101 protein-coding genes and 3 tRNA genes (1 of these 104 running past the window's edge) are annotated in these 115,343 nt (G+C 71.9%); 27 read left to right on the forward strand and 77 right to left on the reverse strand.

Features of this window, described 5'->3' with window-relative positions:
- Positions 1–1,782, reverse strand: a 1,782-nt coding sequence (locus tag DEI82_RS16230; protein ID WP_220037266.1) for a S53 family peptidase, incomplete at its 3' end; no start/stop codon positions are given.
- A gap of 774 nt (positions 1,783–2,556) precedes the next feature.
- Between DEI82_RS16230 and DEI82_RS10445 the strand changes: the two genes are divergently transcribed.
- On the forward strand, positions 2,557–3,801 hold the full coding sequence (locus DEI82_RS10445; RefSeq protein ID WP_146242893.1) for a hypothetical protein: 1,245 nt from the start codon (positions 2,557–2,559) through the stop codon (positions 3,799–3,801).
- An 86-nt stretch (positions 3,802–3,887) separates the two neighbouring features.
- On the opposite strand, the gene DEI82_RS10450 is transcribed toward DEI82_RS10445, so the two are convergent.
- Positions 3,888–4,865 carry an SDR family NAD(P)-dependent oxidoreductase gene (locus tag DEI82_RS10450; protein ID WP_111036777.1) on the reverse strand — a complete coding sequence of 326 codons (978 nt, stop codon included), beginning with the start codon at positions 4,863–4,865 and terminating at the stop codon, positions 3,888–3,890.
- A 74-nt stretch (positions 4,866–4,939) separates the two neighbouring features.
- On the opposite strand from DEI82_RS10450, the gene DEI82_RS10455 reads away from it, so the two are divergent.
- A complete protein-coding gene (locus DEI82_RS10455) occupies positions 4,940–5,917 on the forward strand; it encodes an AraC family transcriptional regulator (RefSeq protein ID WP_111036725.1) in 978 nt (325 codons plus the stop codon).
- Between the two features lie 15 nt (positions 5,918–5,932).
- Here DEI82_RS10455 and DEI82_RS10460 read toward each other — a convergent pair whose 3' ends face one another.
- From DEI82_RS10460 to DEI82_RS10490, 7 genes are all read right to left on the reverse strand, one after another.
- Positions 5,933–6,931, reverse strand: coding sequence for a GNAT family N-acetyltransferase (locus tag DEI82_RS10460; RefSeq protein ID WP_181435182.1), 999 nt, complete (start codon positions 6,929–6,931; stop codon positions 5,933–5,935).
- A 92-nt stretch (positions 6,932–7,023) separates the two neighbouring features.
- Positions 7,024–7,096 (reverse strand) — tRNA-Val (locus tag DEI82_RS10465).
- A gap of 83 nt (positions 7,097–7,179) precedes the next feature.
- The gene (locus DEI82_RS10470) at positions 7,180–8,433 is read right to left on the reverse strand and encodes a hypothetical protein (protein ID WP_111036727.1); all 1,254 of its coding nucleotides are present in this window, start codon (positions 8,431–8,433) and stop codon (positions 7,180–7,182) included.
- The gene (locus tag DEI82_RS10475; protein ID WP_111036728.1) at positions 8,433–9,821 is read right to left on the reverse strand and encodes a hypothetical protein; all 1,389 of its coding nucleotides are present in this window, start codon (positions 9,819–9,821) and stop codon (positions 8,433–8,435) included. Before DEI82_RS10475 ends, DEI82_RS10470 begins: the two co-directional genes overlap by 1 nt.
- The gene (locus DEI82_RS10480; RefSeq protein WP_111036729.1) at positions 9,818–11,173 is read right to left on the reverse strand and encodes a hypothetical protein; all 1,356 of its coding nucleotides are present in this window, start codon (positions 11,171–11,173) and stop codon (positions 9,818–9,820) included. The genes DEI82_RS10475 and DEI82_RS10480 overlap by 4 nt, the downstream gene beginning before the upstream one ends.
- Complete coding sequence (locus DEI82_RS10485) at positions 11,170–12,570, reverse strand: Wzz/FepE/Etk N-terminal domain-containing protein (RefSeq protein WP_181435183.1); 1,401 nt, start codon at positions 12,568–12,570, stop codon at positions 11,170–11,172. Before DEI82_RS10485 ends, DEI82_RS10480 begins: the two co-directional genes overlap by 4 nt.
- The gene (locus DEI82_RS10490; RefSeq protein WP_111008711.1) at positions 12,570–13,820 is read right to left on the reverse strand and encodes a hypothetical protein; all 1,251 of its coding nucleotides are present in this window, start codon (positions 13,818–13,820) and stop codon (positions 12,570–12,572) included. The genes DEI82_RS10485 and DEI82_RS10490 overlap by 1 nt, the downstream gene beginning before the upstream one ends.
- Before the next feature lie 271 nt (positions 13,821–14,091).
- On the opposite strand from DEI82_RS10490, the gene DEI82_RS10495 reads away from it, so the two are divergent.
- The 8 genes from DEI82_RS10495 (at position 14,092) to DEI82_RS10530 (ending at position 24,809) form a co-directional block, all read left to right on the forward strand.
- Positions 14,092–15,066: a glycosyltransferase gene (locus tag DEI82_RS10495; protein ID WP_111012565.1), complete on the forward strand. Its 975-nt coding sequence runs from the start codon at positions 14,092–14,094 to the stop codon at positions 15,064–15,066.
- A 279-nt stretch (positions 15,067–15,345) separates the two neighbouring features.
- Complete coding sequence (locus DEI82_RS10500; RefSeq protein WP_111008709.1) at positions 15,346–16,815, forward strand: sugar transferase; 1,470 nt, start codon at positions 15,346–15,348, stop codon at positions 16,813–16,815.
- 16 nt (positions 16,816–16,831) lie between these two features.
- On the forward strand, positions 16,832–19,237 hold the full coding sequence (locus tag DEI82_RS10505) for a glycosyltransferase (protein WP_111036730.1): 2,406 nt from the start codon (positions 16,832–16,834) through the stop codon (positions 19,235–19,237).
- An 11-nt stretch (positions 19,238–19,248) separates the two neighbouring features.
- Positions 19,249–20,388, forward strand: a complete 1,140-nt coding sequence (locus tag DEI82_RS10510; protein WP_181435184.1) for a glycosyltransferase — start codon at positions 19,249–19,251, stop codon at positions 20,386–20,388.
- Entirely contained in the window at positions 20,385–21,020 is a 636-nt protein-coding gene (locus tag DEI82_RS10515; protein WP_111036732.1) for an acyl carrier protein, read from the forward strand. Before DEI82_RS10510 ends, DEI82_RS10515 begins: the two co-directional genes overlap by 4 nt.
- Positions 21,017–22,201: an acyl-CoA dehydrogenase family protein gene (locus tag DEI82_RS10520; protein ID WP_220037267.1), complete on the forward strand. Its 1,185-nt coding sequence runs from the start codon at positions 21,017–21,019 to the stop codon at positions 22,199–22,201. Before DEI82_RS10515 ends, DEI82_RS10520 begins: the two co-directional genes overlap by 4 nt.
- Positions 22,198–23,142, forward strand: a complete 945-nt coding sequence (locus tag DEI82_RS10525) for an amino acid--[acyl-carrier-protein] ligase (RefSeq protein WP_111036733.1) — start codon at positions 22,198–22,200, stop codon at positions 23,140–23,142. Before DEI82_RS10520 ends, DEI82_RS10525 begins: the two co-directional genes overlap by 4 nt.
- Positions 23,142–24,809 carry an alpha/beta hydrolase gene (locus DEI82_RS10530; RefSeq protein WP_111036734.1) on the forward strand — a complete coding sequence of 556 codons (1,668 nt, stop codon included), beginning with the start codon at positions 23,142–23,144 and terminating at the stop codon, positions 24,807–24,809. The genes DEI82_RS10525 and DEI82_RS10530 overlap by 1 nt, the downstream gene beginning before the upstream one ends.
- A 76-nt stretch (positions 24,810–24,885) precedes the next feature.
- Here DEI82_RS10530 and DEI82_RS10535 read toward each other — a convergent pair whose 3' ends face one another.
- Positions 24,886–25,365, reverse strand: a complete 480-nt coding sequence (locus tag DEI82_RS10535) for a peroxiredoxin (RefSeq protein ID WP_111008703.1) — start codon at positions 25,363–25,365, stop codon at positions 24,886–24,888.
- A 266-nt stretch (positions 25,366–25,631) separates the two neighbouring features.
- On the opposite strand from DEI82_RS10535, the gene aceE reads away from it, so the two are divergent.
- From aceE to DEI82_RS10565, 6 genes are all read left to right on the forward strand, one after another.
- Positions 25,632–28,394 carry a pyruvate dehydrogenase (acetyl-transferring), homodimeric type gene (gene aceE, locus DEI82_RS10540; RefSeq protein ID WP_375334625.1) on the forward strand — a complete coding sequence of 921 codons (2,763 nt, stop codon included), beginning with the start codon at positions 25,632–25,634 and terminating at the stop codon, positions 28,392–28,394.
- Positions 28,395–28,410: 16 nt separating this feature from the next.
- Positions 28,411–29,628, forward strand: a complete 1,218-nt coding sequence (locus DEI82_RS10545) for a CdaR family transcriptional regulator (RefSeq protein WP_181435188.1) — start codon at positions 28,411–28,413, stop codon at positions 29,626–29,628.
- A 117-nt stretch (positions 29,629–29,745) separates the two neighbouring features.
- On the forward strand, positions 29,746–30,675 hold the full coding sequence (locus DEI82_RS10550) for an ACP S-malonyltransferase (protein WP_111036736.1): 930 nt from the start codon (positions 29,746–29,748) through the stop codon (positions 30,673–30,675).
- 41 nt (positions 30,676–30,716) lie between these two features.
- A complete protein-coding gene (locus tag DEI82_RS10555; RefSeq protein ID WP_111008943.1) occupies positions 30,717–31,706 on the forward strand; it encodes a beta-ketoacyl-ACP synthase III in 990 nt (329 codons plus the stop codon).
- Positions 31,707–31,807: 101 nt separating this feature from the next.
- Positions 31,808–32,056, forward strand: a complete 249-nt coding sequence (locus tag DEI82_RS10560; protein WP_111008700.1) for an acyl carrier protein — start codon at positions 31,808–31,810, stop codon at positions 32,054–32,056.
- Positions 32,057–32,167: 111 nt separating this feature from the next.
- On the forward strand, positions 32,168–33,415 hold the full coding sequence (locus DEI82_RS10565; protein WP_111036737.1) for a beta-ketoacyl synthase: 1,248 nt from the start codon (positions 32,168–32,170) through the stop codon (positions 33,413–33,415).
- A gap of 80 nt (positions 33,416–33,495) precedes the next feature.
- Here DEI82_RS10565 and DEI82_RS10570 read toward each other — a convergent pair whose 3' ends face one another.
- The 6 genes from DEI82_RS10570 to DEI82_RS10595 form a co-directional block, all read right to left on the reverse strand.
- Positions 33,496–34,035, reverse strand: coding sequence for a DUF3145 domain-containing protein (locus DEI82_RS10570; protein ID WP_258370070.1), 540 nt, complete (start codon positions 34,033–34,035; stop codon positions 33,496–33,498).
- A gap of 162 nt (positions 34,036–34,197) precedes the next feature.
- Positions 34,198–35,013, reverse strand: coding sequence for a DUF1684 domain-containing protein (locus DEI82_RS10575; protein ID WP_111036738.1), 816 nt, complete (start codon positions 35,011–35,013; stop codon positions 34,198–34,200).
- The gene (locus DEI82_RS10580; RefSeq protein ID WP_111036739.1) at positions 35,010–36,134 is read right to left on the reverse strand and encodes an AI-2E family transporter; all 1,125 of its coding nucleotides are present in this window, start codon (positions 36,132–36,134) and stop codon (positions 35,010–35,012) included. The genes DEI82_RS10575 and DEI82_RS10580 overlap by 4 nt, the downstream gene beginning before the upstream one ends.
- Positions 36,135–36,237: 103 nt before the next feature.
- Positions 36,238–36,312, reverse strand: a tRNA-Ile gene (locus DEI82_RS10585).
- On the reverse strand, positions 36,303–37,523 hold the full coding sequence (locus DEI82_RS10590) for a glycosyltransferase (protein WP_111008696.1): 1,221 nt from the start codon (positions 37,521–37,523) through the stop codon (positions 36,303–36,305). The genes DEI82_RS10585 and DEI82_RS10590 overlap by 10 nt, the downstream gene beginning before the upstream one ends.
- Before the next feature lie 148 nt (positions 37,524–37,671).
- Complete coding sequence (locus DEI82_RS10595) at positions 37,672–38,586, reverse strand: multidrug DMT transporter permease (RefSeq protein WP_258372037.1); 915 nt, start codon at positions 38,584–38,586, stop codon at positions 37,672–37,674.
- Positions 38,587–38,627: 41 nt separating this feature from the next.
- Here DEI82_RS10595 and def point away from each other — a divergent pair, with 41 nt between their 5' ends.
- Complete coding sequence (gene def, locus DEI82_RS10600; RefSeq protein ID WP_111036740.1) at positions 38,628–39,203, forward strand: peptide deformylase; 576 nt, start codon at positions 38,628–38,630, stop codon at positions 39,201–39,203.
- 4 nt (positions 39,204–39,207) lie between these two features.
- Here def and DEI82_RS10605 read toward each other — a convergent pair whose 3' ends face one another.
- Positions 39,208–39,426: a hypothetical protein gene (locus tag DEI82_RS10605; protein ID WP_146242895.1), complete on the reverse strand. Its 219-nt coding sequence runs from the start codon at positions 39,424–39,426 to the stop codon at positions 39,208–39,210.
- A 22-nt stretch (positions 39,427–39,448) separates the two neighbouring features.
- Here DEI82_RS10605 and DEI82_RS10610 point away from each other — a divergent pair, with 22 nt between their 5' ends.
- Positions 39,449–39,868, forward strand: a complete 420-nt coding sequence (locus DEI82_RS10610) for a hypothetical protein (RefSeq protein WP_111036742.1) — start codon at positions 39,449–39,451, stop codon at positions 39,866–39,868.
- Between the two features lie 146 nt (positions 39,869–40,014).
- Positions 40,015–40,087, forward strand: a tRNA-Asn gene (locus DEI82_RS10615).
- Positions 40,088–40,193: 106 nt separating this feature from the next.
- Here DEI82_RS10615 and DEI82_RS10620 read toward each other — a convergent pair.
- The 9 genes from DEI82_RS10620 to dusB all read right to left on the reverse strand — a co-directional run bounded on the left by DEI82_RS10620 (position 40,194) and on the right by dusB (position 52,492).
- Positions 40,194–41,210 carry a D-isomer specific 2-hydroxyacid dehydrogenase family protein gene (locus tag DEI82_RS10620; protein ID WP_111036743.1) on the reverse strand — a complete coding sequence of 339 codons (1,017 nt, stop codon included), beginning with the start codon at positions 41,208–41,210 and terminating at the stop codon, positions 40,194–40,196.
- The gene (locus DEI82_RS10625; RefSeq protein ID WP_111036744.1) at positions 41,207–42,118 is read right to left on the reverse strand and encodes an ATP-binding cassette domain-containing protein; all 912 of its coding nucleotides are present in this window, start codon (positions 42,116–42,118) and stop codon (positions 41,207–41,209) included. The genes DEI82_RS10620 and DEI82_RS10625 overlap by 4 nt, the downstream gene beginning before the upstream one ends.
- 31 nt (positions 42,119–42,149) lie before the next feature.
- On the reverse strand, positions 42,150–43,862 hold the full coding sequence (locus DEI82_RS10630) for an ABC transporter ATP-binding protein (RefSeq protein WP_111036745.1): 1,713 nt from the start codon (positions 43,860–43,862) through the stop codon (positions 42,150–42,152).
- Positions 43,859–44,860 carry an ABC transporter permease gene (locus DEI82_RS10635; RefSeq protein ID WP_111008689.1) on the reverse strand — a complete coding sequence of 334 codons (1,002 nt, stop codon included), beginning with the start codon at positions 44,858–44,860 and terminating at the stop codon, positions 43,859–43,861. The genes DEI82_RS10630 and DEI82_RS10635 overlap by 4 nt, the downstream gene beginning before the upstream one ends.
- Before the next feature lies 1 nt (position 44,861).
- Positions 44,862–45,956 carry an ABC transporter permease gene (locus DEI82_RS10640; RefSeq protein ID WP_375334626.1) on the reverse strand — a complete coding sequence of 365 codons (1,095 nt, stop codon included), beginning with the start codon at positions 45,954–45,956 and terminating at the stop codon, positions 44,862–44,864.
- A 156-nt stretch (positions 45,957–46,112) separates the two neighbouring features.
- Complete coding sequence (locus DEI82_RS10645) at positions 46,113–47,726, reverse strand: ABC transporter substrate-binding protein (RefSeq protein WP_111036746.1); 1,614 nt, start codon at positions 47,724–47,726, stop codon at positions 46,113–46,115.
- 217 nt (positions 47,727–47,943) lie between these two features.
- The gene (gene dnaG / locus DEI82_RS10650) at positions 47,944–49,956 is read right to left on the reverse strand and encodes a DNA primase (protein ID WP_111036747.1); all 2,013 of its coding nucleotides are present in this window, start codon (positions 49,954–49,956) and stop codon (positions 47,944–47,946) included.
- Between the two features lie 83 nt (positions 49,957–50,039).
- Positions 50,040–51,338: a deoxyguanosinetriphosphate triphosphohydrolase gene (locus tag DEI82_RS10655; RefSeq protein WP_111026099.1), complete on the reverse strand. Its 1,299-nt coding sequence runs from the start codon at positions 51,336–51,338 to the stop codon at positions 50,040–50,042.
- Positions 51,338–52,492, reverse strand: a complete 1,155-nt coding sequence (gene dusB / locus DEI82_RS10660) for a tRNA dihydrouridine synthase DusB (RefSeq protein ID WP_111036748.1) — start codon at positions 52,490–52,492, stop codon at positions 51,338–51,340. Before dusB ends, DEI82_RS10655 begins: the two co-directional genes overlap by 1 nt.
- Positions 52,493–52,560: 68 nt before the next feature.
- On the opposite strand from dusB, the gene DEI82_RS10665 reads away from it, so the two are divergent.
- The gene (locus DEI82_RS10665) at positions 52,561–53,052 is read left to right on the forward strand and encodes an aminoacyl-tRNA deacylase (protein ID WP_111036749.1); all 492 of its coding nucleotides are present in this window, start codon (positions 52,561–52,563) and stop codon (positions 53,050–53,052) included.
- 143 nt (positions 53,053–53,195) lie between these two features.
- Here the strand turns inward: DEI82_RS10665 and DEI82_RS16235 are convergent, their stop codons facing one another.
- From DEI82_RS16235 to DEI82_RS10675, 3 genes are all read right to left on the reverse strand, one after another.
- Complete coding sequence (locus tag DEI82_RS16235) at positions 53,196–53,369, reverse strand: hypothetical protein (RefSeq protein WP_181434648.1); 174 nt, start codon at positions 53,367–53,369, stop codon at positions 53,196–53,198.
- Complete coding sequence (locus tag DEI82_RS10670; RefSeq protein ID WP_111036750.1) at positions 53,366–54,109, reverse strand: DsbA family protein; 744 nt, start codon at positions 54,107–54,109, stop codon at positions 53,366–53,368. Before DEI82_RS10670 ends, DEI82_RS16235 begins: the two co-directional genes overlap by 4 nt.
- 66 nt (positions 54,110–54,175) lie before the next feature.
- A complete protein-coding gene (locus DEI82_RS10675; RefSeq protein WP_111036751.1) occupies positions 54,176–55,561 on the reverse strand; it encodes a glycine--tRNA ligase in 1,386 nt (461 codons plus the stop codon).
- A gap of 213 nt (positions 55,562–55,774) precedes the next feature.
- On the opposite strand from DEI82_RS10675, the gene DEI82_RS10680 reads away from it, so the two are divergent.
- Positions 55,775–56,596: a hypothetical protein gene (locus tag DEI82_RS10680; RefSeq protein ID WP_146242896.1), complete on the forward strand. Its 822-nt coding sequence runs from the start codon at positions 55,775–55,777 to the stop codon at positions 56,594–56,596.
- 72 nt (positions 56,597–56,668) lie between these two features.
- Here DEI82_RS10680 and DEI82_RS10685 read toward each other — a convergent pair whose 3' ends face one another.
- From DEI82_RS10685 to hrcA, 15 genes are all read right to left on the reverse strand, one after another.
- Positions 56,669–57,472 carry an isoprenyl transferase gene (locus DEI82_RS10685; protein WP_111012598.1) on the reverse strand — a complete coding sequence of 268 codons (804 nt, stop codon included), beginning with the start codon at positions 57,470–57,472 and terminating at the stop codon, positions 56,669–56,671.
- Complete coding sequence (gene recO / locus DEI82_RS10690; RefSeq protein ID WP_111036753.1) at positions 57,469–58,257, reverse strand: DNA repair protein RecO; 789 nt, start codon at positions 58,255–58,257, stop codon at positions 57,469–57,471. The genes DEI82_RS10685 and recO overlap by 4 nt, the downstream gene beginning before the upstream one ends.
- A 92-nt stretch (positions 58,258–58,349) precedes the next feature.
- Positions 58,350–60,119: a 2-isopropylmalate synthase gene (leuA, locus tag DEI82_RS10695; protein WP_111036782.1), complete on the reverse strand. Its 1,770-nt coding sequence runs from the start codon at positions 60,117–60,119 to the stop codon at positions 58,350–58,352.
- Between the two features lie 190 nt (positions 60,120–60,309).
- Entirely contained in the window at positions 60,310–61,803 is a 1,494-nt protein-coding gene (locus tag DEI82_RS10700) for an ABC transporter permease (RefSeq protein ID WP_111036754.1), read from the reverse strand.
- The gene (locus DEI82_RS10705; protein ID WP_111008677.1) at positions 61,800–62,543 is read right to left on the reverse strand and encodes an ABC transporter ATP-binding protein; all 744 of its coding nucleotides are present in this window, start codon (positions 62,541–62,543) and stop codon (positions 61,800–61,802) included. The genes DEI82_RS10700 and DEI82_RS10705 overlap by 4 nt, the downstream gene beginning before the upstream one ends.
- 58 nt (positions 62,544–62,601) lie before the next feature.
- Complete coding sequence (locus tag DEI82_RS10710) at positions 62,602–63,291, reverse strand: response regulator transcription factor (RefSeq protein WP_111012602.1); 690 nt, start codon at positions 63,289–63,291, stop codon at positions 62,602–62,604.
- Entirely contained in the window at positions 63,288–64,523 is a 1,236-nt protein-coding gene (locus tag DEI82_RS10715) for a sensor histidine kinase (protein ID WP_181435185.1), read from the reverse strand. Before DEI82_RS10715 ends, DEI82_RS10710 begins: the two co-directional genes overlap by 4 nt.
- Positions 64,524–64,627: 104 nt before the next feature.
- Positions 64,628–65,557, reverse strand: a complete 930-nt coding sequence (gene era, locus DEI82_RS10720; protein WP_111008675.1) for a GTPase Era — start codon at positions 65,555–65,557, stop codon at positions 64,628–64,630.
- Positions 65,554–66,882, reverse strand: coding sequence for a hemolysin family protein (locus tag DEI82_RS10725; RefSeq protein ID WP_258370073.1), 1,329 nt, complete (start codon positions 66,880–66,882; stop codon positions 65,554–65,556). The genes era and DEI82_RS10725 overlap by 4 nt, the downstream gene beginning before the upstream one ends.
- A complete protein-coding gene (ybeY, locus tag DEI82_RS10730) occupies positions 66,879–67,340 on the reverse strand; it encodes an rRNA maturation RNase YbeY (protein WP_111008674.1) in 462 nt (153 codons plus the stop codon). Before ybeY ends, DEI82_RS10725 begins: the two co-directional genes overlap by 4 nt.
- On the reverse strand, positions 67,337–68,479 hold the full coding sequence (locus DEI82_RS10735) for a PhoH family protein (protein ID WP_258368408.1): 1,143 nt from the start codon (positions 68,477–68,479) through the stop codon (positions 67,337–67,339). Before DEI82_RS10735 ends, ybeY begins: the two co-directional genes overlap by 4 nt.
- Positions 68,469–68,819, reverse strand: a complete 351-nt coding sequence (locus DEI82_RS10740) for a histidine triad nucleotide-binding protein (RefSeq protein WP_111008673.1) — start codon at positions 68,817–68,819, stop codon at positions 68,469–68,471. The genes DEI82_RS10735 and DEI82_RS10740 overlap by 11 nt, the downstream gene beginning before the upstream one ends.
- An 88-nt stretch (positions 68,820–68,907) precedes the next feature.
- Entirely contained in the window at positions 68,908–69,651 is a 744-nt protein-coding gene (locus tag DEI82_RS10745; RefSeq protein ID WP_111012606.1) for a 16S rRNA (uracil(1498)-N(3))-methyltransferase, read from the reverse strand.
- 3 nt (positions 69,652–69,654) lie between these two features.
- Positions 69,655–70,770 (reverse strand): molecular chaperone DnaJ, encoded by a 1,116-nt coding sequence (gene dnaJ, locus DEI82_RS10750; RefSeq protein ID WP_111008671.1) that lies wholly within the window; start codon positions 70,768–70,770, stop codon positions 69,655–69,657.
- Positions 70,771–70,850: 80 nt separating this feature from the next.
- Positions 70,851–71,888: a heat-inducible transcriptional repressor HrcA gene (hrcA, locus tag DEI82_RS10755; protein ID WP_111008670.1), complete on the reverse strand. Its 1,038-nt coding sequence runs from the start codon at positions 71,886–71,888 to the stop codon at positions 70,851–70,853.
- Between the two features lie 175 nt (positions 71,889–72,063).
- Between hrcA and DEI82_RS10760 the strand changes: the two genes are divergently transcribed.
- Positions 72,064–72,471, forward strand: coding sequence for a DUF4870 domain-containing protein (locus DEI82_RS10760; RefSeq protein WP_111008669.1), 408 nt, complete (start codon positions 72,064–72,066; stop codon positions 72,469–72,471).
- Between the two features lie 75 nt (positions 72,472–72,546).
- On the opposite strand, the gene hemW is transcribed toward DEI82_RS10760, so the two are convergent.
- A complete protein-coding gene (gene hemW, locus DEI82_RS10765) occupies positions 72,547–73,764 on the reverse strand; it encodes a radical SAM family heme chaperone HemW (protein WP_181435186.1) in 1,218 nt (405 codons plus the stop codon).
- Between the two features lie 82 nt (positions 73,765–73,846).
- Here hemW and DEI82_RS10770 point away from each other — a divergent pair, with 82 nt between their 5' ends.
- On the forward strand, positions 73,847–74,581 hold the full coding sequence (locus DEI82_RS10770; protein ID WP_111036757.1) for an HAD family hydrolase: 735 nt from the start codon (positions 73,847–73,849) through the stop codon (positions 74,579–74,581).
- A gap of 19 nt (positions 74,582–74,600) precedes the next feature.
- On the opposite strand, the gene DEI82_RS10775 is transcribed toward DEI82_RS10770, so the two are convergent.
- From DEI82_RS10775 to DEI82_RS10790, 4 genes are all read right to left on the reverse strand, one after another.
- Positions 74,601–75,254 carry a DUF1990 family protein gene (locus DEI82_RS10775; protein ID WP_111036758.1) on the reverse strand — a complete coding sequence of 218 codons (654 nt, stop codon included), beginning with the start codon at positions 75,252–75,254 and terminating at the stop codon, positions 74,601–74,603.
- Positions 75,251–75,937, reverse strand: a complete 687-nt coding sequence (locus DEI82_RS10780; RefSeq protein WP_220037268.1) for a DUF1990 family protein — start codon at positions 75,935–75,937, stop codon at positions 75,251–75,253. Before DEI82_RS10780 ends, DEI82_RS10775 begins: the two co-directional genes overlap by 4 nt.
- Positions 75,934–77,790, reverse strand: a complete 1,857-nt coding sequence (gene lepA, locus DEI82_RS10785) for a translation elongation factor 4 (protein ID WP_111008664.1) — start codon at positions 77,788–77,790, stop codon at positions 75,934–75,936. Before lepA ends, DEI82_RS10780 begins: the two co-directional genes overlap by 4 nt.
- A gap of 118 nt (positions 77,791–77,908) precedes the next feature.
- On the reverse strand, positions 77,909–79,051 hold the full coding sequence (locus DEI82_RS10790; RefSeq protein WP_111036759.1) for a pyridoxal phosphate-dependent aminotransferase: 1,143 nt from the start codon (positions 79,049–79,051) through the stop codon (positions 77,909–77,911).
- A 169-nt stretch (positions 79,052–79,220) separates the two neighbouring features.
- On the opposite strand from DEI82_RS10790, the gene rpsT reads away from it, so the two are divergent.
- On the forward strand, positions 79,221–79,481 hold the full coding sequence (rpsT, locus tag DEI82_RS10795) for a 30S ribosomal protein S20 (RefSeq protein ID WP_111008662.1): 261 nt from the start codon (positions 79,221–79,223) through the stop codon (positions 79,479–79,481).
- Positions 79,482–79,705: 224 nt separating this feature from the next.
- On the opposite strand, the gene holA is transcribed toward rpsT, so the two are convergent.
- From holA to DEI82_RS10840, 9 genes are all read right to left on the reverse strand, one after another.
- Positions 79,706–80,725 (reverse strand): DNA polymerase III subunit delta, encoded by a 1,020-nt coding sequence (gene holA, locus DEI82_RS10800; protein WP_111012609.1) that lies wholly within the window; start codon positions 80,723–80,725, stop codon positions 79,706–79,708.
- Positions 80,638–83,253, reverse strand: coding sequence for a ComEC/Rec2 family competence protein (locus DEI82_RS10805; protein ID WP_111036760.1), 2,616 nt, complete (start codon positions 83,251–83,253; stop codon positions 80,638–80,640). The genes holA and DEI82_RS10805 overlap by 88 nt, the downstream gene beginning before the upstream one ends.
- Entirely contained in the window at positions 83,250–83,924 is a 675-nt protein-coding gene (locus DEI82_RS10810; protein ID WP_111008659.1) for a ComEA family DNA-binding protein, read from the reverse strand. The genes DEI82_RS10805 and DEI82_RS10810 overlap by 4 nt, the downstream gene beginning before the upstream one ends.
- Positions 83,925–84,026: 102 nt before the next feature.
- Positions 84,027–86,582 carry a leucine--tRNA ligase gene (gene leuS, locus DEI82_RS10815; RefSeq protein ID WP_111036761.1) on the reverse strand — a complete coding sequence of 852 codons (2,556 nt, stop codon included), beginning with the start codon at positions 86,580–86,582 and terminating at the stop codon, positions 84,027–84,029.
- 159 nt (positions 86,583–86,741) lie between these two features.
- On the reverse strand, positions 86,742–87,668 hold the full coding sequence (locus tag DEI82_RS10820; protein ID WP_111012613.1) for an ABC transporter substrate-binding protein: 927 nt from the start codon (positions 87,666–87,668) through the stop codon (positions 86,742–86,744).
- Positions 87,665–88,393 carry an ABC transporter permease gene (locus tag DEI82_RS10825; RefSeq protein ID WP_111012858.1) on the reverse strand — a complete coding sequence of 243 codons (729 nt, stop codon included), beginning with the start codon at positions 88,391–88,393 and terminating at the stop codon, positions 87,665–87,667. The genes DEI82_RS10820 and DEI82_RS10825 overlap by 4 nt, the downstream gene beginning before the upstream one ends.
- Positions 88,390–89,127: an ABC transporter permease gene (locus DEI82_RS10830; protein ID WP_111036762.1), complete on the reverse strand. Its 738-nt coding sequence runs from the start codon at positions 89,125–89,127 to the stop codon at positions 88,390–88,392. Before DEI82_RS10830 ends, DEI82_RS10825 begins: the two co-directional genes overlap by 4 nt.
- A complete protein-coding gene (locus DEI82_RS10835) occupies positions 89,124–90,008 on the reverse strand; it encodes an ABC transporter ATP-binding protein (protein ID WP_111008655.1) in 885 nt (294 codons plus the stop codon). Before DEI82_RS10835 ends, DEI82_RS10830 begins: the two co-directional genes overlap by 4 nt.
- Positions 90,009–90,338: 330 nt before the next feature.
- On the reverse strand, positions 90,339–90,983 hold the full coding sequence (locus tag DEI82_RS10840; RefSeq protein ID WP_181435187.1) for a TetR/AcrR family transcriptional regulator: 645 nt from the start codon (positions 90,981–90,983) through the stop codon (positions 90,339–90,341).
- 379 nt (positions 90,984–91,362) lie between these two features.
- On the opposite strand from DEI82_RS10840, the gene DEI82_RS10845 reads away from it, so the two are divergent.
- Both DEI82_RS10845 and DEI82_RS10850 read left to right on the forward strand, forming a co-directional pair.
- Complete coding sequence (locus DEI82_RS10845; protein ID WP_111008653.1) at positions 91,363–92,409, forward strand: App1 family protein; 1,047 nt, start codon at positions 91,363–91,365, stop codon at positions 92,407–92,409.
- A 109-nt stretch (positions 92,410–92,518) separates the two neighbouring features.
- Positions 92,519–94,393: a glycoside hydrolase family 15 protein gene (locus DEI82_RS10850; RefSeq protein ID WP_111036764.1), complete on the forward strand. Its 1,875-nt coding sequence runs from the start codon at positions 92,519–92,521 to the stop codon at positions 94,391–94,393.
- Between the two features lie 87 nt (positions 94,394–94,480).
- On the opposite strand, the gene DEI82_RS10855 is transcribed toward DEI82_RS10850, so the two are convergent.
- The 6 genes from DEI82_RS10855 to DEI82_RS10880 all read right to left on the reverse strand — a co-directional run bounded on the left by DEI82_RS10855 (position 94,481) and on the right by DEI82_RS10880 (position 101,312).
- Positions 94,481–95,857, reverse strand: coding sequence for a glucose-6-phosphate dehydrogenase (locus tag DEI82_RS10855; protein WP_111012859.1), 1,377 nt, complete (start codon positions 95,855–95,857; stop codon positions 94,481–94,483).
- A gap of 123 nt (positions 95,858–95,980) precedes the next feature.
- Positions 95,981–96,397, reverse strand: a complete 417-nt coding sequence (locus tag DEI82_RS10860) for a cytochrome c oxidase subunit 4 (RefSeq protein WP_111008651.1) — start codon at positions 96,395–96,397, stop codon at positions 95,981–95,983.
- A gap of 6 nt (positions 96,398–96,403) precedes the next feature.
- Complete coding sequence (gene ctaD / locus DEI82_RS10865; protein WP_111012618.1) at positions 96,404–98,170, reverse strand: cytochrome c oxidase subunit I; 1,767 nt, start codon at positions 98,168–98,170, stop codon at positions 96,404–96,406.
- Between the two features lie 10 nt (positions 98,171–98,180).
- Entirely contained in the window at positions 98,181–99,083 is a 903-nt protein-coding gene (coxB, locus tag DEI82_RS10870) for a cytochrome c oxidase subunit II (protein WP_111008649.1), read from the reverse strand.
- A 264-nt stretch (positions 99,084–99,347) separates the two neighbouring features.
- Positions 99,348–99,719, reverse strand: coding sequence for an iron-sulfur cluster assembly accessory protein (locus tag DEI82_RS10875; RefSeq protein WP_111008933.1), 372 nt, complete (start codon positions 99,717–99,719; stop codon positions 99,348–99,350).
- Between the two features lie 129 nt (positions 99,720–99,848).
- Positions 99,849–101,312 carry a dipeptidase gene (locus tag DEI82_RS10880; protein WP_111036765.1) on the reverse strand — a complete coding sequence of 488 codons (1,464 nt, stop codon included), beginning with the start codon at positions 101,310–101,312 and terminating at the stop codon, positions 99,849–99,851.
- A 10-nt stretch (positions 101,313–101,322) separates the two neighbouring features.
- On the opposite strand from DEI82_RS10880, the gene DEI82_RS10885 reads away from it, so the two are divergent.
- On the forward strand, positions 101,323–101,940 hold the full coding sequence (locus DEI82_RS10885) for a DUF3043 domain-containing protein (protein ID WP_258368406.1): 618 nt from the start codon (positions 101,323–101,325) through the stop codon (positions 101,938–101,940).
- A 64-nt stretch (positions 101,941–102,004) separates the two neighbouring features.
- On the opposite strand, the gene DEI82_RS10890 is transcribed toward DEI82_RS10885, so the two are convergent.
- The 13 genes from DEI82_RS10890 to murC form a co-directional block, all read right to left on the reverse strand.
- Complete coding sequence (locus tag DEI82_RS10890) at positions 102,005–103,105, reverse strand: quinone-dependent dihydroorotate dehydrogenase (protein WP_111036766.1); 1,101 nt, start codon at positions 103,103–103,105, stop codon at positions 102,005–102,007.
- On the reverse strand, positions 103,102–103,608 hold the full coding sequence (gene nrdR, locus DEI82_RS10895; protein WP_111036767.1) for a transcriptional regulator NrdR: 507 nt from the start codon (positions 103,606–103,608) through the stop codon (positions 103,102–103,104). The genes DEI82_RS10890 and nrdR overlap by 4 nt, the downstream gene beginning before the upstream one ends.
- Positions 103,609–103,632: 24 nt before the next feature.
- Positions 103,633–104,943, reverse strand: coding sequence for a histidinol dehydrogenase (hisD, locus tag DEI82_RS10900; protein WP_111036768.1), 1,311 nt, complete (start codon positions 104,941–104,943; stop codon positions 103,633–103,635).
- A 46-nt stretch (positions 104,944–104,989) separates the two neighbouring features.
- On the reverse strand, positions 104,990–108,463 hold the full coding sequence (gene dnaE, locus DEI82_RS10905) for a DNA polymerase III subunit alpha (RefSeq protein WP_375334627.1): 3,474 nt from the start codon (positions 108,461–108,463) through the stop codon (positions 104,990–104,992).
- Between the two features lie 134 nt (positions 108,464–108,597).
- Positions 108,598–109,521: an RluA family pseudouridine synthase gene (locus DEI82_RS10910; RefSeq protein WP_111008642.1), complete on the reverse strand. Its 924-nt coding sequence runs from the start codon at positions 109,519–109,521 to the stop codon at positions 108,598–108,600.
- A complete protein-coding gene (lspA, locus tag DEI82_RS10915) occupies positions 109,518–110,279 on the reverse strand; it encodes a signal peptidase II (RefSeq protein WP_258372038.1) in 762 nt (253 codons plus the stop codon). The genes DEI82_RS10910 and lspA overlap by 4 nt, the downstream gene beginning before the upstream one ends.
- A 2-nt stretch (positions 110,280–110,281) precedes the next feature.
- The gene (locus DEI82_RS10920) at positions 110,282–110,968 is read right to left on the reverse strand and encodes a DivIVA domain-containing protein (RefSeq protein ID WP_111036770.1); all 687 of its coding nucleotides are present in this window, start codon (positions 110,966–110,968) and stop codon (positions 110,282–110,284) included.
- A 176-nt stretch (positions 110,969–111,144) separates the two neighbouring features.
- The gene (locus DEI82_RS10925; RefSeq protein WP_111012624.1) at positions 111,145–111,441 is read right to left on the reverse strand and encodes a YggT family protein; all 297 of its coding nucleotides are present in this window, start codon (positions 111,439–111,441) and stop codon (positions 111,145–111,147) included.
- A 79-nt stretch (positions 111,442–111,520) separates the two neighbouring features.
- The gene (locus DEI82_RS10930; protein WP_111008639.1) at positions 111,521–112,054 is read right to left on the reverse strand and encodes a cell division protein SepF; all 534 of its coding nucleotides are present in this window, start codon (positions 112,052–112,054) and stop codon (positions 111,521–111,523) included.
- Between the two features lie 43 nt (positions 112,055–112,097).
- Positions 112,098–112,826 (reverse strand): YggS family pyridoxal phosphate-dependent enzyme, encoded by a 729-nt coding sequence (locus DEI82_RS10935; RefSeq protein WP_258372039.1) that lies wholly within the window; start codon positions 112,824–112,826, stop codon positions 112,098–112,100.
- Entirely contained in the window at positions 112,823–113,977 is a 1,155-nt protein-coding gene (gene ftsZ / locus DEI82_RS10940; RefSeq protein WP_111008637.1) for a cell division protein FtsZ, read from the reverse strand. Before ftsZ ends, DEI82_RS10935 begins: the two co-directional genes overlap by 4 nt.
- A 172-nt stretch (positions 113,978–114,149) precedes the next feature.
- The gene (locus DEI82_RS10945) at positions 114,150–115,328 is read right to left on the reverse strand and encodes an FtsQ-type POTRA domain-containing protein (protein WP_111036772.1); all 1,179 of its coding nucleotides are present in this window, start codon (positions 115,326–115,328) and stop codon (positions 114,150–114,152) included.
- Positions 115,325–115,343 carry the end of a UDP-N-acetylmuramate--L-alanine ligase gene (gene murC / locus DEI82_RS10950; RefSeq protein WP_111036773.1) on the reverse strand. The gene runs 1,415 nt beyond the window's last position, so only the last 19 of its 1,434 coding nucleotides appear in the window; its start codon lies beyond the right edge, outside the window; it ends in the stop codon at positions 115,325–115,327. Before murC ends, DEI82_RS10945 begins: the two co-directional genes overlap by 4 nt.

Below are 115,343 nucleotides of genomic sequence, written 5' to 3' on the forward strand. Positions count from 1 at the left end.
GGGCGACGGGCTCGGCTTCGGGGTCTGGGTGGGCGACGGGGTCTGCGTCGGCGCGGCGGTCGGAGCCGCCGTGGGCGAGCCGGTCGGCGTCGGGCTCGGGGTCCCCGTGGGCGAGGTGCTCGACACCGGCGGGGTGGACGAGCACGCCGGTGACACGGGCAGGTCGCCGCGGAGCTTCGACCAGTTGGGGCTTCCGAGACCGGTCGCGAGGTCGTAGCCCGCCGTCGCCGGGTACGTGCCGTTCGACCCGCTCGTGACGTCCTGGAAGTCACCAGGGTGGGCGTAGATCGCGGCGTGGATGTCGCCGATGCCGCTCGTGCAGCCGCGGTCCGCGAGGGTGGTGGCGAGCTGCGCCGCCATCATCGGCGTGGACAGGCTCGTCCCACCACCGAGCACCCAGCCGTTCGTGCTGCTGGTGTAGATGCCGGGGCCCTGGTAGGGGTCGGCCTCGGCCGCGATGTCGGGGACGGCTCGTCCCCGGGACGGATCGGCGTTCGTCCCCGCCTGGTACGACGCGGAGTCGAGGCTGGCGTACCCGCCACCGCCGGAACCACTGCTGTTGTTCCACACGCTCTCGGAGAACGAGCCGTCGGCGTTCTCGGTGAGGCTGGTGCCGCCCACGGCGACCACCGCGGAGCTCGCTGCGGGGTAGAGGACGCTGGTCGCCGGGCCGGACAGGCCCTGGCACGACGCCCCCGTGTCGCCGACCGCGGCGAACATGGTCGCGCCCGCTCCGACGATGCGGTCGATGGCGTCCTCGAGTGCTGCGTGCGTGGCCTGGTCCATGTCGGCCTCGCAGGACCCCCAGGACTCGCTGACCGCGGTGATGCCGTGGGCCACGACGTCGTCCGCGATGCGGCTGTAGGCGTCGTACACGCCCTGGGCGTCCTGGTTGACGAAGTAGATGCGCTGCGCTGCCGCGGGCGCGTTCCCGAGGATGGTCTCCTGGTCGAGCGCGACCTCGACCCCGCCGTTCGTGTCGCTCGGGGCGGTCGGGTCCGCTCCGTCGATCGGGATCTGTGTCACCGACGGGACAGCGGTCCCCGCCGCGTTCGCGTAGGTGGCGAGGTCCCCGGCGTTCCAGCCGGAGAACTGCACGGTGGCGATCGTGGTGCCGGCGCCGGCGTTCGCCGAGGCCGAGTAGGCCGTGCGGAAGTCGCTGACGGGCGTCCCCGGCACGCTTGCCGGCACCGCGACGAGCCGCCGATCGAGCCCGAGGACGGTGGTTGCCGCGCCTCCGAAGGACGCCGGCATGGTCAGGTGCCCGACGGGGTGCATCTGCGTGCCGGTGCCGACGACGCGGACGCCGAACACGGCCTCCGCGTCACCCACGGTCCCGCTCGCACTGACGTTCCAGGGCCCCGCGTCGGACACGGTGAACCCGGCGTCGACGAGTGCCGCCTCGACCCGCGCGCGACCCGAGGTCGTGGGGCTCGTCCCGGCGATCCGGCTCCCCCGCTGGTGCGCGGAGAGGCCGTGCGCCCTCGCGGGCAGCTCGCGCAGCGCGGCGCGGTCCCGCGGCGTCAACACGACGGTGAGGTCGACGCGGGTGTCCGCCGGTGTCGCACCGGTGGACGCGGAGCCGGTGGAGGCGTGGGAGGCCGGCACCGTCGGTTCCGGGACGACGGGCTGGAGCCGCGACGCGGACGCGGGCGCGGCGATGCCGATGACGGTCGCCCCGGCGAGCGCGGCGACGACGATGCCGGCGAGGGCTCCCTTCGTCGCTCGGGATCCGGCCCCGGTCGTGTGGGCGGAACGGTGGTCGCCGCGGTTGCCGGTCATGCTGCCTCCCTGTCCGGTCACGCCGTCGGTGGGACTCGCTGGCGTGGGTGCGATGTCGCTCGTCGGCTCGTCGATCGGCGCGACCCCGACGTGCGCCCTCCCCGATGGACGGCAGAACGTGGACGAGGTCTGCGGACACGACTCACCCGTGTCCGCCGACGGTGCCCCGAGCCCCTGTTCGCTCGGTCGACGGCCGGCGCCCACGATACGTTCGGGCGGCGACTCGGCAGTAGTGGTGCCGACTGTTTCACCCTCGAACTGGGACGTCGAGCACCGCACCCGGCGCTGCGCGGAGCTCGCCGGGACGGTCCGCGGTGCGGTCCACCGTCGCGCACCGTTTGTCCCACGTTCTGGGAGGGTCCCCAGAACGCGGGAATTGTCCGCAGCGCACGCTGCCGCATTCCTTGTCTCATGGCCAACCACCACGACCTGACCGGCAGGCCGCGGACGCGATCAGGAAGCGTCAGCACTTCCCTCGCTGTACCCACCGGGTCCTCCCGGCGTCCTCGGACACGGAGGACCTGGGCAGCGATCGCCGTTGCCGTGATCGCGGGCGTCACGCTGACCGGGTGCGTGAGCGGGCCCGGCGCGTCCGGCACCCGCGCCGCGGGCGACGCCGACGTGGCCTTCGGTGCACCCGCCTCCCCGACGGGCGCCGCAGTGGCGGCGCCCGGTGCGGTCAGCGGGACGGTCCGGGGCGGGTCGGCTCCGAGCGAGCGCCCGCAGGTGTCGTCGGTTCCTCGGACTGGAGGGCCGTCCGCCGCAGCAGCGTCGGTGGAAGCCCGGACGACCCGTGGGCCCGCGACCGGGACAGCACCGCACACCGGCGCGCTGTCCGACGCACTCCCTGCCGCACAGCTCGCCGTCGGAGTCCGCGAGCCGGCACCGGCCGCACCGAGCAGCTCCTCGCCCGCCGCGGCACCGAGCAGCCCCTCGCCCGCCGCGGCACCCAGCGCTGCGCCGTCGCCGGCCGCCAGCGCCGCCTCGTCGACCGCCGTGGTGCCCCCGCAGACCCCGATCACCATGATCGGGACCCCCGCGTGGGTCCCGGTGGGCGCCAGTCCGTCCCCTGCCTCCTCGGGGCGCGGGAAGGGCATGTCGCCCGGTGGTCTGTACGAGAACACGATCAACACGATGAGCGCGTCGGCGGCGACCGCCGTCTTCGCCGACATGCGTTCGACGGGTGCGACGTGGGTCCGCCTCGACTACAACTACGCCGGGAACACCACCCGCCACGGTGGCGCGACGACCCAGACGATCACGGCCGCGCGGTCGGCCGGGCTGGACGTGCTCGTCATCCTCGGTGACGGCACCGCGCCGATGCCCGAGTCCGCCGGGTACAAGGCGGCCGGTGGGTGGATGACGTCCTCCGTGACGCAGCTCGCCGCGCTCGGCGTGCACACGTTCGAGATCGGCAACGAGGTCAACCTCGGGGCGAACTGGGGCGGGACCCCGGACCCGGCCGCGTACACGGCGTTGCTCGAGACCGTGTACCCGATGATCCACGCTGCGGACCCGAAGGCGACCGTCCTGATGGCCGGTATGGCGCCCTACGGCAAGGAGTCCCCGACACGGAGCGCGCAGGGCAGCAACTACCACCCGTTCGACTTCATCGACCAGATGTACGAGGACGGGGCGCGCAGCAGCTTCGACGCGCTGAACCTGCACCCGTACGTGTACCCGGCGATGCCGGCGACGTCGGACGGGGGCTACAACGTCCTCTCCGTGCTCCCTGACCTGCTCGCGATCATGTCGAGCAACGGGGACAGCGCGAAGAAGATCTGGATCACCGAGGCCGGGATGCCCACCGGCACCGACGGCGGCTACCCCGCGTACACCGTCGCGCAGCAGCAGCAGACGATCACCCAGCTGTTCCAGGTCGCCGCCAAGTACCCGCAGCTCGGTCCGGTGTTCCTCTACGACTGGCAGGACGGCGGCATCGACGGTGACTTCGGCCTGTACACGTCCGCGCACGTCAAGAAGCCGTCGTACGCGACGTTCGCCGGCATCAGCTACTGACCAGCAGCCCCCGACGGACCCGGCGGCGGTGACGGAGGACCGACCGACGACGCGGTACGGTCGGCGGCGGGATCGACCGCGCGTCCTCAGGCGAGCAGCTGTTCGCTCAGCTTCCACAGGCGCCGTGCGTCGGCGGGGTCACGCATCGCCGAGTTCGCGTCGGCCGGGATGCTGTCGGCGGTCACCGGTCGCTCGACGTCGTCGAGCACGGCGACGTCGTTGTCCTTGAGGTAGACGCCACCGACCCCGTCGAGCCACGGGCTGGCCGCGCCGAACACGATGGTGGCGGCGCCCTGCTCGACCGTCTTCTTGCCCACCTCCGGGTCGATGACGGTGGCACCGTGCTCGTCGACGAGACCCTGCGCGCGGTAGGAGTCGACGCGCCCGGGTGCGTGCGGACCGGGTCCGATGACGACGCCGGGGTGTACCGCGAAGGCCCGGATGTCCTGCCCCGCGGAGCGCCGGTCGAGCTCGACCGTGAACAACACGTTCGCCCGCTTCGACTGGGCGTAGGCCGCGAGGGGGTCGTAGCCGGACCGGAAGTCGAGGTCGTCCCACCGCACGCCCCCGATGCGGGCCGCGCCGGAGGTCACGGTGACGACGCGTGCCCCGTGCGCCGCCCGGAGGGCCGGGAGGAGGGCACGCGTGAGCTGGAAGTGACCGAGGTGGGACGTCGAGAAGGCGAGTTCGTGCCCGCGCGCGTCGAGCTGGAGCTCGGGGGTGAACAGCACCGCGGCGTTGTTCACGAGCATGTGCACCGGCCGTCCGGTCTCGTTCCACCGCGTGGCGAAGGCGTCGATCGAGTCCGGGTCGGTGAGGTCGAGCTGCTCGACGCGCACGCCGTCGATCCCGGCGACCGCCTCGGCGGCGCGGGCGGTGTCGCGGGCGGCGACCGTGACCGACGCACCGGCGGCGGCGAGGGCGCGCGAGACCTCGCGGCCCAGCCTGCTGTGGCCGCCGGTGACGATCGCCTCCTCCCCGGTGAGGTCGACGCCCTGGAGGACATCGGTTGCGGTGGAGGCTGCGGTGAACGGCGTCCCGAGGGGGATCTGCTGCGAGGTCATGCCCTCAGTCTCATCGTCGAGGATCGGACGCGGAATCATCGCGCGTCCTGTTCTCATGCGGCAGAGTACGGACCATGGTCCACTCCGCGCAGAGCGACGCCCTGTCCGACGTCTTCGACCAGGTCGAGGTCCGCGGCCTGATGACCGGTGGCTTCGCGGTCCGCGGTTCGTGGACGTCCCACGGGACGATCAGGCGGCCGCTCAAGCTCGTCGCGCTCGTCGCCGGTTCCGCTCGCATCGTCGTCGACGGACCCGGAGGACCGATCGGGCCCGTCGAACTGGGCCCCGGTGACGTCGTCCTGCTGAACCACCGGACGCACCTGGAGGTCCGGGGTGGCGTCGGCGACGGACCGCCCGCGGAGTTCGTCCCCGACGCGCGCTTCGACTCCATGGCGTTGGCCGCGGCCGACCTCTCCACGGACGACGTCCTCGTCGGCGGGTGGATCCAGGTCAACCCGGCCGGGCAGGCGCTGTTCCGGACCGCGCTGCCCGGTCTCGTGCACGTCCGCGCCTCGGCGCCCGCGGCCGCCCGACTCGCCACCCTGGTGGCGCAACTGTTCCGCGAGGCATCGAGTGGACGCCTGGGGTCCGCGTTCGCCATCCGTCAGAACGCGCAACTCATCCTCCTGGAGGTCCTCCGCGCGTACCTGGAGCAGGAGCGGCCGCCCGTCGGGTGGTTCCGCCTGCTCGCCGACGAACCGCTCGCGCCCGCGCTCCGACTCATGCACGATCACCCCGGCCGGTCCTGGGGCCTCGCCGAGCTCGCACGTGCCGCCGGGATGTCCCGCACGACCTTCGCCGAGCGGTTCCGGTCGGTCGCCGGCATCCCACCCCTCGCGTACCTGTCACGGTGGCGGATGCTGCTCGCGCAACGGGCGCTCCGCGACCCCGACGTCCGCGTCGGTGCCCTGGCCGCGGAGCTCGGCTACGGCTCGGAGAGCGCCTTCAGCACCGCGTTCAAGCGTGCGGTGGGCGTCTCCCCCGCCCACTGGCGTCGCCGCTCGTCGGAGCAGACCGGTGACGCACCGGCACCGGCGATCGCGGCCGGCTGACCGGGTGAGGCGGTGTCAGCGCGGGCCGGCCGCCGTGCCACGGTCCCGGACCCGGGCGACGGCGGATCGCACGAAGCGCGGCACCGGCGACGAGACGGCGTTGACGTACGGCCGCTCGACGGCCCCGAGCGACATCTTGAACCTGCTCACGCCCAGGTCGACGTAGCCGACGAGGTCGACCGCGCTGTGGCCCCGGGCGAGGGACCACTGGAGCATGTCGTGGTACAGCACGGTGCTCGGGTTGACGGCGCGGTGCGCTCGGAGCGTTCCACCCGCCCATCCCGTCACCACGTCGTGGCTCCCCAGCGCGACGAGCACACCGACCGGTTCCCCCGCGACGAGTGCGGTGGAGAGGTAGACGTCGGACCGATCCGCTGCCCAGCGTGCGACGCGCTCGCCGATCTCCGAGGGATAGGGCGAGGGCACGCCCCGGCTCTCGTAGGACTCGCTCAGGACCCGCGGCAGCAACGTCGTGACCTCGTCGGGCAGCGCGGGTCTGACCTCCACCGCGTGACGTCCGGCCGCACGGAGGGCCTGGCGCGCGCCGCGTTTCATGCCGGCCACCAGGGACTCGGGCGAGGAACCGACCAGGTCGATGACGAACGTGCGGTCGGCGCTCCACTCGGATCCGTTGCCGACCAGTGCTGCTTCGCCGGCCGCCGCGACGCCGGGCCCGAAGTCGAACCGGACGACCGGCACCCGGTGCACGAGCTGCCAGCGTCGGAACCGGCGCAACGTGCTCGCCAGGAGCGCCTCGGGCACGAGCGGTCCGACGAAGGGGAACGGCGGATCCGCGGGTCGCGCTCTGCGGGGCGACCGCAGCAGGACGGGGAACACGCCGACCGCACGGCCGCGGTGCTCGACGACCAGGGGCTCGAACCGCCAACCGTGGAGGTCGGTCTGCATCCGGAGCCACGACCAGTCGTGGAACGCGGTGGCGCCCGGACTCGCCGCGACGAGGGCGTCCCACTCGCGCTCGTCGTGGCCGACTCGGAACCGGATGTCCGTTCCCACGGATGACTCCTGACTCCCGCATCGCATCGGCGCGGGCTCGTCCGCAGCGTGCGGACCGATCGGACGGGTCCCACGGACGCGGGTTGTCGAGGTGGGCCCTGCCGGGCTCGAACCGACGACGTCCACGGTGTAAACGTGGCGCTCTACCAACTGAGCTAAAGGCCCCCGCCGCCGGAGCGGCAGGCCCAGTGTACCGAGCGCTCGGGTCCCTTGAGGCTGCGCGGACCGGTCCTCCGTCGACACCCGCCCTACCCCTCGCCCTGGGCAGCTGCAGCCGCGGCGAGGTCCCGCACCACGTCGTACGCGGGCTTCGCGGTCCCGTCGGTGTCGCGGACCCCGAAGTTGTCCTCGGGGTCGCGGGCGCCGGTGTCGAGGTCCTGGTACGAGTAGATGACGATCGGGCCGGCCCACGCACGGGCGCCCCAGATCCGCGCCCCGACCGCCAGGTACCTCGCCTGCTGCGCGTCCGAGACGCCGCGATCGCTGTTCGTCGGGAACCCGAACTCGGTGGCCCACATGGCCTTGTCGGCGTCGCCGTTCGCGACCATGACGGCACGGACGTCCGTCGCACCCCGGAGCCAGTTCCACGCGACGTCCGCGGTCGGTGCGTCCGGCCAGGAGTACGGGTGCATGCCGACCGCGTCGAGGTACGCACCCCCGCCGGCCGCGTAGACGCCACGCAGGAAGTCAGGTGGGGACCACGTGCCGCCCCCGGTCCGGGCGGGAGCGAGACCGGTGGAGATCACGCCGACCGTGACGCCCGCGGCGATCCCCGCGGCACGGAAGGCGCGGGCTCCCGGGACGAGCAGGTCGTGCGTGTACGCCTGCGGTGACATCCCGGTGGTGTTCACCTCGTTGCCGATCTCGACGGCACGCACCCCGGCTGCGAGCATCGGGGGCGAGGCACGGTCCATGAAGGCCGCGAAAGCCGGCCCGCATCCGCCGGGCGCCGAACTCGCCCACCCCGGCACGCCGGTGAGGACCGGGAGCACCGTGAGGCCGTGCGCCGTCGCCGCCCGGTAGACGGCGAGCGTGTGGGTGAGGTCGTACGAGTCCGGACCGGACGGCTCGATCGCCGCCCAGTTCAGGTCGAGCCGGACGATCGTCGCGCCCGTGGCGGCGATCCCGCGGAACAGCGTCGTCAGCCGCGCCGAGCCGAGGGTCATCGGCTGGTCGCCCTGGGTGAACCCGAGTCCCCCCATCCGCCGCAGGGCGTCCCGGGAGGCGCGGGTCGAGCTGTCGACGGCCGTGCCGGACCGCACCTGCGCGCTCGGCGCCGAGGCCGACGCCGACGGGGCGGCCGCGTCGTCCGCCGGGACGGAGCCGTGGTCACCGCAGGCCGACAGGGTCGACGCCGCGCCGGACGTCCGGTGCACCCACACGGCGCCGACGCCGACGAGCACGACGAGGGCCACCCCGCCCGCGACGAGGTACGCCCATCGGTGGCGGCGGCGTGCCCTCGTCGGGCGGTGCGCCCCGTCGCCGGGAGCGTGTGCCGCCATCAGACCTCCGGCACGACGATCGGGGCGACGGCCCCGGATCCGGCAGGCGGGAGGCCCGGTGCGGCGGGCTCGGTGGGCTCGGGGGCGTCGAGCAGCACGATGTCGGACTGGACGTCCGCGTGCCGCGGCATCGCCCGCACGAACACGGTGGTCTGGTACAGGACGGTGACGATCCCCGTCACGACGAACCCCGCGGCGAGGGCGTCCGCCGCGCCGATGAGCGCGGTGAGCAGGACGGCGAGGAGCCCGGCGCCGAACCCGATGAGGGAACCGCGGCTGATGACGCCGACGCGGTCGACGGCCACGAGCGCGACGCTCGTCATGTAGCTCCCGAGGACGCTGAAGCCCATGAACGCGCCGAGCATGAGTCCCGCGAACGCGGGCACCTGGACCTGGCCCGCGGTGAGCAGACCGCTCGCGACGGGCAGCAGCACGGTGTAGACCACCCAGGCCAGCACCGAGATGACGAGGATCGCGGCGAGCGAGCGCCGGAGGGCGCGGACGAGGGCACGTCCCTGCTGGGACGGGACCGCGGCCTGCATGTACTGATGCACCGGCTGCATCGCCATCGTCGCGAACCGCAGGAGCTTCTCGTTGAGCGCGTACAGCGGGAGCTGCGCCGGGATGAACCGCGCGACGATCACGAGCACGAGCGGGTAGTACGCGGCGACGGCGACGGCGACGGCGACGCCGTGGCGCTGTTCGCGGATGACCCGCCACGCGCCGGCCGCGTCGTGGACCCCGCCCTCCGGCCGCCGGACGCCGCCGAGGAGTCGCACGGACACGATGACGAACGCGGCGAGTGCGCCGGCGAGCTGCAGCGCCGAGAAGGCGATGAGCCCACCGCCCAGGGCGAGCGCGCCGACCCCGAGGACCGTCCCGACCACGCGCGGCACGGTGTCGGCCCAGAACAGCGCCACGGGCTCGCGTCGGCCGATGAGGGCCCACGTGCCGGAGAGTCCGCCCGCCGCCATCGCCACGCCGGCGACGACGGCGGCCAGGTGCGCGGTCGGCGCGATGACCCACGTCACGCCGACCGTGATGGCGAGGACGGGGACGAGCACGATCAAGCGGGCGACGATGGAGTCCCAGTAGGCGACGGCGTGCTCGCTCCGCGGCATCATCGCGATGCGGGCGGGCCCGGTGATGCCCCACCCGAACATCGTCAGGACGCTGAGGGACGACCCGACGGCCTGCCCCAGCGCGACCGCGGCCCAGGAGTGGGCGCTCGTGAGGGTGACGATCACGGGGATGGTGACGATGCTCGACGCCCCGGACACCACGACGGTCGCGAAGAACCAGCCGAAGGTGCGGATGCGGCGACCGACGCCCTCGCTGTCGACCCGGGCCTCCCGGCGGGTGCGTCCGTCGGTCTCGGTGGTGTTCACAACGGCCTCCTGGATGGACGGGGTGCGGGAACGGTGACGGGCCCGGTGTCGACGGCGCGGGCGTGTGAGCCCGATGCGCCGAGGACGAGCATGACGATCGACATGGCGGACGTGTACTCCCAGAGCTCGACGAAGAAGAACCCGACGAGGACGCCGATCCAGATCGTCACGGCGAGCGCGGCGCGGCGGTTGCCGCGGCGGCCGGCACGGTACAGCGCGACCGCGACCGCCAGGAACAGGACGATGGCGAGCACGCCGCCCACGCCGAACTGGAGCCACATCGAGATGTAGTAGTCGTCGGTGAAGACCTGGAGCGCGGAGCCCTTCGCCTGCGACGCGGCACCGGCGAATCCCAGTCCGCGTCCGAAGAACCGCGGTGACGCGGCGAGGAGCTGTCCCCAGACCGCGAAGCGCTCCAGGAGACTCCCCGCGTTCCCGAGGCCGACGGCCAGGAACCCGATCACCGCGAGGAGACCCCCGACGGCCGCTGCGACGCGGACCCATCCGGCGACGACGCCGCGGGTCAGGAACACGGCGGCCGCGATCGCGACCACGAACACGACGATGCCCGTGCGGTAGGTGCTGAACACGAGGCACGCGACCCCGGACGCGATCGCGACGATCCGCCACACGCGGTCGCGTCGGGCGTCCTCGAGGGTCCCCCACCAGAGCAGCGCGACCGCGCCGAGCACCCCGGCGAACGCGCCGAGCTGGTAGTTCGTGCCGAACGTCCCCATGGCGCGGAGCGTGGTGCCGATGTTGCGGATGTTCGTGCCGTAGGACAGGCCGGTCAGGGCCAGGAGCCGGTCGGACCCGAGCGCGGACTCGATGCCCGAGACGACGGCGTTCACGGCGAGCAGCGTGGTGAGCACCCGGAGCACCGTCCGGACCGTGCGCGCCGTCATCGTCGATGCCAACAGGGCGACGAGCAGGGGGATGAACACGTACCGCAGGCCGCTCAGCCACTGCGCGGACGGCAACTCGAACACCGCGAGGACGGTCGCGGGCAGGACGAGGGCCACCATGCCGAGCACCGGCCACCCGACGCGTCGGTCGATCCGCCCACGGAGGACGGCGACCAGTGCCGCGAGGATCGTCGCACCGAGGACGGCCATGTTCACCGCGGTGGCGCTGTGCACCGTGAGCAGCAGCGGCAGGGTCACCCCGTCGGCCGCAGCGGCGAAGCAGACCGCCACCGCGGGTACGAGCGCGACGAGCGGCAGCGCCACGAGGAGCACGATCGCGGCGGGTTGCGCCACGGCGGCGGCGCCGAGGCCGACGGCGGCCACGCTGCCGACGCCCACGACGGTTGCTCCGCGGCGACGGGAGCGCAGGGCCTCGCTCGTGCTCATGCCCCGGACGGTGCGGTCGCCGCGATGGACCGGCGGGCCGCCGCGTGCGCGGACGGGACCCGGACGTGAGCGGGGACCCGGACCGCCACGACGCCGAGGACCTCCTGCCCGCTCGTCCAGAGCCGCTCCACCACGGCGCTCAACGTCGGCGTGGTGACCTCGCCGATGCCGACGACGAGCACCACGGCGGTGGCGATGCGGGCGGCCGCGAGGGCCTCACTGAAGCCGTTCGCCGGCGGCGTGTCGACGAGGACGACCTCGGCGCTGCCGTGCAGATGGTCCACGACCGGCTGCAGGTTCCGGGCGGTGAACACGTCGCCCGCATCGGACCCGCGGCCGCCGGGGACGACACTCAACGCGGGGAGCGACGCCGGGCGGAGCAGGACGTCCGACAACTCGGCACGGCCGTTCACGACGTCCACGAGGCCACGCTCTCCGCGCACCGCGAGTCCGGCCTGGAGGTCGGACGACCGGAGGTCCATGTCGAGCACCGTCGTCGGGACACCGGCACGGGCGAACGCCGTCGCCACGTCGGCGACGACGGTCGTCACGCCCTCGCCCGTCGTGCTCCCGAGGAACGTGATGGTGGGCCGGTCGCCTGCCCGGGCGAGGAGCGACTCGCGGAGGTCACGGACGGCCTCCGTCCACGCGGGGACCGACGACCGGTCGTGCCAGGCGCGGGCCGGGAGGCGCGGGAGCCGTCCGATGACCGGTGCGTCGGCGATCGCGGCGGCCTGCTCGGCGCTCCGGACCCGACGGTCGGCCGCGCCGAGCGCGAGCGCGATGCCGATCCCGACGATCAACCCGGCCACGAGCCCGAGGAGGACCACGACGAGTCGCCCGGGGCTGGTCGGACCGGTCGGGGTGGTCGGCACGCTGACGGTCGAGAGCCGGAGGTCCGCGGGCGTCGTGTCCCCGGACGCCCCGGCCGTGGCGGTGCTGGTACCCGCCGCGCTCGTGGGTGAGAGCAGGTCGGGTGCGACCTGGATGAACCGGTTCGTGACCGCCGCGGCGAGCGCACGGGCGGCGCGCGGGCTGCCCGCGTCCGCCGTGACGGTGATGATCGCCGTGTCGGTCCCCGCGGTCGCCGAGACGTCCTTCGCCAGGGCGGCGACCCCGGTCGACAGGTGGAGCTGTTGGATGACGGGCTCCAGCACCGACGAGCTCGTGATCGCCGACGTGTAGGTCGGCAGGACCTGGCTGATGTACGACGCGCCCTGCAGGCGGTCCGTCGTGCTGCCGCTCGAGCGGATCGTCACGAGCACCTGCGACGACGAACTGTACGTCGGGCTCGCGGTGGCGCTGTAGACGGAACCGCCCACGACGCCGAGGACGACGGCGACGAGCACGAGTGCCCAGTGCCGGAGGACGGTGCGGACCGCGTCGGGTGCGCTCATCATGCGTGGTGCTCCTCTCGCACCCGAGCGGCCGGAGTGACGGCGGCTCGGAGCGACTGTTCGAATCGGTCCTGGTCGATGATCCCGGTCTCGTCCCAGAGGGCGATCGAGGCCTCGGACCCGACCAGCGACATCTGGACGTACGGGTTCGCGACGTGCCCCGGGTGCACGAGGATCGTGCCCAGGAGCGGGGTCGCACCCGGTCGCCAGACGGCGTCCGGGATGAGTGAGGGGAAGACGGAGAGGGCGACGTCGAACTGCGTGCGGATGACGTCGCCGGACGGGATCGGGAAGGGGTGTCGCACGCGGTCGCGGACCAGGCCGACGACGTCGCCGACGAGGGCCGCGAGCGGTGCCCGCGTCTCGATCGCCCGGCGGACCTGCTCGTGCACCGATGCCGCGTCGCGTCGCATCGTCCGGAGCCGACCGATCGGGTACGACGTCGAGAACGGGCCCTGGACCCGCTCGCCGCGGGGCGCCCAGCGGCGGAGGTCGACGTTCATCCGGATGGTGAAGTCGGTCGTCGGCGGGACGGCGTCGGCGATGGCGTCGAGCACGGCGGCCGACAGCTTCATGCCGCGCGTGGTGCGGCGCCCGGCTCCGTCGACCGCACGGGCGTCGAGCGTGCGCAGTTCCTGTTCGTCGAGCTGGACGGTGCGGAACCCCCGGAGGCGCCGTGCACGGTCGACGGCGAGCCCGCCGGGTACCTGGGGGTCGGGTGGCACCTGTCGCTCCGCGTCCCGCCGGGCCGCCCGCGCGAGACGGAGCGGGCCGGGACGGTCGAGCCCGGCGACCCGCATGGTGGCGGCCAACGGCCGCCGGGTCGGCGGGCGCACGGTGCGCCCCTCCGGCTCACCCGCGGCGATCGCGAGCACGCGCCGGATGTGGTGGCCGCTGGAGGCGCCGTCGAAGAGGTCGTGCGGCACGAGGACCGCGATCAGTCCGCCGGACACGAGCATCCGGATCGGGAGGACCGCGTAGCCGGCGTCGAGGAGGTGCGTCGCCATCTCGGCCGGTTCCAGGCCGTCGACGGCGACGTCGAGGACGTCGTCCGCGAGCGAGTCGGCGGCGCGGCGGGAGACGTGCCCCCAGGCCCGGTCCGGACGGTAGGCGCGACGGAGCTCGCTGCCGTCGTCGCTGATCAGGTGTCGGTGGAGGGCGTCGGGCAGGGCGTCGATGACGTCCTCACGGACGGGACCGAGGACCACGACCAGGTCGAGTTGGTCGTGGAGCCGCTCACGAATGGGCATGGGTGGGCGCCGTTCGGGTATGGAGCCGGGCGTTCGGGTACGCCACCGTCGGTTCGCTCGACGTCAGGCTGCGGGGTTTCGGGTCCTCGCCGCGAGTCGTGCCCTGGGTTCGGGGTCCGGGGCACCGTGGTCGTGACGCCGGTTCGGGGCGGCGTCAGCGGGTTGACTGGCTCGTCGTGGCTGCGACAATAGCGACGCTCAGCGCCGATGTCCAGTACCCGTCCGGCTCGTGCGCCGACCCTGACCCGAACCCGAGAAACGCGAGACCCGAATGTCGCACCTCCCGACCATCTCCGTCGTCGTCCCGTCCTACCGACGCCTCGACCGCCTGTCCGACATGCTCGACCACTGGCTCCGACAGGACCTCGACGAGCTCGTCGTCGTGCTCGACGGCCCGCACGACGGGGCGGAGGCCGCGCTCGCCCGGGCGACGGCGGACCCCCGCATGCGCCTCATCACGCTCCCCGAGAACCGCGGGAGGTCGATCGCGCGCTCGGTCGGGCTCGAGGCCGCCACCTGCGACGTCGTGCTCGTCGCCGACGACGACGTCCTGCCGCTCGAGGGGCTGGTCGAACGCCACCGGGCCTTCCACGCGGAGCACCCCCGCAGCGCCCTGCTCGGCTACATGCCCGTGCGTCTGACACCCCGTCGGGGCCGCGACGAGGCGGCGACCCGCATCTACGCCCGCGACTACGAGAACCAGGTCGCGGTCTGGCGCACCGGGGACGCCATGACGCTGCTCACGTCCTTCTGGGGTGGCAATGCGAGCATCCCCCGCGACCTCTACCGCGAGGCCGAGGCGTACCGGCCGCCGGTGGAGCTCGGCTACAACGAGGACCTCGACCTCGGGCTCCGGCTCGCGGCCATCGGCGCGGGCGCCGGCTTCGACGAGCGTGCCGCGGCTCGGCACCTGCACACCCGGGGCATCGACGCGTTCGTCGCCGAGTGCGTCGTGCGCGGCGAGGCCGTCGCGGATCTCGAGGACCTGTGGCCGGAACTCCCCGGCCAGCTCGGTGACCTCGTCGTCGTGCCGGCCACCCACGGGCGCCTCGGGCGGATCCAGCAGCACATCGGCGACCGCGACACGCCCGGGACATCCGAGTCGATCATCCGGATCGCGTACCGAGTCGCCGGCGTGTTCCGCGCGTGGCGCCTCCAGGACGCCCTGGCCCGGTTCCTCCGCCGTGCCATGGCGATCCGGGGGTACCGACTGCGCCGCGCCCTCCACCCGACGCCGGTCGGCTGACCGACGGCGACACGCCGCTGGACGCCCGTCCGGGTCAGGAATCCCGTCACGGTTGCTTGACGCTCGCGAGCCGGGGCAATACCGTGACCAGCACGCGGAACCCGAATCCGCTCGACCCTCGGTTACCCGGCCAGGATCGACCCTCCGACTGCTCAACCGCGTCGTGCCCCGAACACGACCGCGGACCCGTCGTTCCCGAAGACGACGAGTGCGTCGGCGATCGTCGTCCCCGAACGGATCGCCGTCGGTCACCTGTTGACCCGAAGAGCAGGCTCACCCATGTCGAATGCAGTGTTCGACGCGCCCGGCAACCCCGACCCGGACGCGCCCACCGCTGAATCCCCCATCTGGACGGATGCCCCGCACGCCGTTGCGGTGCCCGACCGGTCCGCCGAACGGCTCCGTGCCGTGGTGGGTCTGACGGACGCCGTGCTCGTCGTGGCGGCACTCGGAGCCTCGATGCTCGTACCCGACCTCTCCCGCTCCACGATCTCCCGCATCGCCCTGCTCGCAGGTGTCGCCGTGGTCTGGATCGTGTGGCTCGCGGTGTTCGAGCGACGTGGCCTCCTCGGGCTCGGCAACGGGAACCACGGTGCGGGGGCGATCCTCACCGCGACGGCTGCGTCCGTCGCGACCCTCGCCCTCGCATCGTGGTCCACCGGGATCGACCTCCGTGGCGTCGGCCTCCCCTGGGCCGTCGCCGCGGGGGTCGTCCTCCTCCTCGTGGCCCGGCTGTCCTGGGTGCGGTGGATCCGACGGGAACGACTCGCCGGCCGCCTGCGCCGCCGGATCGTCCTCGTCGGCTCCCCCGCAGGCATCGCCGAGGCCACCGCACACCTCACCAGCCGTGTCGCCGCCGGGTGGGACGTCGTCGCATCGGTCGTGCCCGCGCCCGACGCCCTCGACGTCGACCTCCCCGTGCGCGTCGCCGAGGCGCTCGACGCGACCGGGGCGGACCTCGTCCTCGTGACCGGGGCCGACGCCCTGACCGCGGACCGGGTCCGGAAGCTCAGCTGGGACCTCGAACACCGCGCGTGCGAACTCGTCGTCGCCCCGACCATCGTCGACGTCGCGACCGGGCGGCTCCGGAGCGAACGCATCGCGGGTCTGTCCGTGCTGCACGTCGCCGCGCCCACCTACACCGGGCCGCAGCGCGTGGTGAAGCGGGCGACGGACGTCGTGGGCTCCCTCCTGTTGCTCGCGGCGCTCTCGCCGCTCCTCCTCGTCGTCGCGATCGCGGTCCGGACCACGAGCGCCGGCCCGGTGTTCTACCGGCAGGAGCGGATCGGCGCCGGGCACCAGGCATTCGACATCCTCAAGTTCCGCTCGATGGTGACCGACGCCGACGCCCACCTGCACAAGCTCCTGGCGGCGCAGGGCACCAGCGACCGGCCCCTGTTCAAGATCGCGGACGACCCCCGGCTGACCCGGATCGGGGCGTTCATCCGCCGGTACTCCATCGACGAGCTGCCCCAGCTCGTCAACGTCCTCCGCGGCGACATGAGCCTCGTCGGTCCCCGCCCCCAGCGGCCCGCCGAGATCGCCCTCTACGACGCCAGCGCACACCGACGTCTCAAGGTGCGCCCCGGCATGACCGGCCTCTGGCAGGTGAGCGGCCGCTCCCGCCTGTCGTGGCAGGAAGCCATCCGCCTCGACCTCGACTACGTCGAGAACTGGTCCCTCGCCCTCGACCTCGGGATCCTCTGGCGCACCGCTCGTGCCGTCGTCGGTTCCGACGGCGCCTACTAGGAAGGAACGACGAGTCATGCCCGGACTCATCGTCCACGAGTGGATCGGCCGTTCCGGCGGGTCCGAGAAGGTCCTCGACGCCTTCGCCCGCATGTACCCGGACGCGGACGTGTTCTGCCTCTGGAACGAGGCGCCCGACCGCTTCGCAGCCGGACGGGTCACCGAGAGCCTCCTCGCTCGCACCCCGCTCCGCGGTCGCAAGGCCCTGGCGCTCCCCGCGATGCCCGCCGTGTGGCGTCGGCTCCGCGCCGAGGGGTACGACTGGGTGCTGTCGAGCTCGCACGCGTTCTCGCACCAGGTCGTCGCCCACTCGGCCGTGCCCGCCGACCGGCACTTCGCGTACGTGCACACGCCCGCCCGGTACGTCTGGACCCCGGAGTTCGACGGCCGCGGGAACGGGCTCGCGAGCCGGATCGCCGCCGTGCCGCTCCGCGTGACCGATCGGCGCCGCGCTGCGGCCCATCGGAACATCGCGGCGAACAGCGCCTTCGTGCAGGGCCGCATCCGCGACACCTGGGGCAAGGACTCCCGCGTGATCCACCCGCCGGTCGAGGTCGCCGACCTCCAGGCCGTGTCCGACTGGCGGGCCGTGCTCGACGACGACGAACGCCGCGTCCTCGACGCCTTACCGGCCGGTTACGTGCTCGGTGCCTCCCGGTTCATCCCCTACAAGCGACTCGACCTCGTGATCGCGGCCGGCGAGGCCGCCGGGCGTCCCGTCGTGCTCGCCGGGGGCGGCCCGGAGCAGGCGGCGCTCGAGGCCCACGCCGCGGCGGCGCGTGTGCCCGTCCGGTTCGTGCTCGACCCGTCCGACCGGCTGCTCCGGGCCGTGATGGCGCAGGCGGCCGTGTACGTGTTCCCGGCCGTCGAGGACTTCGGCATCATGCCGGTCGAGGCGATGGCGCTCGGCGTCCCGGTCGTCGTCGGACCGACCGGCGGCGCGACCGAGTCGGTCGTCGACGGCGTCACGGGCGCGGTGGCGTCCGGCCTCGGCGCGCACGAACTCGCGGCCGCCGTCGACCGTGCCGTCACGGTCGACCCCGACGCCTGTCGCCGACGGGCGCGGGACTTCGGCGCCGAGCGGTTCGCCGACGAGGTGCGGGACTGGATGCTCCCGGTCCTCGCCGGTGGCACGGCGGCGGCGCTCGTCACGGCGGGCTCCGGCGTGCCGATCGCCGCGGCCGCGACGTCCGCCCCGGCCTGGTCGGTGACCCGGCACGGCGTGACCGCCGTCGCGAGGGACGAGCCGGCCGACACGGCGTCGGCCCCGCTCCGCCCCGGTGCGCGGCGGTCCGAGCACGACCTCGACGACGAGCCCCTCCTCGCGGTGCCGGTCCCCGGCCGCGGGCCGCGCACCGGCCGCCGCGGTCGGCGCTCCCCCGTCGGCGCCCGCATCGTCGTGAACGGCGCCTTCCGCACACAGCGGGTGACGGGGCAGCAGCGGTACGCGACCGAGATCGCGGATCGGCTGTCGGGCCTCCCGGACGTCCGCGAGACCGCGGCCGGCACCGGTGGGGACCGTCCGATCGCCGCCTGGGCCCGAGCCCAGTCCGCCGGCGTCGGCCGGTCCGCCGACGAGTACCTGCTCACGCTGACGAGCCGCGGTCCCGCGCTCGCGGCCCGGCACGTCGTCGTCGTGCACGACCTGTTCGTCCTCGACCACCCGGAGTGGTTCAGCCGGCGGTACGTCGCGACGCACGCGCCGGTGCTGCGGACCCAGCTCCGCTCGGCCGCCCTCGTGGTCGCGGTGAGCGAGCCCATCGCGGGGCGCGTCCGGGCCCTGCTCGGCCCGGGCACCCCGGTCGTCACGGTGCCGAACGCGCCCGCGGACCCGTTCCGCCCCGGCCTCGCGGTGCCCGAGTCCGCCGGTGCGCGTGAGGCCGCCGGACGGTACGTGCTCGCCGTGGGCAGTGACGACCCGCGCAAGAACACCGCCCGGCTCGTCGCCGCGCACGCCGCGCTCCCGGAGGCCCTGCGGACGACGCACCCCCTCGTGATGGTCGGCGGCGGGAGCGCGATCTACGCGCGCACCGACGCGGACGACCGTGGGGCGCTCCGCCTCGGGTACGTCGACGACGCCGAGCTCGCCCGCCTCTACGCCCACGCCGCGCTGGTGGCGTTCCCGAGCCTCGACGAGGGCTTCGGCCTCCCCGCCGTCGAGGCGTTCGCCGCCGGATCGGACGTCCTCGTCTCGGACGTGCCGGCCCTGCGCTGGGTGTGCGGTGACGACGCCACCTACGTGGACCCGACCTCGACCGACGCGATCCGCGACGGGCTCGCCGCCGCGCTCACCGGGCCGACCCCCGCCGACGAGCGCGGCCGCCGGGCCGCGACGATCCGCGACCGGTTCTCGTGGGACCGCAGCGCCACGCTCCTCCACGACGCGGTGACGCGCCTGGTCCGGGCGGGAGGCGCGGCATGAGGATCGCACATGTGTCCAGCTCCCTGCTCAGTCCACTGGGCGGCGCCGAACAGTACTGCCTCGCGCTCGCCGGAGCACAGGTCCGTCGCGGGCATGACGTCACCGTCGTCACCGGATGGGTCGACGACGGGGCCCGCGCCCTCGTGGCCGCGACGGGCGCACGGCTCGTCGTCGTGCCCGGACGCCGTCCCTACTCCCCGGACCGCCAGGGCACGGGCCGCCTCGCCCGGGTCCGGTTCCACGCGGCCGAGCTGCGTGACTCCCTCCGTCCGACGGCCATCACCCGTTTCCTCGAGGACGGCGGGTTCGATGCCGTGCACGTCCACCGGTTCTCCGGGTTCGGGGCCGCACCGTTCCGGCTCGCCGGTCCGCGGGTGGTGCACACCGCGCACGACTTCACGCTCGTCCACACGTCGGCGTCCCTGACGCGCGGCGACGCCCCGATCGACCACGTCGGTCGGGTCCAGGGGCTCCGATCGCGCGTCGTCGCCGCTGCCATCCCGCGCGACGCGACGCTCATCTTCCCCAGCGAGCGCACGCGCGACCGGCACGCGGAACGCGGTTTCCGACTCGACGCCCACCGGAGCACGGTGCTGCCGCACGGTTGGTCGGCGCCCCGGGACGCCCCGCCGCGGAGCGAGTCCGACGTGCTCCGCGTCCTGTTCCTCGGCAAGCTCGCCGAGCACAAGGGGATCCCGCTGCTGCTCGAGGCGTGGGGCGCCGGCGTCCCGGGCGCCACGCTCACCGTCGGCGGTGACGGCCCCCTGCGCGACGCCGTGTCGGCGGCCGACGCGGTGGTCGCTGCCGGCTGGCTCGACGAGGCCGGGCGGGCCCGCGCCCTCGCCGAGACCGACCTGCTCGTGATGCCGAGCCGGTGGGCCGAGAACTTCCCGATCGTCGTGGCCGAGGCCCTGCTCGCCGGGGTGCCCGTCCTCACCACGACCACGGCCTCACCCCCGCTCGTCGTGGACGGCGACAGCGGCCTCGTCGTGCCGCCCACCGCCGCCGCGCTCCGGGGCGCGATCGAACGACTCGTCGACGACCGCGCGCTCCGCGCCGCACTCCGCGCGGGAGCGACCCGTCGCGCCGAGGAACTCGACATGGACCGGCACGTCGACCGGGTCCTCGAGCACTACGGAGCGTCCGCATGAGCCCCCGCATCCGGGTCGGCACGGACATGATCGCCGTGCAGACGGTCGCCGCGAGCATCGACCGGTTCGGCGACCGCTACCTCGACCGCATCCTGTCGCCCAGGGAGCGGCTCCAGTGCCACGACGAGCCGCACCGCGTCGCCGCGCGCTTCGCCGGCAAGGAGGCCGTGGTCAAGCTGCTCCGCCCGGCTCCCGACGAGCCGGTGCTGCCGCACGACGTCGAGATCCTCAGCCTGCCGAGCGGCGCACCCGTCGTCCGGCTCCACCGCGCCGCCCGTGACCGATCGGTCCGCGAACGGCTCCAGTCCGTGAGCGTCTCGCTCACCCACGAGGGCGGATTCGCCGCCGCGACCGCCGTCTCCGTCATCCGGGGGAAGGAACACCAGCCAATGTCCACGATCATCCGCGAGGTCCTCGAGCGCCACGGCCACCTCTCCGTCCCCGTCGCCCAGGTCCTCGACACCGACGACCTGTACCAGGTCGGCTTGACGTCACACGCGACCATCACGGTCATGCTGGCCGTCGAGGAGGAGTGCGACATCGAGTTCCCCGACGAGGCGCTCACCCGCAGCACCTTCGCCACGATCGCGTCGATCGAGGCGGTCGTCCGCGCTCAGGCGGTGGCAGCGTGACGGTCCTCCCCGACGTCCGCGCCACGGACGTCGTCTCCCTGCACGACCGCGCGGTCGAGGCCGCGGGTGTCGCCGCCGAGTGGGCGGACCGGATCGACGCCGAAGGACGGTTCCCGAGCGAGTCCGTGGCGGCGCTGCGCCGACTCGGACTGCTCGCAGCGGTCCTCCCGGTCGATCTGGGCGGCGAGGGCGCCACGCTCACGGAACTCGCCGACGTCGCCACCGTCCTCGGCGGTGCCTGCGCCTCCACGGCCATGGTGTTCGCGATGCACGTCGGGCAGGTCGCCACGCTCGTCCGCCACGGCGGCACGAGCGTCGCCGCCGCCCGGCTCCTCGCCCGGGTCCGGGACGAGGGCGCCCTCATCGCGTCGGCCACGACCGAGATCACGACCGGCGGCGACACCGGATCGAGCGGCTGCTCGGTCGAGGCCACCACCTGCGGCGTGCGTCTCGCCAAGGAGGCCCCGGTCATCTCCTACGGTCTCCATGCCAGCGCGGTGCTCGCCACCGCGCGCCGGATCCCGGACAGCCCGCCGTCCGACCAGGTGCTCGTGGTCTGCCCGGCCGAGCGCACCGAACTCGTGCGTCGGAGCGGCTGGGACACCCTCGGCCTCCGCGGCACAGCGAGCGAGGGGTTCTCGCTGACCGCCGAGGTCGACGCGGACCACGTGCTCGCCCAGCCCTTCGCCGAGATGTCGGCGCAGACCATGACGCCGGTGTCGCACGTGCTCTGGGCCGCGGCCTGGCTCGGCATGGCCCGGAGCGCCACCGAGACCGCCCGCGCGTCGGTCCGTCGCGCCGCCCGCAAGGCCCTCGGCACCACCCCGCCCGCAGCACTCCGCCTCGCCGAGGTCGAGCTGCGCGTGCAGTCCCTGGCCGACACGATCGAGGCGTCCGCGCGACGGTGGGAGGCGGCGGCGAACGAGCCCGCCGTGCTCGAGTCCGTGGCGACGGCCCGCTGGGTCAACGGCCTCAAGGTCACGGCGAGCGAAGCCGTGCTCGACATCGTCTCCCGCGCGCTCGTGATCACGGGCATCGCGGGGTACCGGCTCGGAGACCCGTCGAGCCTGGGTCGGATCGTGCGCGACGCGCACGGCACCGCCCTCATGGTCGGCAACGACCGCATCCTGCACCACAACGCCAAGATCGCAACCATCAGCAACGGAAGGTCGAACCCGTGACCGACACGACAACAGCACCGGAGACCACCGACCTCGACGCCGCCCGCCTCGCGTTCCGCGACGAGCTCGTCGACGCCGGCCTCCTCGTCCCCGCCGGGGAGCCCGGCCTCTTCGGCCGCAACGGCACGTTCGACGACGTCGTCGACGCCGTCGACCGGTACATCACGCTCGGGTTCGCCGAGCTCGCCCCGGAGCGGATCCGCTTCGCCCCGGTCATCGCCCGGTCCGCCTTCGAGCGCACCGACTACGTGGCCTCGTTCCCGCAGCTCACGGGTGCCATCCACACGTTCACGGGCTCCGACCGCGACCACGCCGCGCTCCTCGCCGCGCGTGCCGCGGGCGAGGACTGGGACCGGTTCCTGCACCCCGGCGAGACCATGCTCGTGTCCGCCGTGTGCCACCCGCTCTACGACCACCTGGCGGGCCAGCAGGTCGACGGTCGCGTGTTCGACGTCGTCGGGTACACGTTCCGCCACGAGCCCTCCGACGACCCGATGCGGCTCCAGTCGTTCCGCATGCACGAGTTCGTCTACGTGGGCGGCGAGGACGACGCCAGGACCTTCCGCAACACGTGGAGCGAGCGCCAGGCCGCGATGCTCGCCGCCCTCGGGCTCGACGTCACCCGCGTCCCCGCGAACGACCCCTTCTTCGGCCGCGCCGGCAAGTTCCTCGCCGCGAACCAGCTCACCGACGAGCTGAAGATCGAGGTCACCGTCCCGATCTACCCCGGGCTCTCCGACGGCACCGCGATCGCCAGTGCGAACAGTGCGGCCGACCACTTCGGCGCGCCCTTCGGGATCACGACCGCGGACGGCACCGTCGCCCACACGTCGTGCATCGCGTTCGGCATGGAGCGGATCACGCTCGCCCTCTTCCGCACGTTCGGGACCTCGCTCGCCGACTGGCCGGTCTCGACGCTCGACCAGCTGTCGCTGCGCTGATGCCGGCGCTCGACACGTGGCTCGGCGGTGGGGCCGTGCTCGCGACCGTCGAACGCCCCACCCGGCCCGGTTCCACCGGGGTCGTCGTCTGCCCACCCTTCGGGCACGAGCACGTCCTCGCCTACCGGACCGAACGCCTCCTCGCCGCGCGACTCGCGGACCACGGCATCGCCTCCGTGCGCTACGACCACCCCGGCAGCGGGGACTCCGTCGTCGCCGCGACCGCGACGTCCCATCGTGACGGCGCACGGCTCGCGGCGGAGGCGCTGCGCACCGCCGGCTGCACCCGAATCGTGTACGTCGGCCTCGCGTCCGGGGCCCTCGTCGCGGCCGCGGCCGCCGACGACGACCCGGACGCCGCGGGGCTCGTGCTCTGGGACCCGCCGCGGTCCGGACGCTCCTGGCTCCGCGCGGCACGGGCACTCGCCGCGGTCTCGGTGGCGGGGATCGACACCAGACCCGGATCGGCGGTCACCACCGCCCACGACGGCACGGTCACCGTGGTGGGTGCCGACATCCCCGCCGACCAGGCAGCGGCGATCGGGGCCCTCGGGTACCCGACCGGACCGGCCGACCGCATGCCCGTGCTCGTGGCGGTGCGGAACGACGGGGACCGCCGTGTCCCGGCCGGGTACGACCGGGACGGCATCGACATCGTGCGGGTCGACGGGCACGAGGCGCTCCTCGGCGTGTCGAGCCTCTCCGCGCGCATCCCCGCCGCGAGCGTCGACGCCGTCGGCGAGTGGGTGACCCGCCGTGTGCCGCCCGAGCCCGTCGCGGCGCCGATGGAGCTCGTCCCGACCGAGCGGGCGGTCGTCGACCAGGACGTCGAGGAACACCTCGTCCGCATCGGACCGGACCACCTCTTCGCCGTCGACACCAGGCCACGGCACGGCGACGACGCCCCGACCGTGGTGCTGCTCAACGGTTCGTCCGAACACCGCATCGGCGTCACGCGCCTGCAGGTCGCCCTCGCTCGACGACTCGCCGCGGCCGGCATCCGGTCCGTCCGTGTCGACCGTCGGGGCACGGGCGAGACCGGACCCGTCGCCGCCGACGAGCCGAGCCTGCTCTTCACCCAGGAGTGGATCGACGACGTCAGCCACGTCCTCGACCACCTCGCGCTCCCGGCCGACCGGGTCGGGATCGTCGGACTCTCGGTCGGCGGGTGGTTGGGCCTCCGGGCCGCCGCAGGCCGTGCCGGGTTCGTGGTCGGCCTCAGCCAGGCGGACTACCGGTCCCGCCCCGCAGCACCGGGTGCCGTCGCGGCCGAGGACGCGGAGGCACGGCCCCACGTCCGCACACGCCGCGACGCGCTCGTCGCCGCCGTCAAGCGGCACCTGCCGTACCGCGTGGCGTTGGCGCTGGCCCGGCGTGGACACCTGCAGTTCGTCGAACCCGTCGTCCGCGGGCCGCTCGCGGCCGGCACCGACGTGACCCTCGTGCTCGGTCCGGGCGACGGCGCAGTCTTCCGGGCACGGGGCGGCGCCACGGCAGCCCACCGGCTCGCGCACCTGCCCGGGACGCTCCGGGTCGTGGAGCTCCCCGAGGCCGACCACGCGATGTTCGGTGCCGCGACGCGCGAGGCGGCCACGGAGGCCGTGCTCGCCACCGCCGTCGCGGCCTTCGTCCAGGACCCGTCCGTCCGGCAGGCCGTGGGCGTCTGACGACCGAGGGGCCGTGCCGGGTCGGCACGGCCCCTCGGCGCACGGCCCCTCGCCGCACGGCCCCTCGCCGCAGGGCTCAGGCGGCGGCGGGTGCGGGCGTCAGGCGATCGAGCGCGGCTCGGTACTCGCTGACGTCGCGTGCGAGCCCCGGCTCGGTGATGATCGAGGCGCGGATCCGACCGTCGGTGTCGATGACGAACGTCGCGCGGTTCGCGAAGCCCTTCTTCTCGAGGAAGACCCCGTACTCCTTGCTGACCGCACCGTGCGGCCAGAAGTCCGCGAGCAGCGTGAAGTCGTACCCGTTCGAGTCGGCGAACGAGCGGAGCGTGGCCTTCGAGTCGACGCTGATGCCGATGAGCTCGACGCGGTGGTCGGCGAACATCGCGATGTTGTCGCGGAGCGCGCAGAGCTCGCTCGTGCAGGTCGAGGAGAACGCGAGCGGGAAGAACACGAGCGCCACCGGACGCACGCCGCGGAAGTCGCTGAGGCGGACGTGCTCGCCGCGCTGGTCCGGCAGTTCGAAGTCGGGAGCGAGGGAACCGATCTCGAGTGCCATCTGGCGTGCTTCTCTCTGGGTCTGCCCCGGTCGCGGGACGGCATGGGTCCCGGCTGCATCACGCGCACACCCGGGCGGGCGCGCGCACGACGTGAGATCCTACGCCGACGGCACGCGAACGCAAGCGCGGTGCCCGATGCGCGTGCGCTGGCACCGAGCCGCGCGAGCGCGTCGGACGCGGGAACTAGAGTGGTCTCGCCCATCCACGCGTCGTGACCCGGCGACGGATGCATCGACATGTCCACCACGAACGAACGAGGTCAACGGTGACGGTGAACGACCAGGACCCCCAGCGTCAGCCATGGATCGCGGGTGCCGACACCCAGGACCAGGACCCGGAGGAGACCGCCGAGTGGCGTGAGTCCCTCGACGGCCTGGTCGCCGCGAACGGCCACGGCCGGGGGCGCGAGGTCATGCTCAGCCTGCTGCAGCGCTCGCGCGAGCTCCACCTGGGCGTGCCGATGGTCCCGACCACCGACTACGTCAACACCATCGCGCCCGAGAACGAGCCGGAGTTCCCGGGCGACGAGGACCTCGAGCGCCGCTACCGCCGCTGGATCCGCTGGAACGCCGCCATCACGGTGCACCGCGCCCAGCGCCCCGGTGTCGCGGTCGGCGGCCACATCTCGACCTACGCGTCGAGCGCCGCCCTGTACGAGGTCGGCTACAACCACTTCTTCCGCGCGCAGGACCACCCGTCCGGCGGCGACCAGGTCTTCTTCCAGGGCCACGCCTCCCCCGGCATGTACGCCCGCGCGTACCTGGAGGGCCGTCTCAGCGAGGACCAGCTCGACGGCTTCCGGCAGGAGCACTCGCACCAGGGCGGCGGACTGTCGTCGTACCCGCACCCGCGTCTCATGCCCTCGTTCTGGCAGTTCCCGACGGTCTCGATGGGCATCGGGCCGATCAACGCGATCTACCAGGCGCAGCAGGCCAAGTACCTGACGAACCGCGGCATCAAGGACGCCTCGGAGCAGCAGGTGTGGGCGTTCCTCGGCGACGGCGAGATGGACGAGGTCGAGTCCCGGGGCCAGCTGCAGGTGGCGGCGAACGACGGCCTCGACAACCTGAACTTCGTCATCAACTGCAACCTCCAGCGCCTCGACGGCCCGGTGCGCGGCAACGGCAAGATCATCCAGGAGCTCGAGGCGTTCTTCCGCGGTGCGGGCTGGAACGTCATCAAGGTCGTCTGGGGTCGCGAGTGGGACGACCTCCTCGCCCGCGACACCGAGGGCGCGCTCCTCAACCTGATGAACCGCACCCCCGACGGTGACTACCAGACGTACAAGGCCGAGAACGGCGCGTACGTCCGCGAGAACTTCTTCGGACGCGACCCGAAGGCGCTCGCACTCGTCGAGGACTACACGGACGACCAGATCTGGAACCTCAAGCGCGGCGGCCACGACTACCGCAAGGTGTACGCGGCGTTCAAGGCGGCCTCCGAGCACAAGGGCCAGCCGACCGTCATCCTGGCCAAGACGGTCAAGGGCTACGGACTCGGTCCGAGCTTCGAGGGCCGCAACGCGACCCACCAGATGAAGAAGCTGACGCTCGACAACCTCAAGCAGTTCCGCGACGAGATGCGGATCCCCGTGTCGGACGCGCAGCTCGACGAGAACCCCTACCTGCCGCCGTACTACCACCCCGGACACGACGACGAGGCCGTGCAGTACATGCACGAGCGTCGGCGTGCCCTCGGCGGGTACGTCCCGGAGCGCCGGACCAGGTACACGCAGGTGACGCTGCCGGACGACGGCCGGTACGCCATCGCCAAGAAGGGCTCGGGCAAGCAAGAGGTCGCGACGACCATGGCGTTCGCCCGCCTGCTCAAGGACCTGCTCCGCTCGCCCGACTTCGGCGACCGCGTCGTGCCGATCATCCCGGACGAGGCCCGCACGTTCGGCATGGACGCGTACTTCCCGACCGCGAAGATCTACAACCCGAACGGCCAGCACTACACCTCGGTCGACCGCGAGCTCCTCCTCGCCTACAAGGAGAGCCCGCAGGGACAGATCATCCACGTCGGGATCAACGAAGCGGGAGCCCTCGCGGCCTTCACCGCGGTCGGCACGTCCTACTCGACGCAGGGTGAGCCGCTCATCCCGGTCTACGTCTTCTACTCGATGTTCGGGTTCCAGCGCACCGGCGACGCCCTGTGGGCCGCTGGCGACCAGATGGCGCGCGGGTTCCTCATCGGCGCCACCGCGGGCCGCACGACGCTGACGGGTGAGGGTCTGCAGCACGCCGACGGCCACTCGCTGCTCCTGGCGTCGACGAACCCGGCCGTGGTCGCGTACGACCCCGCGTACGGGTACGAGATCGCACACATCGTGCAGTCCGGACTCGACCGCATGTACGGCACGAACGAGGACGGCTCGCCGAAGCACGCCGACCCGAACGTCATGTACTACCTCACGGTGTACAACGAGCCGCTCGTCCAGCCGGCGGAGCCGGAGCACGTCGACGTCGACGGCATCGTGCGCGGCATGTACCTGCTCAAGGGCGCCGAGCACGACGGCCCGAAGGCGCAGCTGCTCGCGTCCGGTGTCGCCGTGCCGTGGATCCTCGAGGCCCAGCAGCTGCTGGCCCAGGACTGGGGCGTCTCCGCCGACGTCTGGAGCGTCACGAGCTGGAACGAGCTCCGTCGTGACGGCCTCGCCGCCGCATCGGACGCCTTCCTCCACCCCGAGGAGCAGCCGCGCACGCCCTTCGTCACCGAGAAGCTCCAGGGCACGCACGGCCCCGTCGTCGCCGTGAGCGACTGGTCGCACGCGGTTCCCGACCAGATCCGCGAGTTCGTCCCGAGCGACTACGCGACGCTCGGAGCCGACGGCTTCGGCTTCTCGGACACCCGTGCCGCCGCGCGTCGGGTCTTCCTGATCGACGGCCCGTCGGTGGTCGTGCGGACACTGCAGCAGCTCGTGCGTCGCGGTGAGATGGATCCGTCGGTGGTCCGTCAGGCGATCGACAAGTACCGCCTGTGGGACGTCACGGCCGGCACGACCGGCAGCGCGGGCGGCGAGAGCTGACCCGCCCGTGAGCGCACTGCGCGCCGATGCCGTGGGCCGGGCGGGCGACCGGGGACGGACGCTCGCCTGGCTCCGCCAGGTGTCGGGCGAACTCGCGAGCGCGACCATCAAGCGCCTCGAGGACACGCTTCCCTGGTACGGCGAGATGCCGCCCGGCCGCCGGTCGGCCGTCGGCCTGGTCGCACAGGCGGGCATCACGTCGTTCATCGCCTGGTTCGAGGACCCCGCGGCCACTCCGTGGATCGCGGCCGACGTCTTCGGCGCGGCACCGCGCGAACTGCTCCGGTCGGTGAGCCTGCAGCAGACGCTCCAACTCATCCGCGTCGTGGTCGAGGTCGTCGAGGACCGCGTGAAGGACGGCGACGACGGCCTGCAGGAGGCCATCCTCCTGTACTCCCGCGAGATCGCGTTCGCCGCGGCGGACGTCTACGCCCGGGCCGCGGAGGCACGCGGGCTGTGGGACGCCCGACTCGAGGCCCTCGTCGTCGACTCGATCCTGTCGGGCGAGTACGACGACGAGCTGCCGAGCCGGATCGCCGCGCTCGGCTGGCACGGGCACGGCGAGGTCGCGGTGCTCGTCGGCACCGCGCCGCCGCAGCTCGAGGTGGACACGATCCGTCGGACCGCCCGGCACCTCGACGCGGACGTCCTGATCGGTGTGCAGGGGGCGCGCCTCGTCGTCGTGATCGGCCGGGCCACGCCCCGGGACGACACACCCGAGGGCGAGGAACCGACCTCGTTCACGACCATCGCCGAGGCCCTCGCACCGTCCTTCGGCGACGGACACCTGGTCCTCGGCAACGAGGTCCCGGGTGTCGTCGACGCCTCGACGAGCGCCAAGGCCGCCCTCGCCGGCTTCGCGGTGGCCCGTGCCTGGCGGGGCGCGCCCCGACCCGTGCTGGCCGACGACCTGCTGCCCGAGCGTGCCCTCGCGGGCGATCCCCTGGCGCGGACGGCGCTCGTCCAGCGGATCTACACGCCGCTCAAGGACCAGTCCGGCGAACTCCTGCAGACCCTCTGGTGCTACCTCGACACGGGACGCAGCCTCGAGGCAACGGCGCGGGAGCTGTTCGTCCACCCGAACACGGTCCGCTACCGGCTCCGGCGGGTGGCCGACGTCATCGGGTGGGACGCCACCCACGCCCGCGACGCGCTCATCGTGCAGTCGGCGCTCATCATCGGGGCGATGTCGGAGTCCACGGGCCAGCGACGACGCCGACCGCCACGGCGCTGACCGACACCGTCCCGGCCACCAGGGAGGCTCCCTTCGTTCAGGTCCCACAATGTCGGACCCGATTTCTGTGCCGGTCCGCACACACGCCTGCCCCTGCACGCCGGGGAGGATTGTCCGGTGATCGTCGTCGTCGCCCCCGGACAGGGCTCGCAGACCCCCGGATTCCTCGCCCCGTGGCTGGAGGACCCGGCCGTCCGTGACCGGGTCGCCGCGTGGTCGGACGCGATCGGCGTCGACCTCGTCGCGCACGGAACGACGAGCGACGCCGACACCATCCGCGACACCGCGCTCGCGCAGCCCCTCATCGTCGCCGCGGGACTCGTGACCGCGGACGCGCTGCTCGCCGACGGGCGCCGGACCCTCGTCGGCGGCGTCGCCGGGCACTCCGTCGGCGAGTTCACCGCCGCCGCGATCGCGGGTGTGCTCGCCCCCTCGGACGCCGTCGCGCTCGTCGCCGAACGCGGACGCGCCATGGCCGACGCCGCCACCCGCACGCCGACCGGCATGAGCGCCGTCCTGGGCGGCGACCAGGAGGCCCTCCCCGCCGCGATCGAGGCGGCCGGGCTCAGCGCCGCCAACCACAACGGCGGCGGTCAGACCGTCGTCGCCGGTCCCGTGGAGGCGCTGGCCGCGTTCGCCGCGGAGCCGCCCGCCAGGGCCCGGGTCGTCCCCCTCAGCGTCGCCGGTGCGTTCCACACGGACTTCATGGCCCCCGCGGTCGACCGCGTGGCCCCGCTCGCCGCAGCGGCCTCGGTGGCCGACCCGACCCTCCCGATCTGGACCAACGCGGACGGCTCCCGTGTCGACGACGGCCGCCGCTTCGTGGACCTCATGGTGCGGCAGATCGCGAACCCGGTGCACTGGGACGCCGTCATGGACTCGTTCGTCGCCGCCGGGGTCACCGGCATCGTCGAACTCGCGCCGGCCGGTGCGCTCGTCGGGCTCGCCAAGCGGGCCATGCGCGGCACGCCGACCGTCGCGGTGAAGTCGCCCGAGGACCTCCCCGCGGCGATCGACCTGCTCGAGTCGGCGGGAGCGGCCGCGTGAGCGCGGACGAGGGCGTCCTCGACCCGGCGCCGTCGCGCCCGATGCTCGCCCAGCGGACCGGTCACGCCTTCACCCGCATCCTCGGCATCGGGGCGGCCCGGGGCGAGCACGCGGTCCCGAACGACGACCTCGTCGGGCCCATCGACTCGTCGGACGAGTGGATCCGCCAGCGCACCGGCATCGTCACCCGTGCGCGGGCCGGTGACGACGTCCAGGCCGTGGACCTCGCCGAGGCGGCGTCCCGCGAGGCGATCGCGGCCGCCGGGATCACGGCGGACCAGATCGGCGTCGTGCTCGTCTCCACCGTCACGAACACCGTCGCGACGCCGTCGATGGCGTCGCTCCTCGCCGAGCGCATCGGCGCCGCGCCCGCCGCCGCGTACGACATCAGCGCCGCGTGCGCCGGCTACGCGTACGGCATCGCCCAGGCCGACTCCTTCGTCAAGACGGGCGTCGCCGACCACGTGCTCGTCGTCGGGGCCGAGAAGCTGAGCGAGATCGTCGACCCCACGGACCGTTCGATCTCGTTCCTGCTCGGCGACGGCGCCGGCGCGGCCGTGGTCGGGCCGAGCGACACCCCGGGCATCGCGCCGACGGTCTGGGGATCCGACGGCTCCAAGTGGGACGCCATCCGCATGACGAGCACGTTCTCCGAGTGGCGCGCGGGCGGCGAGCAACCCACCATCCGTCAGGAGGGCCAGACGGTCTTCCGCTGGGCGGTGTGGGAGATGGTCAAGGTCGCCAAGCGCGCGCTCGAGGTCGCCGGCGTGGAGGCCTCGGACCTCGCCGCGTTCGTACCGCACCAGGCGAACATGCGGATCATCGACGAGTTCGCCAAGCAGCTCGGGCTCCCGGAGCGCGTGGTGATCGGCCGCGACATCACGACGACCGGCAACACGTCGGCCGCGAGCATCCCCCTCGCGACCCACCGCCTGCTCGAGGAACACCCGGACCTCCACGGCGGCCTCGCCCTGCAGATCGGCTTCGGCGCCGGACTCGTGTTCGGCGCGCAGGTCGTCGTGCTCCCCTGACCGTTCCACCCGGCGTGCCGCCTGCGGCGCTCCCGAACCCCCCGACCCGGCGTGCCCTAGGCTTGTCCACGGTCATCGACACCCCCTCAAGGAGAAGAACAATGGCAGCGTCCACCGAAGAAGTCCTGGCCGGCCTGGCCGAGCTCATCAACGACGAGACCGGCATCGCGACCGACACCGTGCAGATGGACAAGTCGTTCACCGACGACCTCGACATCGACTCGATCTCGATGATGACGATCGTCGTCAACGCCGAGGAGAAGTTCGACGTGAAGATCCCGGACGAAGAGGTCAAGAACCTCAAGACCGTCGGTGACGCCGTGAACTACATCGTCAAGGCGCAGGGCTGACACCCGCCTGACCCGTCGTGGTCCGGATCCCCTCGGGTCCGGGCCACGACGTGTCCTGGCGCCCGTCGCGCCGCCCGTCGCACCGTCCGTCCTGCAGAAAGACCGTCGTCCATGACCACCAAGCACACCGTCGTCGTCACGGGGATCGGCGCCATCTCGCCGCTCGCCGCGACCGCCCCCGCCACGTGGGATGCCCTGCTCGCGGGCGAGTCGGGCATCACCGCCATCGAGGAGGACTGGGTCGAGCGCTACGACCTGCCCGTCCACTTCGCCGGGCAGGCCCGCCGCTTCATCGGCGACCAGCTGACCCGCCAAGAGGTCAAGCGGCTCGACCCGGGTTCGCAGCTCGCGCTCATCGCCGCGCGCGAGGCCTGGTCGGACGCCGGCATCGACGAGGAAGCCGTCGTCCCCGAGCGCCTCATCGTCGACTGGGCGACGGGGATCGGCGGCGTCAACACGCTGCTGGACGCGTGGGACACCCTGCGCGAGCGCGGTCCCCGGCGGATGCTCCCCATGACCGTGCCGATGCTCATGGCGAACGGTCCGGCCGCCGCGATCGAGATGGCGTTCGGCGCCCGCGGCGGTGCCCGCACCTACATCTCGGCCTGCGCGTCGAGCACCGAGTCCCTGGTCGAGGCCTACCGCCACGTCGCGACCGGTGATGCCGACATCGTCATCGCCGGTGGGTCCGAAGCGGCGCTGCACCCGATGCCCCTCGGGGCGTTCGCGGCCATGCAGGCGCTGTCCCGCCGCAACGACGACCCGGCCACGGCCTCCCGGCCCTACGACGTCACGCGCGACGGCTTCGTGCTCGGGGACGGCGCAGCGGCGCTCATCCTCGAGACCAAGGAGCACGCCGAGGCCCGAGGCGCCCGGATCTACGCCGAGGTCGCCGGTGGGGGCATCACCTCCGACGCCTTCCACATCACCGCCCCCGACCCCGAGGGCAGCGCGGCCGCCCGCGCGGTCATCCAGGCGCTCGAGCACGCCGGTGCCGCGCGAGAGGACGTCGTCCACGTGAACGCGCACGCCACGAGCACCCCGGTCGGCGACGTCGCCGAGTACCACGCGATGCGTCGCGTGTTCGGGGAGCACCTCGACGGCATCGCCGTGTCCGCCACGAAGGCGTCGACCGGGCACCTGCTCGGCGGTGCGGGTGCGATCGAGGCGGTGTTCACGGTCCTCGCGCTCGCGAACCGCGTCGCACCGCCCACCATCAACCTGACGGAGCAGGACCCGGAGATCGTCATGGACGTCGTCCGCGAGCCACGCACGCTCGGCGACGGCGACCTGCTCGCGATCAGCAACTCGTTCGGGTTCGGCGGCCACAACGCGGTCGTCGCGTTCCGGACCGTCTGACCGCGCCCCCGGGCGACACGACACAGGGCCGGGAGCGTCTGCTCCCGGCCCTGTGTCGTGTCCTGACGATCCGCGGCCGGTCAGCCGACGCGGTGCAACCAGACGACGGGGTTGTCCTCACCGGCGTACCGGAACGGCTCGAGCTCGTCGTCCCACGCCTGCCCGAGCGCGAGGCGTAACTCGCGGTGCAGCTCGAGCGCGTTGCTGCCCGCCAGCTCCATGGCGTACCGCACCCGGTCCTCGGGAACGACCACGTTGCCGGCAGCGTCCGTCTGCGCGTAGAACACGCCGAGGTCCGGCGTGTGCATCCACCGGCCGCCGTCGGACTGCTCGGTCGCGTCCTCGGTGACCTCGTACCGCAGGTGCTCCCAACCCCGGAGCGCGGACGCGATCGCCGCACCGGTGCCCACCGGACCCGTCCAGGTGTACTCGGTGCGCCGGGCGCCTTCCAGCACGGGCTGGTCGAGCCACGAGAAGTTCACGGCACGGTTCATGGCGCGACCTGCCGCCCATTCGACGTGCGGGCAGAGCGCGCGAGGTGAGGAGTGCACGTAGAGCACACCCCTCGTGGCCGGACGTCCGGCCGTCACGGTTCCTGGGGTCACGATTCCTCCGATCATCAGGTGCGACTTCCCCATCGACCTGGACCCGGAGGCTCACGACCACGCCTGCCTCCGCAGACGGAACCGATTCGATATGCGATTGTGACGTCCGAGGGACGTGCTCATTATGCACGGGCACCGCTGGGAACGCCAGTGTGCTGCGCGCGTCGGCGGCGGCCCTCAGTGCAGGACGGCGCCGTCCACGTCGTACCCGTGGGTCTCCCCGGCCTCGACGGGCACGGGCAGGCGGTTCTCGGGCGGCGGGACCGGGCACGCGTACTGGTACGAGAACGCGCACGGCGGCAGCACCGCACGGTTGAAGTCCACCGTGATCGGACCGGCCGCACCGGGATCGTCGAGGAACAGGAACCGGCCCATCGAGTAGGACCGCTCCCCCGAGGTCGCGTCCTGGAACACGAGCTGGAGCCGGTCCCCCGCACGGACGACGACGAGCGCGCGGTCCTCGACGCCGATCCGGATCCGGAGGGTCCCCGCGACGGGGAGCGGGGCGCCGGCCGCGTCGGTGACACTGCCCCGGCCCTCCCGGTCGCCGGGCTCCCACACGCCGGTCCGCACCCACGCCGTCGACACGGGGAACACACCGATGTGCCCGAAGCGGGCGATCGCCGGCGAGGCCGGATCCCACACCCGGAGTGCGTGGCCGGCGGTGGTCGCGGCGACGGAGCCGGAGGTGCCGTCGGCGAACCGGACGGCCGAGGCCACGACGGCGTCGTCGCCGGCGACGTGCACCGTCCCGTCGACGAGCACGTCGTCCACGACGACCCCGGCATCGGCCGTCGCGGTGACGCTGAGCCCGCCGATCGCGGGCGCCCACGTCCCGGGGACCGGCCACACGGGCTGCGGCACCGTGACGGTCTGGCTGTTGACCAGGGCGAGCGGCCCCCGTGGACTCCGCACCCACCGCTCGCGCTCGGCACGCAGCGCCTGGAGGGCCGGATCGCCACCGTCGCGTCGGTCGCCGTCCGCGGTCGTCACAGCTGGTCCTGCCGGGGGTAGATGACCTCTTGCACGATGATGATCACCGACGCGGCGACGGGCACGGCCACGAGCGCGCCGAGGACACCCCCGATCGTGCCACCCGCCACCGCGGCGATGACCACGAGGGCACCGGGGACCTGCACGGCCCGCGACATGATCCGCGGGGCGATCACGTAGGCCTCCACCTGCATGTACACGAGGTAGTAGATCGCGGCGACGAGCGCGGTGAGGGGTGATGCGAAGAGGCAGATCAGACAGATCACGATCGCGGCCCCGAGGGTGCCCACGAGCGGGACCAGCGCGCCGAGGAACGCGAACGTCGCCAGGAGCACGGGCAGCGGCGCGCGGATGATCAGGAGGAACACGAGGCTCAGCACGCCGTTGAGGACGGCCTCGGCGATCTGCCCGACCACGTAGCGACCGACGGACCGGGTGATCTGCTCGGTGACGTCGGCGAAGTTCGCGCGACGCGACGCCGGCACGAAGCGGTACGTCATGCGCTTGATCGACCGCATGGACGCGAGGAAGTACAGCATGAGGATGAGCACGATCACCGCGCCGGTCAGCCCCGAGACGATGCCGGTCCCGACGGCGAGCAGTCCGCCGCCGACGCTGAGGAGGTTGCCCGGGTCCTCGACGTACTTGCTCGCCGATCCGAGCGCGTCGTCGATGTTGATCGAGCCGTTCAGCTGCCGCGACAGGTCCTGGACCCAGTCCTGCTGCGACAACCCCTGCACGAAGTCCGGGAACGACTGCACGAGGTTCGTGGCCTGGTCGACGATGACGGGGACGATCGCGAACAGGATCCCGACGAAGGCGCCGATGACGCCGAGCACGACCACGGTGACCGCGAGCCACCGCGGGATGATGCGTTCGAGCCAGTTGACGACGGGGTCGAGGCCGAGGGCGACGAACACCGCGACGCCGATGTAGACGAGCACGGTGGAGAGCTCGCGCAGGAGGATCGCGGCGAGGAGCGCGACGAGGACGCCGATGCCCCCCATGAACCCGATACGGAACGCGTTGACCCGGACGCCCGTCGCGCCACGGTGCAGCTCGAACGTGACGTCGGGGCTCGGGGCGTGCGTCTGCGACGTCTCGGCGACGCGTTTCCTCATGCCCTGACCCTACCGACCGGCACCGACGCGAGCGGGACGACGCGGGCGAGCGGCGTGCTCCGAGGACGACCACCGACCGGACGCGCCGCGGCGGAGGCGGCGGTGGGGCGGGCGGGACTCGAACCCGCGGATCGTTCGGTTATGAGCCGACTGCCTTGACCAGCTTGGCTACCGCCCCGCGCCGGGGCCATCGGGCACCGGCTCACCACGATACAGCGCCTCGAACGTCGACAGGGTGCGGTTGATGTCGTGGTCGACGATCATGTCGAGGCTCTGCCGCTTCATGCGGAGGTACTCGTCGTCGGGCGCCGCGAGCACGGCGGTGAGCTTGTCCGCCAGGTCCTGCGGGTCGCCCGGACGGAACAGGTACCCGTTGCCGTCGATGAGGTGCGGCAGGGCCATCGCATCCGCTGCGACGACCGGCAGTCCGGAGGCCATCGCCTCGAGCGAGGCGATGCTCTGCAACTCGGCGGTCGAGGGCATCGCGAAGACGGTGGCGTTCGTCAGCGCTGCCCGGAGGTCCTCGTCCGACTGGTACCCGGTGAACACGACGCGGTCCGCCACCCCGAGTTCCTCGGCGAGCGAGGACAGCCGCGGGATCATCTCGCCGCCACCGACGATGCGGATCGTCGCCTCGAGCTCGGCGGGGATGAGGGGCAGGGCACGCACCAGCACGTCGAGCTGCTTCTCGGGCGCCACGCGGCCGACGAACACGATCTCGTTCCGCGGCGGTCGGAGGTCACGCGAGGTGTACCGGGATGCGTCGATGCCGCACGAGATCGCGAGCACCTGCTGGGCCTTGATCGCGGCCTGCAGGTAGGCCGCCGCCTTCCGGGTGGGCGTCGTGACCGCGTCGGCGAGCCGGTAGGTCCTGGCCGCGTCCGCCCACGCGATCTTGAGGGCGATCGGCAGCGTCCACCGTCCGAACGGTGCGTACTCGAGCAGGTTCTCGGGCATGAAGTGGTTCGTGGCGATGACGCGGATGCCGCGTGCCTTGGCCTCGCGCGCGATGCCACGGCCGATCACGATGTGGGACTGGATGTGCAGCGCGTCGGGCTTGAACGCGTCGAGGATCGGGGCGGTGTTCCGGCGCACGGTCCAGGGCCACGCGAACCGGAGCCAGGAGTGGAGCGGCCACTTCATCGAGAAGAGCCGGTGCACCACGAAGGTCACGCCGCCGTGTTCCTCGTCGTGCGTGCCGTGGTGGCGGTTGGCGGCGGGCGCGACGACCTGCACCTCGTGCCCGCGCTCGGCGAGGCCGATCGCGAGTCGTTCGCAGAACACCGCGGCGCCGTTGACGTCCGGTGGGAAGGTGTCGGCGGCGAGGAGGATGCGGAGCCGCTCCGGTCGCCCGCTGGGGGTGGTCGTCGATTCGTCCTGTCCTGGCACGGGGCGCGTCGTCCTCTCGTCTCATGCTCGGCTGGCCTCCGACGCTACCGCACGCCTCGCCGCGCACGCCCCCACCGGGCGTCGGCGGGTCGGCCCGGTCCTGCGCATCGGTACAGACCGTGGCCCGGCCCGATGCGCCGGGCGACGCTCAGCGTCGCGCCTCGGGGTGGTGTTTCGCCAACTGGAACACGCCCGTGATCGCGATCGCCGCGGCGAGGAGGAACCCGGCCACGGCGAACCACGGCGCACCGGTGGCCTCGCGCAGGACGACGATGCCGATCCCCACGGCGACGATCGGGTCGATGACCGTCAGGCCGGCGATCACGAGGTCCGGCGATCCGCTGGCGTAGGCGTTCTGGACGAAGTAGCCGCCGAGTACCGCGGCGACGATCACCCCCGCGATCGCGACGGCGGTCACCCAGTCGAACGTGCCGTTCACCACACGGTTCAGCGTCACCTTGGCGAGCGTGGCGACGAAGCCGTAGAGGATCCCGGCCCCGACGATGAAGTACAGGGGGTTGCGCCGCCTGCGGACGAGCCGGAAGGACAGCAGCACGATCGCCAGCACGACGGCGAGGACGACGAGCACCGTCACGAGCTGACTGTGCGAGATCGGCGTCTCGTGTCCGACGAGCGCGGCGATCCCCACGAAGATCCCGACGCCGACGATGCAGGTCCACACCGCCCGACGCGAGGGTGCGTCGAGCGGGACGCCCGAGGAGCGCGTCGAGAACCACGTCGTGATGACGAGGGCGACGGCCCCGAGTGGCTGCACGACGATGAGCGGCGCGAAGGTGATGCTGACGAGTTGGAGGACCACGGCGCACCCGAGCATGAGGGTGCCGAGCACCCACGATCCACTGCCGACGAGCGCGAGCACGTGCCGGACCGACAGGCCGCCGGACTGCCTGCCGATGCGCGCCTCGACCCGGTGCACGCCGGCGCTCTGGAAGTGCGCGCCGAGCGACAGGAAGACGCTGCCGACGAGGGCCACCGGGATCATGAGCGCCTGGAACGGCGTCATGTTGATGCGATCGGTGAGATCGACGAGGTCCGGCGCCACGGGGTCGAGGCTACCGCTCGGCTGGCCGATAGCCTGGACGAATGGCCGTCCTCCCGATCCGCATCACGGGCGATCCCGTGCTCCACGCTCCTGCGACCGAGGTCACCGCCTTCGACGACGGACTCCGTGCGCTCGTCGACGACATGTACGCCACCATGGACCTCGCTCCGGGCGTCGGGCTGGCCGGGCCGCAGGTCGGGGTCGCCAAGCGTCTGTTCGTGTTCTCGTGGACCGACGACGACGGCGAGCTCTGGCGGGGCGCGGCGGTGAACCCCGTGCTGTGGACGTCGCCCCTCGTCCCGGAGACCCACGCGGACCTCGACGAGGACGAGGAGTCCGAGGGCTGCCTGTCCATCCCGGGCGAGCGGTTCCCGCTCCGTCGGGCCGAGGGCGCCATCCTCCGCGCGCAGGACGTCGACGGCACCCCGTACGAGATCGAGGCGCACGGCTGGCTCGCCCGCGTCTTCCAGCACGAGTACGACCACCTGGACGGCGTGCTCTACGCCGACCGGTTGTCCCACCCGCACGGCAAGGCCGCACTCAAGGCGGTGCGCAAGCAGAGCTGGGGGGTGCCGGGCAAGTCCTGGCTCCCCGGTCGCGACCACCCGGAAGGCTGAGCCCTCACTCCTCGACCGCGGCGATGGCGGCGCGCACGCGCGCGATCTGCGGGTGCCCCGGGCAGTAGAGGACGACGGCACGGGCCTCGAGCAACGCATGTCGGGAGGCCACCCTGCCGTCGAAGGGACCGGTCCCGACCTCTGCGCACCGGCCCGCGAGCGCGCGGAGCCCGAGCGCCCCGCCCGCCGCCGCCACGGCGGCGCGCTGTTGGTCGGACGGCACCGACCCGGCGATCCGCACGGCGGTGCAGGAGCGACTCCGGGCCTCCCATGCGGCGGCGTACGTGGTGAAGAGCGTGACGTCGCCGGAGTCGTCGTCGGGGACGCCGTCCGTCGCGCTCCTGCTCGTCGTGGTCCGGCAGCGGAAGGCGAACACGACGGGGCTCGCGCCGACGCTGTCCGTACCCGCCCCCGTGCCCGTGCCCGTGCCCGGAGCGGTGTCCGACGAGGCCCCCGTGTCCGCTGACGCACCCGCGCCTGCTGCGGTCCTCGAGGATCCCGAGGCCGGGCCGGGTGCCTGCGGGCTCGCGGTCGACGGCAGCGCGCCCGCGGTGGGCGGCGCGGCCGGCTCGTTCGTCGTGCACGCGCCCAGGGCCAGCAGCGACGCGAGCGCCAGCCCGAGCGCCGTCGCCGACGCCGCGCTCCTCCGGACGATCCGCACCTGAGAACGCTAACAGGGTCTCCTGGTGCGGACGGGCATCCGACGTGACCGCACCGGTGTCAGCTCGGAGCGTGACGCGCCCGGGATGCGGCCCCGTGGTCGTGGCGAGCCCGGAGTGCTGGTATGCTCGTACCCGCTGTTCAGCAGCATTCCTCGATAGCTCAATTGGCAGAGCAGCCGGCTGTTAACCGGCAGGTTCTTGGTTCGAGTCCAAGTCGGGGAGCGATCCACGGCAACGGCCCTCCGCATCTGCGGGGGGCCGTTGCCGTTCCCGCCGAGTCGACGAGGAACAGCGAGCCGGGCCGGCGCCGGGCCGCCGGCACCTGCGATCAGTACCCGGCAGCCGGATCGACGACCCCGATGAACCCGGTGCCGTCACCACTGAGGAACGCCGCGGTGTTCACGCGGATCCGTTCGGCGAGCAGCGGCGCCACCATGTCCGGGGTGTCCGCCTGGTGGGGCGTGATGACCACGCCCGGCTCGTCCCACAGGGGGTGGCCGTCGGGCAACGGTTCGGGATCGGTGACGTCGAGGCCCGCGCCGGCGATCTGCCCGCTCCGCAGCGCAGCGAGCAGCGCGTCGGTGTCGACGAGTCCGCCACGGGCGATGTTCACGATCCGGACCGAGGGACGCATGCGCGCCAGGCGGTCGGCGTCGAGCAGTCGCGCGGTGCCGGACGTCATCGCGGCGGCGATCATCACGACGTCGGCATCCGGCAGGACCTCGTCGATGTGGTCGACGGTGACGGTGCGCGCCGCTCCGGGCACGGGCTCCGAGGACCGTCGGACGACGGTGACCTCGGTGTCGAACGGGGCGAGCAACCGGATGTACTCGAGGGCGATCCCGCCCGCACCGATGACCACGACGTTCCGTCCGTACAGCGACACGCCCTCGGGCTCGGTCGCCCAGCTCGTCGCCCGGGCGCGCTTCGGCAGCACGCGGAGCGTCGCGAGCGTCAGGGCGAGCGCGTGCTCGGCCACCGGCTCCGCGTAGGCACCCTTCGCGCTCGTGAACAGCACGCGGTCGCCGTGGTCGGCGATGAGGTCGGCGAAGGCGTCGACACCGGCGAACGGCAGCTGGACCCACGTCACGCCGGGTGAGGCCGCGAGTGCGTCCGCCAGGCCCTGCGCGTCGCGCGCGTCGAGCCAGACGATGCCCCGCGTGTCCGCCGAGGCCGGCGCGACGGAGCCGCCCGCCGCCTCCACCGCGGCGACGTGCAGGTCCGCCGGGGCCGGGAGGACCGCGACCGGGCCCGGGGTCGGGACCGGTCCCGGGAGGGGCCGTCCGGCGTCGGTCACGACGGCGCGGTGGCCGCGGGTCGCCTGCTGCCGTTCGTTGGTGCTCACACGGTTCCTTCGGTGGTCGTGGCCGCGACGGCCGTCTCGATCGGAGGTGCCATCCGACGCGAGGTCGGCTTGGCCCGCTTGACGGGCCGTGCGGCGGTCGCGGCGAGGGTCTTGACGTAGGGGTCGAGTGGCGCGTCGAACACCTCGTCGAAGGTGCCGAGCCCGACGAGCCGCCCCTCGCGGAGCACGGCGACGCGGTCGGCCAGGGCACGGGCCTCCCGGACGTCGCTCGAGACGACGACCGCCGAGAACCCGAGGGCGCGCTGGATGGTCGCGAGGGCCTCGAGCACGGACTGGCGGACGAGGACGTCGACGCCCCGCGCGGGCTCGTCGGCCACGAGGAGCTGCGGCTCGAGCACGAGCGCCCGGGCGAGGGCGACGCGCTGCCGCTGCCCGCTCGAGAGCTCCCACGTGTGCGAGCGCATGATCCCGAGCGGCAGGTGCACGGCGTCGACGAGGCGCGCGACCATGAGGCCGGCGACCTTCCGGTCGAACCGTCGGTCCCGCGCGTACACCGGCTCGGCGATCGCCTCGCCGACGGTCAGGTCCGGGCTCAGGTGGTCGGCCGCGTCCTGACTCAGGTAGCCGATCGTGCCGGTCAGCCGGGTGCGGCGCCGCGAGTGCGTGCCGAGCCGACGCAGGCCCTGTCCGAGCACGGTGAGCTCGCCGCCGACGATGTGCCGACGGGCCGACGCCTCGCCCTCGCGCGGGTCCCCCACCTGTCCGGCGATCGCCGCGGCGAGGGTCGACTTGCCCGACCCGGAACCACCGAGCACGGCGAGGATCTCGCCCTGCTGCACCGTGAGGCTGACGCCGTCGACGGCACGGACCGGCCGGGCCGCACCGGTGCCGCGGTACTCGATCGACACGTCGTCCGCGATGACCGCGGGACCGTTCACCCCGACCATGCGTCCCCTTCCTGATCGCGGGAGCCGTCGATCACTGCGCCGCCAGCTGCTCCAGGGTACGCCGTCGCTCCGCCTGCTCCGCCGGGTCCGGCACCGGCAGGGACGCGAGGAGGCGCTGGGTGTACGGATGCCGGGGCGCGCCGAGGACCTCGGCCGCGGTGCCCTCCTCGACGAGGTCGCCGCGGTACAGCACGGCGATCCGGTCGGACAGCGCGCCGACGACGGCGAGGTCGTGGCTGATGAACAACGACGCGAACCCGAGGTCCTGCTGGAGCTCGAGGAACAGTTCGAGCACGCGGGCCTGCACGGACACGTCGAGCGCACTCGTCGGTTCGTCGGCGATGAGCAGCTTCGGCCGCAGCGCGAGCGACCGCGCGAGCGACGCGCGCTGCCGCTGACCGCCCGAGAGCTCGTGCGGGAACCGCTCGCCGTACGCCCGGGGCAGCTGGACGGCCTCGAGCAGTTCGTCGACCCGTGCGCGGGCGGCGCGCGGGGACCGGGCCTCACCGTGCACGACGAGCGGCTCGGCCACGGCCTCCGCGATCGTCAGCAGCGGGTTGAAGCTCGTCGCGGGGTCCTGGAACACGAACCCGATCTCCTTGCGACGGGGCTTGAAGTCGCGCTCGCGGTAGCCGAGCATCTGGGTGCCGAGCACCTCGAGGGACCCGCCGGTCGCGCGCGTGAGGCCCGCGATCGCCCGGCCGATGGTCGTCTTGCCGGACCCCGACTCGCCCACGAGTCCCAGGACCTCGCCCGGGCGGATCACCAGGTCGACGCCCTTGACGGCGCGGAACGCGGGCGATCCGAGCCGCCCCGGGTACTCGATCTCGAGACCGCGAGCCCGCACGACCGGCGCGACGGACTCGTCGACCAGCGCCCGCCGGTCGCTCGTCGTCGCGGCCGACAGCCGCGGCACGGCCGCGAGCAGGCGCTTCGTGTAGTCGGCGGTCGGCGCGGCGAACAGCGTCCGTACGTCGGCCTCCTCGACGACCTCGCCCTGGTACATCACGGCCACCCGGTCCGCGAGGTCGGCGACCACGCCCATGTTGTGGGTGATGAGGACGATGGCGGCACCGAACTCGTCGCGGCAGCGCCGGAGCAGGTCGAGGATCTCCGCCTGCACGGTGACGTCGAGGGCCGTCGTCGGCTCGTCCGCGATGATCACGCTCGGCTCGAGGACGAGGGCCATGGCGATGACGACGCGCTGCTTCTGACCGCCGGAGAACTGGTGCGGGTAGTGGTCGACCCGCTGCTCGGGGTCGGGGATCCCGACGCGGCGCAGGTACTCGATGGCGCGCTTCCGGGCCTCGTGCTTCGAGACCCCACCGTGGGCACGGATGCCCTCGGCGATCTGCCATCCGACCGTGAACACGGGGTTCAGCGCGGTCGACGGCTCCTGGAACACCATCGCGCCCGCGGTGCCGCGGAGTTCCCGGAGCCGCTGCGACGAGACGCGCACGACGTCGTCGCCGCCGAGCACGACCGCACCCGACACGGTGGCGGTCTCCGGGAGCAGCCGCAGCATGCTCCGGGCCGTCACCGACTTGCCGGACCCGGACTCGCCGACCAGGGCCAGGACCTCACCCGGCCGCACGTCGATCGACACGTGGTCGACCGCGGCGACCGCACCGTTGTCCGTGGCGAAGGTGACCGACAGGTCATCGACGGTCGCCACCGCCTCCCCGGTGCTCCGACCGTTCTGGAGGCGCGGCGCGGCGCCCGCCTCGTTCGTCGCGTCCGTCATGCGCCCGCTCCTTCCGTGGCCGCGGCCGGGACCGGCCGCTCGGTGACCCGCTGCTTCGCGCGGCGGCGCGCACGGAGGCGGGGGTCGGAGATGTCGTTGAGGCTCTCGCCGATGAAGGTGACCCCGAGCACGAGCAGCACGATCGCGATGCCCGGGTAGACACCCGTCCACCAGATCCCGCTCGCGGTGTCGGACAGGGCGCGGTTGAGGTCGTACCCCCACTCCGAGCCCGCGGTCGGGCCGATGCCGAAGCCGAGGAACCCGAGGCTCGCGAGCGTCAGGATCGCGTCCGACGCGTTGAGCGTCAGGATGAGCGGCAGGCTGCGCGTCGCGTTGCGGAGCACGTGGCGCGTCATGATGCGCCACGGGTTCGTGCCCACGACGCGGGCCGACTCCACGAACGCCTCGCCCTTGAGCCGGACGGCCTCGGCACGGATGACGCGGAAGTACTGCGGCACGTACACGACCGTGATCGAGATGCCTGCCGAGACGATGCCGCCCGCGTAGCTCGACTGACCGCCGGAGATCACGATCGACACGACGATCGCGAGCAGGAGGGACGGGAACGCGTACACGGCGTCGGCGACGACCACGAGCACCCGGTCGAGCCAGCCGCCGATGTACCCGGAGACCATGCCGAGCAGGACGCCGACGACGATGGAGATCACGACAGCGACGACGACCACGAGGACCGCGGTGCGGGCGCCGAACACCACCCGGCTGAACACGTCGAACCCACCGACGGTCGTGCCCCAGACGTGCGTGCTGCTCGGGGCGCCGGTGCGTGGGAACGGATGGCCCGCGCCGTCCTGCAACTGCGCGAACCCGTACGGCGCGATGAGCGGCGCGAAGAGGGCGACGAGCAGGAACAGCGCGCAGATGACGACTCCGGTGACGAGCATCGCCCGCTGCCAGCCGACGCTCCGCCGGAGCTGTTCGACGATCGGCAGGCGCTTCCACCAGGCCTCGCGGCGGTCGAGGAGGGCCACGTCGGACATCTCAGTACCTCACTCTCGGGTCGATGAGCGCCGCGACCACGTCGACGACGAAGTTCGTGACGGCGACGATGACGGCGAGGACCGCGACGATCCCCTGCACGGCGACGAAGTCGCGCGCGGACAGGTACTGCTGGAGCTCGAACCCGAGTCCCCGCCACCCGAAGGTCGTCTCGGTGAGCACGGACCCGCCGAGGAGCATGGCGATCTGCAGCCCCATGACGGTGATGATCGGCACGAGGGCGGGCCGGAACGCGTGCGTGCGCACGAGCCGGGACTCGCGGACGCCACGCGACCGGGCGGCGTCGACGTAGTCGGACCCGAGGGAGCCGATCATGTTCGCGCGGACGAGGCGCAGGAAGATGCCCGCCGTCAGCAGACCGAGCGTGAACGCCGGCAGCACCGCGTGCTGCAGGACGTCGCCGATGATGACGCCGTTCCCGGTCCGGAGCGCGTCGACGAGGTAGATGCCCGTTGCGCCGGGGACGTTGTTCAGCGCGAGTTCGACCCGGGTCGAGGCGCGGTCGCCGAGCGGCAGCCACCCGAGCCAGATCGAGAACACGAGCTTGAGCAGCAGACCGCCGAAGAACACGGGGGTCGCGTACGTCAGGATCGCCAGGCCCCGGAGGAGCACGTCCGGCCACTTGTCGCGCATGTACGCGGCGAGCATGCCGAGCGGGATGCCGAGCACGAGCGCGATGATGAGCGCGTAGAACACGAGCTCGACCGTGGCGCCGCCGTACTCGAGGATGATCTGGCTGATCGGCCGGTGGTCCGTGACCGTCGTGCCGAAGTCGCCGCGGACGATCTGTCCGAGGTACTGCAGGTACTGCACGATCACCGGACGGTCGTAGCCCGCGGCGTGCAACCGCGCCTGCAGCTGCTCGGGCGTCAGGCGCCCTCCCACCGAGGCGACGATCGGGTTCCCGATGACGCGCATGAGGAAGAACACGAGCGTCACGAGGATGAAGACGGTCGGGAAGATGAGGAGGAACCGGACGAGGACGTACCGTCCGAGCCCTCCCCCGCCGGCCGAGCGACGAGCGGCGGTCGCCTTCGTCGGCTCCGCCGCCACGGGGTCCGCGTTGGTCACGGTCACGAGTGCTGTGTGCCTTTCTGTCCGGTGCCGGTCGGGAGGGACGGTTCGCGCCCGCCTCGTCGGCGTGCGGACCGTACCGGGGTCGCCCCGGTCCTCCCGGCCGGGCAACGAGAGGGGGCGCCCCGGTCGGAGCGCCCCCTGCACGTGGTGCCGAGATTACTTGGTGAGCGTCCCGTACCGGAACTTGAACGAGGGGTCGAGCACGAGGCCCTTGACGTCCTTGCTCGCGACGGCGACCTGCTTGCCCTGGAGGAGGGGCAGGGTCGAGATCTGCTCGGCCTCACGCTGCTGCGCCTGACCGATGATGTCCGCACGCTTCGTCTTGTCGGACTCCGCCTGCTCCTGCGCGATCAGCTTCTGGATCGTCGGGTCGTCGTAGTGGTTCTGCACGAAGTTGTCCTTCGTGAAGAACGGCGACAGGTAGTTGTCCGCGTCCGAGAAGTCCGGGAACCAGCCGAGCTGGTACTCCGGGTAGGCGTCCTTCACGCGCTCGGCCGAGTAGGTCGTGTACAGCGTCGACTGGATGTTGACGTCGAACAGGCCCGAGTTCTCGAGCTGGGTCTTGAGGAGCGCGTACTCGTCGTCGCTCGCCTCGCCGTAGTGGTCCGGCGCGTACTGGATGTTGAGCGTCACCTTGCCGGTCACACCCGCGTCGGCGAGGGTCTTCTTCGCCTTCTGGACGTCCGGGCCGCCGTTGCCGTCGCCGTAGAGCGTCTTGAACGGCGTGGTCGCACCGGTCAGGCCGTCCGGCACCATCGAGTACGCCGGCGTGTAGGTGTTGTCGTAGACCTGCTTGGCCAGGGCGTTGCGGTCCACGACGTCGGCGACGGCCTTGCGGACCGCGAGGGCCTTGGCCGGGTCCTTCTCGCTCGTCGTCGCGCCGAACGGCTGCGTGTTGAAGTTGAACACGACGTAGCGGAGCTCGCCGCCCGGGCCGTAGGTGACCTTGAGGTTCTTCTTCTTCGCCAGGTTCGTGACGTCGGTCGGCGTGAAGGAGCGGTACGCCACGTCGACGTCGCCCTTCTGCACCGCGAGCTTGAGGTCGGTCTCCTTGGTGAAGTACTGCGCCGTGACCTGGTCGGTCTTCGCCTTGCCGAGCACGCCGTCGTACTTGTCGTTGCGGGCGTACTGGATGAGGTCGTTCTGCTTGTACGACGTGATCTTGTACTGTCCCGCGAAGGCGTCGCCGGAGACGATCTTCGACGCCGGCGTCAGCTTGGTCGCCGAGAACACCTGCTCGTCGACGATGGGGCCGGCCGGGCTCGACAGCACCTGCGGCCAGGTCTGGTCGGCGTGGTTCAGGTGGAACACGACCGTCGTCGCGTTCGGGGTCGAGATGCTCTTCATGTTGGCGAGCAGCGACTGCGGGCCGTTCGCGTTGTTGATCTTGACCTCGCGGTCGAACGAGAACTTGACGTCGCTCGAGGTGAGCTTGTGCCCGTTCGCGAACTCGAGGCCCTTCTTGAGGGTGACCGTGTAGGTCGTCGGGTTCGTGAAGGTGCCCTTGGTCGCGATGTCCGGCTTGACGTCCGGGCTGCCCGACGGCGTGTTCATGAGGAACGGGAACACCTGGTTCTGGACCACGAAGGACCCGGTGTCGTACGACCCGGCCGGGTCCAGCGAGACGATGCTGTCGCTCGTGCCGACGATCAGGCCGTTCAGGTTCGAGGACGAGCCGCCGCCCGCACAGCCGGTGAGCACGAGCGTCGTCGCCAGGGCCCCTCCGGCGAGCACGGCGGCGCGCTTGCCCAGCTTGGTCACGGAAGCCATGTCCGTATGCCTCTCTGTCATGGATGCAGGAGTCCTCGGTCGCGCGTGTGGATCTGCTGGGCGCGCGAGGACACTCAAGATTGGCACCCCCGCCACCTGGAGGACGAATCGGGGGACGTTTGTTTACACCGTCGTAATACCGTCCGGCCGGACGGAAGCGTGCTCCGGCGCCCGTCGGCGCGAGTCGGCGAGCGGCGGCGCGATTCGGCGCGCGGCGTCAAGCCGACTCGGCGTCCGCTTTGAGCCGCATCCGCTGCGCGTCGATCGCGACGAGCTGCCGCTGGAGCTCGGCGCGGCGATCGGCCTGCTCGTGCGGGTCGGTGCGCTGGAGCTGTCCGAGCAGGGACGCCTTCCGGGCGAGCAGGTCCCGTTCGACGAGGGCCACGACGATGCTGCGGCAGTACAACGCCAGGTCCTCGTCCGTACGGGCGGGCAGCGGCGCGACGGCGAGTTCCTGGACGAACGGGGCGAACGGCCCGGGCACGTCGCCGAGCACTCGGTCGAGCCACCCCGGTCCACCGAGTGCGTCCCCGTTCGCCACGACGGCGTCGCGCACGACCGCGAGCACCGGGGCCGTGAACACCGCACCCGCCGTGAGCCCGACGAGCGTGGCACCGACCCGTTCGGGCTGCTGGACCATCGCCATGACGGCGTCGCGCTCCATGCGCGTGATCGGGTCGTTCGGGAGCGCGCGGAGCGTCGCGGTCGGGGCGTCGTCCGGGGTCGGGGCACCGGTGCCGCCCGTGCCACCCGCCGCGAGCGCACGGGCCCCGGCCGCGCCGAATGCTGCTCCCGTGCGGCGGTCGGCACCGCGGACTCCCCCGGTGTCATCGGCGTACCGGGACCCCGCCGCGGCGGATCGTCCCGGCCCAGCAGCGTCACCGGAGGTGCCCTGCCGGCGCCGCGCGGTCTCGACGGCGCTGCGGACCTCACCGATGTCCATGCCGAGCCAGCCGGCGAGTTCGCGGACGTAGCCCTGCGTCATCGCGCGGTCCCGGATGCCGGCGAGCACGGGAGCCGCGGCCCGCAGCGCTGCCACACGCCCCTCGACCGTCTCGAGGTCGTGGCCGTCCAGCGTCCGCCGGATCATGAACTCGAACATCGGGCGTCGCCCGGCGACGAGCCGGCGGATCGCGTCGTCACCCCGAGCGAGGCGGAGGTCGCACGGGTCGAGTCCGCCCGGGGCGACCGCGACGAACGTCTGCGCGGCGAACCGCTGTTCCTCGGCGAAGGCACGGGAGGCGGCACGTTGTCCGGCCTCGTCGGGGTCGAAGGTGAACACCACCTCGCCCGTGGCCGACGGGTCGCGTCCGGACACGTCGCCGAGCATGGGGCGGAGCACCTTGATGTGGTCGACCCCGAACGCCGTGCCACAGGTCGCGACGGCCGTCGTCACACCCGCGAGGTGGCACGCCATGACGTCGGTGTAGCCCTCGACGATGACGACCTGCTTGCTCTTCGAGATGTCACGGCGGGCGAGGTCGAGCCCGTAGAGCACCTGGCTCTTGTGGTACACGGGCGTCTCGGGGGTGTTGAGGTACTTCGGCCCCTTGTCGTCGTCGAGCAGCCGCCGCGCGCCGAAGCCGATGGTGGCTCCCGTCACGTCGCGGATGGGCCAGATGAGCCGTCCGCGGAAGCGGTCGTACGGGGAACGATCGCCCTGGCTGACGAGGCCGGCGGTGACGATCTCCTCGAGGCTGAACCCCCGTCCGCGCAGGTGGTCCCGGAGGGCGTCGTACGACTTCGGGGCGAACCCGATGCCGAACCGCGCCGCCGCGGCGGGGTCGAACCCGCGTTCGCCGAGGAACCGCCGGGCGGGTTCGGCACCCGGGGTCGTGAGCTGCTCGATGAACCAGGTGGCCGCGGCCTCGTTCGCGGCGAGCAGGCGGGCACGCGTGTTGTGGTCGGTGCGGGGGCCGTCGCCGTCCTCGTAGTGGAGCGTGAAGCCGATCTTGGCGGCCATCCGCTCGACGGCCTCCTGGAACGTCGTGTGGTCCATCTTCATGAGGAAGCTGTAGACGTCGCCGTCCTCGCCGCACCCGAAGCAGTGGTACCGACCGACCTGGGGCCGCACGTGGAACGAGGGGCTCCGCTCGTCGTGGAACGGGCAGAGTCCCTTGAGGGAACCGACGCCGGCGGACTTCAGCGTCACGTAGTCCCCCACGACGTCGGCGATGTTCACACGCTGACGCACCTCGTCGATGTCGTCCCGCGTGATGAGTCCCGCCACGCGACGATCCTACGCGGCGGCGCCGACCCCGACTGCGGACCCGGCGTCGGGAGGTGGACAAGCCCCGCGCCGCGGGACCGGGTTCAGACCGCGATGTGCACGGTCTCGCGCACGCCCGCGACGAGGCGCTTGTGCCATGCGAGCGCGCCTTGGTCGGTCAGGCTCGCGACCTGGTCCACGACGGCTCGACGCCGGCCGGCGTCGTCGGTGGCCGCCCGCCAGTCCGCGGCGAACCCGGGCTCGAGCTCGCGGTCCTCCGCCGCGACGAGCGCGTCGAGGAGTTCGGTGAGCACCGCCCGCTGGCGTTCGTACACGGGCTGCCGGTCGCCCTGCGTCATGACGAAGGCCGCGACGATGCCCTTGAGCACCGCGATCTCGCCGATGATCTCGGGCGGGACGACGACGCTCGCCGCGAACCGGACCAGGCTGCCCGAGGCGTAGGAGGCCCGCGTCGCCTGGGTCGCGGTGCGGGCGAACCGGCCGATGAACTGGCTCGTCAGGTTCTTGAGCCGGGCCTGCGCGACGCGGGAGCCGTCGTACGAGGTCATCCACAACGACAGCGACCGCAGCCGATCGAACGCCTCGAGGAGTTCGTCCCGGCTCAGGGTGTCGCCGACCCAGGCGTGCATGGCGGACACGATGTCGTTCTCGCCGACGCGGTCCCCGAGGGCGGCCACGTCGATGAACCCGGCCACGACGGCGTCCTCGAAGTCGTGCACCGAGTACGCGATGTCGTCGGACAGGTCCATGACCTGGGCCTCGATGCACCGCTGCCGCCGTGGTGCGCCCGAGCGGAGCCACGTGAACGCGTCGACGTCGTCGTCGTAGAACCCGAACTTCCGCCGGCCCGACGACGGTTCGAGCACGCCCTGCGCCGCTGGCCACGGGTACTTGCAGCTCGCGTCGAGGCTCGCCCGCGTCAGGTTCAGTCCGTACGGCCGGCCGTCCTCGCCGTAGAGCTTCGGCTCGATGCGCGTGAGGAGCCGGAGCGTCTGCGCGTTGCCCTCGAACCCGCCGATGTCCGCCGCCCAGGCGTTGATCGCGGTCTCGCCGTTGTGGCCGAACGGCGGGTGTCCGATGTCGTGGGCCAGGCACGCGGTGTCCACGACGTCCGGGTCGAGCCCGAGGCTGTCCGCGAGCTCCCGTCCGACCTGGGCGACCTCGAGCGAGTGCGTCAGGCGGTTGCGGGCGAAGTCGAGGCCGGTGGTCGGGCTGAGCACCTGCGTCTTGGCCGCGAGCCGCCGGAGCGCGCTCGAGTGCAGCAGGCGGGCGCGGTCACGGGCGAAGTCGCTCCGTCGGCTCGAGTGTTCCTCGGGCAGCCACCGCTCGGCGTCGGCGGGGCCGTAGCTCGCCAACCCGCCGTGCCCCGTCAGGGAGTCCATCAGCCGCCCGAGTGGTGCAGCTCGGCCGCGGCGAGGACCTGCCGGAACTCCGCGTCGACGTCGCGGCTCTCGAGCCATCGGTCCGGCAGCGCGGTCTTCTTCGGGTGTCCCGCGCGACCCCGTGGGCCCTCGACGTCGGCACCCGGGTAGGGAGCGGACCAGTCGAGTCGGCCGAGGAGGTCGTCGATCTCCTGCAGACTCGACGCCATCGCGAGTGCGGATCGGACCTCACCGCCGATCGGGTAGCCCTTGAAGTACCAGGCGACGTGCTTCCGGATGTCGCGGCAACCGTGCTCCTCGGACTCGAGGAACTCGACGAGGAGTTCCGCGTGCCGCCGGAAGGCGACCGCGACCTCGCCCAGCGTGGGCATCGCCCGGACGTCCTCGCCGCGGAAGGCCGCCGCCAGGTCGCCGAACAGCCACGGACGTCCGAGGCACCCGCGCCCGACGACGACGCCGTCGCACCCGGTCTCGTCGACCATCCGCAGGGCGTCCGCCGCCGACCAGATGTCACCGTTGCCGAGGACGGGGACGTCGGTGATCGTCTCCTTGAGGGTCGCGATCGCCGACCAGTCCGCCTGGCCCGAGTAGTGCTCGTTCGCCGTCCGCGCGTGGAGCGAGATCGCCGCGACACCGGCGTCCCGCGCGATCCGCGCGGCGTCGAGGTACGTCAGGTGGTCCGCGTCGATCCCCTTGCGCATCTTGACCGTGACCGGCACGTCACCAGCGGCGCGGACCGTCTTGGTCACGAGCTCGCGGAACAGGTCCAGTTTCCAGGGCAGTGCTGCCCCTCCGCCCTTGCGGGTGACCTTCGGCACGGGGCACCCGAAGTTCAGGTCGATGTGGTCGGCGCGGTCCTCCGCGACGAGCATGGTCGCCGCCTCGGCGACCGTGTTCGGCTCGACGCCGTACAGCTGGATCGACCGCGGGGTCTCGGACTCGTGGTGCTGGATGAGCTGCATCGACACCGGGGTCCGCTCGACGAGCGCCCGCGACGTGATCATCTCGCACACGTAGAGGCCGGCGCCGTACTCGCGGCAGAGGCGGCGGTACGCCATGTTGGTGATCCCCGCCATGGGGGCGAGCACGACCGGCGCCGCGACCTCGATGGGGCCGATGCGCAGGGGCGCTGCGGGTGCACTCGTGATCGTCATCGTCCTCCATTGTCCCAGATGCTCGGTGTCGGAGCGCCGCGCCGGATCCCCCTGTTAGCGTCTCGGGCATGACGACCGCCATGGACGGCCCCGAACGCTTCGCCGCCGACGCCGACGCTCGTGGGCTCGAGGTCGAGATCGTGGAGCGGGGCCCGTCCGCCTCGCTCGGGGAGGCCGCGGCCGCGCTCGGCATCCAGCCCGGTGACATCGTCAAGTCGCTCGTGGTCAAGCGGCACGACGGCGGGTACCTGTTCGCGCTCGTGCCGGGCGGCCGCAGCATCGCCTGGAAGAAGCTCCGCGCGGTCGTCGGTGTCAACAAGCTGTCGATGCCCGACGCGGGTACCGCGCTCGAGGCCACCGGCTACGAACGCGGCACGATCACGCCGATCGGCAGCACGACGCCGTGGCCGGTGTACGCCGACGAGCGGATCGCCGGCCGCCGCATCGCGATGGGCAGCGGTCGTCACGGCGCGAGCGCCTTCGTCGACGCGGACGCGCTCGTCGCCGCCTACGGCGCCGTCCTCGCGGACATCACCGACGAGGAACCGCAGCGCTCCTGACCCGCCCCGGCCCCGGCCCCGCCCGCCCCGGGCGGGCCCGGGCCGGCCCGGCCCCGTTCCGCGAGATCGCAGTCGTTGCCACTGTCGCCGCGCCCAGAACGGCAACGACTGCGATCTCGCGCCCCTGATGGCGCGTCGGCGGTCTAGTCAGGGACCTCGGTCCAGGCGCCCTCGGCACCCGGCACGAAGCAGACGTCGCCCTCGCAGACCGGCGCGCCTCCGGCCAGGTCGAGCGCCACCAGTCCACCACCAGTCGGGAGGAGCGGGACCGGTCGCTGCACCGCCTCCCGTCCGTCGAGACCCGGCAGCGCGCTCATCGTGCGCCCTCGGCGACGACCGCCGCGTCGGCGTCCGCGTCGTCAGCTGCTCGCGCCGTCGTCGCGGCGACGTCGTCCGCGGTCCGCATCGCGACCACCTGCTCGAGCACCTGCGTGAAGGTGGCGGGATCCTGGGCGCCCGAGACGCCGTACTTGCCGTCGATGACGAAGAACGGGACGCCCGTGATGCCGAACGCCTGCGCCTGTGCCTGGTCGGCACGCACCGCGTCGAGCTGCGCGTCGTCCCGGAGGACGGCGAGGACCTCGTCACGGTCGAGACCGACCTCGGCACCGAGGTCCGCCAGGTCGTCGTCGTGCCCGACGTGGCGACCCTCCACGAAGTAGGCGGCGAACATGCGCTCGACCATGGGCAGCTGCAGGCCCTTGGTCTTGGCGAGGTGGATCACCTGGTGCGCCTTCACCGTGTTCGTGTGGTGGAGCGTGTCGTAGTGGTACTCGAGGCCGACCCCGGCCGCGATCCCCGTCACCGTGTCGATCATCTGCTGCGCCTGCGCGACCGGCAGCCCCTTGTGGCGCGCCAGGAACTCCGCCTCGTTGCCCTCGAAGTCGACCGGGGTGTCCGGGCTGAGCTCGAACGAGTGGTACTCGATCTCGATCCCGGTGGCCTCCGCGGACCCGGCCGTGAAGGCCGCCGCCCCCGCCTCGAACCTGCGCTTGCCGATGTAACACCAGGGGCAGGCGATGTCGGACCAGACATCGACCTTCACGGTTTCGCTCATGACGGGCGCAACCCCGGCCCTCCCGGCCGCATTCCCGCGGTCGGGAGGGCCGGGGCGGCCGATCGACTACGCGCCGACGAGGCGTGACCCGAGGTACCCCTGGAGCTGGTCGAGCGCCACGCGCTCCTGCCCCATCGTGTCGCGCTCGCGGACGGTGACGGCGCGGTCCTCGAGCGTGTCGAAGTCGACGGTGATGCAGAACGGGGTGCCGATCTCGTCGTGCCGGCGGTACCGACGGCCGATCGCACCGGCGTCGTCGAAGTCGACGTTCCACAACTGTCGGAGGTCGTCGGCGAGGCCGCGCGCGACGGGCGACAGCTGCTCGTTGCGCGACAGCGGCAGCACGGCGGCCTTGACCGGGGCGAGACGGGGGTCCAGGCGCAGGACCGTGCGCTTGTCGACGCCGCCCTTGGCGTTCGGGGCCTCGTCCTCGTGGTAGGCGTCGAGCAGGAACGCCATGAGGGCGCGGGTGAGTCCGAACGACGGTTCGATGACGTACGGCGTGTACCGCTCGCCGGACGCCTGGTCGAAGTACCGGAGGTCCTGGCCCGACGCGTTGATGTGGTTCGTCAGGTCGAAGTCGGTGCGGTTCGCGACGCCCATGAGCTCGCCCCACTCCCCCGACACGAAACCGAAGCGGTACTCGATGTCCGCGGTGGCGTCGGAGTAGTGCGCCCGCTCGCCGTCCGGCACGTCGAAGCGACGCAGGTGCTCCGGGTCGATGCCCAGGTCGGTGTACCAGGCGACGGCGTCCGTGATCCAGCGCTCGTACCACTCGGCGGCCTCGGCCGGGGGCACGAAGTACTCGATCTCCATCTGCTCGAACTCACGCGTCCGGAAGATGAAGTTGCCGGGCGTGATCTCGTTGCGGAATGCCTTGCCGACCTGGCCGATGCCGAACGGGGGCTTCATCCGGCTCGTGGTGACGACCTGCGCGAAGTCGACGAAGATGCCCTGCGCGGTCTCCGGCCGGAGGAAGTTCAGGCCCTCCTCGTTGTCGACGGGCCCGAGGTAGGTCTTGAGCATCCCCGAGAAGTTCTGCGGCTCGGTCCACTGGCCGCGCGTGCCGCAGTTCGGGCAGGCGATCTCGGCCATGCCGCCCTCGGGCTGCCGGTCCTTCTTCGCGACGAACGCGTCCACCAGGTGGTCCTGCCGGAACCGGTGGTGGCAGTGCAGGCACTCGACGAGCGGGTCCGTGAAGGTCGCGACGTGACCCGAGGCCTCCCACACCTTGCGGGGCAGGATCACCGCGGAGTCGAGGCCCACCATGTCCCCACGGCCGCGGACGAACCGCTGCCACCACTGGCGCTTGATGTTCTCCTTGAGCTCGACGCCGAGGGGCCCGTAGTCCCACGCCGACCGCGATCCGCCGTAGATCTCGCCGGACTGGAAGACGAAGCCACGACGTTTCGCGAGGGCGATGACGTTGTCGAGACGGGAGGGCTGTGCCAAAGGGTGCTCCAGAGGTCGCCGAGCTGGATGCCCGGTGCGGTGACGTACCGGGCAATGCTACCGGCGGCACTCCGCCTGTGCGGGCGCTCAGCGCCACAGCCGACACCGAGCGGACCGTGACCGGACCGGTACGCCAGGTCGTCGGGGAATGCGTACCGTCATGTCCAGTTGACGATCAGTCAGCAAACACCACGAACGACAGGACGAGATCCGATGACAACACACCGCGTGCGTGGCGGCAGCAGCCGTGCGCTCGCTTGGGGGACCACGATCGCGCTCGGCGTCACCACCGCCCTCGCGATCACCGGCTGCAGCGCGGCCGCGACCCGGCCCGAGGGGACCGCGGTCGCGCACCGCTCCACGACGAGAACGACCGCGAGCGCGACGTCGACCCCGTCGGCGCCCGCGACCACGTCCAACCCGCACGCGACGCCGGCGCCGTCCGCCGCCGAGGCCGCTGCAGCGGCCTCGGCGTCCGCCGCCTCGGCCTCGACGTCCGCCGCGGCGGCCGCTGCCGCCGCTCCGAGTACACCGAGCAGTGGCGCGCTCGTCGCGATGCTCCAGGACGCACCCGTCCCGGCACTGTGCCGGCACACCGCCGGGACCCTCGTGCACGGCACACTGCCCGCCCAGGCGGGCCACGCCGGGACCGTGGCGCTCTCCTACCTCGTCGGCACGGGCCGCCCCGAGGCAGCGCTGACGAGCGTCGGCGCACTCGAGGGCGCCGGGAGTCACGACGTCGTCGCGGGCCTGTACTGCGACGCCGGTGGAGTGCCCTGGCCCGAGGTGGTCGGCGTGTGGCGGTGGACGGGCGGCTCGACGCTCCGGTTCGTGTCCGTCTACGCCCCCGAGCAGCTCTCGCACAACATCGTGTCGCTGCACAGCATCGCCGTGTCGGGCGCCGCGATCGACGTGACCTGGACCGGCCCGGCTCCGGGCAAGGACGATGCGGACGGCAGCGAGCACTCGAGCGCCGTCCTCACCCTCCGGGGTGAGCAGCTCGTCGCATCCGGGTACCACTCGACCGTCGTCTGACGCAGCCACGATCCGGCAGGTCGACCGGTCCCGCGCCGCGGTGCGGGGCTGGTCGACCGGGTCGGTCGCGCTTCAGGCGCGCGGCGTCGGCGCGTCCACCGCCCCACCGAACCGTCGGTCCCGCGAGGCGTACAGCTGGATGGCGTCCCAGAGGTCCTGCCGGCGGAAGTCCGGCCACAGGCGGTCGAGGAACACCATCTCGGCGTACGCCGACTGCCAGAGCAGGAAGTTGCTCGTCCGCTGCTCCCCCGAGCTCCGGACGAACAGGTCGACATCGGGCATCTCCGGCGTGTAGAGCCGCCGGGCGATCGCCTTCTCCGTGACCTGTGCCGGCCGCATCCGACCCGCCGCGACGTCGTCCGCGATGCTCCGGACCGCGTCGGCGATCTCGGTGCGGCCGCCGTAGTTGACGCACATCGTCAGCGTCAGCCGGTCGTTGTGCGCGGTCATCCGCTCCGCGTACTGCAGCTCGTCGATGACGCTCCGCCACAGCCGCGGCTTGCGTCCGGCCCAGCGCACGCGGACGCCCCACTCGTTCAGCTGGTCTCGACGGCGGTGCAGGACCTCGCGGTTGAACCCCATGAGGAACCGCACCTCGTCCGGGGACCGCTTCCAGTTCTCGGTCGAGAACGCGTACGCCGACAGGTGCTTCACGCCGATCTGGACCGCACCCGCGACGACGTCGAGCAACGACGCCTCGCCCGCGCGGTGCCCCTCGATGCGGGTCAGGCCGCGCTCGTTCGCCCATCGCCCGTTGCCGTCCATGACGACGGCGACGTGCTCCGGGACTGCGCCGGCCGGGAGGGACGGCGGCTGTTCACCGGTCCAGTCCAGCGGTCGGAACGGTTCCGCTGGCACGGATCGGCGGGGGCTCATGCGATCGGGGTTCCTTCTGCTCGTCCTGCGGCCGATCCGGGGGTCACCGGAACGGGGTGCTCGCTCCGGTCGACGTGCGGGAGGGAGCGCAACGATCGTTCCAGGTGCCACTGCGCGTACGCCGCGACCACGCCGGAGGCCCGGGAGCGCGTCCGCTCGTCCGCCGCGTCGGCCGTCGCCCAGTCCCCGGCGAGCAGCGCACCGAGCAGGCCGAGCGTCACGGGATCGAGCCGTGGCGAGCCCGGCGGCGCCGCCCGGTCCGCGACGACCCCGCCGAGCTGCACGACGAACGCCGAGTGCGGGCCGGGATCGCCGGTGACGGCGCAGTCCCGGAAGCTCGGGGCCCATCCCGCGATGCTCATCGCGCGGAGCAGGTAGGAGTCGAGGGTCAGGCTCGACGCGTGCTCCTGCCGGGACAGCGACCGGAGCGCCCCGACGAGGAGCAGGTACTGCTGCAGGCCCGCATCGGCGTCGCTCAGCCGGTCGGCGGTCTCGACCATGGCACTGGCGGCCGTGTAGCTGCCGTAGTCGGCGACGATCTGCGCCCCGTACGACCCGATCGACTCGGCCTGCGTCACGATGTCGAGCGACCGGCCCTCGTAGAACTGCGCGTCGACGACCATGAACGGCTCGAGGCGCGCACCGAACTTGCTCGCGGTGCGCCGGACGCCCTTCGCCACGGCGCGGACCTTGCCGTGCTGCCGGCTCAGCATCGTGACGATACGGTCCGCCTCACCCAGCTTGTGGGTGCGGAGGACGACGCACTCGTCGCGGTACAGGGGCACCGGACCATGATCCCACGGGCCTCCGACGGCGCCGGCGCAGGGCCTCCGACCACGCGCTGGCGCAGGGCCTCCGACGGCGCCGGCGCAGGGCGTCAGGCGGACGCGAGCACGGCCTCCCCGGCGACGGCACCGGCGCGCACCGCGCGGTTGACGGCCGACACGATCGCCTTGAGCGAGGCGGTCGCGATGTCGGCGTCGATGCCGACGCCCCACAGGCGGGAGCCATCGACGTCGAGCTCGACGTACGCGGCGGCCTTGGCGTCACCGGAGGCGCTCATGGTGTGCTCGACGTAGTCGTACAGCGTCACCGCGACGCCCTGGTCGGCGAGGATCCGGATGAACGCGTCGATCGGGCCGGTCCCGATCGCCTGGGCGTCCACCCCGCCGTCGTCGACGCGCATCGTCACGGTGAGCTGCGTGGTCCCACCGAAGTCGCTCGACGTCGCCGTCTTCGTGAGCTCGTAGCGGCCCCACTTGTCGTCCTCGGCGGGCGCCGGCAGGTACTCGTCGCTGAACAGCTCCCAGATCGCCTCGGACGTGAACTCGCCGCCTTCGGCATCGGTCCGCCGCTGCACCACGCCGGAGAACTCGATCTGCAGCCTGCGCGGCAGGTCCAGGGCGTGGTCCTGCTTGAGCAGGTACGCGACACCACCCTTGCCGGACTGGGAGTTCACGCGGATGACCGCTTCGTAGCTCCGGCCGATGTCCTTCGGGTCGACGGGCAGGTACGGCACCGCCCAGACCATGTCGTCGACGCTGCTGCCCGCTGCCTCGGCCCGGGCCGTCATGGCCTCGAGCCCCTTCTTGATGGCGTCCTGGTGCGACCCGCTGAACGCGGTGTACACGAGGTCGCCCGCCCAGGGCTGTCGCTCGGGCACGGGCAGCTGGTTGCAGTACTCGACCGTGCGCTTGACCTGGTCGATGTCCGAGAAGTCGATCATCGGGTCGATGCCCTGCGTGAACAGGTTCATGCCGAGCGCGACGAGGTCCACGTTGCCCGTCCGCTCCCCGTTGCCGAACAGGCAGCCCTCGATCCGGTCGGCGCCGGCCATGTACCCGAGCTCGGCCGCGGCGACGGCGGTGCCGCGGTCGTTGTGCGGGTGGAGCGACAGGATCACGTTCTGCCGGTGGTTCAGGTTCCGCGACATCCACTCGATCGAGTCGGCGTAGACGTTCGGCGTCGCCATCTCGACGGTGGCGGGCAGGTTGATGACGACCTTGCGCTCCGGTGTCGGCTCGAGGACCTCGAGCACCTCGTTGCAGATGCGCAGCGCGACCTCGAGCTCGGTGCCCGTGTACGACTCCGGCGAGTACTCGTAGTACACCGTGGTGCCGTGACGGAGTGTGGCCTCGGCGGCCTTGCACATCCGGGCGCCCTCGAGCGCGATGTCGACGACCCCCTGGACGTCGGTCCGGAAGACGACGTCACGCTGGACGACGCTCGTCGAGTTGTACAAGTGGACGATGGCCTGCTTCGCCCCGTCGATCGCCTCGTAGGTGCGGGCGATGAGGTGCTCACGGGCCTGCGTCAGGACCTGGATCGTCACGTCGTCCGGGATCGCGCCTTCGTCGATCAGACTGCGGACGAAGTCGAAGTCGGTCTGCGAGGCGCTGGGGAACCCGACCTCGATCTCCTTGTAGCCCATGCGCACGAGCAGGTCGAACATCGCCCGCTTGCGGTCGGCGTCCATCGGGTCGATGAGGGCCTGGTTGCCGTCACGGAGGTCGACCGCGCACCAGCGGGGTGCCTCGGCGATCTGCTTCGTCGGCCAGGTGCGGTCCGGCAGGTCGACCGTGATCTGCTCGGAGAAGGGGACGTACTTGTGGATCGGCATCCCGGAGGGGCGCTGCGTGTTCTGCATGGTGGTCACTCGCTTCGTTGCTGGTCTCGTGTCGGCCGACGACGGACTCCGCGACGAGGGGGGCCGGTGGTCAGGCCTCGTCGCGGCGGCGAAGGAGGAGGAGTGCAGCGTGCATCGGCACCCACGGTAGCACCGCAGCGGCCACCGTGGGCGATGACGCCCAGGTGGCCGCTGCGGTGGCCCGCACCCCTCAGTCGACCGCGAGGGCCTCACGCGGCGTCACCCGCATCGCCCGACGCACCGGAGCGACAGTCGCCACGACGGCGAGGAGGAGCGCGCCGCCCACCACCACCGCCACGGTCACCGGTGGCAGGACGGGCGTCAGCGGGAAGTGCAGCGTTCCGAGCAGCGTCCGCGCCGCCAGCCAGCCGTAGACGACACCGAGCACCAGTCCGGTGACGACGGCGGCAGCGACCATCTGGACGGCCTCGGTCACGATCATGCGCCGGACCTGTGACGCGGTCAGGCCGAGCACGCGGAGGAGGCCGAGCTCGCGGCGCCGCTGCACGACCCCGAGCGCCAGAGCGTTGACGACACCCACCGCGGCGAGGACGCCGGAGAACCCGACGAGTGCGCTGACGACCGCGTTGAGCTGGGCGAAGAAGTGGTCCTCGGAGCGGATGGTCGCCGCGGACGCCGCCGAGCCGCCACCGAGTTCCCGCACCGAGAGCGCCGAGACGTGCTGGAGGATCCCGAGCGCGACCGCGAACGTGACGAGCAGCGTCACGCCGATCACGAGTCCGATCACCGCGCGTGCGGTGCGTCCCGGGGCGCGGAGCGCGTTCCGCCCCGCGAGCAGCACGACCGGGTCACGGGAGCCGATCCGTCCGGCCAACGCGAGGACCGGCGGCATGACGAGCGGTGCACCGACGACGACGCCCGAGAACGAGACGAACGCGCCGAAGGTGCCCGGCAGCACGGCGAGCACGGTGACGCCGCCGAGCGCGACGGCGAGGAGCATGGACGCCGCGCCCACGACGAGCAGCGTGATCGCGACCGCGCGGCGACCACGACCGGCGCGGAGGTCGGCGGCGGTGGGTTCGACCGTGTTCGACAGCGCCTGCAGGGGCGTCACGGCGAGCACGCGCCGGCTCCCCGCCCGGAACGCCGCCCAGGTCGCGACGACCACCGCGCCGACCGGGAGCACGATGCCCGCGGGCACGAGGTCGTACGTGGTGTCCGGCAGGAAGTGTCGGGCACGCAGCATCGCGACGACGACGGCGGCGACCCCCACGCCCAGGACACCGCCGAGGAGCGCTCCCACCACGCCGACCAGGACCCCCGACCGACCGATGCCACGCCGGAGGGCCGCCCCGGTCGCCCCGACGAGCCGCTGCAGGGCGAGGACCCGCGTCTGCCCGGCGATGATCGTGCTGCAGGTGTTCGCGGTGACGATCGAGCCGACGTAGACGGCGACCGCGAGGAACACCCACCCGACCACCGACAGCACCGCCTGGACCGAGCCGACGTCCTCGAGCCCGATGGCGCGCAGTGCGTCGGCGACCACACCGGGCGTGATGACGAGCACCGTCCCGAACATCGAGGCGAGCGCCGCGACGAGCAGCGTCGGGCGGAAGGCGCGCAGCGTGTCGAGTCCTCGAGCCGTCGGCCGTCGGGTCGGGCGTCGGAGCGGCCGTGGCGTCCGGGACGCGATGGCCGCGTCCGTACCGCTGGTCGAGCTCATGCCGCGGCCTCCATCCCGAGCATCGTCGTCGAGATCTCCGCCGGCGTCATGGACGGCCGGTCCCCGACCACCCGTCCGTCGGCGAGGAACAGGATGCGGTCCGCGTTGGCGGCCGCGACGGCGTCGTGCGTCACCATGACGACGCTCTGTCCCCACTCGCCGACGGCACCGCGGAGGATCGCGAGGACGTCCCTCCCGGTGCGGGAATCGAGGGCTCCGGTCGGCTCGTCCGCGACGACGACGGCGGGACGGGTGGCGAGCGCGCGCGCGATCGCCACGCGCTGCTGCTGGCCGCCCGACAGCTCGTGGGGTCGGTGGTCGAGTCGATCCGCCAGGCCGAGGCGACCGACGAGGTGGTCGATGAAGTCCCGCTCCTCGGCGGTCGGACGGCGGCCTCCGAGCAGGAACGGCAGCTCGATGTTCTCGAGGACGTCGAGCGTGGGGACGAGGTTGAAGGACTGGAACACGAACCCGAGGCGGCGTCGGCGCAGGTCGGTGAGTCCGCGGTCGTCGAGGGTCGTGAGGTCGGTGCCGTCCACCACGACCCGGCCACTCGAGACCGAGTCGAGGCCCGCGGCGACGTGCATCAACGTCGACTTGCCGGAGCCCGAGGGACCCATCACCGCCGTGAACGCACCAGCGGCGATCGTGACGCTGACGTCGTCGAGCGCGACCACCGCGCGGCCGTCGCTGCCGTACTGCTTCCGGACGTGTTCCAGACGGATGATCGGTTCGTTCATGCCTCCGAGCCTGGCGGCCGGGAGGCCCGGCGCGCGTCCGTCCCGCGGCGCGCGCCCGTCATCCTCGCGGCTGATCCGACGGCTCTCGAGGGACCAGGCCGTGCTCGTGCGCGAACACGACGAGGCGCACGCGGTCGCGGAGCCCGAGCTTCCCGAGGACACGGGAGACGTGGGTCTTCACGGTCGCCTCGCTGACGAACTCGTGCCGGGCGATCTCCGCGTTGCTCAACCCACGCGCGGCGAGGTCGAAGACCTCGCGTTCCCGCGGGGTCAGGTCGGCGAAGGCAGCCGGAGGTGCCGGCGGGGCGGACCGTTCCTGGAACCGGCGCAACAGGTCGCGCGTGGCCGCCGCCGCGAACACCGTCGTTCCTGCGTGCACGGTCCGGATCGCCGCGAGCAGGAACTCCGGGTCGGCGTCCTTGAGCACGAAGCCGCTCGCACCGGCACGGATCGCCCGCGCCGCCGCCTCGTCGAAGTCGAAGGTCGTGAGCACGAGCACCTGCGGGCCGGCACCCTGGGCACGCGCCTCGACGATGCGGGCGGTCGCCGTGATGCCGTCCATGACCGGCATCCGGACGTCCATGAGCACGACGTCGGGCCGCGTCCGTCGGACGAGCTCGACCCCGGCGGCGCCGTCGCCCGCCTCACCGACGAACAGCAGGTCGGGTTGCGACTCGACGAGCATCGTGATGCCCGTGCGGAACAGCGCCTGGTCGTCGACCAGAGCGACCCGGATCGGTGCGGTCATCGTGCGCCTTCCTCTCGGCCATGTCGGGGCAGCGGGACGGCCCCGGTGCTCCCGGCGGTGGGCAGCCGGACGGCCACCCGGAACTCACCGTTGGTCGGCCCCGCGGACATCGTCCCGCCGGACAACGCCGCGCGCTCCCGCATCCCGACCAGACCGTGCCCGACGCCCTGGCCGCCGTGGCCCTCGGGCGGGAGCCGGTTCGCCACGGCGACCTCGACGTGGTCGGGAGCGTACCGCAGCACGAGACGGACGGGTCCGCTCCGGTCGCCGTGCTTCAACGCGTTCGTCAGGCCCTCTTGCACGACGCGGTAGACGGCGAGCTGCGATGTGGTGGGCAGGTGCTCGGGTTCGCCCGCGCGCTCGACCTGGACGTCCAGGCCGACCTGCCGCATGTCCCGCACGAGCTGCTCGATGTCGTCGAGGGCCGGCGTCGGACCCGGCGCCTCGTCGTGCCGCAGTGCACCGAGGAGCTCACGGACGTCGCCGAGGGCACGGCGGGCGGTCGCGCCGATCGTCGCCAGCGCGGCGTCCGCGCTCTCCGGGGAGGACCGCATCGCGTAGCGGGCGCCGTCGGCCTGAGCGATCACGACCGCGAGCGAGTGCGCCACGATGTCGTGCATCTCGCGGGCGATGCGCACCCGTTCCTGCTCGACCGCCACGGCTCGGTCCGAACGGGCCGCGTCGCGCTCGGCGAGGAGTTGGGCCTCGAGACTGACGCGCGCCACGCCGCGGGCGCGGGCCACCGCGCCCGCGAGCCACGGCAGGACGAGCAACGCCACGATGACGACGAAGTAGCCCGTGCCCTGCGCCGCCTCGCGCACGAGCTGCGTGGGGTGCTCGATGAGCGAGCCGACGAGGTCGTATCGCTGGAGGTACTCCTTGACCGTCAGGTACAGCGCGCCGACCACGGACCCCACCAGCGCCGACGTGAGGCCGAACCGACGCACCCGGGGTGAGCCGTAGAGGGCCGTCCCGTAGAGCACACCGGGGATCATGAGGTCGGCGACGGCGACGTTCGCGCTGACGTACATCTGGACGAGTGCGCCCACCCACGCGATGGCGAGCCCACGCCCGGGCGCGAGTCGTCGGAGCGCCAGGGCGAGTCCGAACAACCCGCCGAGCAGCCAGGTCAGACCCGACCACCGGTCGCCGCCCAGGACCGCGACGACCGCCGCGACGAGCGCCAGCACGACGTCGAACGCCATCTGGCTGCGCAGCATGGTCCGGAACACGCCGACAACGCTACGGCCGCTGACCGGCGCCACGCACCCGTCGTCCGGGAAGTCCCCCGCGAGGCGCTCCGGCGTCATCCGATCGGATGACGCCGGACTGGCGATCAGAACCCGAGACGACCGAGCTGCTTGGGGTCGCGCTGCCACTCCTTGGCGACCTTCACCCGGATGTTCAAGTAGACGTGTCGCCCGAGGAGCCGCTCGATCTCCGCGCGCGCCCGGGAGCCGACGTCCCGCAGGCGTTCACCCCCGCGCCCGATGACGATCGCCTTCTGGCTGTCCCGCTCGACGAAGAGGTTCACGTACACGTCGAGCGTGTCGTCGTCCTCGTCGTCCCGCTCGACCATGTCGTCGATCACCACCGCGAGGGAGTGCGGCAGTTCGTCGCGGACGCCCTCGAGCGCGGCCTCGCGGACGAGCTCGGCGACGCGGTCGCTCGCGGTCTCCTCGGTCACGGTCTCGGCGTCGTAGAGCGCGGGCGACTCCGGCAGCAGCCGCACGACCTCGTCCAGGAGTTCGTCGAGCTGGGTGCCGCGGATCCCCGACGTCGGCACGATCGCGTCCCAGTCGCGCAGTTCGGACACCGCGAGCAGTTGCGCCGCCACCTGCTCACGTGAGGCGCGGTCGGTCTTCGTGACGATCGCGATCGTGCGCGCGCGCGGGTGGGCGTCGAGCTGCGCGTTGATGAACCGGTCGCCGGGACCGATCGGCTCGTTCGCGGGCACGCAGAACCCGATGACGTCGACGTCACCGAGGGTCGCCTGCACGAGGTCGTTGAGGCGCTCCCCGAGCAGCGTCCGGGGCCGGTGGACCCCGGGCGTGTCGACGATCACGACCTGCCCGTCGGGCCGGTGCACGACGCCGCGGATCGCGCGTCGGGTGGTCTGGGGCTTCGAGGAGGTGATGGCGACCTTCTCGCCGACGAGGGCGTTCGTCAGGGTCGACTTGCCCACGTTCGGGCGGCCGACGAACGAGACGAACCCGGCCCGGAAGGGGGTCCCGGCGGCATCGCTGGTGGATCCGGTGGTGGTCATGCGGTGTGGTGTCCCGTCGTCGTGGGGGTCGGTTCGTCGTCGAGTGCCGGGGCGTCGTCCGGCGTCGGTGCCCGCTCGACGAGCAGGGTGACCAGGTCGCGACGTCGGCCTTCCACCCGCTCCGCGGTGAGCTCGACGCCGGACACCGTGGCGGTGTCCCCCGCGGTGGCCAGCTGGCCGAGCTCCTTGACGAGCAGGCCACCCGCCGTGTCGACGTCGTCGTCGTCGAGCTCCATCCCGAAGAGGTCGCCGAGCTCGTCGACCGGAAGCCGTGCCGAGATGCGCCAGACGCCCGGGCGGATCTCGGTGCGGTCCACGACGGTGCGGTCGTACTCGTCCGAGATGTCTCCCACGAGTTCCTCGATGAGGTCCTCCATGGTGACGAGTCCCGCGACGCCGCCGTACTCGTCCACCACGAGGAGCAGGTGGTTCTTCACCGCCTGCATGAACCGGAGGGTCTCGTCCGCCGGTTTCGACTCCGGCACGAACTCGGCGGGACGCAACACGGTCGTGACGTCAGCGGTGGCGGATCCCGCGCGCTCGTACAGGGCGCGGGCGACGTCGCGCAGGTGGACGACCCCGAGGACGTCGTCGCTGTCACGGCCGATGACCGGCATGCGGGACACCCCCGACCGCAGCGACCGCTCCATCACGGTGGCGAGGGTGTCGTCGACGTCGACGGTCGTCATGTCCGTGCGCGGGACCATGACCTCGCGGACGAGCGTGTCGCTGAACTCGAACACCGAGTGGATGAGCTCGCGGTCGTCCGCCTCGAGCACGTTGCTCTCGGCCGCCTCGTCGACGATGCTGAGCAGCTGCTCCTCCGTCGCGACGCTCGACCCTCCGCTCCGCCCCGGGGTCACGCGGTCCCCGATCGCGACGAGGACGGTCGCGAGCGGCCCGAGCACGATGCGGACCGCGTGCACGAGGCCGCCCGTCCACGCGATGAGCTGGCCGGCGTGGGCACGGCCGACGCTCCGCGGACTCGACCCCACGAGGACGAAGGAGACGGCCGTCATGACCGCCGCCGAGACGAGCAGCGCGACCCACCAGACCGCGAAGACGCGCACGAGCGCGACCGTGACGAGCACGGCCGCCGCCGTCTCGGCGAGGACGCGGAAGAAGTTGAGGGCGTTGAGGTGCGCTCCCGGGTCGTCCGAGATGGCCTCGACGGCCCGGCGGTACCGGCTGTGCTCGGCGATCTCGTCGAGGTCCGCTCGGGACATCACCGACAACGCGGCGTCCGAGGCGGCGAGCAGACCGCCGAGCACGACCAGTGCGGCCGCCACCGCGAGCAGCACGGCGACCAGGAGCACCGGGGTCACCGGCCTCGACGCTGCGCCGCGAAGGCGCTGAGGATCTCGCCCTGCAACCCGAACATCTCGGCCTTCTCGTCCGGCTCGGCGTGGTCGAAGCCGAGCAGGTGCAGCACACCGTGGCAGGTGAGGAGGAGGAGTTCGTCGAGCGTCGAGTGACCGGCCGTCCGCGCCTGCTCCGCCGCGACCTGGGGACACAACACGATGTCGCCGAGGAGTCCGGGAGGTGTCGGGTCGTCCTCGGTGCCCGGCCGGAGTTCGTCCATCGGGAAGCTCAGGACGTCGGTCGGGCCGGGCTCGTCCATCCACTGGACGTGCAGCTGTTCCATCGCGCCCTCGTCCACGAGCACGATCGCGAGCTCGGCGTCGGCGTGGACATGCATGGCATCGAGCGCGAAGGCCGCGAGACGTTGGACGGCGTCCTCGTCGACCTCGACGCCGGACTCGTTGTTCAGCTCGATGCTCACCGGCTGCCTCCTCGGGCGCTGGTCGGGTACGGGCTCTGCTGGCGGTCCTGCGGCGGTCGCCCACGGCGCTCCGAGCGGTTCGTCCCGTCGGGGTTGCCCCGGTACGGAGTGCCACGACCGCCCGGTCGGTCGCCCGCCTGCTCGGCGAGGCGCTCCTCGTCGTAGCGCGAGTAGGCGTCCACGATGCGGCCGACGAGCGTGTGACGGACGACGTCGTCACTCGTCAGGCGCGCGAAGTGGATGTCGTCGACCTGGTCGAGGATCTGGGTCACGAGCCGCAGACCGCTCACCTGCGCGGGCAGGTCGACCTGCGTGATGTCGCCGGTGACGACCATCTTCGAGCCGAAGCCGAGCCGGGTGAGGAACATCTTCATCTGCTCGGGCGTCGTGTTCTGCGCCTCGTCGAGGACCACGAACGAGTCGTTGAGCGTGCGACCACGCATGTACGCGAGCGGTGCGACCTCGACCGTGCCGGACGCCAGGAGCTTCGGGACCAGCTCGGGGTCCATCATCTCGTTGAGGGCGTCGTACAGCGGCCGGAGGTACGGGTCGATCTTGTCGGTGAGCGTGCCGGGCAGGAACCCGAGCTTCTCACCGGCCTCCACCGCCGGGCGGGTCAGGATGATCCGGTTGACCTCACGTCGCTGCAGCGCCTGCACGGCCTTCGCCATGGCGAGGTAGGTCTTGCCCGTGCCGGCCGGTCCGATGCCGAACGTGATCGTGTTCTCGTCGATCGCGTCGACGTAGGCACGCTGGCCGTCCGTCTTGGGCCGGACGGACTTGCCGCGGCTCTGCACGATGGGGGTGCCGAACAGGTCGGTCGGCCGGCGGTCGTCCTCGATGACGCGGGCGGAGGTGGCGACGTCCGCCTGTCCGATGTCCTGGCCGCGACGCACCATGGTGATGAGCTCGTCGACGAGGACACGGGCGTGTGCGACGTCGCGCTCCGGACCGGTGAGGCTGACCTCGTTGCCGCGGACCAGCACGCGGACGGTCGGGTACTGCCGCTCGACCGTGCGGAGCAGGCGGTCCTGCGGCCCGAGGAGTTGCACCATGGCGATGCCGTCCACGGCGAGGTCGACGGTGACCTCGGGCTCGTCGGACGAGGATGCGGGGTGTGCGGTGCTGCTAACCGGCAAGGGTGCCTTCCTGGAGGTCGCCCGCGAGGACGTGGGCGTGGACGTGGAACACGGTCTGTCCGGCGGACGCACCGGAGTTGAACACGAGACGGAACTGGCCCCCCGCGCGCTCGTCGGCGACACGCTGGGCCATCGCGACGAGGTCCGCGAGCAGCGACGGGTCGCCGGCCGCGAGCTCCGCCACGGTGGCGTACTGCTCGGTCTTCGGGACGACGAGCACGTGGACGGGCGCCTTCGGAGCGATGTCCTCGATCGCGATGAGGCGGTCGTCCTCGGCGACGACGGTGGCGGGGATCTCGCGCGCGACGATCCGCGAGAAGACGCTCGGCGAGGTGCTCATCGCTCCATCGTAGGGCGTGCTGGCGACACCGTTCCGAGCTGTTCGCGCTGGGCTTGCGCTGCGCCGGGCACCCCGACGGTGGCAGCCGTCACCAGCGGCCGAGCCGCGCCTGGAGCACGGCGAGCGCCGCGGGCCCCGCGGTGCTCGTGCGGAGGACCGACGCACCGAGCCGGACCCGCGTGGCGCCCGCGTCGGTGAGGCGGTCGAACTCGGGGTCCGCGATGCCGCCCTCGGGACCGACGACGAGTGCGATCGCCCCCGCGCCCTCGGGAACGGCCACCGAACTGAGCGGCTGCTCCGCGAGCGGATCGAGCACGAGGACCGTCGTCGAGGGCGGGAGGCCCGCCCCGTCGGCCAGGGTCGCGGTCGTGACGAGCGGTCCGACGTCGGGGACCCGGGCCCGGAGCGACTGTTTCGCGGCCTCCCGGACGATCGCGCCCCAGCGGGCACGGCCCTTCTCGGTCTTCGGACCCTCCCAGCGGGACACGCTCCGTGCAGCCGACCAGGGCACCACGCCGTCGACGCCGATCTCGGTCGCCGCCTGGACCGCCATCTCGTCACGGCCGCCCTTCGCGAGTGCCTGGACGAGCACGAGCCGTGGCGAGCCCTCAGGTTCGACGTCCACGGACCGGACCGCGAGCGTCAGCGCGTCGCGGCCGACCTCCGCCACCGCGCCGCTGACGACGGTGCCCCGACCGTCCCCGATCCGCAGCGCCTCGCCCTGGCGGATCCGCGCGACCGTGACGGCGTGCCGACCCTCGGCACCGTCGAGCGACACGACGTCGCCGGGACGGACGCCGGCGAGGTCGTCGACCAGGTACAGGGACGCCACGGATCAGAAGGTGAAGAAGCGGTCACGGAGCTTGCCGAAGAGCCCCTGCTGGAACCGGGCGAGCTGCGGCGCCGGCGCCTTCCGGGACTTGGCGAGTTGTTCGACGAGGCCGCGTTCCTTGTGCGAGAGCTTCGTCGGCGTGACGACCTGGACGCCGACGCGCAGGTCGCCCCGACCCCCACCGCGCAGTCGCGTCACCCCGCGGTCCTTGATCGTCAGGACGTCGGCGCTCTGCACCCCCGGCCGGATCTCGAGCTCGACCGGGCCGTCGAGCCCGTCGATGGTCGTCGTCGTGCCGAGGATCGCGTCGGTCATCTGCACCTCGAGTGTCGCGAGGAGGTCGTCGCCGTCGCGGCTGTACACGTCGTGGTGCCGCACCTTGACCTCGAGATACAGGTCGCCCGAGGGTCCGCCCGCCGGCCCGACCTCGCCCTGACCGGGCATCTGCAGCCGCAGACCGGAGTCGACGCCCGCGGGGATGTCGACGGGGAGCGTCCGGCGGGCGCGCACGCGGCCCTGGCCCTGGCAGGTCGGGCACGGGTTCGGGATCACAGTCCCGTACCCGCGGCAGGTGCCGCAGGGCGCGCTCGTGACCACGTTGCCGAGGAGCGACCGGACGGTCCGTTGCACGTGCCCGGTGCCCCCGCAGATGTCGCAGGTCACCGGGTGGGTCCCGGGCGCGCTGCACGAGCCGCCGCAGGTCTCGCACAGCACGGCCGTGTCGACCTCGATGTCCTTGTGCGTGCCGAACACGACTTCCTCGAGGTCGACCTCGACACGCAGGAGGGCGTCCTGGCCGCGCTCGGCGCGCGACCGTGGCCCGGTGCCGCGCGCACCGAATCCGCCACCGCCACCACCGAAGAAGGCGTCGAAGATGTCGCCGAAGCCACCGGCTCCGCCGCCGAAGGTGCCGTCCTGCGGACCGGCGTCGTAGCGGCGCCGCTGCTCCGGGTCGCTGAGGACGTCGTAGGCGTGGGTGACGTCCTTGAACCGCTCTGCCGCCTCCGGGCTCGGGTTGACGTCCGGGTGGAGTTCCCGGGCCAGGCGTCGGTACGCCTTCTTGATGTCCGCGTCGGCGGCGTCGCGTGCGACGCCGAGGACCTCGTAGTGGTCTGCCACAGCACCTCAGTCTGTCGGAGTGGTCGGCGTCCGCCGCACGGTGGTCCCGATCCGGGACGACCGGCGGTCCGGACGGATGGTCAATTGTCGGCCAGGAGCCCCGAGAGGTACCTGGCCACCGCCCGGACGGCGGCCATGTTCGTGCCGTAGTCCATGCGGGTCGGGCCGAGCACGCCGAGCCGGGCGACCTCGCCCCCGGCCGCGGTGTACCCACCGGCCACGATGCTCGTCGCGTCGAGTCCCCCGGCGGTGCCGAGGTACGCGGCGTTCTCCTCGCCGATGCTCGCGGCGACGGCGACCGCGTCGAGCTGCATCTCGCCGAAGAGCCGGAGCAGGGTCACCTGTTCCTCGATCGCCTCGAGCACGGGGAACAGGCCGCCGGCGAAGTCGTCCTCGCTCTTCGCGAGGTTCGCCGCACCCGCCATGACGAGCCGGTCCTGGCGGTTGGCCCGGACCTGCTCGACGAGTGCCGCGACCACGACGGCGGCGAGTCCCTGCAGCTCGGGGCGCACGCGTTCGGGGATGCCGAGCAGCACCCGGGGGACGTCCTGCAGCAGCAGCCCGACGGCCGCGGAGCCGAGCACGGCGCGGAGTTCGGTGAGGGCGTCGTCCTCGACGCGGAGATCGGTCTCGAGGATGCGCTGCTCGACGCGTGCGGTGTCCGTGATGAGCACGCTCATGAACCGGGTCTCGCTGAGCCGGACGAGTTCGACGTGCCGTACCCGGGCGCGGATCATCGAGGGGTACTGCACGAGCGCGACCTGGTTCGTGAGCTGGCTGAGCAGACGTACCGTGCGACCGAGGACCTCGTCGAGGTCGTTCGACCGCCCGAGGAAGGTCTCGATCGCGTGCCGCTGGGCGCTCGACAGCGGGCGGGCCTCGGTCAGGTGGTTGACGAACACGCGGTAGCCCTTGTCGGTGGGCACCCGCCCCGACGACGTGTGCGGGGCGACGATGAGCTGTTCTTCCTCGAGGGCGGCCATGTCGTTCCGGATCGTCGCCGACGACACCCCGAACGCGTGCCGCTCGACGATGGAGCGGGATCCGACGGGCTCGCGGGACGCGACGTAGTCGCGCACGATCGCCTTGAGCACCTCGAGACTGCGTTCCGACACCATGACGCGCCCTCCCTCCTGCCACTCGTGCGCGATGTGCGCCCAGAGGGTCCGGCGGTGGTCGCACCGTCCGCTGTGCCACAGGGCTGGCACTCTCCGGGTCCGACTGCTGATCCTACGCCGAACCTCCGACCGACCGGGCCTCGAACCGGTCACAGCGAGCCGTTACGCTTCCGGCATGAGCACGACGCCGCCCTACGGACAGCAGCCGGACCCGCAGTGGGGACAGCAGTGGGGGCACTACCAGCCGCCGCAGCCGATGCGCCCCGAGGACCAGCGCCTCTGGGCGACCCTCGTGCACGTCGGCGGGATCTTCTTCCAGTTCGTCGTCCCGCTGGTCGGGTACCTCGTGCTGCGCGACCGGGGACCGTTCGTCCGCGAGCACACGCGGGTCGCGTTGAACTTCCACTTCACGATGGCGATCGCGTACGCGGTCGGCGTCATCACGTCGTGGCTCGGCATCGGCGTCCTCATCCTGTTCGCCGTCGCCGTGATCCAGGTCGTGTTCGGCGTCATCGCGGCCGTGCGCGCCAACGCCGGGCAGTTCTACCGCTACCCGCTCAGCATCGAGTTCATCCGCGCCTGACGACCACCGTCGGTCACCTGCCCGCGGACACGGCCGGGAGGCCCGCCAGCAGCCCGCCGCTCCCCCGGCGGTCCGTCAGTCCAACAGCTCCCGCACCACGGCGTCAGCCAGCAGGCGCCCGCGCAGCGTGAGGTCGAGCCTCCCGGACAGCGCGGCGCGGCCGTCGACGAGTCCGCGCGCGATGAGCCCGGCGACGCGCCCACGCGCCTCGGGACGGAGCTCCGCGGTGGCCAGCTCGCCGCGCACGCGCGCAGCGAGCAGGACGCGCTCGACGTACCGGGTCTCGTCGTCGAGCGTCTCGCGGCCGGCCGCCGGTGATTCGCCCCCGAGCACGCGCGCGGCGTACGCGGCCGGGTGCTTGACGTTCCACCATCGGGTGCCGGCGACGGCCGAGTGCGCCCCCGGACCCACCCCCCACCAGTCGTGGCCCTTCCAGTAGGACAGGTTGTGGCGGCTCGCGTGCTCGGCACCGCGGGCCCAGTTCGAGACCTCGTACCAGCTGTACCCGGCGGCAGCAAGACGTGCGTCGGCCTCCTCGTACATGTCGGCGGCCAGGTCGTCGTCCGGCGCCGGCAGGAGCCCCTTCGCGACGGCGCGCCCCATGGCCGTGTCGTCCTCGACGATGAGCGCGTAGGCCGACAGGTGGTCCGGCCCGTACGCGATCGCCGCGTCGAGCGAACGGCGCCAGTCGTCGAGTGACTCCCCCGGCGTCGAGTAGATGAGGTCGAGGCTGACGTCGAGCCCCTCCGCCCGCGCCGCATCCACCACGAGCGGGACCCGCTCCGGGTCGTGCGTCCGGTCGAGCGTGGCGAGCACGTGGGGCACCGCGGACTGCATGCCGAAGCTCACGCGCGAGAACCCGCCGCGGCGCAGCGTCGCCAGGGACTCCGCGTCGACCGAGTCCGGGTTCGCCTCGGTCGTGACCTCGGCACCCGGGAGGATCCCCCAGGTGTCGTCGATCGCGCGAAGGATCATCACGAGGTCGTCCGCCGGCAGCATCGTCGGGGTCCCACCGCCGAAGAACACCGTGGACACCGGCCGACGCGCGACGCCCGACCGGTCGAGGACGGACGCCGCGAACCGGATCTCCTGGACCGCGTGACCCGCGTAGTCGTCGCGCCGGACGCCCCGCAGTTCCGACGCGGTGTAGGTGTTGAAGTCGCAGTACCCGCAGCGGACACGGCAGAACGGCACGTGCACGTAGACGCCGAACGGGACGCCTCCCGCGTCCGCCGAGGGGACGATCAGGCCGTCCGCGGGGGCGGGATCGGCGATCGGCAGGGCGCTGGGCACGGACTCCATTGTCCCACCGCGCCGCCGTCCCCGGGTCACACCACCGGTCGCGCGGCCGGTACGGGGTCGCCATGATGGTCCCATGCACGACAGCACCACCTCCGGGAGCACGGACCCGGAACCCAGCGCCGACAGCGTCGTCGGCACCATCGTCCTCTGGGACGTCGACGGGACCCTCGTCGAGAACGCCGCCGTCCCCGGGAGCCTGTACCACCTCGCGCTCGAGCGCACCGTGGGCCGGGACCTCGAGCAGCTCGTCGGACACCAGCACGGCCGGACCGACGCCGGGATCATCCTCGAGGCCCTCCGGGCCCACGGGCTCGACCCGGAGCTGTCCGAGACCGTCCGCGGACACCTGCAACGCCTGTCCGAGGAGCGCTACCGGTCGGGTGAGCGGCGGACGCCCGCGCCGGGTGTGATGGCCCTGCTGCAACGCATGACCGATCGTGGCTGGCGCTCCGCGCTGCTCACCGGGAACTCCGCGGGTCGGGCTCGCCTCAAGCTCGCCAGCGCCGGGTTCGACCCGGACGCGTTCGACTGGGCGCACTCGTACTTCGGGGACGAGGACGTCGAGCGGCAGGCGCTGACGCGCCGGGCGGCCGCGGACCTCCGCGGGAACCGGGTGGTGGTCATCGGGGACACGCTCCGCGACGGCACCGCCGCCGACGCGGCGGGCATCCCGTTCATCGCGGTCGCCACCGGCGTGCACGACGTCGACGAGCTCGGCAGGACGAGCGCGGTCGCGGTCGTCGCGGACTGCGCGGAGGGTGCCGACACCCTGCTGGACGCCGTCGCCGCGCTCCGGCCCCTGGTCTGAACGGCCCGGCGCGCGATCCTCAGTCGGAACCGAGCAACGCCTGCAGGTAGGCCTGGGCGAGTCGCCGCTGCTGGCGTCGGAGGAACGGGCCGAGGAACCGCCACCCGCGCGATGACGGCTGCGAGAACTGCCGCACCTGCAGCCAGACCGAGCCGTCCGTGGTGCGCTCGACGACGAAGGACTCCTCGCCCGACACCGGGTGCCCCTCGAGCGTGCCGTACGCGAAGCCCTTGCGGTCCGGTTCGTCGATCACCGAGACGACGCGGACCGGGGCGTGCACGACCCGCCCGTACGCGTGGATCGTCAGCGTCGCGGTCGTCCCCGCGGTCAGCAACGGCGTGCCGTCCGGCGCGAACCGCTCTGTCGTCCCGCCGCCGATCGAGGCCGGTGTGACCGGACGACCCTCGTCGTCGAACTCGACGGGGGTGTAGCCGACCTCGTCGTCGTCGGGGACGTCCTCCACACGGACCCGGATGCCGCTGCGCTCCTGGATCTGCCAGGTCAGGGTCTGGACCCACGCCGTCTCGAACCGCTGGTCGCCGTGGCCGATGCGCGTGCGGGACTCGCTCGGCGTGAACCCCTCGGGCGGGTAGGTCATGAGGTCCGGCGCCTGGGTCGCCCCGACGGCGCCGTAGGTCAGGGCGGTGGGGCGGTGGCTGCCGCGGGTGCTCATCCGCCCATCGTACCGAGCGTGGGATCGATCCCCCCGGCGAGGACCCGCAGGTAGCGCGCCGTCGTGCGCCGCGACTTCCACTGCACGAACGGCCAGAGCAGCGCCCACAGTCGGTTCGCCGGTCGTGAGAACGACCGCACGACGAGCCAGACCGTGTCATCGGGACGGTGCTCGACGAGGAACGCGACCTCGCCCGACTCGGGGTGCCCGCGACGGGTGCCGTAGGCGAAGCCGCCGCGGGTCTCCTCGTCGACCACGCGGACGGCGCGGACCGGCGCGTGGGTGGTGACGCCGTACGCGCGGATGTGCAGGACAGCACGGTCTCCGGCGCGGAGGCGCGGGTGCGGTCGCCCGGGTCGGGACGGGTCGTGCGGACCGTCCGGGTCCTCCCGGGCCTCCCGGTGGTCCTGGGTCTCCCGGTGGTCCTGGGTCTCCCGGACCTCCGGTTCCACCCGGATCCCGACGCGCTCCTGGATCTCCCAGCGGAGCACGGCGTCGACCGTGCGGTCGTGGCAGGCACGACCGCGCCCGATCCGCGCGGCGTCCTGCCGTGCGCGGTACCCCGCTGGCGGGGCCGTCACCAGGTCGGGGGCGAGCGATCCGCCCTCGGGCGCGTAGGTCAGGGCGTCGCGGTCAGCACCGGCACGTGCGGCGTGGGCGCTCCCCGGACCGTCGGCGGTCACTTCTTCTTGGCGTCCTTGGCCTCGGTGTCACCGGAGAGCGCAGCGATGAACGCCTCTTGCGGGACCTCGACGCGACCCACCATCTTCATGCGCTTCTTGCCCTCCTTCTGCTTCTCGAGGAGCTTGCGCTTGCGGGTGATGTCACCGCCGTAGCACTTCGCCAGGACGTCCTTGCGCATGGCACGGATCGATTCGCGCGCGATGATGCGCGCACCGATCGCGGCCTGGATCGGGACCTCGAACTGCTGCCGCGGGATGAGTTCGCGCAGGCGACCGGTCATGAGCACGCCGTACGCGTACGCCTTGTCCCGGTGGACGATCGCGCTGAAGGCGTCGACCTGGTCTCCCTGGAGCAGGATGTCCACCTTGACGAGGTCGGCCTCCTGGTCCCCCATGGGCTCGTAGTCGAGGCTCGCGTACCCCTGCGTGCGGCTCTTCAACTGGTCGAAGAAGTCGAACACGATCTCACCGAGCGGCATCGAGTACCGGAGCTCGACGCGGTCCTCGCCGAGGTACTCCATGCCGAGCATCGTGCCGCGGCGCGACTGGCACAGGTCCATGATCGCGCCCACGTAGTCCTTCGGCGCCAGGATCGCCGCGCGGACGACGGGCTCCTTGACGCTGGCGATCTTGCCCGACGGGAACTCCGACGGGTTCGTGACCTCGACGGTCTTCTTGTCCTCGGTCGTGACCTCGTAGACCACACTCGGCGCGGTGGTGATGAGGTCGAGTCCGAACTCGCGGGACAGCCGCTCCGTGATGATCTCGAGGTGCAACAGCCCGAGGAACCCGCAGCGGAACCCGAAGCCGAGCGCGACCGAGGTCTCGGGTTCGTAGACGAGTGCGGCGTCGGACAGCTTCAGCTTGTCGAGTGCCTCGCGCAGGTCCGGGTAATCGCTGCCGTCGATCGGGTACAGCCCCGAGAACACCATCGGCTTCGGGTCGGTATACCCGGCCAGCGCCTCCGTGGCGGGCCTCGCGGCGCTCGTGACGGTGTCGCCGACCTTGGACTGCCGGACGTCCTTGACGCCGGTGATGAGGTACCCGACCTCGCCGACCGCCAGGCCCTTCGTCGGTACCGGCTCCGGGCTCGACACCCCGATCTCGAGGATCTCGTGGGTGGTGCGGGTCGACATCATCTGGATCTTCTCGCGGGGGCTGATCCGCCCGTCGACCATGCGCACGTAGGTGACGACACCGCGGTAGCTGTCGTAGACCGAGTCGAAGATCATCGCCCGCGGCTCGGCGTCCAGGCGACCGACCGGCGCCGGGATGCGTTCGACGACCCGGTCGAGCAGCTCCGCCACGCCCACGCCGGTCTTGCCGCTCACGCGCAGGACGTCGGCCGGGTCGCCGCCGATGAGCTGCGCCAGCTCGGCGGCGTACTTGTCCGGCTCCGCGGCGGGCAGGTCGATCTTGTTGAGCACCGGGATGATCTCGAGGTCGTTCTCGAGCGCGAGGTACAGGTTGGCCAGGGTCTGCGCCTCGATCCCCTGGGCGGCGTCGACGAGCAGGATCGCGCCCTCGCACGCGGCGAGCGACCGCGACACCTCGTACGAGAAGTCGACGTGGCCTGGAGTGTCGATCATGTTCAGGGCGAACGTCTGGCCGTCACGCTCCCACGGCATGCGCACGGCCTGCGACTTGATGGTGATCCCACGCTCGCGCTCGATGTCCATCCGGTCGAGGTACTGCGCCCGCATCGCACGCTCCTCGACGACGCCGGTGATCTGCAGCATGCGGTCGGCCAGCGTCGACTTGCCATGGTCGATGTGCGCGATGATGCAGAAGTTGCGGATCGCCCCGGCCGCCGTCGACGCGGGTTCGAGTGGTGCGGATGCTTGTGGGCTCACGGTTCCTCTGAGGTCGAGCGGTGGATCGGTCGATTGTTCCACGCGCAGCCGACCGATGCGGCCAGACCCGGCCGCGGCGACCGCGGCGAGGACGGGAGCGACCCTGCCGGCAGGGTCGTCAGCGCGGGTCCGGGAGACGACGGAGACCCTCGCGGAGCACCGCGGGGTCCGCGGCCAAGCACACGCGGATCCACCCCTCACCGGCCCTCCCGAACGCGCTGCCCGGCGCCACCGCGACGCGCTCCGCCAGCAGGAACCGCTCCGCCCATGCCGCGACGTCCCCGTCGGTCGCGTGCGCGACGTCGATCCACAGGTAGAACGCGCCCTCGGGGTCGTTGTACGTGATGCCCTTCGCGTCGAGGACCTCTCGCGCCACCTCGAGGTTCGCGCGGTAGTGGTCACGGGCCTCCTGGACGGCCGAGTGGTCCCCGACGATGGCCGCGAGGGCCGCGAACTGGTCGGGTTCGGCGACACAGCTCACCGTGGCCTCCTGGACCGTCCGCATGGTCCCCGCCATGCCCTTCGGCGTGACGAGGTACCCGACGCGCACGCCGGTCATCGCGTACGTCTTGCTCAGGGAGAACACGCTGAACACCCGGTCGTCCTCGTCGAGGGACGCGGGACTGACGTGGCGCGCGCCGAACGTGAAGTACTCGTAGACCTCGTCACTGATGACCCAGAGGTCGTGCCGACGGGCGAAGGCGAGCAGCCGCTGCACGGTCTCCGCGCCGACCACCGACCCGAGCGGGTTCGACGGCGAGTTGAGCAGGAGCACGCGCGTGCGGTCGGTCACGCTCGCCTCGAGGGCGTCGAGGTCCGGCTCGAACCCGTGCGCCGGTGCCAGCTCGTACGGCACCGGGACCGCACCGAGCATGTGGGCGTTCATGGTGAAGGTCGTGTAGCCGGGGTCCGGCACGAGGACCTCGTCGCCCGGCGCGAGCAGCAGTGCCATCGCCTGGTGCAGGGCCTGGGTCGCCCCGACGGTCACCCAGACCTGCTCGATCTCGGCGTCGATCCGGTTCTCGCGGAACAGCTTCTCCTGGAGGGCCCGCCGCAGTGGCGCGATCCCGCCGTTCGGCGTGTAGTTGGTCCGGTCCTCGGTCCACGCGCGCCGCGCCGCGTCGCCGATGTGCCGGGCCACGGGCACGTCGGGCTCGCCGACCACGAGCATGATGGCGTCGTCGAGGAGCAGAGCCTGCTCGTAGATCCGCCGGATGCCGGAGTCGGGCACGGTGCTGATGTGCGGCGCGAGCGATGGCATGGCGCAACGCTAGTCGAGGGGTGGCGCGTTGATCGCTCCTCGTGGTCCTGGTAACATTGCTCGCTGGCTTGCGTGTTCCATCTCCCACAGGTGGAGCGCGATCCGCGATCGGACCCTCTATCCCTGTGATCGCGTTCACCCGTCCGAGACACACAGAAAGCAGAACCGCATGGCGAACATCAAGTCGCAGATGAAGCGCATCAAGACCAACCTGAAGGCCCAGGAGCGCAACAAGGCCTACAAGAGCGAGCTCAAGACGTACATCCGCCACACGAACGAGGCCATCGCCGCCGGCGACAAGGACAAGGCCACCGCCGCCCTCGTCGTCGCGACGAAGAAGCTCGACAAGGCCGTGAGCAAGGGCGTCATCCACAAGAACCAGGCCGCGAACCGCAAGTCCGCGATCTCGAAGAAGGTCGCCGCGCTCTGATCTGAGCGCTGGCCGAGCCGCACCTCGCCGAACGCCCCCGACACCTCGGTGCCGGGGGCGTTCCGCGTGTCCGGCGCGGCGCAGCTCGGGCTTGGGGGTCAGCACGGCGCAGGGGTCGGCACTGCGCAGGGGTCGGCGCTGCGCAGGGGCCGCACTGCGCAGGGGTCGGCACCCGGCGGATCCGGCCTACGGGATCAGCACCCGGCGGACCATGCCCGGCCCGGTCATGTCCCCTCACCGCGGCGGGCGATGACGCGGACCATCACCTCGAGCGCGTAGTGGGCGTCGCGGGACCCGCCCTTCACCGCCGTGTCGGCGGCCGCGATGCTGAGGATCGCGTTCGCGAGGCCGGCCTCGCTCCAGCCCTGGACGTCTCGCTGCGCCCGCTGCACCTGCCACGGTGCCAGCCCGAGCGCCGATGCCGCCTGCCCGCTCGACCCGCGGAAGGAACTGACCTTCGCCATCGTGCGGATCTTGCTCGCGAACGCCGCGACGATCGGCACGGGGGCCTCGCCGGTCGCCAGGGCGTGCCGGAGCTGCACGACGGCCGGCCCCGATCGACCGGCGAGCGCGATGTCGGCCACCTTGAAGGCGTTCGTCTCGACCCGGCCGCCGTAGTACCGGTCCACCGTCCGGTCCGTGATCTCCTGGTCGTCGTCGGCGAGCAGCTGACGACAGGCGGCAGCGAGTTCGGCGAGGTCGTCCGCGAACGCCGCGACGAGCGTGCGGACCGCGGACGGGCTGATCTTCCGGCGCGCGGCGCGGAACTCGGCCTGGACGAAGTCGATCCGGTCGGTCTCCTTCTTCAGTTCGTCACACTGGACCTCGATCCCGCCGCCGGTGCCGCCACGGATCGCGTCGAGCAGTTTCTTCCCGCGGACGCCGCCGCCATGCCGGAGCACGAGCGTGACGTCGTCGGCCGGGGCCTGGAGGTAGGAGAGGGTCTCGGTGATGAACGCGTCCGTGCACTTCTCGACCTGGACGACGCGCAGGAGGCGGGGTTCGCCGAACAGCGAGGGGCTGGCGAGGGTCGCGAGCAGCCCAGGCGCGTACTGGTCGGCCTCGAGATCGTGGACCTCGAGTGCGGGGTCCTCGGCGAGCAGGAGATCGCGCAGCGAGGTGATCGCTCGTTCGGCGAGGAAGGTCTCGGGTCCCGTCACGAGGACGACCGGTGCCGGCCGGATCGCCGACCACGGGACCTGGTCGATCGCCGCGGCTGCGCGCGCTGGTCTCTTCGCCGCCATGGTGTGCCTCCCGCTCGGGACGTTGGTGGACCCGACCGTGCCCGACCCGGTCCACGCCGGGCTCCGACCCGACCGACCTCCAGCAGTGTACGGGCGACCGGCGACACCCCCGTAGTGGGATCGCCTCGGTCGGGCCGCTCGCGCCAGACCCGGAGGTCGCCGCCCGACGCCGAGAGCACGATCGTGCCGTTCTGATCGGTGCGGAGCGCCGCCGTGCCCGCTGCCTCCAACATCGCGAGCGCGCGGTCGGTGGGATGCCCGTAGGGGTTGTCGGCACCCACGCTCACGATGCCCACCCGAGCCGACACCGCTCGGTACAGCGCCGGGTCCTGGTCGGCGGAGCCGTGGTGCGCGACCTTGACGACGTCGACGGGTGGCCAGCCTCCGGCTGCCGTCACCATGGCGAGCAGCCGTCGCTGCGCCGCCTCGCCGAGGTCGCCGAGGAACAGCGACGACAGGCAGTCGGAGCAACGCCGGGACGGCTCGAACAGGACCGTGACGCTCGCGTCGTTCCCGCCCTCGGTGGTCGACGGAGGGGGCCACACCACCCGCCACGGCAGATCCCCGAGCGTGCCGGCGGTGCCTGCGCCCGCCGTGACCACGTCGGCACCCGCGCGCCGCAGGGTGGCGACGACGTCGGCGTCCGCCGCGCGACCGAGCGGGCCGACGAGGGCGGTCCCGACACGCTCGGCTACCACCCCGACCGCACCCACGTGGTCGCGGTCGTAGTGCGAGGCCACGAAGAGGTCGATCCGGTCGATCCCCAGCAGGTCGAGGCAGCGCTCGAGCCGCTCCGGCTCGTCGCCCGTGTCGACGAGCGCGACCGCATCGTCCCGCCGCACCAGGACCGCGTCGCCCTGGCCGACGTCGCAGGCCGCGAGCGACCAGTCGGCGGGGACGCTCCCCCGGACGACGGCGTCGGGCACGACGACGACCGAGACGCCGATCACCCCGACCACCACCGCCGCGGCCACGGGGACCGCCCGTGCAGCACGGCGCACGAACACGGCCGCCACGACCGCCGCGCTCACCAGTGCGGCCGTCGCGGCGCCGAACGGACCGGCCGGCCAGGGGACCACCGCGAACGGGAGTGCCGCGGCCGCCCGCGCGACGACGGCGATGACCGCGGCGGGTGCCCACGCGGCGGCCGCGAGGAACCAGGCACCGGTCGACCAGATGGGCGCGAGCGCGCACGCCGCCAGCCCGAGGACGGTCGCGACGGGAGCCAACGGCTCCGTGACCAGGTTCGTGAGCACGGCGTACGTCGGGATGGACGGCGCGAGCACCACGGTGACGGGCCAGCACGCGGCCTGCGCCGCGACCGGTACCGCGAGCGACGCCGCGACCACGGGTCCGAGTCGTCCGGCGAGACGCGACGCCAGGACCGGGGCGACCACCACGACCCCCGCGGTGGCCAGGACGGAGAGCGCGAACCCGAAGGACCGGGCGAGCCACGGGTCGACGACGAGCATGCCGATGGTCGCCAGCGCCACGAGCGGTGCGCCCTGCACGGGTCGTCCACGCAGGTGCACGACGAGCACGACGACCGCCATGATCGTCGCGCGCACGATGCTCGGATCCGGCCGCACGAGCAGGACGAATGCGCCGAGCACGACGACCGAGACCACGACACGCGCCAGCCGCGGGGCGCGTGCGGCCCGGCCGACGAGCATCACGAGTCCGACGAGCACCGCGCAGTTCGAGCCGGAGACGGCGGTGAGGTGCGTCAGTGCGGTCACCTCCATCGCATCCGCGGTCCGGTCGTCGATACCGCTCCGGTCCCCGATCGCGAGCCCGCGCAACAGGCCGGATCCGGGGCCGGGCAGTCTCCCGGTGACCTCGGCGAACGCGCGGCGGGCGATCGTGCTGGCCAGGAGCAGCGCCGCGGGAGCGTGGACGACCTCGGGGTCGCCCCGGGTGAAGAGCAGGACGGACGCGGTCGCACCCGGCGTCCCGGCGACCAGCTCCGCCTGCACACGCACCGTGGCACCCGCGACGAGTGGGACGGCGACGTCGCTGGCACCCGGGCCGTGCTCCGTCGAGCCCGGCTCCGCGAGGACCACGCGGGCGGGAACGCGGAGGCCGGTGGTCGTGCTCGTCTCGCCACCCGCGCGGTGTTCCATCCGGACGAGGCGCCCGGGGACCGTTCGCTCACCCGGTTCGCCGTCGCGCTCGAGCACGACCTCGGCGACCACGGCCGCCCCGTCGTCGATCGCTCGGATGGCTTCCGGACGCCGGACGGCGTCACGCACGTCGACGGCGACCGCGACGAGGGCCACGAGCAGCAGGGTGGGCGCGACGAGGCCGACGACGCCGAGCGGTCCGCTGTGCGCTCGGGGTGGGCCCGTCCGCCCGCGACGGACCCCCCGGAGGACGACCAGGACCGCTGTGGCCGCGGCGACTCCCGCGGCCACGGCGACCGGGACCGCGTGCGCGGGACTGGCGACCAGGACCACCGCGACCACCCAGGCCACGGCCACCGGCACGACGAGGCGGAGATCGGGACGTGGCGCACCGAGCGACGTCACACCCGCACCCGGTCCCGGAGGTCCGCGAAGGTCGCGTCACCGATCCCGCTGACGTCGAGCAGGTCCTCGACGCTCGAGAACCGACCGTGCTCGGTCCGCCACGCGACGATCCGGTCGGCGAGCGCCGGTCCGATGCCGGGCAGGGTCTCCAGGGCGGTGGCATCGGCGGTGTTGAGGTCCACCAGGGTCGGGCCCTCCCCACCACCGACGGACGCACTCCCGCCCCCCACGACGGGTCCCGGAGCCTCGGGGACGTCGTCCTCGCCGTCACGCGGCACGTACAGTTGCTCGCCGTCCACCAGCGGCCGGGCGAGGTTCACCCGGCTCAGGTCTGCGTGGTCGGCCGCCCCGCCGGCCTCGGTGACCGCGTCGTCGACGCGGGCACCGACCGGGAGCTCGACGAGGCCCGGCGTGGCGACGGCCCCGAGCACGTGGACGACGACGGTCGCGGGCGTCGCCGCTGGGGGGACCACTCCCGTGGACGCCGTGGCGGGCGCCGACACCGAGACCGCATCGGCGGAGCGCTGGACCGTCGTGGCGTGGTCGGTCAGTGCGCCCACCGCCAACAGCACGAGCGCCACGACCGTCACGGCGATGGCGACGACCACGAGGGCGCGCGGCCGGATCCAGGTGCGGACCGGTGCGGTGTCGTCGAACTCGTCTCCCGTCATGCTCCGACGCTAGGGGCGCTCCCGACGCCGAACGGCCCCGCCGGTGCGTCCTGTGTCGGGACGCCCCAGCGGGGCCATTGTGGAGGAGGGCGCGGAGGGCAGTCAGCCCCGGATCGCGATGTTGACCAGCTTCGGCGCGCGGACGATCACCTTGACGATCTCGCGCTCACCGATGAACCGCTGCACCGATGCGGAGGACCGGGCCAGCGCCTCCAGGGCGTCCGCGTCGATCGACGGCGGCACCTCGAACGTGTCGCGCACCTTGCCGTTGACCTGCACGACCGCCGTGACGCTCTCCTGCACGAGCAGGGTGGGATCGGCCTTCCGCCAACCGTGTGTCGCCACCGACGGCTCGTACCCGAGCCGCTCCCACATCTCCTCGCCGGTGTACGGCGCGAAGACACTCAGACCGAGCGCGACGGTCTCGGTGGCCTCGCGCACCGCGGGGTCTGCCGGCCCGGCACCCGAGTCGATGGCCTTGCGCGTGACGTTGACCAGGTCCATGAGCCGCGCGATGACGACGTTGAACTTGAAGGACTCCATGAGACCGGGCGCGTCGGCGAGGAACCGGTGGGTGACGCGGCGCAGCGCACGGTCACCCTCGGCCCACACCGCGTTCGGAGCCGACGTCACGTCCACCGCCAGGCGGTAGGCGCGAGCGAGGAAGCGCGCGCTCGCGGCGGGCGAGACGTCCTCCCAGTTGATGTCGTCCTCCGGCGGACCGGCGAAGCCCATCACCAGACGGATGGCGTCGACCCCGTGCGCGTCGAGCTCGTCCCCGAGGCTGACGCCGCCCTTCGACTTCGACATCTTCGACCCGCCGGACAGCACCATGCCCTGGTTGAGCAGCGCGTTGAAGGGCTCGGTGAAGTCGATGTACCCGAGGTCGAACAGGACCTTCGTGACGAACCGCGCGTAGAGCAGGTGCAGGATCGCGTGCTCGACACCGCCGATGTACTGGTCGACTGGCGCCCACTTGCGCGCCTCGGCCGGGTCGAACGCCTGGGTGTCGTCGTTCGGGCTCAGGAACCGCAGGAAGTACCACGACGAGTCCACGAAGGTGTCCATCGTGTCGGCGTCCCGCTTGGCAGGAGTGCCGTCCACCGGGTTCGGCACGTTCACCCAGTCCTCGGCGCCGCCGAGCGGGCTCGTGCCCTTCGGCTTGAGGTCGAGTCCCTCGCTCGGCGGGAGCAGCACGGGGAGCTGGTCCTCGGGCACCGGGTACTCGGTGCCGTCGTCGCCGTGGATGATCGGGATCGGCGTGCCCCAGTACCGCTGGCGGGAGATGAGCCAGTCGCGCAGTCGGTACGTCTTGGCGGCGCGACCGGTGCCCTTCTCCGAGAGCAGCCGGATCGCAGCCTGGATCGCGTGCTGCTTGCTCATGCCGTCGAGCGGTCCGGACGCGATCATCCGCCCCTGTCCGGTCAGCGCGACACCGGTCGATGCCGGGTCGAGCGGCGGCAGGTCGAAGTCCTCGAGGGTCGCGCCCTCGGGGATCACCGGGAGGGCACCGGTGACGGCCGCGTTCGTGTCGACGACCACCTTGACCGGGAGGCCGAACACGCGTGCGAAGTCGAGGTCGCGTTGGTCGTGGGCCGGCACCGCCATGACCGCACCGTGGCCGTAGTCCGCGAGCACGTAGTCGGCCGCCCAGATGGGCAGGCGCTCCCCCGTGACCGGATGCAGGGCGAACCGGTTGAGCGGGACACCGGTCTTCGGCCGGTCGGCGTTCTGCCGGTCGATCTCGCTCGTCGCCTGGGTCTCGGTCAGGTACTCGGCGAAGGCCGCCCGGGTCGCGTCGTCCGACGACGCGACGAGTTCGGCGGCGAGGTCACTGTCCGGGGCGACGACGAGGAACGTGACGCCGAAGACCGTGTCGGGTCGCGTCGTGAAGACGGTGACGGGTTCCTCCCGCCCCTCGATCACGAAGTCGACGTCGGCGCCGACGGATCGACCGATCCAGTTGCGCTGCATGGCGATGACCTTCGCCGGCCAGGTGCCCTCGAGCTGGTTGAGGTCGTCGAGCAACCGGTCCGCGTAGTCCGTGATCCGGAAGTACCACTGCGTCAACTTCTTCTTGACGACCACGGCGCCCGAGCGGTCGGACGTGCCGTCCGGCAACACCTGCTCGTTCGCCAGGACGGTCTGGTCCACCGGGTCCCAGTTGACCCAGCTGTCCTTCCGGTACGCCAGGCCCTTCTCGTACATCTTGAGGAACAGCCACTGGTTCCACTTGTAGTACTCGGGGTCCGACGTGTGCAGCTCGCGCGTCCAGTCGAAGGACGGGGCGTAGCGCTTGAACGAGGCCTTCTGTTGTTCGATGTTCGCGTACGTCCAGGCGCGGGGGTCGATCCCGCGCTTGATGGCCGCGTTCTCGGCGGGCAGGCCGAACGAGTCCCACCCGATCGGGTGCAGCACGTTGAAGCCCTGCTGCCGCCAGTACCGGGCGACGAAGTCGCCGAGTGCCCAGTTCTCGGCGTGACCCATGTGCAGGTCTCCGGACGGGTACGGGAACATCTCGAGGATGTACTTGCGCGGGCGGCGGTCCTCCGGGTCCGTCGTGAAGAGCCCGAGGTCCGACCAGATGCGCTGCCACTTGTCCTGGATGCGCCGGGGGTCGTAGGCGTGCGGGTCCTCGACGTGTTGCTCGATGGTCACGGAACTCTCATTCGGTCGGGAGGGACGGGCCACCGCACACGAGCGGGTGACCGACGATCAAGGGTACCGAACCGAGCCGGGCCGCACGCCGCACGGGGACGGATGCCGGGCACTCGCCCGGCGTCCGTCCCCGTGTCGGTGGTCAGTGCGCCGCTGTGCTCAGAGCAGTCCCTTGTCGGTGAGGAACTTCTTGGCGATCTGCGCCGACTTCTCCTTGTCCACGGTGCTCTCGGTGTTGAGCTGGATCAGCGCGGACGTGGTCAGGGCCTTGTCGACCTTCTCGATGTCGGTGGCGGCCTTGCCGGTCACCTTCTTCGAGACGATCGGCGTCACGTTCTGCGGCAGGATCAGGTGCTTCGGGTCCTTGAGGGTGACGAAGTCGTTCGCCTTGATGCTCGGGTCGGCGCTGTAGATGTCGGCGAGCTGCACCGTGCCGTCCTTGAGCGCCTTGACGGTGAGCGCGCCGCCCGAGTCCTCGATCGCGGTGAACCCGACGGTGGCACCGTAGGTGGACTTGAGGCCGTTCGGCCCGTAGGGACGGGTCTGGAACTCGGAGTTCCCCCCGACGGTCAGCTTCGTGGAGACGTCCTTCAGGTCGGCCAGGCTGGTCACGTGGTTCTGCTGCGAGAACTGCTTGGTGACCGTGTAGCTGTCCTGGTCCGTCGCCGCCGCTGCGGGGAGCGCACGGATCCCGCTCGGCAGGGCGGATTTGAGACCCGCGGCGATCTCCGCGGGGCTCGACGCCGTGGACTTCTTGTCGTAGTACTGGAGCAGGTTGCCGCTGTACTCGGGCATGACGTCGATCGCGCCCTTCTGCATCTGCGGTAGGTAGACCTCACGTTGCCCGATGTTGAAGTTCCGCTTCACGTCGTAGCCGTCGTGCTCGAGCACCTGCGAGTACAGCTCGGCGATGATCTCGTTCGAGTAGTACTGCTGCGAGCCCACGACGATGGTCGAGGACCCGGCGGCGGACGACGCGCTGCTGCCCGCGATGGGGCTGCTCGAGGAGCAGCCGGTGAGCGCCGCGACGGCGCCGACGGCCAGTGCGGCCGCGATGCCGAGGCGGAGTCTGGTTGCTGTGGTCACGAGGGGTTTCCTTCCGGGAGGGGATTGTGGGAGGACGCGTGCGTCACCCGGGAACGCGAGCCCGAACGGCCGGCGACGCCCGCGGGCACCACCGCCCGCTGGAACCCGGCGAAGAGGATCTCGAAGACGATGGCGAGTGCGATCACGAGGATCGACGAGCCGAGCATCTCCGCGTAGTCCTGGATCTTGAGGCCGAGGAACAGGTAGCCGCCGAGACCGCCGGCCCCGACGTACGCCGCGAGGGTCGCCGTCGCGACGACCTGGAGGACCGCGGCCCGGATGCCCCCGATGAGCAGCGGCAGGCCGAGCGGGATCTCGACCTTCCAGAGGATCTGCCACTCGGTCATGCCCATGGCACGGGCCGCGTCCACGGTCACCGGGTCGACGGCCTCGATGCCCGCGTAGGCGCCGGCGAGCACCGACGGGATCGCGAGCACGACCAGGGCGATGAGCGGGGCGGACAGTCCGACGCCGAGCGCGATGCCGAGCAGCGTCAGCACGCCGAGCGTCGGCAACGCACGGATGCCGCCGGAGAGGGCGATCGCCACGCTCCGCGCGCGACCGGTGTGTCCGATCGCGAACCCGATCGGGATCGCGATGACCGCGGCGATCCCGACCGCGAGGAGCGTGATCCACACGTGTTCCCAGAGGCGCGTCGGGATGCCGGTGGGTCCGGGGTAGTTGGTGGGGTCGAACACCCACGCGAACGCCTGGCCGATGATCACGAGGTCACCTCCGCGACCGGTGCGGTGGATCGGGCGGCGCGCCGTCGCGTGGCGCGGGGCATGGACCGGGTCCATGGGAGCACCAACCGCCCGAGCAGCACGAGCAGGCCGTCGAGCACGAACGCCAGGACCAGGACCATCACGATCCCGGACCCGATCTCCTCGGGGATCGTGCGCTGGATGCCGTCCGTGAACAGCGACCCGAGGCTCTGCACCCCGAGCACCGCGCCGACCGTCGTCAGCGAGATCGTCGACACCGAGACGACCCGGAGGCCGGCGAGCAGCACCGGTCCCGCGAGCGGCAGGTCGACCCGGAAGAACCGCTGCACCGGCGAGTACCCCATGGCGACGGCGGCTGCCTGCGTGGCCGGGTCGACGGACGACAGCGCGTCGGCCGTCGACCGCACCATGAGCGCGAGCCCGTACAGCGTCAGCGCGACGACGATGTTGACGGGGTCCTGCAGGTCGGTGCCGATCACCGCCGGCAGCGCGATGAACAACGGGAGGGACGGGATCGCGTAGAGCAGGCTGGCGACGGCGACGATGCCGCCGCCGGCCCCCCGGGCGAGCCTCCGGGGCGCCCCGCCGTCCGTCGAGGGGCTGCGCAGTTTGACGACGAGCCACCCGATGGGGATCGACAGGAGGAAGCTGACGACGATCGCCGGCAATGCGGTCGCCAGGTGCGCCAGCGTGTCCGACCAGATGATGTCGAGGTTCGACCACACCCAGGTCACGACGCGCTCCCACCCTGCGCCGCAGCACCCGCCGCGGGGTACGCGGCGGCCTCGGAGACGGATGGGACGGGTCCGGTGAGCACACCGGCGGCACGACCGTCGGCGTCGACCACCACGGGACCACCGGGTGTCTGCTCGATGCGGAGGGCGCGGCGGCCGCGACCGGCACCGACGAAGTCGGCGACGAAGTCATCGGCGGGCGACGACATGATCTCGGCCGGCGTTCCCTGTTGCGCGATCACCCCGCCCTTGCGGAGGATGACGACCTGGTCGCCCAAGCGGAAGGCCTCGTCGATGTCGTGGGTCACGAACACGACGGTCTTGCCGAGTTCTCGTTGGAGCCGGATGAGCTCGTTCTGCAGATCCGTCCGCACGAGGGGGTCGACCGCGCCGAACGGCTCGTCCATGAGGAGGATGTTCGGGTCGACGGCGAGGCCACGGGCGACCCCGACACGCTGCTGCTGACCCCCCGAGAGCTGCGAGGGGTACCGGTCGGCGAGGCCGCGGTCGAGTCCGACGGTGTCCATGAGCTCGAGCGCACGCTCCCGTGCGCGGGCCTTGGGGACGCCGGTCAGCAGCGGCACGGTCGCGATGTTGTCGACGACCTTCCGGTGCGGCAGGAGTCCGCTGTTCTGCATCACGTACCCGATGCGGCGGCGGAGTCCGACCGGCGGGACCGCCGCGACGTCCTCGCCGTCGATCTCGACACTGCCCGCGGTCGGGTCCACCATGCGGTTGATCATCCGGAGCAGGGTGGTCTTGCCGCAGCCGCTCGACCCGACGAAGACCGTCGTGGTCCGGGACGGGATCACCAGGTCGAAGTGCTCGACTGCGGTGGTGCCGTCCGGGTACTGCTTGCGCACCGATCGGAACTCGATCATGGATGCTTGGCCCTTCCGGTTCCTGGGTGCGTCTGGTGGACGCGTGCCCGTCGATCTCCCGCCGATGGGTGGAGGTCGTCCCGCCCACGTACTGAAGCATGCTTCGGCGCGATGGGCAATCACGGATTGCGTACGCGGACATCCGACGCCCTGCTCCGCCGGATCGACCGATCGAGCGGGGTACGAGCGCACCGCACCGGAGGGGTACGGACGGTCAGGAGCGTACCCGGGTCCGCCGACGCTCGCGTCGGGACGATGACGAATCGTGACGTGGCGGACGACGACGCCCGCCCCCGAGAGCGGGAGCGGGCGTCGTCCGGTGGCCCCGGGTCAGGCGTCGGCGAGGACCGATCGCAGGTACGCGCGGGACATCGCCCGGAACTCCTCGACGAGTGCGGCGTCCCCGACACCGGGCACCCGGTGTGCGCGGGCGAGGACCGCGTGCCCGGCCTCGGTCAGGACGGTCCACGCCCGACTCATCCGCTCGGAGTCCGGGAACCCGAAGCGCTCGCGGAAGATGACGGCGACCGCGCCGCCCAGTTGGGACATCCGGTCCTCGGTGCCGTCGTCGCCCTCGGTGACGTCACCGAAGCGGACCGCACGGAACCCCGGCTCCGTACGGTACATCTCGACCGTCATGTCGATGAGCGCGTCCGCGCCCTGCTCCCACGTCGTCGCGCCGCTCGCGTCGATCGACGAGACGAACCGCTCGGCGAGCCGTTGGGCGCACCGGATCGCGAGCGCCTCCACGACCGCGATGCGATCCGGGAAGTACCGGTAGACCGTCCCGATCGAGGCTCCGGCCCGCTCGGCGACCATGGCGGTCGTCAGGCGCTCGAGCCCGATCTCGTCGATCACCGCGGCCGCAGCGTCGAGGAGCCCGGCGAGGCGCGCCGAACTGCGGGCTTGGACCGGCTCGTTCCTGAGCAGTGATGATCCCCCCGGCAGTGCGTTCGATACCTCGGTGACGAGCACGTGTTCTCCTCCTCGCGCGAACGCGATGCTGGTCGACGGCCCGAGCGGCCGATGGCGGCGGGACGAACGGGCGTCCGCGCCGCGACGGGCGACGGACCCGCCGACGTGTTGATGTGACGGTCACAATGGTCGCACCGAGCGCCTGGGTCGACGCTGCGTTTCGACTCCTCGGAGGCAACGCGTGTCGTGGGACGCCCGTCCGGCCAGGGCAGGACGGGAGGGGCGACGCGACCGGCACGGTGCACGCACCGACCGACGGATCACCCGCGTCCCCGTGCGCGGCGTCATGACATCACCCGACCGCGGCCGATGGCGGCGGCGACTCGGCAGAGGGTCGGCCGACCGACCGGCGCCCACCGGGGCGTGGAATGATGGTGCGATGCCCGATCGGACGATGCCGGATGCCGCGCTGGTCGACCCGATCCTGCACCGCGCCGCCCGCGTCGAGGACGCGGTCCAGGAGTTTCGGGAGCGGCGGGCACGTGCTCGCGGTCTCGTGCCGACCGTCGTCCCGTACACCGGGTACGGGGCGCCGGGATGGGTCCGGGTCCTCTGTCGGGTCCTGCTCACGCGGCGTGGCCTCGCCTCCGACGCCAGCTACGAGGGCGTCCGCGGTTGGCGCAGCTTCACGAGCGTGGCCGTCGATGACGTCGAGGTCACCGTCACCGCCGGCGGGGCCACGCACCGCGTGCAGGCCGACCGGGGCGGCGTGGTCGACACGCGTGTCCCGCTCGACCTCGAGCCCGGCTGGCAGACCGTCACGCTCGCCGCTGGCGGTTCGCGTCCCGTCCACGCGCCGGTGTTCGTCGTGGACCCGTCGACCCGCTTCGGCGTCGTCTCGGACGTCGACGACACGATCATGGTGACGAGCCTCCCCCGCCCGTTCCTGGCGGCATGGAACTCGTTCGTCCTCACGGAGCACGCCCGCCGCCCCGTCCCCGGGATGTCCGTGCTGTACGAGCGGATCCTGGGTCAGCACCCGGGCGCTCCGGTGGTCTACCTGTCGACCGGCGCCTGGAACGTCGCGCCGACGCTCAACCGGTTCCTCACTCGCAACATGTACCCGCCCGGCGCCCTGCTCCTCACGGACTGGGGTCCGACGCACGACCGCTTCTTCCGCAGCGGACGGCTCCACAAGCAGGAGAACCTCCGACGGCTCGCCGCCGACTTCCCGGACGTCCGATGGCTGCTCGTCGGCGACGACGGCCAGCACGACGAGGAGCTGTACGGCGAGTTCGTGGCGGAGCACGAGGGCAAGGTCTCCGGGGTCGCGATCCGCCAGCTCTCGACGAGCGAGGCCGTGCTCGCCGGCGGACGCTCCCGGGCTCAGGAACGCAGCCGCAATTCGGCCGCTCCGTGGGTCTACGCCCCGGACGGCGCCGGGCTCTGGGAGGCACTCGCCGACGTCGGGATCACCCGGCGCTGACCCGTGTCGGCGTGCCGATCCGGACGTCCGGACACCGGCTCCCCTGCGGGAGTGCACAGCCGACTCCCTCCCGCCGGACGCGGGACCCGCAGGGTGACAGGCTGGACCGATGGCGCTCCACATCGAGGACTACGCACTCATCGGCGACTGCCACACCGCCGCGCTCGTCGGCCGGGACGGCAGCATCGACTGGCTGTGTCTGCCCCGGTTCGACAGCGCGTCCGCGTTCGCCGCGCTCCTCGGCGACGAGGACGACGGTCGCTGGCTGCTCCGACCGGACGACGACACCGCGACCGCCACACGCCGCTACCTCGACGACACGTTCGTCCTCGTGACGACCTGGACGACCTCCACCGGCGTCGTCGAGGTGACCGAGTTCATGCCGTCCGGGGACCGGCGCGCCGACCTCGTGCGACGGGTCCGCGGGGTGCGCGGATCGGTGGCGATGCGGCAGGAACTGCGGATCCGGTACGGCTACGGAGCGACGGTGCCGTGGATGCGGCAGATCGGCCACGACGACGCGCACGTCCTGCTCGCCACCGCGGGGCCGGACTCGATCGTCGTCCGTGGACCGCGCCTCCATGCGGAGGGCCACCGTCACGAGAGCCGGTTCACCGTCGAGGCCGGCAGCACGGTCGACCTCACGCTGACCTGGTACCCGTCCCATCGTGAGCCGCCGACGCCCCCGCAGGTCGACGCCGTCCTCGACGAGACCGTCGGCTGGTGGCGCCACTGGGCCGCCGGCGACGCCACCGATGGCCGCTACGCCGACGCCGTGCACCGCTCGTTGCTCGTGCTCCGTGCGCTGACGCACGAGGACACCCGCGGGATCGCCGCGGCAGCGACCACGAGCCTCCCGGAGGACCCGGGCGGCGAACGCAACTGGGACTACCGGTACGTGTGGCTGCGCGACGCGTCGCTGACGCTCGCGGCGCTCCTCGCGCACGGGTTCCGCGACGAGGCGGACGGCTGGAAGCACTGGTTGCTCCGCGCGATCGCCGGTGACCCCGCCGACGTCCAGATCATGTACGGCCTCGCCGGCGAGCGGGAACTCCCGGAGCGCACCCTCGACCACCTCGCGGGGTACGAGGACTCCCGCCCGGTCCGCGTCGGCAACGGCGCCTACACGCAGTACCAGGGCGACGTCTTCGGCGAGGTCCTGGCGGCGCTGCACGACGCACGCGAGCTCGGCGTCGAGGAGAACGCGGACAGCTGGTCGCTGCAGCGCGCACTCCTGGCCTACGTCGAGGAGCACTGGCAGGACCCCGACAACGGCATCTGGGAGATGCGTGGGCCGCGCCGCCACTTCACGCACTCACGCGCGATGATCTGGGCCGCGTTCGACCGCGGTGTCGCCGCCGTCGAGGAGTTCGGACTCGAGGGGCCGGTCGAGCGCTGGCGCGGGTTCCGTGACCGGGTCCGCGAGGAGATCGAGACGCAGGGCTACGACCCGGTGCGGAACACCTTCCGGCAGCACTACGACACCGACGAGGTGGACGCCTCGCTGCTCGTCCTCCCCCAGATCGGTTTCTGCAAGCCCGACGACCCCCGCATGCTCGGCACCGTCGCCGCGATCGAGCAGGACCTCCGCACCGGACCCGACGGACTGCTGCTCCGGTACCGCACCACCGCGGGCTTCGACGGCCTGTCTGGATCGGAGCACCCGTTCCTCGCCTGCTCGTTCTGGCTCGTCGAGCAGTACGCGGCGTCGGGCCGGATCGAGGACGCCGAACGCCTCATGGACACGCTCGTCGGGTTCGCGAACGACGTCGGGATGCTCTCGGAGGAGTACGACGTCGAGCACGGCCGGCAGATCGGCAACACACCCCAAGCGCTGTCGCACCTGACCCTCGTCACCGCCGCCGACGCGATCCGCCGGGCGCGCGGCGAGGCCGGGCCCGGCATCCGCACCCGGGAGGCCCAGAACGACGGCACCACCCGCAGCACCACCGGTGTGGGCGAAGCCGCGGGCGCTCCCGACTGACGCGCCGCACGCCGACACGACCGCGGCCCCGTCACCGGCGAGGTGACGGGGCCGCGGTCGCGTCGGACGACGATCGACGTCAGGGGATCAGGACGAGGACTCCCAGTCGGCGGGGCCACGCGAGCCGGCACGGTAGTCGTCGAGCGGGACCTCGCGACGCTTCCAGGCGTCCACGACGGGCTGGACGATCTCCCAGCAGCGGACCGCGACGTCGCCGCGGATCGACAGCAGCGGGTCGTCGTGGAAGATCCCGCTCAGGACCTCACCGTAGGGCGTGAGCTCGCCACTGTCGAACGACGACGACAGGACGATCTGCCCCATCTCGAACGGGTTGCCCCCACCGTTCGCCGACAGGCTCAGCTCGATCTCGTCCGGGTTGAGGACGATGCGCAGCGTGTCCGACACCGGCTGTCCCTCGAGGCCGGACGGGAGTCGCGGCACCGGCTTGAAGGTGACGAGGACCTCCTTACGGCTCGCACCGAGCGCCTTGCCCGAACGAAGCGTGAAGGGCACGCCCTGCCAGCGGGCGGTGTCGACCTCGACGTTGATCTCGGCGAGGGTCTCGGTCTGGCGCTCGGGGTCGACGCCGTCCTCGTCCGCGTACGACGGCAGCTCCTTGCCGTCGATCGTGCCCGCGACGTAGCGCGCACGCCGGCTCGCCTTGAGCGGGTCGTCGTCGACGAGGTGGGTCGACCGCAGCACCCGGGCGAGCGACGACCGCAGCTCGACGGCGTCAACCGCAGCGGGCGCGTCCATCGTGACGAGCGCGAGGATCTGGAGCAGGTGGCTCTGGATCATGTCGACGAGCGCACCGGCGTCGTCGTAGTACTGCGCGCGGCCCTCGAGGCCGAGGGTCTCGTCGTAGAGGATCTCGACCTTCTCGATGTTGTCCGCGTTCCAGATCGGCTCGAACATCCGGTTGGCGAACCGCAGACCGATGATGTTGAGCACGGTCGACCGGCCGAGGAAGTGGTCGGTGCGGTGCACGCGCTCCTCGGGGACGAGCTGGAGGACGGTCTCGTTCAGCGCCCGAGCCGATTCGACATCCGTGCCGAACGGCTTCTCGAACGCCAGGGTCGTGCCCTCGGGGAGTTCGAGCTCCGCGAGGGCGTCGCAGATGTCCGACGCGATCTGCGGCGGCAGCGCGAAGTACAACACCGGCTCGCCCTCAGCGGCGTCGAGCATGGCCTTGAGGTGGGCCGGGTCCTTCGGGTCGCCCTGCATGAAGACCGTCGACTCGAGCGTCGCGTCGACCTCGGGCCCCGAGACGTGCTGCGAATCGAAGGCGTCCTTGACGACCTTGGTCCAGGCTTCCTCCGAGCGGGCGCTCCGGCCCGTGCCGATGAGCTTGACGGGGACGGAACGGGCGCTCTGGAGGAACGTCCCGAGACCGGGGAGCAGCAGCCGGGCGGCGAGGTCGCCGGTTGCGCCGAAGACGATGAGAGTGCGCTTGTCGGTCACCAGGGGTGACTCCTTTCGGATGGATGTGCGGGTGTCGACCGCGTCCGATCGGACCGGTCGGGATCGGCCCGGACGCACGTCGGGCGGCACCGGTGAGGGTGCCGCCCGATGAGCGTCAGGTGCGGATCAGTGTCCGAAGTTGCCGCGGTAGTACTCGTAGGTCCAGCCGACGAGCGCCACGATCCCGATGGAGGCGCCGATGGCGAAGATCCACCACCCGGCTGCGACGCCGAGGAAGCAGATCGCCGCCGCGGCCGCGAGCGTGATCGGCCAGTAGGACCAGGGGCTGAAGTGACCGAGTTCGGCGTCACCGTCCTCGATGTTCGCGTCGGTGCGGTCCTCGGGCAGTACGCCGTCCTGCGCTGCGAACGTCCGGCCCAGGTAGAAGGCGATGAACACCCCCAGGATCCCGGTGAGACCGATCGAGACCGTGCCCACCCACTCGATCTGGTTGGTGGCGAGGATGCCCCAGATCGTGTACGCCGCGTCCGCCACGAAGAAGAAGATCGCGAGGATCCAGAACAGGTTGGTACTAGCGCGCATGGTTCCTCAGAACTTCTGGTCGGTCTGGTTCGGGTTCCGGGTCTTGCCTGTCGCCGCGTCGTGCGTCTGCGCGTCCGGAGCGTCCATCGCCGGACCGACACCGATCGGGATCCCCGCCTCGGGGTGGTTCAGATCGAACGCCGGCGACTCCGACCGGATGCGCGGGATCGAGGTGAAGTTGTGCCGCGGCGGCGGGCAGGAGGTCGCCCACTCGAGCGAGCGGCCGTAGCCCCACGGGTCGTTCACGGCGACGCTGGGCGCGTGCCGCGCGGTGACGTAGACGTTGTAGATGAACGGCAGGAACGAGACGCCGAGGATCATCGCGCCGATGGTCGACAGCTGGTTCATCCAGGTGAAGCCGTCCTGCGGCAGGTACGTGGCGTAGCGACGGGGCATGCCGATGACGCCGAGCCAGTGCTGGATGAGGAACGTCGTGTGGAACCCGATGAACAGCAGCCAGAAGTGGATCTTGCCGAGGCGCTCGTTGAGCATCTTGCCGGTCCACTTGGGCCACCAGAAGTAGAAGCCCGAGAACATCGCGAACACGACCGTGCCGAACACCACGTAGTGGAAGTGCGCGACGACGAAGTACGAGTCGGACACGTGGAAGTCGAGCGGCGGCGAGGCGAGGATCACGCCCGTGAGGCCACCGAAGGTGAACGTCACGAGGAACCCGATGGCCCAGAGGATGGGCGTCTCGAACGTGACCGAGCCGCGCCACATCGTGCCGACCCAGTTGAAGATCTTCACGCCGGTCGGGACCGCGATGAGCATCGTCATGAGCGAGAACCACGGCAGGAGCACGCCGCCGGTGACGTACATGTGGTGCGCCCACACCGTCACCGACAGGGCCGCGATGGTGATCGTGGCGTAGACGAGCGTCTTGTAGCCGAAGATCGGCTTCCGGCTGAAGACCGGGAAGACCTCGGACACGATGCCGAAGAACGGCAGCGCGATGATGTAGACCTCGGGGTGGCCGAAGAACCAGAACAGGTGCTGCCAGAGCAGCGCACCACCGTTGGCAGGGTTGAACACCTGCGCACCGAACACACGGTCGAGGCCGAGTCCGAACAGCGCCGCGGCGAGCACCGGGAACGCCATCAGCACGAGCAGCGCGGTGATGAGGGTGTTCCAGGTGAAGATCGACATGCGGAACATGGTCATGCCCGGCGCGCGCATCGTGATGATCGTCGTGATGAAGTTCACGGCACCGAGGATCGTCGAGAAGCCGGTCAGGCCCAGGCCGAAGACCCACAACGTCCCGCCGAGACCTGGTGTGAACGTGGTGTCCGACAACGGCGCGTAGGCGAACCATCCGAACGAGGCGGCACCCTGCGGCGTGAGGAACCCGCCGACCGCGATGAGGCCGCCGAAGAAGTACAGCCAGAACGCGAAGCCGTTGAGGCGCGGGAAGGCGACGTCGGGCGCGCCGATCTGCAGCGGCATGATCGCGTTCGCGAACCCGGAGAACAGCGGCGTCGCGAACAGCAGCAGCATGATCGTGCCGTGCATCGTGAACAGCTGGTTGTACTGCTCCTTGGTCGCCACGACGTGCAGGCCGGGCTCGAAGAGCTGCGCACGGATCACGAGCGCCATCACTCCTGCCAGCAGGAAGTACAGGAACGAGGCGATCAGGTACATGTACCCGATCGTCTTGTGGTCCGTCGACGTGATCCAGTTGACGATGATGTTGCCCTTGCGGCCCACCCGCGAGGCCGCGAAGTCCGGCGTCGAGGTCGGGGCCGACTGGCCGACGAATGCGGAAGTGGTCATGGAGCGAGCCTTACTTCTCGGTACCGGCGGCCTGCGCGGGCGCCACGTTGTTCGGCTGGTTCGAGTCGGTGTTGTACTCGTTGCCGAGCAGACCGACCTTGCCCTGGTCGCGGAGGGACGCCAGGTACGCCTGGTACTTCGCCGGCGACACGACCTTCACCTGGAAGAGCATGAGCGAGTGGTACTCGCCGCAGAGCTCGGCACACTTGCCCTGGTAGGTGCCGGTCTTCTCCGGGATGAAGTACTCGTAGTTGGTCCGGCCGGGGATCGTGTCCTTCTTGTACAGGAAGTCGACGACCCAGAACGAGTGGTCCACGTCGCGCGAGGACAACTCGATCTCGACCTTCTTGCCCTTGGGCAGGTAGAGGGTCGGCAGCTGGTTGGTCTTGATGTCGCCGGTGCCGTTGTCTTCTTCCTGGGCCTGGATGCCCTGGTAGTAGACCGACTTCTTGGCGTCGTTCTGGTCGATGTAGTTGAAGTCCCACGCCCAGCGCTTGGCGTACACGTGGATGGTGGCGTCGGGGTGTGCGAACGGCTTCTCGATCGCGGCCTGGTCCTTGGCGGTGAAGGCGAAGAAGCCGAGCACCAGGATGAGCGGCACGATCGTGTAGAAGATCTCGATCGGCATGTTGTACCGGAGCTGCACCGGGAGGCCGGTCTGGCCCTTGCGGCGGCGGTAGACCACCGCGGCCCAGATGATCAGGCCCCAGGTGATGAGACCGACCGCGAGGAGGACGATCCAGCTCGTCACCCAGAGGCCGACCGTCGCACTCGTGTGGTTGGTCGTGTCCCGCGTGTGCTCGGTCCCCGGCAGCCAGCCGTTCAGCTGCTGCTGCGTACAACCGGCCAGTGCGATGACCAGACCGACGGCCACCGGGATGGCCGCCCAACGTATACGGCGATTCGAACGCACTGTTACCTCTCGCGAAGACGGTTGTCGGGACGTGACCGCATCGAATCAGCTCGACGCAGGGCTCGTTCCCAGACTGGGTGGAACACTCCTAGCTTACTCGCAGCCAGGGTGCCGACGTGCACACGCGACACGCTCGCGGGCGGCTTCGGAAGCCCACAGGTGTCGCCCAACGCAGCACGAGGGACGCCGGTCGCCCGGTCGTCCCTCGCTCGCCGCGGTGCCCCGGCAGGGCCGGTGCCCTGCGTGCGCCGCGATCGGTGCTGGTCAGTGGAAGCTGTCGCCGCACGCGCAGCTGCCCTGCGCGTTCGGGTTGTCGATGGTGAAACCCTGCTTCTGGATGGTGTCCTCGAAGTCGATGGTCGCACCGTCGAGGTAGGGCACGCTCATCCGGTCCACCACCACCTCGACCCCGTCGAACTCGGCGGTGGCGTCACCCTCGAGCAGGCGCTCGTCGAAGTACAGCTGGTAGATGAGGCCCGAGCAGCCGCCCGGCTGGACGGCCAGACGGAGCCGGAGATCGTCGCGGCCCTCTTGCTCGAGCAGGCTCGCGACCTTCGCCGCGGCCGCGTCGGACAGCAGGACGCCGTGGGACGGTGCCGCGGCCGGCTTCTCGATCGTCGTGGTGGTGTCGGTCATCGCCGTCTCCCTCCGCGCGGTGCAGGTCACCGCGGCTCGTTCCGATTGTAGGCGCGCGCACCGACGCCGTACACCGGGTCGGTCCTCCCGGGTCGTGCGGACCGGACCGGAGGCCCGACGGCGGGCCGCTCAGACGGAGCGGGTGCCGAGGCGGGCCAGCAGGATCGTCTCGGCGGCGATCGCGCGGTGCAGGACGCCCAGGTGCTGCGACTCGTTCGGGCTGTGCGCGCGGGTGTCCGGGTCCTCGACGCCGGTGACGAGGATCTGCGCGGCGGGGAACTCGGCGGCGAGGTCCGACACGAACGGGATCGAGCCGCCGATCCCCTGCTCGACCGGCTGCGGACCCCACCCCTCGGTCATGGCCGTCCGGGCCTCGCGCACGGCCCAGCCGCTCGTGTCGACGAGGAACCCGTCGCCGGTGTCGACGTCGGTGATGTCGACCCGCGCGCCGAACGGGGTGTTGGCCCGGATGTGCGCCTCCACGGCCGCGAAGGCGTCGGTCGCCGACTGCCCGGGGGCGACCCGGATGGAGACCCGCGCGGAGACCGTCGGCAGGAGTGTGTTCGACGCGTTCGCCACGCTCGGCACGTCCATGCCCGTGACGGTCACCGAGGGCCCGGACCACATGCGGCCGAGCAGCGGGCCCTCCCCCACGGGCCGGACGCCGTCGACGAACGCCGCCTCGGCCGCGAGTTGCTCCTCGCTCCGCTCGGGCACCGGACCGTCGTACCGCGTGAGCCCGGGCACCGCCACGGTGCCGGCGTCGTCGTGGAGCGACGCGAGGAGACGCACCATGGGCATCATCGCGTCCGGCACGGCACCGCCGAACATCCCGCTGTGCGACGCGTGCTCGAGCGTCGTCACCGTCAAGCGGAAGGTCACGTTGCCGCGCAGGCTCACCGTGATCGCCGGGACGTCGGTGGACCAGTTGTCACTGTCCGCGACGACGATCACGTCGGCCGCGAGGTGCTCGCGCTGCTCGCGGAGGAACGTGGTGAACGAGCGCGACCCGAACTCCTCCTCGCCCTCGACGAAGAGGACGATGCCGAGGTCGAGGTCGGCGTCGTCGACGACCGCACGCAGGGCGCGCAGCGACGCGATGTGCGTCATCACGCCGGCCTTGTCGTCCGAAGCGCCCCGCCCGTGCAGACGCTCCCCGCGGAGGGTCGGCTCGAACGGCGGCGTCTCCCACAGCGCCTCGTCACCCTGCGGCTGGACGTCGTGGTGCGCGTACAGCATCACGGTCGGTCGGCCGTTCCGCGCGCGCCGCACCGCGAGCACCGCCGGCTGTCCGAGCGCCGCGCCCCCGTCCGTTCCGGCCGTCGCGTCGGCGCCCTCGCCCTCGGCGCCCGCGATCGCGGAGCGGACGACCCGGACGTCCTCGAACACGCCCGTGGAGCGCGCGAGGTCGGCCACGGCCTCGGCACTCGCCTGGACCGCGGACGGGTCGAACGCGGACCACGACACGGAGGGGATCCGGATGAGCGCCGACAGGTCGGCGATGGTGGTCGGCAGGCCGCCCTGGACCGCGTCGCGCAGCGCGGCGAGCAGGGTCGGATCGGTCTCGGGCGCGTGCTGTGCGGAGTCGGTCATGCGGGTAATCTTGTCAGTCCGAGCAACGATCGAGGACACCGTGGCCAAGGCGCAACCCAAGACGAACACGACGGTCAACCCGTCCGACGAGGAACTCCTCGCGGCGGGCGCTCCCGCCCGGGGCAAGGGGCGACCCACCCCGAGTCGTCGGGAGCGTGAGGCCGCGAACCGGCGCCCGATCGTCGGCGCGACCCCGGCGGACCGCAAGGCCGCGCGGGCACGCCTGACGGACGACCGCGAGCGTGCTCGCGTCGGCCTGGCGAACGGCGAGGAGCGCTACCTCCCGGCCAAGGACCGCGGTGAGCAGCGCCGGTACGTCCGCGACTACGTCGACGCCCGATGGAGCGTCGGCGAGGTGATGCTCCCCCTCATGGCGGTGTTCCTCATCGTCTCGCTGGCCGTGACGGCGATCGAGGGCATCGCGTTCGTCCTCATCTGGCTCTTCGTCGCGCTGTTCCTGCTCGACGCCGTCGTCACGTTCCTCGCGCTGCGCCGTCGCATCACCGCGAAGTGGGGGTCGGGGTCGCTGCAGCGTGGCACGTTCCTCTACGTGGTGACCCGCCAGTTCCAGATGCGGTTCCTCCGACTGCCGAAGCCGCAGGTCAAGCGCGGTCAGTACCCCGTCTGACGACCGGACGGACGGGAGGCCCGGTGCACGCTCGCACCGGGCCTCCCGTCGTTCCTGCGGCCGATCAGGCGTGCGCCGCGGCAGCCGCGCGCCGCGCCGCACGCCGGTGGCGACGCCGACGCAGTCGGTTGATGCGCATGACCCACGTCGGTCCCTCGTAGAGGAACGCCGTGTAGCCCTGCACGAGCGTCGCGCCGGCCTCGATGCGGGCCTCGACGTCGGCCTCGGTCGTCACCCCGCCGACCGCGATCACGCAGAAGTCGTCCGGTACCGCAGCGCGCACACGACGCAGGACCGCGAGGGACCGCTCCGCGAGCGGCGCGCCGGAGAGACCACCCACGCCGAGGGCGGCGACGACGTCCTCGGCGGCGCGCAGCCCCGTGCGTTCGACCGTCGTGTTGGTCGCGATGACACCCGCGAGCCCGAGCTCCACCGCGAGTGCCGCGATCGCGTCGATCTGCTCGTCAGTCAGGTCCGGTGCGATCTTCACGAGCGTCGGCACGCCCCGGGCAGCGCCGTGCACGGCCGAGAGCAGCGGCCGGAGTTGGTCGATCTCCTGCAGACCGCGGAGCCCAGGGGTGTTCGGCGAGCTGACGTTCACGGCGAGGTAGTCGGCGAACGGCGCGAGCATGCGGGTCGACTCGAGGTAGTCGTCGACGGCTTCGGCCACCGGGACGACCCTGCTCTTGCCGATGTTGACACCGATGACGGGGCGGCCCGGGAAGCGACGCGCGCGTTCGAGGCGCCGGGCGGCCCGCGCGGCACCGCCGTTGTTGAACCCCATCCGGTTCACGAGCGCTCGGTCGGCGACGAGCCGGAACAACCGGGGCCGTTCGTTCCCGGGCTGCGGTCGGGCGGTGAGCGTGCCGACCTCGACGTGCCCGAACCCCAGGAGCCCGAGCCCGATGACGCCCTTGGCGTCCTTGTCGAACCCCGCCGCCATCCCGAAGCGCGACGGGAAGTGGATGCCCATCGTCGTGACGCCGTCTGCGGCACCGGGCCGTCCGTAGCGCTCGGCCAGTCCCGCGAGCACGGGGAGCCGGGGCAGGACACGGATCACGCCGAAGGCCAGGTGGTGCGCGCGTTCTGGGTCCATCCGGGCGAACACCACCCGGAACACGACCTTGTACCCGGCCCGGAGGAGGACTTCGGCGACGCCGCTCATCCGGCGCTCGTCGCGCTGCGGCCCGCCGCCGCGTCGGCGTCGGCGTCGGCGTCGGCGTGGTGGTCGATGCGCAGTTGCTTGATGGCGTCGTCGAAGTCGTCGAGCGACTCGAACGCCTGGTAGACGCTGGCGAAGCGCAGGTACGCGACCTCGTCGAGCTCGCGGAGCGGATCGAGGATCGCGAGCCCGATGTCGTTCGCGTCGATCTGGCTCGCACCGGACGAGCGGACGATCTCCTCGACGCGCTGGGCGAGCACGGCGAGGTCGGCGTCGGTGACGGGGCGACCTTGGCACGCCTTGCGGACGCCCGAGATGATCTTCTCGCGGCTGAACGGCTCGAGCACCCCGTTGCGCTTGACCACGTTGAGGCTCGCGGTCTCGGTGGTCGAGAACCGGCGCCCGCAGTTCGGGCACTGGCGACGACGGCGGATCGACGTGCCGTCGTCACTGGTCCGGGAGTCGACGACGCGCGAGTCCGGGTGGCGGCAGAAGGGGCAGAACATGTCGCAGACGATCGTACCGGGTGGTCAGGAGCGGGCGAGGCGTGCGGCCACGGCGGCCCCGTGCGCCGGCAGCTGCTCCGCCTCGGCCAACGCCACGATGCGCGGACCGACTTCGGCGAGGGCCTCAGCGTCGTAGTGCACGATCTGCTGCGGGCGCAGGAACGTCGCCGCCGAGAGGCCGGCGCCGAACCGGGCCTGCCCGCCCGTCGGGAGCACGTGGTTCGACCCCGCGAGGTAGTCGCCGAGACTGACCGGAGCGGACGGCCCGACGAACACCGCACCGGCGCTGTCGATCTCCGCGAGCACGGCGTCGTCGTCCTCCGTCTGGATCTCGAGGTGCTCCGGTCCGTACGCGTTGCTGACCGCGGCGGCGTCCGTCAGCGAGCCGACGAGCACGACGGCCGACTGCGGGCCGCCGAGCGCCACGCGCACGCGGTCCGCGGTGGCCAGCCGGGCGAGCTGTGCCGGGATCGCGGCGTCGACCGCGTCGGCCAGGGCCTCGGACGTCGTCACGAGGACGCTGCCCGCCTGCTCGTCGTGCTCGGCCTGGCTCACCAGGTCGGCGGCGACGTACTCGGCGTCGGCGGAGGCGTCGGCGATGACGAGGATCTCGGTCGCGCCGGCCTCGGCGTCGATGCCGACGAGGCCGCGGACGAGCCGCTTCGCCGCCGCGACGTAGTTGTTACCGGGACCGGTCACGAGGTCGACCGGCTCGAGCCCGATCTCCGGCACACCGTGCGCGAGTGCCCCGATCGCACCCGCACCGCCCATCGCGTAGACCTCGTCGATGCCCAGGAGGCCCGCGGCCCCCAGGATCGTCGGGTGCACGCCGTGTCCGTGGTCGCGTTGGGGCGGGGACACGAGGGCGATCGACCGCACCCCGGCCACCTGGGCCGGCACGACGTTCATGACCACGCTCGACGGGTACACGGCCTTGCCGCCCGGCACGTAGAGGCCGACCCGACGCACGGGGCGCCACCGCTGGTGGACCTCGGCTCCGTCGGCGAGCGTGGTGATCGCGGCCTGGGGCACCTGGGCGGTGCTCGCCGCACGGACGCGCCGGATGGCCTCGTCGAGCGCGTTCCGGACCACCGGGTCGAGTCCGGCCACTGCTGCGCCGATCGCTGCCGCTCCCACGCGGACGGCGCCGGGCGCGCCCCCGTCGAACCGCTCCGCCTGCTCGCGGAGCGCGGCGGCACCGCGGTCACGGACGTCGTCCACCAGGTCACGCGCCGCGGTCGTCGCACTCGCGACGTCACCCGCGGCCCGCGGCATCAGTCGGAGGAGTTCGGCGCGGTCCGGCAGTCCGCCGCGGAGGTCGATTCGTCGCATCATGGCCAGCCCAGCCTACCGAGGCCGACCCGGTCACCGACGGCGCAGGTCACACGAGACAGGACGGTCCGAGCAGGCTCTTCAGCTCGCCGAAGAGATCCGGCGTCAACGCGACCGGGAACGGGATCTCGAAGGTGCGCGCGGCGTCTTCCTTGAGGAGCCGGAGTCGCACCTCGGTGTCCCCGTGATGACGGCCGAGCACCTTCGCCAGCTCGGAGACGGTCTCGGTCGTCGCACGCCGTTCCGGCAACGACAGCGTGAGCGGCCCCGAGCCCATGGCGTCGCCGACGTTCGGCGCGAACATGCTCACCGCGTGCAGGCTCTTGCCGTCGTCGCGCACGCTCACCCGACCCCGCAGGACGACGATGGCGTCCGCCTGGAGCATCGGGCCGAACTCCTGGTAGGTCTTGCCGAGGAACATGACGCCGATCTCGCCGGCGAAGTCCTCGATCTGCACGATGCCGTACGGGTTGCCCGAGTTCTTCGACACCCGGTGCTGCACGCTCGTCAGGAGCCCGGCGACCGTCACGGTCTCGCCGTCTATGTGGTCCTCGGCCGCGACGATGTCGGCGATCGACATCGACGCGTGCTTGGCGAGCTCGACCTCGAGGCCGGCGAGCGGGTGGTCGGACACGTAGAGACCGAGCATGTCGCGCTCGAAGGCGAGCTTGTCACGCTTCGACCACTCCGGCCGCTCGGGCACCTGTGACACGGGCGCGGCGGTCTCGGCGACCTCCGCGAACAAGCTGTCGAAATCGAACCCGACGTTGCCGTTCGCCTCGTCGCGCTTGATCTTGACCGCGGCCTCGACCGCACCCTCGTGGATCTCGACGAGCGCACGCCGGGTGTCACCGAGCGAGTCGAACGCCCCGGCCTTGATGAGGGACTCCACGGTGCGCTTGTTCGCGGCGGTGATCGGGATCTTGCGGAGGAAGTCGTGGAAGGACTCGAAGCGCCCCTTCTGCCCACGGGCCTCCACGATCGCGTCGACGACGTTGAAGCCGACGTTGCGCACGGCGCCCACGCCGAACCGGATGTCCTCGCCGACGGCGGCGAAGAACCCGATCGACTCGTTGACGTCGGGCGGCATGACCTTGATGCCCATGCGCCGACACTCGTTGAGGTACAGCGCGAGCTTGTCGCGGGCGTCGCCGACGCTGGTCAGCAGCGCCGCCATGTACTCCGCCGGGTAGTGCGCCTTGAGGTACGCCGTCCAGTAGGACACGACCCCGTACGCCGCCGAGTGCGCCTTGTTGAACGCGTAGTCGGAGAAGGGCAACAGGATGTCCCACAGCGTCTTGATGGCCGCGTCGGAGTAGCCGTTGTCCTTCATGCCCTGCTCGAAGCCCGCGTACTGCTTGTCGAGTTCGGACTTCTTCTTCTTGCCCATCGCCCGCCGCAGGATGTCGGCCTGACCGAGCGAGAACCCGGCCACCCGCTGCGCGATCGCCATGACCTGCTCCTGGTAGATGATCAGGCCGTAGGTCGTGTCGAGGATGTCGGCGAGGGGCTCGGCGAGCTCCGGGTGGATGGGCGTGATCTCCTGCTCGCCGTTCTTGCGCAGGGCGTAGTTCGTGTGCGAATTCGCACCCATCGGCCCCGGGCGGTACAGCGCGATGAGCGCGGAGATGTCCTCGAAGTTGTCGGGGCGCATGAGCCGGAGGAGCCCACGCATCGGACCGCCGTCGAGCTGGAAGACGCCGAGCGTGTCACCGCGCTGCAGCAGCGCGTAGGCCTCGGGGTCGTCGAGGGTGAGCGACTCGAGGTCGAGGTCGGTCCCCCGGTTCATCTTGATGTTGTCGATGGCGTCGCTGATGATCGTGAGGTTGCGGAGCCCCAGGAAGTCCATCTTGATCAGCCCGAGCGACTCCGCAGCCGGGTAGTCGAACTGCGTGACGATCTGGCCGTCCTGCTCGCGCTTCATGATCGGGATGATGTCGATGAGCGGATCGCTCGACATGATCACGCCGGCCGCGTGCACACCCCACTGTCGCTTCAGGCCCTCGAGCCCCAGGGCGGTGTCGAAGACCGTCCGGGCCTCGGGGTCCGACTCGACGACGGCGCGGACGTCCGCGGCCTCCTTGTAGCGCGGGTGGTCGCGGTCGAAGATGCCCGTGAGCGGGATGTCCTTGCCCATCACGGGCGGCGGCATCGCCTTCGTGAGCTTCTCGCCCATGCCGAACGGGAACCCCAGGACGCGCGAGGAGTCCTTGAGGGCCTGCTTCGCCTTGATCGTGCCGTACGTGACGATCTGCGCGACGCGCTCGTCGCCGTACTTCTCGGTGACGTACTTGATCGCCTCACCGCGGCGACGGTCGTCGAAGTCGACGTCGAAGTCGGGCATCGAGACGCGGTCCGGGTTGAGGAACCGCTCGAAGATCAGACCGTGTGCCAGTGGGTCGAGGTCCGTGATGCGCATGGCGTAGGCGGCCATGGACCCGGCACCGGAACCGCGGCCCGGCCCGACGCGGATGCCGTTGTCCTTCGACCAGTTGATGAAGTCCGCGACGACGAGGAAGTACCCCGGGAACCCCATCTGCGTGATGATGCCGACCTCGTAGTCGGCCCGCTTCCGCACGGCGTCCGGGATGCCGTCCGGGTAGCGGTAGTGCAGCCCCTTCTCGACCTCCTTGACGAACCAGGACTCCTCGTTCTCGCCCTCGGGCGTCGGGAACCGCGGCATGTAGTTCGCCGAGGTGTCGAACTCGACGTCGCACCGCTCGGCGATCGCCAGGGTGTTGTCGCAGGCGTCCGGGTGGTCGCGGAACAGGTGCCGCATCTGTGCCGGGGTCTTGAGGTAGAACTCGTCGGCGTCGAACTTGAACCGGTTCGGGTCGTTCAGCGTCGACCCGGACTGCACGCAGAGCAGCGCCGCGTGCGAGGTGGCGTCGCCCGCGTGCGTGTAGTGCAGGTCGTTCGTGGCGACGAGCGGGAGGCCGAGGTCCTTCGCGAGGCGGATCAGGTCCGTCATGATCCGACGCTCGATGCCGAGCCCGTGGTCCATGATCTCGCAGAAGTAGTTGTCGGCGCCGAAGATGTCGCGGTAGTCGGCCGCGGCCCGGACGGCCTCGTCGTACTGCCCCAGGCGCAGCCGCGTCTGGACCTCGCCTGAGGGGCACCCGGTGGTCGCGATGAGGCCCTTGGCGTACGTCGACAGCAGCTCGCGGTCCATGCGCGGCTTGAAGTAGTAGCCCTCGATCGAGGCGCGGGAGGACAACCGGAAGAGGTTGTGCATGCCCTCGGTGGTCTCGGCGAGCAGCGTCATGTGCGTGTACGCGCCGGCACCGGAGACGTCGTCGCCGCCGCCGTCGCCCCATCGGATCCGGGTCTTGTCGCTCCGGTGGGTGCCGGGCGTGATGTAGGCCTCGGTCCCGATGATGGGCTTGACCCCGGCACCACGAGCCGTCTTCCAGAAGTCGAACGCGCCGAACATGTTGCCGTGGTCGGTCACGGCGACCGCCGGCATGCCCTGCGCGGCGGTCTCGCCGACGAGCTGCCCGATCCGCGCCGCGCCGTCGAGCATGGAGTACTCGCTGTGCACGTGCAGGTGGACGAAGGAGTCGCTGTCCGCCACGGAACCTCCGGCGATCGATGCTCTGACCTGGTGCGGGAATCGTAACGGGCACGGACGACATCGCTTGGTCGGGCCGCGCGGGTTCAGCCCTCGCGGACGAGTTCCAGGGCGTGTCGCAGGTCGTCCGGGTACGCCGCCTCGAACTCGACCCAGACGCCCGTGCGGGGGTGCTCGAAGCCGAGCCGGACGGCGTCGAGCCACTGCCGCGTCAGCCCGAGTTCCGCACTGAGCACCGGGTCGGCGCCGTACGTCGTGTCCCCGACGCACGGGTGCCGGGTGGCCGCCATGTGGACGCGGATCTGGTGGGTCCGGCCGGTCTCCAGGTGGACCTCGAGCAGTGTCGCCGCACGGAACGCCTCGAGGGTCTCGTAGTGCGTCACGCTGGGCTTGCCGTCCGCGACGACCGCGAACTTCCAGTCGCTCGAGGGGTGGCGGCCGATGGGGGCGTCGATGGTGCCGGAGGTGGGATCGGGATGCCCCTGCACGAGCGCGTGGTAGACCTTGTCGACCGTCCGCTCCTTGAACGCGCGCTTGAGCGCCGTGTACGCCAGCTCCGTCTTGGCCACGACCATGAGGCCGCTCGTCCCGACGTCGAGCCGGTGCACGATGCCCGCGCGTTCCGCCGCACCCGAGGTCGCGATCGTGAACCCCGCCGCCGCGAGGCCGCCGGGCACCGTCGGCCCGTCCCAGCCCGGCGACGGGTGCGCCGCGACACCGACCGGCTTGTCCACGACCACGATGTCCTCGTCGTCGTACACGATCGTCATGCCGGGCACCGCCATCGGGACGACCCGCGGCGACTCCTTCGGCGACCACTCGACCTCGAGCCAGCTGTCGGCGTGCAGGCGGTCCGACTTGTCGACGACGACCCCGTCGACCCGGACGCCGCCGGCGGCGACGACGTCCGCGGCGAACGACCGGCTGAACCCGAGCAGTTTGGCGATCGCCGCGTCGACACGCTCGCCCGCGAGCCCGTCGGGGACGGGCAGGCTGCGCGACTCGCTCACGTCGCGTCGTGCCCGAGCGACGGCCTGGAGGCCCGGTCCCCGTCCGCCGGTCCGCCCGCGGTCGCGTCGGGTGCGGCCCCCACGGCGGACGTCGCCTCGCTCGTGACCGCGGTGGCTCCCCCGTCCGTGGCCGGCGCCGCCCCGGGGACGCGCCCCTGGGCCTCCCGGTCGTCCGTGCCGGCACGGTCGTCGGCGCCGGCGCCGGCGGCCCGGGTCCGCTTGGACGGCGTCCGCGTGCCGTCGAGGTTCACGCCGAGCAGCGTGAGCACGACGAAGATCGCCATGCTGATGCAGATGAACGAATCGGCGATGTTGTAGATCGCCGGCATCATCCACGGGGTGTAGATGAAGTCGACCACCTGGCCGCGCCCGAATCCCGGCGGCCGCGTCAGGCGGTCCGTCAGGTTCCCGAGGGCACCGCCGAGCAACATGCCGAAGAGCACGGCCCACCAGAGGGAGCGGATGCGCCGCGCCGTGATCACGATCGCGACGACCACCGCGGCGGCGACGATCGAGAAGATCCAGGTCTGACCCGTGGCGAACGAGAACGCGGCGCCGGGGTTCGTGACGTAGTGCAGCTGCAGGAGCCCGCCGAGCACCGGCACGGTCGCGCCGTAGGTCAGGTGGGCGACGACGAGCGCCTTGACGACCTGGTCGAGTGCGTAGACGCAGACAGCGGCGAAGGCCAGTGCCGCGATCGCGCGGACACTGACCTTCGCCGGACGTTCGGCTGGTGCAGCCGGATGGGGCTGGGGCAACGTCAGTTGGACCCGAAGCCCTGCGCCGACGCCGGCGCGGGCTGGAACCCGCTGGGCTGCTCGTTGCTCGCACTGTCGAGTTCCTGCAGCTGGCCCTGGATGTAGTTCTTGAGCTGCGCGCGGTACTCACGCTCGAACGTGCGGAGCTCCTCGATACGACCCTCGAGCTGCTTGCGCTCCTGCTCGTAGGTCGACACACGCTGCCGCTGCTGCTGCTCCGCGTCGGCGAGGATCTGGCGCTGCTGCGCCTCGGCCTCGGAGACGAGACGCGCCGCGGTGGCGTGACCCTCGGCGATGAGGGCGTCACGCTTCTCGACGCCCTCGCGGACGTGCTCCTCGTGCAGGCGACGGGCGAGCTGCAGGAGGCTCGAGGTGCCCTCGGTCTCGTCGTCCGTCGTGGTCGTCGTCGGGGCGGCGGCGGCGACGGGGGCCGGGGTCGGCTCCGGTGCGGCGGCGACGGGCGCCGGCTCCGGGGTCGGCTCGGGCTGCGGGGCCGGCGCGGGCGTCTCGGCGGCGCGGGCCTCGGCGGCGCTGAGGCGCTGGCGCAGCTCCTCGTTCTCCTGCCCGAGACGACGCAGTTCCACGACGACCTCGTCGAGGAAGTCGTCGACCTCGTCCTGGTCGTAGCCCTCGCGGAACTTCGTCGGCTGGAACCGCTTGTTGACTACGTCTTCCGGCGTCAAAGCCATTGCCGTCACCTCAATAGAACTGCTGATCGTGTGGAACCGAACGGTCACGACCGAACCTACCAGCCGTGACCTCCGGTGCGGATGCGCGCGTGACGCGCATCGGGTCCGGACCACCGTACACCGCCGGTCGGCCGCACCCCCTGCGGCGCCCGGTGTGGCGCGGGTCGGACGCGCGGTCAGGCGATGGCGAAGCGCTCCGTGACGCCCATCAGGATGATCACGAGGAGCATCACGATGCTCCATCCGAAGTCGAGCGCGACCGCACCCATGCGCATCGGCGGGAGCACCCGTCGGACGGCGCGGATGGGCGGGTCGGTGGCCCCGAACACGACCTCGGCGATGACGAGCACGGCTCCGCGGGGCCGCCAGGACCGGTTGAAGGTCCGCAGCAGGTCGAGCACGAACCGCGCCCACATCATGAAGAAGTAGATCAGGAGCAGCAGGTGCAGGATGCTCGCGACGAGGGACACCATCGGGGCTGATCAACTCGCTCGGTCGGGGCGGGCGCCGGGGCCGGTGTGGACCCGGCGGAGGACGCGCGGGGAGCGGTCCTCAGGACTGGGCGAAGAAGGACGCCTCGATGTCGGACTCTACCTCAGCGGGCTCGCCGCTCACCGCGACGTGCGCCGGCGACAGCAGGAACACCTTGCTCGTGACGCGCTCGATCTTGCCGTAGAGGCCGAGCGACAGGCCACTCGCGAAGTCGATCATGCGACGCGCGTCGCCCTCGGTCATCTGGGTGAGGTTGATGATCACGGGGATGCCGTCGCGGAAGCTCTCGGCGATGGACTGCGCGTCCTTGTACTCGCGGGGGTGGACGGTGAGGATCTCGTTCATTTCCTGGACCGGGGTCGCCTTCTGTGCGTGGGCGCGTCGGAGCGGGGTCACCTGCGCGCGCTGCTGGTTCTGGGTCGCGACGGACGCGACGGGTGACTGGGTGGGCGCGGGCGGAGCCGCCTGGACGGCGGGCTGGGTCGCGACCGCGGTCGGCTGGGAGGGCGCGGCCTGGGCGGCCGGCTCGTCGTACTCGACGTCCTCGTCGGCGAGGCCGAGGTACACCATCGTCTTGCGCAGCGGGTGGGCCATGGTTCCTCCGGGTGGTGGGTGCTCGTGCGTGTCCAGTGCGAGATTAACGAGGAGCCGGGCGGTTTCCGGTGATTGCCGTCCCGATCCGAAGGTGTGTCGCGCCCTCGAGCACGGCGTCGGGGTAGTCGCCGCTCATGCCGGCGGAGATCGCGGTCGCCGACGGCGCCATCGCACGCACGCGCTCGGAGATCGCGCGGAGCCGGGCGAACGCCCGACGGGGCTCCTCGTCGAGCGGAGCGACGGCCATGACGCCGCGCAGGCGGACGCCGCCGGATGCCAGCACCTGCTCGACGAGTGCGTCGACCTCGGACGGCTGAGCGCCACCGCGTGCGGGATCGGTCGTCAGGTTCACCTGGACGAAGCCGTCGATCACCCGCGGGTGCGGCTCGCCCTCCGTCGGTGCGAGCGCGTCCACGACACTGGCCCGGTCGAGCGACTGCACGACGTCCGCGTAGCGACGGACCTGCCGCGCCTTCTTGCTCTGGAGCTGGCCCACGAAGTGCCAGCGCAGCGACAGGTCGGCGAGCTCGGCCGCCTTGGCCTGCGCCTCCTGGTGCCGGTTCTCCCCCACGTCGGTGACGCCGAGTGCGGCCAGGGACCGGACGAGTGCAGCCGGGTGGTACTTCGTGACGACGACGAGCGTCAGCTCGTCGACGCCGCGCCCCGCGGCTCGCGCGGCGTCGGCGATGCCGTTGCGGACGGAGCCGAGCCGTTCCTCCAGACCGGGTTCCCCGGACGGAAGGGGCGGCTCGGCCCCGTCCACCCGACTCACTTCAGGAAGTCGGGGACGTCGAGCTCGTCGTCGTCGTCGTCGAACGCCGGGTCGGCTGCGCGCTGCACGGGCGGCTCGTGCTCCTGCGTCGCCCAGGAGGCGACCGGAGCGGTCTCGTCGTGCGCGTGGCTCGCCGCGACCGGGGCGGTCGTGTCCGGGTCGACGTAGCTCGACCGGCGGTCCTTCTGCTGCTGCCCGGACGGCTCCCCGCCGTCGAAGCCCGCGGCGATGACCGTGACCCGGACCTCGTCGCCGAGGGTGTCGTCGATGACCGCACCGAAGATGATGTTCGCCTCGGGATGGACGGCCTCCTGCACCAGGCGGGCGGCGTCGTTGATCTCGAAGATGCCGAGGTTCGACCCACCCTGGATCGAGAGCAGCACGCCGTGCGCGCCGTCGATCGAGGCCTCGAGGAGGGGCGACGCGACCGCGAGCTCGGCGGCCTTGATCGCACGGTCCGCGCCGCGTGAGGAACCGATGCCCATGAGTGCCGACCCGGCCCCCTGCATGACGCTCTTGACGTCGGCGAAGTCGAGGTTGATGAGTCCCGGGGTCGTGATGAGGTCGGTGATGCCCTGGACACCGGCCAGGAGCACCTGGTCGGCGGTCGCGAACGCCTCGACCATGCTGATACCGCGGTCGCTGATCTCGAGCAGGCGGTCGTTCGGCACGACGATGAGCGTGTCGACCTCGTCCTTGAGCGTGGCGACGCCGTTCTCGGCCTGCGCCTGACGGCGCTTGCCCTCGAACCCGAACGGCTTCGTGACGACACCGATGGTGAGCGCACCGATCGACTTCGCGATGCGCGCGACGACCGGCGCGCCGCCCGTCCCGGTGCCACCGCCCTCACCCGCGGTGACGAACACCATGTCGGCGCCGGCGAGGGCCTCCTCGATCTCCTCCGCGTGGTCCTCGGCGGCGCGACGGCCGACCTCCGGGTCGGCACCAGCACCGAGCCCACGGGTGATCTCGCGGCCGACGTCGAGCTTGACGTCGGCGTCGCTGAGCAGGAGCGCCTGGGCGTCCGTGTTGATCGCGATGAACTCGACACCGCGGAGACCCAGTTCGATCATGCGGTTGACGGCGTTCACGCCGCCGCCGCCGACGCCGACCACCTTGATGACGGCGAGGTAGTTGTGGTTCGTGGTCACGTTGGTCCGGCCTCCGGTAGTGCTCTCCGAGAGCAAGCCTCAACCTCTGGTTGAAGTTCAGGGATTTTGCTGGTATGGGTACTGCTGACGACGCTAGGGGTGCCCCTCCGAACGAGGGACGACGCCACGCCGCGTGTCGCAGGAGCGACCCGCGAATCGGCGTGCACGCCCATCATCCCGCGGATCGCTGCTGCCGCACGATCCCGTTGTCGGGCGCCGAGACGTCGTACTCCACCTTGCCCGAGGGCGCCTGCGACGTCATCAACGCCGCGAGGAGCCGCGCCTTCGCGGCGGAGTCGTCGGGACTCCCCCAGACGACCTTCGCACCGGAGCGCAGGGTGAGCGTCACGTCGTCCGAGGTGCTCGCGGTCACCTGCGTCACCGTCGAGCGCACCGAGGTGGGCAGCGCCAGCACGACCTCGGTCATCGACCGGAAGGCCGTGCTGCCGAGCTGGGACGGCTGCACCGCCGCGAGCGGCATCCCGGCGGGCTGTCTCGGGTCGGACTCGACGACGATGCCCGCGGGGTCGACGAGGTCGTACCCGGACCCGGTCTTCACCGCCACGATCGGCTCGCGTTCGGTCACCGTGATGACGAGCGTGTGCGGCGGAGCCTCCTCGGTCACGTAGCTCGCGATGAGCGGGAACCCGGCGAGCTGCCGCTTGATGGCACCGAAGTCGATCCGGGCGAGCGGCGTGCCGAGCTGGCCGTCCACCGCGTGGAGCACCTGCTGCCGGTCGACCCGGTCGGTGCCCCGCACCTCGATCGTCCGGAGCGCCATGAGCGGTGAGTACACGGCCACGACGACCGACAGCACGAGCACGAGCAGCACCGCGCCGGATGTGAGCCACGCTGCACGTCGGTGGCGGCTCCGCCGCGTGAACCGACGGACCTCCTGGCGCTCCACCAGACGACGACGACGGCGGGCCGCGCGGGCCTCGCGAGCGGTCTCGGCGGCGCGGACGCCCGCGCCCAGCGGCCGCTCGTGGTCGACGTCGGGATCCTCGGCGGCCTCGGCGGCCCGTGCGGCACGCGCGGCGGCGCGCTCCTGCGCCACGGGGTCGACGAAGTCCTCGTCCGGGCTCAGAGCACGGAACCGGCCGGCCAGTGCGGTGATGCCCGCGCCGAGCCGCTGACCCGTCGCACCGGTCAGGAGGCTCCGCGCACCATCCGACGGCGCACGGCCCGGTGTCGCACCACCCGGTGTCGCACCACCCGGCGTCGCGCCACCCGGTGTCGCACCACCGCGAGCGCTCGCGTCCGTGTCCGACGCGGCACGGTCCTCACGCGGCGGCGCCGGACGCTCCGGGACCGGCAGCGAGCCCGGGTCGAACCCCTCGGGACGCTTCACCGTGCCGGGGCCTCC

It is taken from the genome of Curtobacterium sp. MCBD17_019, assembly GCF_003234555.1.
Lineage (GTDB): Bacteria > Actinomycetota > Actinomycetes > Actinomycetales > Microbacteriaceae > Curtobacterium.

What these genes read in the sequence shown, in the direction of transcription:
- DEI82_RS10515 (WP_111036732.1), top strand. Translation starts at nt 20,385, where the DNA reads ATGAGCCCCCGCATCCGGGTCGGCACGGACATGATCGCCGTGCAGACG.
- DEI82_RS10685 (WP_111012598.1), bottom strand. Translation starts at nt 57,472, where the DNA reads ATGAGCCCCCGCCGATCCGTGCCAGCGGAACCGTTCCGACCGCTGGAC.
- DEI82_RS10845 (WP_111008653.1), top strand. Translation starts at nt 91,363, where the DNA reads ATGCCCGATCGGACGATGCCGGATGCCGCGCTGGTCGACCCGATCCTG.
- DEI82_RS10580 (WP_111036739.1), bottom strand. Translation starts at nt 36,134, where the DNA reads ATGAGGAAACGCGTCGCCGAGACGTCGCAGACGCACGCCCCGAGCCCC.
- DEI82_RS10555 (WP_111008943.1), top strand. Translation starts at nt 30,717, where the DNA reads ATGCTCGCCCAGCGGACCGGTCACGCCTTCACCCGCATCCTCGGCATC.
- DEI82_RS10480 (WP_111036729.1), bottom strand. Translation starts at nt 11,173, where the DNA reads ATGAGCACGAGCGAGGCCCTGCGCTCCCGTCGCCGCGGAGCAACCGTC.
- DEI82_RS10790 (WP_111036759.1), bottom strand. Translation starts at nt 79,051, where the DNA reads ATGCCATCGCTCGCGCCGCACATCAGCACCGTGCCCGACTCCGGCATC.
- hisD (WP_111036768.1), bottom strand. Translation starts at nt 104,943, where the DNA reads ATGATGCGACGAATCGACCTCCGCGGCGGACTGCCGGACCGCGCCGAA.
- nrdR (WP_111036767.1), bottom strand. Translation starts at nt 103,608, where the DNA reads ATGTTCTGCCCCTTCTGCCGCCACCCGGACTCGCGCGTCGTCGACTCC.
- DEI82_RS10455 (WP_111036725.1), top strand. Translation starts at nt 4,940, where the DNA reads ATGGTCCACTCCGCGCAGAGCGACGCCCTGTCCGACGTCTTCGACCAG.
- DEI82_RS10930 (WP_111008639.1), bottom strand. Translation starts at nt 112,054, where the DNA reads ATGGCCCACCCGCTGCGCAAGACGATGGTGTACCTCGGCCTCGCCGAC.
- DEI82_RS10450 (WP_111036777.1), bottom strand. Translation starts at nt 4,865, where the DNA reads ATGACCTCGCAGCAGATCCCCCTCGGGACGCCGTTCACCGCAGCCTCC.
- DEI82_RS10490 (WP_111008711.1), bottom strand. Translation starts at nt 13,820, where the DNA reads ATGCCCATTCGTGAGCGGCTCCACGACCAACTCGACCTGGTCGTGGTC.
- DEI82_RS10880 (WP_111036765.1), bottom strand. Translation starts at nt 101,312, where the DNA reads ATGACCGACTCCGCACAGCACGCGCCCGAGACCGATCCGACCCTGCTC.
- DEI82_RS10890 (WP_111036766.1), bottom strand. Translation starts at nt 103,105, where the DNA reads ATGAGCGGCGTCGCCGAAGTCCTCCTCCGGGCCGGGTACAAGGTCGTG.
- dusB (WP_111036748.1), bottom strand. Translation starts at nt 52,492, where the DNA reads ATGACGATCACGAGTGCACCCGCAGCGCCCCTGCGCATCGGCCCCATC.
- era (WP_111008675.1), bottom strand. Translation starts at nt 65,557, where the DNA reads ATGACCACCACCGGATCCACCAGCGATGCCGCCGGGACCCCCTTCCGG.
- DEI82_RS10470 (WP_111036727.1), bottom strand. Translation starts at nt 8,433, where the DNA reads ATGGCGGCACACGCTCCCGGCGACGGGGCGCACCGCCCGACGAGGGCA.
- DEI82_RS10670 (WP_111036750.1), bottom strand. Translation starts at nt 54,109, where the DNA reads ATGAGCGAAACCGTGAAGGTCGATGTCTGGTCCGACATCGCCTGCCCC.
- DEI82_RS10570 (WP_258370070.1), bottom strand. Translation starts at nt 34,035, where the DNA reads ATGATCGGAGGAATCGTGACCCCAGGAACCGTGACGGCCGGACGTCCG.
- DEI82_RS10630 (WP_111036745.1), bottom strand. Translation starts at nt 43,862, where the DNA reads ATGACGGACGCGACGAACGAGGCGGGCGCCGCGCCGCGCCTCCAGAAC.
- DEI82_RS10495 (WP_111012565.1), top strand. Translation starts at nt 14,092, where the DNA reads ATGTCGCACCTCCCGACCATCTCCGTCGTCGTCCCGTCCTACCGACGC.
- DEI82_RS10680 (WP_146242896.1), top strand. Translation starts at nt 55,775, where the DNA reads ATGACAACACACCGCGTGCGTGGCGGCAGCAGCCGTGCGCTCGCTTGG.
- DEI82_RS10850 (WP_111036764.1), top strand. Translation starts at nt 92,519, where the DNA reads ATGGCGCTCCACATCGAGGACTACGCACTCATCGGCGACTGCCACACC.
- DEI82_RS10665 (WP_111036749.1), top strand. Translation starts at nt 52,561, where the DNA reads ATGACGACCGCCATGGACGGCCCCGAACGCTTCGCCGCCGACGCCGAC.
- DEI82_RS10775 (WP_111036758.1), bottom strand. Translation starts at nt 75,254, where the DNA reads ATGAGCACCCGCGGCAGCCACCGCCCCACCGCCCTGACCTACGGCGCC.
- DEI82_RS10635 (WP_111008689.1), bottom strand. Translation starts at nt 44,860, where the DNA reads ATGTCCGACGTGGCCCTCCTCGACCGCCGCGAGGCCTGGTGGAAGCGC.
- DEI82_RS10565 (WP_111036737.1), top strand. Translation starts at nt 32,168, where the DNA reads ATGACCACCAAGCACACCGTCGTCGTCACGGGGATCGGCGCCATCTCG.
- leuA (WP_111036782.1), bottom strand. Translation starts at nt 60,119, where the DNA reads ATGCAGAACACGCAGCGCCCCTCCGGGATGCCGATCCACAAGTACGTC.
- DEI82_RS10485 (WP_181435183.1), bottom strand. Translation starts at nt 12,570, where the DNA reads ATGAGCGCACCCGACGCGGTCCGCACCGTCCTCCGGCACTGGGCACTC.
- DEI82_RS10655 (WP_111026099.1), bottom strand. Translation starts at nt 51,338, where the DNA reads ATGGACTCCCTGACGGGGCACGGCGGGTTGGCGAGCTACGGCCCCGCC.
- def (WP_111036740.1), top strand. Translation starts at nt 38,628, where the DNA reads ATGGCCGTCCTCCCGATCCGCATCACGGGCGATCCCGTGCTCCACGCT.
- DEI82_RS10860 (WP_111008651.1), bottom strand. Translation starts at nt 96,397, where the DNA reads ATGCGCGCTAGTACCAACCTGTTCTGGATCCTCGCGATCTTCTTCTTC.
- dnaE (WP_375334627.1), bottom strand. Translation starts at nt 108,463, where the DNA reads ATGCTCGACGGCGCGGCGCGGATCGGGCAGCTCGTCGGCGAGACCGCC.
- DEI82_RS10835 (WP_111008655.1), bottom strand. Translation starts at nt 90,008, where the DNA reads ATGATCGAGTTCCGATCGGTGCGCAAGCAGTACCCGGACGGCACCACC.
- DEI82_RS10535 (WP_111008703.1), bottom strand. Translation starts at nt 25,365, where the DNA reads ATGGCACTCGAGATCGGTTCCCTCGCTCCCGACTTCGAACTGCCGGAC.
- DEI82_RS10740 (WP_111008673.1), bottom strand. Translation starts at nt 68,819, where the DNA reads ATGAGCACCTCGCCGAGCGTCTTCTCGCGGATCGTCGCGCGCGAGATC.
- DEI82_RS10710 (WP_111012602.1), bottom strand. Translation starts at nt 63,291, where the DNA reads ATGACCGCACCGATCCGGGTCGCTCTGGTCGACGACCAGGCGCTGTTC.
- DEI82_RS10625 (WP_111036744.1), bottom strand. Translation starts at nt 42,118, where the DNA reads ATGGTCGGGGTGAACGGTCCCGCGGTCATCGCGGACGACGTGTCGATC.
- DEI82_RS10760 (WP_111008669.1), top strand. Translation starts at nt 72,064, where the DNA reads ATGAGCACGACGCCGCCCTACGGACAGCAGCCGGACCCGCAGTGGGGA.
- rpsT (WP_111008662.1), top strand. Translation starts at nt 79,221, where the DNA reads ATGGCGAACATCAAGTCGCAGATGAAGCGCATCAAGACCAACCTGAAG.
- ctaD (WP_111012618.1), bottom strand. Translation starts at nt 98,170, where the DNA reads ATGACCACTTCCGCATTCGTCGGCCAGTCGGCCCCGACCTCGACGCCG.
- DEI82_RS10505 (WP_111036730.1), top strand. Translation starts at nt 16,832, where the DNA reads ATGCCCGGACTCATCGTCCACGAGTGGATCGGCCGTTCCGGCGGGTCC.
- DEI82_RS10560 (WP_111008700.1), top strand. Translation starts at nt 31,808, where the DNA reads ATGGCAGCGTCCACCGAAGAAGTCCTGGCCGGCCTGGCCGAGCTCATC.
- DEI82_RS10770 (WP_111036757.1), top strand. Translation starts at nt 73,847, where the DNA reads ATGCACGACAGCACCACCTCCGGGAGCACGGACCCGGAACCCAGCGCC.
- DEI82_RS10700 (WP_111036754.1), bottom strand. Translation starts at nt 61,803, where the DNA reads ATGAGCTCGACCAGCGGTACGGACGCGGCCATCGCGTCCCGGACGCCA.
- DEI82_RS10920 (WP_111036770.1), bottom strand. Translation starts at nt 110,968, where the DNA reads ATGGCTTTGACGCCGGAAGACGTAGTCAACAAGCGGTTCCAGCCGACG.
- DEI82_RS10645 (WP_111036746.1), bottom strand. Translation starts at nt 47,726, where the DNA reads ATGGCTTCCGTGACCAAGCTGGGCAAGCGCGCCGCCGTGCTCGCCGGA.
- hrcA (WP_111008670.1), bottom strand. Translation starts at nt 71,888, where the DNA reads ATGGTGTCGGAACGCAGTCTCGAGGTGCTCAAGGCGATCGTGCGCGAC.
- DEI82_RS10705 (WP_111008677.1), bottom strand. Translation starts at nt 62,543, where the DNA reads ATGAACGAACCGATCATCCGTCTGGAACACGTCCGGAAGCAGTACGGC.
- DEI82_RS10810 (WP_111008659.1), bottom strand. Translation starts at nt 83,924, where the DNA reads ATGACGGGAGACGAGTTCGACGACACCGCACCGGTCCGCACCTGGATC.
- DEI82_RS10500 (WP_111008709.1), top strand. Translation starts at nt 15,346, where the DNA reads ATGTCGAATGCAGTGTTCGACGCGCCCGGCAACCCCGACCCGGACGCG.
- DEI82_RS16235 (WP_181434648.1), bottom strand. Translation starts at nt 53,369, where the DNA reads ATGAGCGCGCTGCCGGGTCTCGACGGACGGGAGGCGGTGCAGCGACCG.
- holA (WP_111012609.1), bottom strand. Translation starts at nt 80,725, where the DNA reads ATGGCGGCGAAGAGACCAGCGCGCGCAGCCGCGGCGATCGACCAGGTC.
- DEI82_RS10875 (WP_111008933.1), bottom strand. Translation starts at nt 99,719, where the DNA reads ATGACCGACACCACCACGACGATCGAGAAGCCGGCCGCGGCACCGTCC.
- DEI82_RS10530 (WP_111036734.1), top strand. Translation starts at nt 23,142, where the DNA reads ATGCCGGCGCTCGACACGTGGCTCGGCGGTGGGGCCGTGCTCGCGACC.
- DEI82_RS10925 (WP_111012624.1), bottom strand. Translation starts at nt 111,441, where the DNA reads ATGGTGTCCCTCGTCGCGAGCATCCTGCACCTGCTGCTCCTGATCTAC.